The organism is Armatimonadia bacterium, assembly GCA_039679385.1.
Lineage (GTDB): Bacteria > Armatimonadota > Zipacnadia > Zipacnadales > JABUFB01 > JAJFTQ01.
Genome location: JBDKVB010000121.1, coordinates 1 through 89,225, shown reverse-complemented (window position 1 = coordinate 89,225; position 89,225 = coordinate 1). Strand labels below are relative to the sequence as shown.

The following is an 89,225-nucleotide window of genomic DNA, read 5'->3' as shown; positions in this document are numbered from 1 at the left end:
ACAACGTGCGGATCGGCGGGGAGCTGATTGTTCCGATCGCCATGGAAGAGGGTCTTCGGTTTGCGATCCGCGAAGGCGGGCATACCGTGGGCGCCGGCGTCGTCACCAAGATCCTTGAGTAGTAGCGGAAGATTGAAACCGGGGCGCGGTTTGCTGCGCCCCGTCTCCAACAGAAAACCATCCAGGGCGTTTCCGGCAGCTTGTGCGGGTAGGTGCTGACTGTGCCACAGACAAAGTTCATTTTGCAGTGTACGAAGTGCAAGAGCCAGAATTACTTGACGACGAAGAACCGGCAGAATGTCTCGGATCGCCTGTCTCTGAAGAAGCATTGCCGGAAGTGTAACGAGCACACCGAGCACACCGAGCAGCGTCTGCGCAAGTAGTCGCGCGAAGTGCCGGATCTGCAGGGGCGTAGCTCAATTGGTAGAGCGGCGGTCTCCAAAACCGTAGGTTGTCGGTTCAAGTCCGGCCGCCCCTGCCATCTCTCAACAAAAAGTGCGTGCACGCGGTGGTGGCGGTTTCCCGAGGGAAACGCGGCCAGTTCACAACAACTTACTTGGGGTGCACCTTTCGGACGGCTCAGGCGAGGTCCTCACATATGGCCACGGCAAAAGCGCAGGGGGCGGGCTTCCTCTCACGACTGGCTCGGCCCTTCGTCAACTTATGGCGGTTCCTGAAAGACGTGCGTGCAGAGCTCCAACGGGTGGTTTGGCCCAGCCATGAGGAGACCTATTCCTTCACCGTCGTCGTCGTCTTGGCAGTCGCCGTCGTTTCTGCCTGGGTCGCCATCTTGGATGTCGTCTGTATGCAGGTCATGAGGTTGCTTGGTCTGGCGCATTAGGTTGAGTGGGCGTCACGGTGCGCACGAAGGAGAGCCCCTTTCATGCAGTGGTACGTGGTCCATACTTTGACCGGCAAGGAGAACCGGGTCAAAGCCACAATCGAGAAGATGGTGGAAGCGGAGGATATGGGCCACCTGTTGGGGCGCATTCTGGTCCCGACGGAGACCGAGATCCGGTCTTCTGCGGGTAAGCGCCGGGAGGTCAAGCGTAAGGTGTACCCGGGCTATGTGTTGGTGCAGATGCACCTAACGGACCCGATGCGCCACCTGATCCAGCGCACCGCTGGGGTCACGCACTTTGTGGGCTCCGCGGATACTCCGGTTCCACTGAAGGACTCCGAAGTCGCAGCGTTGCTGCGGACCGTCGGTGAAGAGGCCCAAAAGCCCAAGACGATCTGGACGTCGGGGCAGGCAGTGCGCATCACCGAGGGCCCTTTCAACGAGTTCAGTGGGAAAGTCGTGGACGTGAATCCCGAGCGGGAAACGGTGAAGGTTCTGATCTCGATCTTCGGGCGTGAGACTCCGGTAGAGGTCGACTTTACGCAGATTGAGAAGCTGTAGTGGCTGGTCGTCGAAGCTGGTGTGCCGTCGGTAGATCTGGCCGCGAGCTTGGGATATCGACAATGATGCCTGGTCAGGCAGATGCTGGACCAGTCGGGGCGGCTCCAATCGGGCCGCAGTCTAAGGGGTATTGAGCATGGCAAAGAAGGTTCTCGCCGTCATCAAGCTGCATTGCCCGGCCGGGAAGGCTAATCCTGCGCCGCCTGTGGGTCCGGCGCTGGGTCAGCACGGCGTCAATATCATGGAGTTCTGCAAGTCCTTCAACGAGAAGACGGTGCAGCAGATGGGCGACATCATCCCCGTGGAGATCACGGTCTTCCAGGACCGCAGCTTCACGTACATCTGCAAGACCCCGCCGGCTTCGAGTCTTCTAAAGAAGGCCGCTGCGCTTGCCAAGGGTTCCGGCGTCCCGAACAAGGAGAAGGTCGCGCAGTTGACGACCTCTCAGGTTCGGGAGATCGCCGTGAAGAAGATGCCGGACCTCAATGCGCGGGACGTCGAAGCCGCTATGCTGATCATCAGCGGTACGGCCCGCAGCATGGGCATCGAAGTCATCTCTGACTAGTCCAGCTCTGTTCCGCTTGGTTGTACCTGCGGGTGGCGCCCAAGGGCTGCCCGCTTACTCTACCACCAGAGGGTGGGAGCGGTCGACGAGGGTGTCGGCTGCCGCCTCCGACGGACGAGGTGTTACGGATGCCGAAGCATAGCAAGCGTGTGTCTGAGAACCTGAAGAAGACGAGCCGTACCGAGAGCTACAAACCCGAAGAGGCGGTCGCGCTCGCAAAGCAGTATGCGAACGCCAAGTTCGATGAGTCCTTGGAGCTCCATCTGAAGCTCGGTGCCGACCCGGCCAAGGGCGACCAGACCGTCCGAGGTACGACGACGCTGCCGCATGGCACTGGTAAGCAGCCGAAGGTCGCCGTCTTTGCCGAGGGCGATGCCGCGCGGGAGGCAGAAGAGGCCGGTGCAGTGCGTGTCGGCGGCGAGGATCTCGTCCAGGCCATCTCTGAGGGATGGGAAGACTTCGACATTCTGGTCGCGCAGCCTCAGATGATGCGTATCATCGGCCCGCTCGGTCGCAAGCTCGGCCCGAGGATGCCTTCGAAGAAGGCGGGCAACATCACCCCTGACGTAGGCCAGGCGGTTCGTGAACTGATGGGTGGGCGCCTGGAGTACCGCATGGACCGTGGCGGCGGCTTGCACGCGGGTATTGGCAAGCTGTCCTTCACCGAGGAGCAGCTGGTGGAGAACCTGTTGAGCATCCTCACCACGGTCAATCGGGCGCGGCCCGCGGCAGTCACTGGGAAGTTCATCCGCACCGCCGCGATCTCGAGCACGATGGGACCTGGAATCCGGCTGGACCTGGATACACTGGGGACGCGCATCCAGTAGGTGAGGGCGAAGGCTGTGAGAGGTCGGTTCCTTTGAAAACGGTGACCGGGTTCGCCCGGTCTCTGAGAAGGCCCTAGACAGTCGGCGCAGCAGCCTAAGGGACGCTCGTCGTCCGCCGACCGAGGCCGGGATAGCAGAGCCTTGCGGGGTGACCCGCGCGCTCTCCTCTGTCGCTTACGGCGGCGGTCCCGACCCTCAGGGCTGCCGCCGTTTTGGTTCTGTGCGGTATACACATGAATCTGATGGGGCTACGTGAGACCCTCTGGGTCTCCGGGCCCCCACGGTAGAGGAGGTGAACGAATGCCGACTCCCGAAAAGGAAGCGCGGGTCGCTGAACTCAAGGAGAGCGTGGCAGGGGCTGGTGGTATGTTCCTGGCCGAGTACGAAGGGTTGGGCGTGGACAAGCTCACGTCTCTGCGCCGGAAGGTGACCGACGCGGGCGGGCGGATCGAGGTAGTCAAGAACCGTCTGCTGGCACTGGCTTTGGAAGGGACGCCGGGGGAGGGTCTCGTCAAGTTCCTTGCGGGACCGACTGCGGTGACCTTCTGCGGCGAAGATGCCTTCGCTCCTGCGCGTGCGATGAAGGAGTTCAACAAGGAGCTCACTCTCGACACGCAGAAGTGGATGATCAAGGCCGCTTTCGTGGACGGACGTCTCTTCGAGGGTGCGGGCGCCCAGGCGCTGGCAGAGCTTCCGCCGGTAGACCAGATCAAGTCCTCCGTCGTGGGGGCGATTGCCGGGCCGCCGACAGCACTGCTCAACACGGTCAATGGCCTGCTGTCAGACGTTGTCTACACACTGCAGGCGATAGTCGACAAGCAGGAGAGCTAGTATCGCCGGTGCATAGCTCGTGGTGATGCTACATACCCGCGCGCCGAAGGTGAGCGACGCGGAACAAGCCCGTCATACGGGCGGGAACCGGTCTGCATGGCAGGCCCGAGTGGGGAATTCAGGAGGGATACACGTGACGGTTGACGAAATCATCAGCGCAATCAACGGTCTGAGCGTACTCGAGCTCGTCGAGCTGAAAGACAAGCTTCAGGATCAGTGGGGCGTTACCGCAGCAGCTCCGATCGCCGTGGCCGCCATGCCCGGCGCCGGGGCAGCAGCCGAAGAGGAAGAGAAGGACAGCTTCAACGTAGTCCTCACCGAGATCGGCCCGGAGAAGATCCAGGTCATCAAGGCCGTGCGCGAGGTTACCAGCCTCGGTCTCAAGGAAGCCAAGGAACTCGTCGAGTCCGCGCCGGGCGCAGTGGTCGCCGAGGAAGTCAGCAAGGACGACGCGAACGCAGTGAAGGAGAAGATCGAGGCTGCGGGTGGCAAGGTCGAACTGAAGTAGCAGCTCCGGATGCCTGCGTGGTTGGATGCCTCTGCGAATGCCGCCGCGGCCTAACACGGGCGCTTTGCTGGGATCGGCGGGGCGTGTGGCGGAGGGGTGCCCCGCCCTTCGGGAGGCGGTGCATAGACCATATGGACCAGATCAAGGCAATGGTCGAGGAGCTGGGGGCCTTCGACAGCGTGTCGCATCTATCCCTGGCGTTTCATCGGCTCACCATGAGCCGACTAGTGGAGGCAGGTCTGTCCTGTCCGTCGCTGACGCGGTTGTTCAGGGAGTTGCTGACACGTGAGCTGAACTATCACCTTCAGCTTCGCGGCCTAACTGGGCCCCACGGGTCTGCCAGGCAGCTTGGCGACGTCGTTTCGCTCTTGGACAAGAGGCGCGCGCTGCTGCGCAGTGTCCTGGCAGAGGCATGCGAAGCGCAGGTGGTTGGCCAGGGCGACGAGATCACGCGTCTCGTCCTCGCCGCCTCTTGCGCGTATCAGTTGTCTCTGTTCGATCGGGCCGCAGAGTACCTTGAGCAGGCCCTGGGACTGGGCGCCGATCACCCCGTCCTGCACTTCGGTCTCGGGTTCAGCAGGTATGTGCTCGCGGAGCGTGCGTTCACCGCGGTCGACGCACAGTCTGGCGTCCGGACCGTGCTGGACGAGACCGGCTATCGTGATGCGATGCTGAGGGCGGTTGCCTCCTTTGAGTGTGGGCTATCAGGTGGCGAGTTGGACAGTTACCTGTCGCGGTGGATCGGGGTCTGCCTGGAGCATGCGGGTTTCGCCGAGGCTGCGTTGAGTGCCTTTGGCAATGCTGAGGTGGCAGAAGAGGGAGCCGTTGAGCGGGGGAGTGCAATCCGCAGGCTGGGATCGATCACGGCCGAGGAGATTGCCGAGGTGGTGGAGTGTCTCAAACGTCCGCATTCGATCGCGGATGTTCTAGGTGCCAGGGAGACGCATTGACGGCTCTGCGGATTCTTGGTAACCTGTTATCTCGTGGCAGTTACCGTCGCACCGGCGACGGTTGTACCGTCGAACCGACTTAGTCGTGGGGAGACGCAAATCGCGAAAGGATGGTATGACATGCACAAGTCACTGCTCGCCGCTGTACTCGTCGTTGTGTTCCTCGCCGCTGTCCTGACTCTGGTTGGCTGCCCGAAGCCGTCGGCCGACAACAACAACGTAACCGTTGAGGAGCCGAGCCCCGCCGACGCCGGCGCAGAGGCAACCGCCCCGGTGGCGACCGAGAACATGACTGCTGAGCCAGCTATGAACGTCGAAGCCGCTCCGTCCGCAGTCGAGAACATGTAGTTGCGAATCCCCCGGACACGATCTGTCTGGGTGGTAGCAATCGGAAGTGACGAGGAGCGACAGGCCTAGGCCTGTCGCTCCTCTCGCTATCGGCCGACGGTCCCGCGTGCCGGCCTCGGCGCTTGGCCCCCATCCTCTTGTTCAGCGTCTGTCAGCGGCACCGACGGAGCCCTGCTGGGACACTTGGTTGTGGGCGCAGTAGTCGGTCGCCCACGGGACTGAGGAAGCCAGCCAGGGGGTTGAAGCAGGGGAGATGGACCGGCAAGGGCAAGGACAGAGCGCACGGAGCCAAAGGGATCTGGGGCATCGATGGCGAATAGCTTGACTAGGGATGCAGCTAGAGGTTATGTTCATTATAACCTTATGTGAAGGTGCTTCACCCGGTTTACCCATAGGAGGAAGGCCACTATGCCACCCAAAGGTAACGCACTCATCGGCCAGTCCGGCGGGCCGACGATGGTCATCAACGCGAGCGTCATAGGTGCGGTTCAGACGGGCCGCAAGTACGAGCAGATCGAGTCTTTCTACGGTGCTGCTCACGGCATCACCGGGATACTCAATGAGGATATGTTCGACCTGTACCACGAGGACCCGGGTGTCCTTGAGCAGCTGAAGCTCACGCCCTCGGCTGCGCTGGGTACCTGCCGCATGAAGCCGAAGCAGCCGGACCTCGAGCGCTGCATGGAGGTCTTCAAGGCTCACAACATCCGGTACTTCTTTTACACGGGCGGCAACGACTCCCAGTTGACTTGCCACCTGATCTCCGAGCTGGCAAAGACGAGCGACTGGGAGATGCAGGTCATCGGCGTTCCGAAGACCATCGACAACGACCTGGTTTTCACCGACAACTGCCCCGGCTTCGGATCCGCAGCGCGCTTTGCTGCAGCCGGTTGCCAGTTTGCTGCGAAGGACGCCGAGGCTTTCGGCAACATCGAGGTCGTCGAGATCATGGGACGCAACGCGGGGTGGCTGACGGGCGCGACTCAGGTCGGTCGGCTGGACGACTACATGGCCCCTCACCTCGTGTATCTGCCGGAAGTTAAGGTCAACCCGGACGAGTTCCTCGCGGACTGCAGGGCGTGCTATGAGGAGTACGGTTACTTGGTCGTCGCAGTGTCTGAGGGCTTCGCCTTCGCGGACTCGAGCCTCGGCACCACCTCGCAGAAGGTGGACGAGTTTGGACACGGGCGTCTGGGCGGTGTGGCCCAGGCTGTCGGCGACATGATCGAGGAGGAGTTGGGCGTTCGCGCCCGCAACGACAAGCTGGGGAACTTGCAGCGGTGCTTCGCCTGGGGGCAGTCGCAGCCGGACCTCGACCAGGCTTACGCCGTGGGCGCGGATGCCGTCGAGCGCGCTGTTCGGGGCGAGACCGATGTAATGGTCACGATCGAGCGCAAGAACGACGACCCCTACGAGTTCGAGACCGGCACGACCTCTCTCGTCAGCGTGGCCGACAAGGTGCGCAGCGTGCCGCTCGAGTGGCTCAACAGCCGCCAGAACGGTGTGACGAAGGAGTTCATCGACTACGTGAAGCCGCTCACCAAGGGCCTCACTGCCGGGTACTCGGCTGATCTCCCGCACTACCCGCGGCTGAGCAAGGACATGGCTGCGAAGAAGCTGCAGCCCTACGTCCGCGCGAAGTAGGGTGGTCCGTAGGACCAGGGAAGGATCGGGGATACAGCAGCGCCCCGCCGAGGCTTCTTGGCGGGGCGTTTTGCTTGGCCGTGTTCGCGATAGGGCCGGAACGCAAGAACCCGGCGCAAGAAAAAGGGCTCCGCATCGCTGCGGAGCCCTCTGTGTAACGGTTGGTCAGTTGGGCTAGAAGCCCACGGTGACCTCGGCGGACAGCAGCTTCTGGTCTTCGAGCGCCTGCGAGAAGTCGCTGTTTGCGCTCTGCTGAGCGTAGGTCAGGCCGACCTTGACGCCGTCGGCGACTTCCTTGCTCATGCGGATCGAGAACAGCTTGTTGTACGGCAGGACGTCGCCGTCAACGTTCGCAGCGGAGCTGGCATTGGTGAGGCCAGCGTACGCGGACTTGTTCCAGTAGCGGCTGTTGCAGTCGAGATCATAGTACGCGATCTCGAAGGGGGTGCTGCCGAGGTTGAACTCGAGCTGGCCACCCAGGGCTTCGACGTTGGTCATCGCAAGCGGGTTGCGGAGCCAGCGTTCCCACGGGATGGCGAGGCTGTTGGTGTTGCGGTAGGTCTCGTAGTACGGGTTGAGCGTGCTCGACCAGATGTCGTACTCGGCATCTACATCGCTGTAGAAGCCGCGGAGAGCGAAGTTCTTGCTCTTCCAGACATCCAGCATGGCCATGAGAGCGACCGGGGTGTTGTGGCTGTAGTTGTCGACATCCACGCCGGCCCGGGACTTCACGAGTTCACCGTAGGAAGCGTAAAGCTCGCGACCCCAGAACTTGGCCCAGAAGTCGGCGCCCCAGGCGCGTTCGTTGCCATAGCCATCGTGCAGGTAGGTGCCAGTGAGCTTCCAGCTCGGGCGGCCATAGGCGAGAGCCATTGCCAGGTAACCGTCGGCATCGGCGTCAGGGGTGGTGCCTACCGGCTGGTCGAAGTTGTAGTTGGCGCCGCCAGCGAACACGTCGAAGTCCAGATTGGTATTCCAGACGTTGGTGAACTTCGCCCGGAGACCCTGCATGGACTCGCGCTCGTTGTTGACGACCAGGCCGAGACCGTAGTCCACGAACTGGCGACCGACGGTCCAGTCGGCGGAGAGGAGACCCTTGGTGGCGAAGGACAGAGTTGCCTCGTCCAGCCAGATCTGCTCGGCGTCGTTGCCATCGACAGCAGCATCGCCGTAGAGCTGGCTTGCTGTCTCGTTGAACCAGGCGCGACCATTATCGGCGGTGTCACGGTACTTGAAGGACAGCTTGGCGTTCAGCGCGTTGGTAACCTTGCCCTCGATACCGAACTTCGCGGTCAGGTTGTCGAACTCTGCGCCGGACTGGAGGCTGTCGCCCGTGTAGCCGATGCGATAGTCGAAGTAGCCAGTGGCCTTCGGGCCCTTGGCGTTCTCTTCGAGCCATGCTACGCGGTCGCCGAGATCATACACGTCGTCCTCAAGGTAATCGAGGTCGTCGCGGATGGCCTTGATGTCATTGCCGAACTCGTCGAGGAGCTGCTTGCAGATCGCGCGGACCTCATCGGGGGTCGGGGCATCGCCCTTGTCACCCTTGGCACCGGCGGGGCCAACAACACCCACGGGGCCAGCAGGACCGGCAACACCAGCAGGACCGGCAGGACCCATCGGGCCGATCGGACCGCGGTCACCCTTGGGGCCGACGGGGCCAGGAGCGCCCATCGGACCGGCGGGACCCATGTCACCCTTCGGGCCGGTCGGGCCCACGGGACCGCGCTCGCCACCGGGAGCACCCGGAGCGCCAGCGGGGCCGGCAGGACCCATCGGACCTACGTCGCCCTTATCGCCCTTCGGACCGGCAGGGCCCATGTCGCCCTTCGGACCAGCAGGACCAGTGAGACCCATCGGGCCGGTTGCGCCGGTCGCGCCGGCAGCACCGGAGCGGCCGTCCTTACCCGGATCGCCCTTGGGGCCCTGGGCAGCAGCGGGAATGACGTCGAGCAGGCGGGAGATCGCCATTGCGAACTCATAGCGGGTCATTGCGCGGTCGCCGCGGTAGCTGCCATCGGGATAACCAATGACAATACCCTGTTCGGCCAGGCGCTGCACCGCATCGTACGCCCAGTGATCAAACGGCACGGTCTCTGCCGGGTTCACCTTCGCGGTACCCTGAGCGAGAACCGGTGAAACCACAAGGACAAAGGCCGCTACACACAGTACGAGCTTCTTCATGGTATTGTTTTACCCTCCTCATGTTGCTCCGGAGAGGTACCCCCGAATTGCCCTGGGCGGGGGCCCGCTGAAGTGGGCATAGCTGCGATCGGCGCCGCACGATGGAGAGTTTCCAAAGTTTCCTCACCATGCGTCGGCCGCGTGTGCGATACCCACACCGTCTCGCTCCACAAGCTCCATCTCCCAGGCCTGGAGGTGCCTCCCTTCTTTGGCCCGTATCGGGAAAGGGCGAAACGAAACGCCGGAGATGGGGTGCGCCACGAAAGGACGCCACCCCGTAGCGACTATAGCATAGGCACTAGATCGCGTCAACTTCTTGGACAGTCACAGTTACATCCAGTTGCGCCACTTTCTGCCCGCACGCGGAGGCCTGCACGGTGGTCTGAAGGGGCTACTCCGTCGGCTTCTCGGCCTCCGCAGACTCCGCCGCCTCCGGCTCCTCAACCTCGACCCACAACTTCCCGCGCCCACCGCAGTAGGAGCAACGAACAGTCGCCCACTGCCTGCGACCCATCCCGGCCGCCTCCATGCAGATGCGGCAGCTCTTGCCCCCGCTGGTGGTGCAGTTCTTCTTGCCCTGGCAGTGCTCACAGGTCATGAGTTTCTTGGCCATCTTGGACCTCCCTTTGGTACTCGAGAATCTCGGCCCCGCAACGGAGCCCTCGACTGCAAGGGTTGCCGTGCGGTGTACGCCACACCGAAAGATCGGCGACACGACACAAGCCTCAGGACACTAGAACCAGTCACCCTCCGCGCGAGCAACCCCCATCTTGCGGCTTACGGCGTCCCTGATCTGCGGTATCCCGGCAAGCTCGCCGGTCAGGTACTCGAAGTTGGCGCGCACGTCGTCCTCGCGCTCACGCCGCACCGCGTCATAATCGACCCCAAGGAGAGCGCACAACTCGCGACCGGTCATCACTTGGTCCTCGTCGAACCGCCCCTTGAGGCCCCGAACGCTGATCGCCTTGTCCTCCTGGTTGAAGCAGCACAGGTGGTAGCTCGGACGGTATCCCAGGCGCTGCCCAAGGAGGGTTGCCAGCGGTCGCAGGCTGCCAAGCTCTCCGTCGGCCTTCTTTGTGTCGAAGAGGTCGCCCTCCTTGATCTCGATCGCGCGCACGCGATGCTCTTCGTGGCTGAGAATGACCACATCGGCCGTGATCTGATGGTCCGCCGGTCCGACGTGGAGTGCTTCGCCGAAGAAGACCTCAATCGGCTGCTCGAGCAGACGCAGCGCTCCCTGGAGCAGGTCTGCGAGACCTGCGGAGCGGTAAGGGCAGCGCTGAGCCAGCACGCTCTCAAGCTCGTTGCCGTTGCGGATGACGGTCGCATGGATGCGACTCAGCAACTGGCCGAGCTCCGGAAGGCCCAGCAGGCGAGTGTAGCCCGAGTTGTCGTCATCCCGGCCCTTGCTATCTTCGATACGTGCCATGCCTGCAAAGCCTCTTGCCTGCGACGCAATCCCCGTGCCTAGCGGCTCTTCTTCTGCGGCTCGATGCTGCGACCTTGCTCCGGCGAGAGCGGTGCAGCATCGGTGGCAGAACTGGACGGGCCTGCCGGTGCTGTGTCCTGATCCAGCACCTTGGTCGGGACCGGTGCTGACGGCACTCCGGAGGCTGCCTCGGCCTTGCGGGTCAAGCGCTCCAGGGCCGCCTGCGCTTCCTGCATCTCGGGGCTCCCGGGTGCCGCAAGGCGCGTCACCGTCTGGAACATCACCATGGCGCCGTCGACGTTCCCCTGCTTGGCATAGAGCCAGCCGAGGAGACGGTGAAGCTGGAGGTGTGCCACACTGCGGCCCTGCAAGTCGGCGTCGCGCAGCGCTTCCTCCAGGATCTTGATGGCCTTGTCCGGCTCGCCCGCAACCCGTGCCCGATGGGCCTTTGCGACCGCCAACTGGAGCGCACTGTCCATCTCGGCTTCCTGACGGGCGGTGTCAAGTCGCTCCTGCGGAGAGGCCACGACGGGCTTGGGCGGTTCCTTCGGCTTCACGAAGAGCAGCCACTGCCAGCCGGCTGCGATCAGGAGAACCCAGGCGATGGCCGACAGCCCCGACAGCAGGCCCAGTGGCAAGGTAGCTAGCTGCGCCAGCTTCCCGCGGAAGCCGAGGACGACCATCAGTGGAACACCCGCCGGAAGAGCCAGCAGACCACGCGCCAGGTCCTGTGAGGCTGCAGCAACCCTCAGTTCGCGGTCTTCCATCTCCTCGTCGCGGAAAAAGAGGCCGACCAACCGGCCGAGACGGTCACCGAAGGATGCGACGATCTCGGGGCCTGTGAGCAGAAGAGCCTGGTAGCCCCAGACCCAGACGCAGATGAGGCCGCCGCCGAAGACGCCGCAACTCACGAGGGTCAGAAGCGTGCGACCCCTGTCAGCCGCCAGCGCAGGTCCAGCGCCACCCAGCAGCAGAAAGCCCCACAGACCTGCCCCTGCGAGGAGACCGACGACGATGCCGTAGTACACCCCCTGCCAGAAGAGGTGGGTGACCTGCGGGTCGCGACGCGCCTTGGGACGATATGCGGTGACGGGTCTCACGGCTTTGGACGCTACCTTTGGGAAGCAGTAATGGTTTCTACACAACCCATTATAGCCTGTTCGCCCATCCCCTGCACCCCGGCTCGGGATTCTGCTCCGGGTGGTGCAGTGTCAGGGCAGGTCCCCAGGCCTGCGGCGAGGAAGTCCTGGCCGCGTAACAGGTGAGCGCCGCGACCGCAGCGATGCCCGGTCGCTGAAGTCACGAGTGGCACCTCAATCGCGTGGAGGTTGTGTCCATGGACCGTCGTACTTTTGTTGCCAGCACCAGCCTTGCCGCTGCCGCCGGCGTCTCGGGCGCTGCTGCAGATCAGGCCGCCTCGAAGGGAGTCAGGAAGATCGAGCCCCTCGCCAACGAGTTCTCTGTGGTCTACGAATCACCAGACCCGCAGCACGTGTACTGCTACACGCCGGGCATCTGCTGTCTGCCCGGTGGGCGGCTGATTGCGACGATGGATCGTGGCGGCGATGGAGTCGCCAAGCTGCCGGGGGCAATGCAGGGCAAGACCCTCCTGCGAGGCATGATCTTCTCCAGCGATGACCACGGGAAGACCTGGCAGCAGCGGTCTCTGATGCCGATGCTCCATGCTCGGCCCTTCACGGCGGGCAAGAGCCTCTACGTGCTTGGCCACGTCGGCGACCTCATGATCATGCGCTCCGATGACGGGGGTAACACCTGGTCGCAGGCCGCTAAGCTGACCGAGGGCGAAGGCTGGCACCAGTCGGCCTGCAACGTCTGGTATGCGAACGGCAAGGTCTACCTGGTCATGGAGAACAACACCGACCGCACCTTCAAGGGCTGGGGCGTGTCGGTGCTGGCGCCGGTGCTGATGGCGGCGAAGGTCGACGACGACCTGACCAACAAGGGTTCCTGGACCTTCGCCAGCCGCCTGAGCTTCCGCGAGGCAATCAAGCAATCGGGCGAGCCCCACATGATCGGCGTGCCCTTCTACAACCCCGGCCCAATCTACCGCGACGCGCAGGGAGTCGGCCGTCGAGTGGCACAGCCAATCGGATGGCTGGAGACCAACGTGGTGCAGTTCAGCGACCCCTCGCATATCTGGCATGACCCGAAGGGCCGCACCTTCCACCTCTTCATGCGTGCCCATACAGCGGGAACAGGTCTGGCAGCGATGGCCAAGGTGGTGGAGGCTGAGGACGGCACGATGGCCACGACCCTGGAGCAGGCGCCCTCGGGACAGACCATGCTCTACGTGCCGATGCCCGGCGGCCAGATGCGCTTCCATATCCTGTGGGACGAGCAGACGAAGCTGTTCTGGCTGCTCTCCTCGCAGGCGACGGACTCGATGATCAAGCCGGAGCTCATGCCGGCGGAGCGCTTCGACCTGCCCAACAACGAGCGCCACCGGCTGGCGCTGCACTTCTCACGCAACTGCGTGGATTGGTGCTTCGCTGGTCTGGTAGCGGTGGGGCCCGGTTGGAAGCAGTCGCGGCACTATGCCTCGATGTGCATCGACGGCGACGACCTGCACGTGCTGTCGCGCTCGGGCGATGCGCGGGCCAAGAGTGCCCACGACGGCAACCTGATCACCTGCCACACGGTCCCCGGCTTCCGTGAGCTGGCGTACCTGTAGACTGGTCCGCAAGAGCGCCAAAGCCCGGCCTGGGAGATGCTCCTGAGCCGGGCTTCGTGTTTGCGGGATAGTGAGGCGTCAGTGGGTGGAGCGGAAGAAGGTCATGCGCAGGGGAGGATACACGATCGCGAAGGCCTTGCCCTCAAGGTACTGAACCGGTAGTTGCGGCGCGGCGACCGGTGTGCCCTTCGGCCCGGGCATGCTCCAGTTGTGGCTGTCCATCCCCTGGTTCCGGTTGTCGCCCAGGACCAACACGTGCCCGCCCTCGCAGGTCACCGGTCCCCAGTCGTAGGCCATGGGCTCGCGGAGGAAGGGCTCTTCGGCGACCCCTCCGTTGCGCCACAGGCGGCCCTGCTTGACCTCCACCGTGTCCCCCGGTACCGCGACGACACGCTTGACGGACAGACGCGTCTCCTCGGGAACCGGCGAGCGGAACAGCACGAGGTCTCCGCGATCGGGCATCGTTCCCCGCAGGAAGGTCGCCACCAGGACGCGGTCACCGGGCTCCAGGGTCGGACGCATGGCCTCAGAGCCCATCTTGTAGGCGCCACAGGCGGTGAAATAGCACAGGCCGCCGGAAATCGCGGCACCAAGGAAGAACAGCAGTACATTCCGCAGTCGGCGGTAGCGATTCCGCCGTGCGCGGCGTTGTTGCTGCTCCTCGAAGGCTCGCTGCAGGATCTCTACTTCAGGCCGCATGGAGTGGTATCCAGTACAAGGCGTAGAAGTACCCGGTGTGAGATGCTCTCCGGCGAGACATGTGGTTCTGCTACAGCCCCGGCAGGCGGATCGAGCCCTTCTCGTTGGGCACCGCCTTGCCGTAACGACCTCCTCCACCAGCCTGCAGGGGCAAGGTGCCTTGCCGAGCCTGGACGATCAGCGCGGCGACGCGAGACCCCACAGTCTCCCCGATCTCCCTCTCCTCCGCGTCATGCAGGACGGCCATCTCGCTGCCGAAGCGGTTGATGAGCCGGTTGTAGGTCACGGAGCCGACGCCCGGCACGAACTGCAGCGGAACCTGGTACTGGTAGTGCGGTCGGTGCTCAGGTCGTTGCGGCTCCGGTGTGTCGGCGATCTCAAGTATGCGATCCAGCACACCCTTGGTGACGTGCCGGCTCCCGCACTGCTCGCACTGCATCGCGGGCGGCGCACCGCGGGCGATCCACTGGCAATCCTCGCAGAAGGTCCGATGGTACTTGCCCAGGCGCGGGTCGAGGCCGAAGTTCGCCAATACCCTCCTGCCGCCTTCCCGTCGGAGCGCCCTGAGTAGTTCGTCAAAGGTGCCGGCCTCGACCTCCAGGAGGTTGTACTCGCGGCCGATGCGGGGAAGGGAATGGGCGTCGGAATTGGTCAGGAAGGTGCGGTCAGACAGCTCCGTGATGTGGTCGGCCAGGTCACTGTCGGCGCTCAGCCCCAGCTCGATGGCCGAGATCTTGTCCCACGCATCGCCGAAGAGCTCTGCGGCTCGGCGAGAGGCTGAGCCGTACACGCTCTTGTGCGGAGTGAAGCAGTGAGCGGGGACGAAGGTCCCGCCGCAGTCGGCGCACAGGCGGTACAGGATTCGTGCGGGCAGCCCGCAGGCCTGGCTCGACAGCTCGCGGTTCGTCACATAGTGGCCGATGGTCTCGGAGAAGTCCTTCAGGCAGGCGAGGTCGGGGAAGTAGCTCACATGGTGCGACATCCCGCCCTGGGGCTCGTGGGTCTCGAACTCCGCACCGAGGATCACCGTGACCTGGTCACGGTAGCGCAGACCACCGCCGGGCAGTGGGACCATCTCACCAGAATCGACCAGTGCGTCGATGTCGGCGATCACGGGTGGGGAAGCACAGTCAACCACGCCCACGAGGCCTATTCCCTTGCGGTCGGCGCACTCGAGGGCGATGTTTTCGAAGGTGAGGTCATGGGCCGCGGTGATCTTCACCGCTCGGCCGCTACTGCTCTTGCCAATGTGTACGTGCAGGTCTGCGTGGATGAACATGCCGATTCCGTTCAGAGGGGTCGGGCTAACGACTGTCCTTGGCGCCTTGGTCGTGGACGCCCATGAGGTCGGCCTTGTCCCAGACTTTGTCTTCTTCTTCGTCGAGTTGCTCGCGCCAGCCCTCGCGATAGCGCTCGGAGCCCTCATAGTGCCGGGTCGCCTCGGTGAGGACCGTCTCCTTGGCCTTCTTCACCCTGGCCACCAATTCCTCGCGTGCCTCTTCGTCTTCATCGCCCTTGGAGCTGCGGCCGAGGTACTCAGAGATAGCCTCCCACATGGCGTCATGGAAACGTAGCACCTCTGCAGGAGGAAGCTCACGGGGTGCAGGCGGGTGTCCGCGAAGAGAGGCGAAGACAGGGTGCGGAAGCTCAGGGGCCTTCGGCGCCTCACCTCGCAGACGTACGAACAGGACCGCGCCGACGACCAGCACGAGAGCGACTGCTGCAATCATACGCGCCAGGGCGCGTTTCATTCTCCGTCGCCTTCTCTCATCGTCCCCCCTGCGGGTGGTAGCAGCTTCGGACCGCGCGGGCGTCGATGCGGCCACTTGATGACCGCTCGTCCTTGCATCCAGGCCAGGCCATAGGCTGTGAGACTGGTGTAGAGCGCCCAGCGCGAGGACAGGCTCGCCTCAAGAGCTCCCGCCAACCAGCGCGAAGCGAGCTGGTAGATGGCGAAGGTCGCGAAGGTCAGGCAGGTCAACGCACAGCACGCCACAGTGACCATCCACAGCCAGCGGATGACAACGGGGACCGGTGAGCCGCTCTCATCCCAGCGCGCCTGGGCCACGAAGATCCTCCTGAAGCTTGCGCCGGCAAGCCACAGGGCGGCGAGGGTGCACAGGATGGCAGGTATGATGGATCCCACAGAGCGTGACCTCTGGCCTCAGGATTGCAGGGCTCAAGGCTGTGTGAGCCCCCGGAATCGCCCGGATTCGACACCCGAACGCCTGCGAGGGCAGCCCTGCAAGGCGATTATACCACAGGCTCCTGCTCGAACCTTCCCGGACGTTGTGCGCCCAGGCTCCGAGGTCACTGTTGAACGCAGACGAAGGCCGGGCACGCACGGTTCGGAACTTCGCTTGCGGTAGACCGTTACTAGGAGGAAAGGGGCAAACCCTTGGCTCGCACATCCGTCTATAGTACAGGGTCCCCATCCAGACTATCGGCAACCCTCCCCGGCAGGTGATTCCTGATGCACATCCGTTACAGGCTTTGGCTTCCGCTCCTTGTCGGATTGCTGGCCGCTCTTGCCGCCACCAGCGCCTATGCGGTGACGGCGCAGGACGTAGAGAACAAGCTGCGCGCCAAGATCACGAAGGACTGGTCCGTCAGCAACCTTCGCGTTACCGTCGTGCCCTACGACAGCCAGGCTCGCACCGACAAAGGTGAGTTCGCAAAGATCTTCGTAGCCGCCGACGCCGCCGAGCAAAAGCGCAAGCACATCCGCATTGTTGAGTTCCGCATCGAGTCCAGCAACGTCGACATCGACCTCGCGGGTCTACTCAAGCACAACGACGTCACCGTCCAGTCGCAGCACCTGGACACCTGCCACGTGAAGCTGCTGGAGACCGATGTCAACAAGCTGCTCGCGCTCAAGAAGACCCCGATCAAGGACCTGCGCGCCGACTTCGGCACCAACCAGGTCGCTTTCACCGGCAGGTACCAGTTCAACGTCAAGCTCACTGGGACGCTGGAAGTCCGCAAGGGCTACGAGATCTGGTTCAAGCCCACGAAGGCCAGCGTCGGTGTGCTGGGCATTCCGGTGGGGATCGTCAACCAGTTCCTGGCCAAGATGAACCCGATCATCGACCTGCGCGACGTTCCGCTGCAGCCGAAGGTGAAGGTCATCAATATCCGGCCCGGCTACATCGGATTCTCGAGCTAGCGCACAGGCCGCCGCGAGATTGCTTGCAGACCCCTACCCGGGTCTTGTGAGGCATGCATCGATGAGCCCTCCCGCCACGATGGGGGAGGGCTCCTTTGTTGTTACAGGGCCACGGTGATGCCGCGTGCTACCTGGTCCGGACCCTGGCCTTCCGTAGTTGGCGGCGGAGGCTGAGGAGCTTGCGTCGCAGGGCGCTGACCTGCTCCGTGGGCGGCGTCGGTCCATAGCGCAGGTCGTAGAACTCGCCGGTGGCCACCTCCAGCCGACGGGCCAGGTCCTCTCGGCCAACCATCCAGCCCGTGTCGGTGACTGCCTGGAGGAAGTCGCGGGGCGTCCAGGAACGCCGGAAGCGCAGTCTCGCTCGACGCGCCAGGGCACGCGCCAGGCGCTCATAGTCACTGCCGAGGAGCAGGGCCGGATTCTGCCTGAGGGTCCACCGGCGCAGGGCCGATCTCAGCATCCGTCGCGGGTCGACCAGTGCGGACGCGACCATGTACAGCCCGACTACTGCCAGCAGGCCCCAGAGCCCGAGCTTCGCGACCGCCACCAGCAGGCCTCCCCAGTTCCCGGACCGGAGCAAGTCGGCCAGCGTCATGTCACCCTCGGCCCGATCTGCCGCGAGATCGAAAGGCACCCAGCCATAGCCCGGGAAGTAGACCTCCGACCAGGCATGGGCATCGAGACCGCGCACGATGTAGGCCTGCTCGGCCGGGTCGTACTCGCCACGGTTGAACCCGGTCGCTACGCGGGCGGGAAGACCGTCCAGCCGGCACAGGATCGTCATCGCGCTGGCGAAGAGGTCGCAGGCACCGCGCTTACTGACGAGTACGAAGTTGGAGACGGCGTCCTGGCCCTGCGGAGTACCCGGGGCCTCGAGCGTGTAGGTGCAGTTGGTCTCCAGGTAGCGGGCGATGGCCGCTGCCCGATCGTAGGGTGTCACCAGGCCCTTCGTGATCTGCGCAACCACCGGGCGCAGCCTCCGCGCAGCCTCGAGCCCGGTCTGGGTGATGTACTGCTCGCGGAAGGTGAGGTCGTAGTCACCCTCCTTCACCTGACGCAGTACCTCGGGCCGCGTCTCAGGGACTTCGGACCAGACCGTGTAGCGCTGACCCGGCGGCAGGACGGTCCCCGAGAGCATGCCTCCATAGGAGTCTACTGTGACACCCGAGGGTCGTGCCACGTCCAGCAACCCGATCTTGGGACCGAACTTGAGCTGGACGGGCATCGGTGCGCCGAACAGGCTTGCCGTCGGGCTCGATAGCAACTCGATCTCCTGCTGAATCTGGGGCCCTGCTTTCGCCCGAGCAGCGGCGACAGGCCTCACGACTGGTTGCTGTGGAGGCGGCGATTGCCTGTCCGGGCTGTCAAGATAGGCGTCGTCGGGAGAGACGCGGCGCTTGAGCGTCTGCAGGTCGTAGGTCCGCTCCCCCTCGAAGTGAGCGATCATTGAGCGGGTATCGGCGCGTGACCAGCCGTGGTCGTCGTAGACGTCGTAAACGCGGCCGCGCAGAAGAGTGGGCTGCTCGGCGCGCACCTTCAGCACAGGCTCGGGGGACAGTCGGATTGGGCCCGCGCCCACACCGAAGGAGTTGGTGAACATGAAGTAGCCGCCCACCTGGGCCCCGGTCCAGTTCACGACCCGCTGCTGGAAACCGGCTCCGGCGAAGATGCGGGGAGTTGCGTAATACAGGCCGTTGCCGATCAGGGCCCCGCCGGCACCTGCCAGAACAAAGAGCAGCACCGCACCCGAAAGATGCGCCTGCGCCCACTCCGACCAGTCCATCCGACGGCCCAGCCGTGCGACGGACTGCAGGAAGTGACTGTAGCCCCAGGCGAAGATCGAGGCGAGCAGGAAGACGCAGAAGCACACGAGCAACTCGGGGTTGAGGTTGCGGGTCGCCATGAGGCCGATGGTGGCGAGGCCGGTGGCGAAGACGAAGATCAGGTTCTCTCGGCTGTGCTGCATGAAGGCGAAGCCGGCCATAAACCAGGCGACGAGAGCTGCGAGGCCGATCTCGTCATCGGTGGCGACCTCCGGCGGGAACATCCAGTGTGGGAGCGGAAGGTCTGGCTGGTGGCGGAAGGCGAAGCTGAGGAAGGAGAGGACCATCATCGCCGTGCCCAGCACGCTCGGGTTGACCCGCAGAGCAAGGCCCAGAAAGCTGCATGCGATCCCGGCCGACACGAAGACATGGAGGAGGAACTCGTAAGTCGGCTCGCTAGTCGTCACGGTGATGGCAGCGGCAGCAGCATTGACTGCCACCAGAAGGCCCAGCAGGAGAGGGGCGGACTGGGCCAGCCGCTCGCGACGGTCGACGAGTGCCTCAGTGGGTCTGCGGCGTGCCCGTGCTCTATCCTGTCGTCTGCGCATAGCGGCCCGCTCCTCCTCTCCACAGACTGGTCTCAACTGGATTGTCCCCTGTGACCTGCACCACACGGGTGCCTTGCGACGTCAGGAGCGCCACGTGCTCCGCGAAGTGCATGCGAGCGTCCCGGGGCGCCGAGGCGAAGGTGTGAGGCGCCAGGGCCAACCACGTAACCGGATGCTGAAGGGCGCGCAGTCTCCCGGCCACCGCAACGTGCTCGGGGCTGGTTCCGGCCGAGATCACGATCATGCTGCAGCCCGGAGGAAGCTCCGCCTCGTGGAGATGAAGGGCCTCACTGATGCTCATGGTGCCGTCCGGGCGGATTCGCGCCAGGGCTTCGAGAATCGCCAGTTGCTGGCGCGGGTTCGACGACACCAGAACCGACCAGTCCTCGGAACCGTGCGCGATGAGCCCCAGGTTGCAGCCTCGGCCCAGCGCCTCCGCAGTAACGGAGGCTGCCAGCGTCGCCGCATACTCGACTGTACTGCGGTCTCCCTGGCCTCGATGGGTAGCGGCCGCCAGGTCTACGATTACGACGGCCTCCGTCGCCTCGGTCTGCTCGGTCTCGATGACGGCCAACTTGCCCCTGCGAGCCGAGACCTTCCAGGCCACGCGCCGCAGGTCGTCTCCGGGCACGTAGTCGCGCACGCCGTGCAACTCACTGCTGGGTCCCACGATACGCTTCCGGGGCTTGTTCGGTGTGCGGCCGTGCAAGGAGCTCCGCCACAGATTAGGGACGGGCAGCGGACGAGGGTACACTAGCAGCTCCACCTGCCGACCGACGGTGCGACTGAAGCGGTACAGACCCAGGAAGTCCCAGCCTTCGAGGACCGTCGGGCCGACCTGATACACGCCGCGACGCCGGGCATGGAGCGAGTACTGCAGGCGCTGCTCGCCGCCGGGAGCCAGGTCTGCCACCAGCACTTCGCCGGCGTCCGGGCTCTCCAGCCCCTCGGGGAGACTATCGCGCACGGTCATGTAGAACTGCCGCGTCTGTCCCTCGTTGCGGACCTTCAAGGTCACTTGACCGAGCTCGCCGGCGGTCATCACCGACTTCGCGTGGCGCGCGACCTCGATGCCTCCCAGCTTCCGTCGGCCGAGGAGGTAGGAGATCGGCCCCAACAGTCCCAGGGCCGCAAACATGATGAACATCTGGTTGATGTGCAGGATGAAGGCAACCAGGAAGATGAAGAGGGGTCCCCAGAGCAGTGCTTGCCGTCTACCGATGGTCACTTGACCGGACCTCCCACCGGGACGCTGACGGTGTCGAGAACCTCCCGCACGACCTGCTCTGCGGTCACTCCCTGGATGCGTCGATCGGGGCGGATGATGACACGATGCGCCAGGCCGGGGACCGCCACATCCTTGATGTCGTCGGGAGTGATGTAGGTGCGGCCCTTGATTGCGGCGGTTGCCTGCGCCATTCGCAGCAGGGCAAGAGACCCTCGGGGACTGGCACCAAGCTCCACGTCGGGATGAACGCGGGTCTCACCGACGATGTCCACCATGTAGTCCTTCAGCGACTCCTCCACGTGAATCTCCCGTACCGCCCGCTGCAGACCGTTGACCTCCTCGGGGGACACGACCGGCACTACACGGACGATGGGGTGCTCGATCATCTGGCGGGTGAGCACGGCAACCTCGTCCTCGTGGTTGGGGTAGCCGAGACTCACGCGAGCCATGAAGCGGTCCAGTTGTGCCTCGGGCAGGGAGTAGGTCCCCTCGTACTCGATGGGGTTCTCTGTAGCAATGACGAAGAAGGGGTCGGGCAGGGGCCGCGTCTCACCGTCGGCGGTTACCTGGAACTCCTCCATCGCCTCGAGCAAGGCGGCCTGGGACTTCGGTGTCGCCCGGTTGATCTCATCCGCCAGCACCACATTGGCGAAGATCGGTCCGGGGCGGAACTCGAACTTCGTGGTATCCTGATGGTAGACCGACACGCCGGTGATGTCTGAGGGCAGCAGGTCCGGGGTGAACTGGATGCGGCGGAAGGAACCTCCGACGGACTTCGCCAGAGCCCTGGCCAACATGGTCTTGCCGACACCGGGAATGTCCTCGATCAGCATGTGCCCGCCGGAGAGCAAGGTCGCTACAGAAAGCTCCACAGCGGAACGTTTCCCCACAATGACCGTCTCGATGTTGGCAATGAGCCTGGCTGTGATGTCCGTCAAGTTCTTCATGTGACTTCGTGAACTCCCCTCTATCTGGGTCGGCATCGGTCGGTACTGCAAGCCGTCAAGACGTCGACTCGAGACCCCCTCACGGGTATAGTAACACAGATTCCTGAGGACCTGTTCTCCGGGCGGTCGAAGTATCTGTCGCCACAAGAACCGGGCCCGAGAAGGTATCGCAGTGGCCCGGGGGAACTGGCTAAATACGGGCCTCGATGAAGGACCGTCCGGGTCCTGGACAAGACCTGAAGCCTGCTATCCGGCAACTGAAGGGGACGCACGAAGGCCCCGAAGCAAGGAGGAACCCACCCGTGGCAATGCGGGAAGCAATTGCGTCCGGCCGGTTCATCATCACCGGGGAGGTAGCGCCGCCGAAGGGCTGCCACCTGGAGCACATGGTCGAGGAGGCTGAGCACTACCGCGGTCTCGTCGCCGGAGTAAACGTGACGGACATCCAGTCCTCCGTGATGCGCGCCGGCTCTCTGGTCGGCTGCCTGAAGCTGAAGGAGGCCGGGCTGCCGCCGGTGCTGCAGGTAACCTGCCGCGACCGCAACCGGCTGTCTCTGCAGTCCGAGTTGCTCAGCGCCTGCGCCCTGGGCATCACCGACGTGCTGTGCCTGACCGGCGACTATACGACCCTCGGCGACCATCCGCAGGCCAAGCCCGTCTTTGACCTGGATTCCGTCAGCCTGCTCAGGGCTGCGAAGCGTCTCACCACCGGCAAGGACATGGCCTTCTACCCGGACCGCAAGAACCCGGGGCAGTTCATCGACGGGGAGACCCTCGACGGCGATCCGCCCGACTTCTGCCTGGGCTGCGTCGTGAACCCGGGAGCTGTGCCGGTCGAGCCGCAGATCTACAAGCTTCTCAAGAAGATCGAGGCCGGCGCGGAGTTCTGCCAGACCCAGGCGGTCTACGAGCCCGGCAAGTTCGAGGAGTTCATGACCAAGCTGGGCGAGGTGCCGATCCCTATCCTCGCCGGGATCGTCGTCCTCAAGAGCCCGATGATGGCCCGGTACATGAACGAGAACGTCGCCGGCGTCACCGTGCCGCAGTGGATGATGGAGGAGCTGGCCGACAAGGAAACTCGGGTCGCCAAGAGCATCGCGATGAGCGCGAAGCTGGTGAGCGAGCTCAAGCCGATGTGTCAGGGCGTCCACATGATGCCCCTCGGCTGGGACAAGCATGTGCCGACGATCCTGCAGCAGGCGGGCGTCCTGCAGTAGCTTCGACTCGCGGTCTTGTGCGCGGCGCGGAACAAGTATATAATCAGATTATACACCTCATGACAAAGCGGGTGTTTCCCCATGATAGCCAGCAAGAAAAAGCCCCTTGAGGAGATCCTGGGCTACCTGCAGGACGCTCAGAGCGTCTTCATCGTCGGCTGCGGCGACTGTGCGACCCAGTGTGAGACCGGCGGCGAGACAGAGGTCGCACAGATGAAGCAGGCGCTGGAGGCTGCCGGCAAGACCGTCACCGGCACGGCCGTCCCGGACGTCACCTGCAACATCCTCGACACCGCTCGGCTGCTCCGCAAGCAGAAGGAGGCCGTGGCGGCAGCCGAGGCGATCCTGGTGCTGTCCTGCGGCACCGGGGTGCAGTCAGTGGCCGAGAGCCAGGAGAGCAAGCCCGTGTATCCGGGCGTGGACAGCCTGTTCTCGGCCGTCACCGCCCGCAAGGGCCAGATCTACGAGCGCTGCGTGTGCTGCTCCGACTGTGTGGTCGGCGATTACGCAGGAATCTGCCCGATGGCGCGGTGCCCGAAGGGGCAGCTCCACGGGCCCTGCGGCGGGTATGATGACGGCAAGTGCGAGGTCGACCGCAATCAGTCCTGCGTCTGGACGCTGATCCTGGAGCGTGCGGAGAAGACCGGGCAACTCGAACGAGTCCTGGAGCATATGGGCGCCGCAGGAGTGAAGGACTACCAGGCCAACAGGCACCCGGCGGAGTTGGTCTTCGAGCCGCGCCGAGCCGGCAGGCTGTAGCCGGTCGACGGGCAAGCACTTGTGTCCCGGGGGCAACCTCCGATCCGGTCTGCCCCCGGGGCTTCTGTGGATCGAAGCCGCCGGGACGCACTACCAACCACCCGGAGGTGTAGCTCATGTCTGAGCCCCGTCGCATCGTGATCGTGGGCGGTGTTGCGGCCGGTCCGAAGGCAGCAGCCCGTGCCCGTCGTCTCGACCCCCAGGCAGACATCACCATCATCGAGAAGAGCGACATCATCTCTTACGCCGGCTGTGGCCTGCCCTACTACGTGTCGGGAGTGGTGGAGGATCGCAAGGCGCTAATGGCCTCGGCGCTGGGTGTGGTGCGCGACGCCGCGTTCTTTGCCCAGTCCAAGCACGTCAAGGTCCTCACGCGAACAGAAGCCGTCGCGATCGACCGCGAGCGCAAGGAAGTGCAGGTGCGTGATCTGGCCACCGGCCAGACCGCGTCGCTTCCCTACGACAAGCTTGTCCTCGCCACGGGTGCCGAGCCCGTGGCGCCGCCGATTCTCGGCGCAGACCTGCAGAACGTGCTGCGGCTCAAGCGCATCGAGGAAGCCGACGCCGTCCGTGCAAGGATCGGAACCGGAGCCTGCCCGCAGGTGGTCATCATCGGCGGCGGACTCATCGGGATGGAGATGGCCGAGGCAATCACCGAGTGCGGGAAAGCCGTGACGGTGATCGAGATGCTCCCGCAGTTGATGGGGATGCTAGACTCGGACCTCTCGGGCCTAGTTGAGAAGCGGTTGCGAGAGCACGGGGTCACGGTGATGACCTCGACCCGTGTGGAGCGGCTGGAGGGCGACGCAGAGGGCAAGGTGTCCAGAGTCATCACCTCCGCCGGCGAGCTCCCCGCGCAGTTGGTCCTGCTGAGCATCGGGGTCCGGCCAAAGGTGACGCTGGCCCGCGACGCAGGGCTGGAGATCGGTCCTGCCGGGGGCATCAAGGTCTCGGCGACGATGCAGACCTCCGACCCCGACATCTACGCCGCGGGTGACTGCACGGAGAAGCTGAACCTGCTCACCGGTGAGACCATGCTCATGCCGATGGGGTCGGTGTCGAACAAAGAGGGCCGCGTCGCGGGGACACAGGTCGTCGGTGGCGAGGCATCCTTTGCGGGAATCGTCGGCACGACGGTGCTGAAGGTGTTCGACTGGAATGTGGGGCGCACCGGTCTCTCGACTGCCCAGGCCGAGAAGCTCGGGCTTGACTTCGTCTCGGCGACCGTAGGCGGCGGCGACAAGCCGCATTACTACCCGGGCTCAAAGCCGATCGTGCTGCGGCTGCTTGCGGACAGGAAGACGCGCCGTCTGCTGGGAGTGCAGGGAGTGGGGCCCGGCGACGTAGTCAAGCGCATCGACGTCGCTGCGACCGCTCTCACGGGTGGCCTGACGGTGGATCAGGTGGCGGACCTGGACCTGGGTTACGCTCCGCCCTTCTCGGAGGCGCTGGACATTCTGATTCACGGGGCCAACCTGGTGCGCAACAAGCTCGACGGAACGGTGGCGGGTCTCCCTGCGGTGGATCTGAAGGCGATGCGAGATGCCGGGGAGGACTTCGTGCTGGTTGATGTCCGGACTCCGGGTGAGTTCGCGACGGGCCGGCTCGCAGGAGCAGTGCATATCCCGCTGGGCGCTCTCGGTTCGCGGTCTGGTGAGTTGCCCCGTGATAGGCCATTGGTGCTGTACTGCAAGAGCAGTCTGCGCGCCTATGAAGCCTACCGAATCCTGACCGGGCAGGGCTTCGAGGGGATGAGTATCCTCGAAGGCGGGTTGCTCGCCTGGCCCTACGAGATGGAAACAGGCGACTGATCGGACGTGACCGAAGGGCTTTGTGCTGCGCGAGAGAAGAGTGAAGTGCTAGCGCCGGTAGTATAGAACTTGCCTCCGAGTGGTCGCGTCTCTAGGGAAGGCCGCTTTGAGTGGCCGTGGTTATTCGGGTCCCTTCAGGGGACCTCGGAGGTCCTGTAGGATGAAGAAAGTCGTTTGCACCATGGTGGTTCTTGCCCTGCTGACTCTGGCTGTAGCTGCGGTGGCTGCGCCGGGGAAACCCGGCAGGGGCGAGCGGGCCGCTCTTCCCGCCCTGACAGGCGTCGTCAAGAGCGTAGTGAAGGACGGCAACATGCTGAAGTCCTTCGTTCTTACTACCCCGGCTGTGGGGGACAAGCCGGCTACCGATCTGACCATCTCGGTTACCGACAAGACCAAGTACTTCAAGAACCGTGAGACCGCCACTTCGGCTTCTGTCGTTGTCGGCGCGAAGGTCGTTGTCCGGACCAAGACGGCAGTGAAGGACAAGGCCGCAACCGCCACAGCGGTTCGCCTCGTTGAACGCGTGAAGCATCCGAAGAGCGGAGCAAAGTAGCCACGAGACCCCGGCACCGCGGAGGCCCTGAAGCCGAACCGTGGGCAATCTCTTGCGGCAGGCCGGCACGTGGTAGACAACGCAGGACCGTCTCCTCGGAGGCGGTCCTGCCTTTTGTGGTAGCCTGTTGTGCCGCGCGCCTCACGGGCCGGGTGGCAGGTCGATGGCTTGCATCCGCCGAAGATTGCCCCTGCGCTCCGGTCGCAAGACCCGGCGCCTGACTGGAAGCTCGGTCTTCCCACCTATCGCTTTCCCCGGTGATGCTGATGCTGACAGAGGAGATCCGGCAGGAGGCTGAACGCCTCCGCAATGAGATCAACGAACACAACTACAACTACTACGTCCTCGACGCCCCGGTCGTCTCTGATGCCGAGTATGACCGCCTGTTCCGACGCCTGCAGGAGCTTGAAGGCCAATACCCCGAGCTGGTGACCGCAGACTCGCCCACACAGCGAGTGGGCGCGGCACCGCGAACCGACCTGCCCCAGTTCCGGCACGAAGTGCCCATGATGAGCCTGCAGAGCCTCTTCGAAGAGGAGGAGGTGCGAGCCTTTGACCGGAGTGTGCGGGAGACGGTCGGCGACGCCGTCACCTACATGGGTGAGCCGAAGTTCGACGGCCTGTCCATTGAGCTGGTCTACGAGAACGGGGTTCTGGTGGCTGCGGGCACTCGCGGCGATGGAACGATTGGCGAGGACGTGACCGACAACCTGCGCACGGTGAAGACTGTGCCGCTACGCCTGCGCGGGACTTACGGGCTGCCGGTCCCCTCGCTGCTTGAGGTTCGCGGCGAGGTGTACATGCCCCTCGCAGGCTTCGAAGAGATGAACTTGCGGCGGGAGGAGGCCGGTGAGGCGCTCTTCGCCAACCCTCGCAACGCCGCCGCCGGGAGTGTGCGCCAGCTTGACTCGACGATCACAGCGTCTCGGCCGCTGGCGCTCGTGAGCTATGCGCTCGGCCGGACGGCGGGCATCGAGATCGAGACGCAGGAGGAGATGCTCGGGAAGCTGGCTCAGTACGGCTTCCCGGTGAACGACCTGTGCCGCCTCTGCCACTCGGTGGAGGAGATCCTGGAGTACCACGCTCACCTGGAGGAGCTTCGCGACAGCCTGCCCTACGAGATCGACGGCGCGGTCTTCAAGGTCAACGAGTTCGCCCTGCGGGAGGAGTTGGGCGTGCGCTCACGCGACCCTCGTTGGGCCATCGCCTACAAGTTCGCCCCGCGACAGGAGACGACGGTCGTCGTCGACATCCTCGCCAGCGTCGGCCGCACTGGCTCGATCACCCCGGTTGCGGTGCTGGAGCCGGTGCAGCTTGGTGGAGTGACCGTGAGCCGCGCGAGCCTGCACAACCAGGACGAGATCGACCGCAAGGACGTGCGGATCGGCGACACGGTCGTCGTTCAGCGCGCCGGAGACGTGATCCCGCAGATCGTCAAGGTGGTCCTTGAGGAGCGGCCGCCGGAGGTTACGCCCTTCCGGCTCCCCGATCGCTGCCCGGTCTGTGGAACGCCGGTGCAACGTGAGGCGGGCGACCCGATCACCCGCTGCCCGTCGCTGGATTGCCGGGCGCAGATCGAGGGTCGCATCGAGCACTTCGCCTCCAAGGGCGCGCTGGACATCGAGGGCCTTGGGGAGAAGTGGGTCGCCATCTTCGTGCAGGAGGGGCTGGTGCGCCACCTGCCGGACATCTACGACCTGCGCAAGGAGCAGTTGGTGGTCCTGGAGCGGATGGCCGACCGGTCGGCGCAGAACCTCCTCGAGGCCATCGAGCGCAGCAAGCACACCACGCTACCGCGGTTCCTGGTGGGCCTCAACATCCTGCATGTGGGAGAGCATGTGGCCGAAGTCCTGGCGGAGGGACTGGGGAGCCTCGAAGCCATCATGAACGCGCCGCTGGAGCGGCTGCAGACCATCCACGAGATCGGCCCGCAGATCGGCGAGAGCGTCCAGCGATTCTTCGCCGACGAGGGGAATCGGCGTGTGGTGCAGCAGCTCCTCAACCGAGGGGTGACCTTTGAGGAGCAGGCCCCGGCAGAGGGTGAGCGGACGCTCGCCGGGATGAAGTTCGTCCTGACGGGGGCGCTGGAGGGGTTCACGCGCGAACAGGCGACGGAGGAGATTCAGAAGCGCGGCGGGCGGGTGACCTCCAGCGTGTCCAAGAGCACCGACTATGTGCTGGTCGGTGCGGAGCCGGGCTCCAAGTACGACAAGGCCCTGCAACTGGGCGTGAAGACGCTCAACGAGGCGCAGTTCCGCGAGCTGCTGAACCAGCAAGGGCCTGCCGGCGAGCAGCCCCGGTTGCTGTAAGCGCTGCCCCGCGAGGGGGCAGCGCTCAGGTTGCGAGGCATGGGTTGGGGTCTGTGGCCGGAGCCTACTGGTCATGCACCGGCCTGGTCGAGACCACGTCATAGCACTGCTTCTTGATGTCCCACTGCAACCGGACCTCGGACACTGGTGCCGCCTTCGGCGGGCCGGTCCGTACGGTCACCCGGGCCCAGTCCGAGCTATGCGAGACGACCTTCCCGGTCCAGTTGGGCACATCCATCAGGGCCGCTTCCAGGGCGGCGTTTTCACTGGGACGCATCTCCGGCGGGACGCCGGCCAAGTCCTCCTTGGTCAGCGGGGCCTCGGCCTTTTCGCTCGCAGATCCGGCTGACTTGCTCTCCTCGGGGAAGGGCCCGTCGCCGGCGTGTACGAACTTGCCGTTCTCCCACTTGTAGTGGACCAGCTTCGTCCACTTTCCCTCTTCCGGCCCGGCGTAGAGCGTGATCTCCTGCCAGTCGCGGCGATGACCGTCCACCTGATACACGAGGGTGGGGTTGCGCTTCTTGGCCAGTGCGACGATGTCCTCCTCGACGGTCTCCAGGTTGGGACCGACGGAGGCCTTCTCGGGACGCTTCTCCTCGTTGGCGGCGGGCTCTTCGATCTCGCCCTCGGTCACAGCCTCAGCCGGCTCAGCGTTCTGAACCGTCTCTGGCGGCATGACCTCGAGGTTGCCGGCTTCGACTGGTGGCTCGGGACCGGGTCGCGTGAAATGGAGGACCAGGCCGATGACCACCAGCAACACAATCACGCCGGCCACGATCGGGCCCGGCATGGCCTTCTTGGAGGGCTGCATGGAAACACCTCCGACCTGCTGCCGACTGGTGCCCGGGCTGCTAGAGTGCGTAGACTTCCGCGGCGGGCAGAATCCGTACACCGCCGGCAGTCAGCATGTCGATGACGGACTGGGTCTGCTCCTCGGACACGCGGAAGACGACCACGGCATTGCCCTCGACCGTGGTGAAGAAGGCGTACATGTACTCGACGTTGACTTCGGGCTCGCCCATCAGCTTCAGGACACCGCCCAGGCCCCCGGGAACGTCTGGGATCTGCACCGCGAGCACATGGGTTTCGCCGACAGAGAACCCGGAGTCGCGCAGGCAACTGACGGCAGCCTCGGGTAGATCAACGATCATGCGCAGGATCCCGAAGTCCGAGGTATCTGCGATGCACAGCGCGCGGATGTTAACGCCGTTGGCGCCCAGGGTCTGGCACACCTCCGCCAGCCGTCCCGACTTGTTCTCCAGAAATACGGACACCTGCTTGGTGAGACGGTCGGTCACCGGGGTCACACTCCCTCGCGCAGGTCGAGGACGCGCTTGGCCTTGCCCTCGCTGCGTGCTAAGGTCTTGGGCTCAACCAGCTTGACGTCAACGCTGATGCCCAAGGTTGTGTAGATCGCGTGGGCGATCTTGTTCTCGACCTCTTGCAGACGCCGGACAGTGTCAGTGAGCAGCTCCGGCGCCACCTCGACCTGCACTTCCAGCACGTCTAGACGTCCCTCCCGGCGCACGATGAGCTGGTAGTGCGGCTGAGCTTCCTCGATGCCCAAGAGCACGTGCTCGATCTGCGACGGGAAGACGTTGACGCCACGGATGATGAGCATGTCATCGGTCCGCCCGCGGATGCGCCCCATGCGCGGGTGAGTCCGTCCGCAGGAGCAGACGCCGTGCTGCAGGCAACTGACGTCCCGCGTGCGGTACCGGATCAAGGGCAGGCAGCGCTTGGTGATGCAGGTGAAGACCAGTTCGCCATACTCGCCATCAGGCACCGGCTCGCCGGTTTCCGGGTTCACAATCTCCGGGATGAAGTGATCGTCGAAGACGTGGAGACCGTTCTTGGCGTCGCACTCCATCGACACGCCCGGTCCCATGACTTCGCTGATGCCGTAGATGTCATGAGCCGACAGCCCGAGGAGTTGCTCCACGGCATTGCGGGAGCCCTCACTCCAGGGCTCGGCACCGACGATGCCGCTCTTGAGCTTGAGGTCATCCGGGCCGACACCGTGATCCTTCGCCGCATCGGCCAGGGTCAGAGCATAGGAGGGCGTGCAGGCCAGAATGGTGCTGCCCATATCCACCATCATCATCAGTTGCCGCTCGGTGTTGCCGGCCGACATCGGCAGAACGGTGCAGCCCATGCGCTCTCCACCGTAGTGCAGGCCCAGGCCGCCGGTGAACAGCCCATAGCCGTAGGAGACATGCAGAATGTCGTGCGGACTGCCGCCGGCGCAGCCGATGGCTCGCGCGGTACACTCCGCCCAGGTCTCGATGTCACTGGCGCTGTAGCCGACGACGGTCGGCTTGCCGGTGGTACCCGAGGAGGCGTGCAGGCGCACGATCTCCTCCATCGGTACGGCAAACAGCCCATAGGGGTAGTTGTCGCGCAGGTCGTCCTTCTCGGTAAAGGGCAGGCGCCGCAAGTCGTCCAGGGACCTTATGTCCTCGGCATTGATTCCGAGCTCCTTGAACTTGGACCGATAGTGCGGAACGTTGACCGCCAACCGCGCAACAGTGTCGCGGAGACGCCGAACCTGCAGTTGAGCGCGCTGCTCGACATCCATGCACTCGAGGTACGGGTCCCAAATCATGGTAGCACCCCCATAGGGTCTGTGCGACCAGCCATCACCGTGCCGCCTTCGCAGCCCGATGCGATCCGGTCACCCCTGTCGCGAGCACGGGCCCCGACAGGCGCCTGATGCTGAACTCTATTCGCCCTGTACCGCTGCGATTCCCGCCGCGAAGGCCTTCAGGTTGATCTCCAGCGCCTTCGGGCGGACGATACGCCGAAGCGCCTCCTGCCAGGCCTCCTCGCCAAAGTCCAGGAAGTGGCTTGCGGCGCCCAACATCACGATGTTCGCTGCGCGCGGCTCGCCGACCTCGCAGGCAAGGTCAAAGCTGCTGACCACGTGTACTCGGCGACCGCTGGCATAGAGCCGTTTGAGCGTGTCCTGCGGGTACTCGAAGGCCCCGGAGGTCACCGAGGTCGGGATGATCTGCCGGTCGTCGACCAGCACCAGCGCGTCGGGCCGGGCTGTGGCAATCGCGCGGAGACCCTCGACGGCCTCAAAGGCCATCACCAGGTCCACCTCGCCCAGGGGAATGAGCGGCGAGTAGACATGGCCGGTCTTGCTGAAGCGCACGTGGCTCTCAACCGAGCCACCACGCTGGCTCATCCCGTGGATCTCGCTCTTCTTGATCTGCCAGCCTGCGGCCAGAGCGACCTCGGCCATCACCTTGCCGGCGGTGATGATGCCCTGCCCACCGACGCCGGTGAGCAGAACGTTGGTTGGTCGTGCTTCAGACGACAAGACACCCTCCTGGGGTGCCGCCATTGTGTTCGATTGGGTCGCACTCACAGCAATGCGTCCTCTCTTCATGGTTCGGGAAGTCCTGGGCTGCCGACACGGCCTGAGCCCACGTCCTCACTCGGTCTGCGAGATGGCAGCCTTCGGGCAAGTCTGGGCACAGAGCGCACAGCCGACACACAGGTCGCTGTCGATGAAGGGCTGTGGCTTCTTCGGGTCCTCAGTTGCTCGCACACCGATTGCCGGGCAGCCGATGCGCACACACAACCCGCAGCGGATGCACTTGTCCTCGTCGATTACGTAGGGCTTGTCCCGCTTGCGTGAGACCAGGACACAGGGGCACTGCGCGATGACTACCGCAGGCTCCGAGGAGGCCAGGGCCTTGCGGAGCGCCTCCTCTGTGGCCTTGAGGTCGCGCGGATTGACCACCTGTACGTCCTCGATACCCACCGCACGGCACAGCGCCGGCAGGTCGAGCTTGCGGCCGGGGCGACCGCTGAGCGTCACGCCGGTGCCCGGATGATCCTGCCCGCCGGTCATGGCGGTGGTCGAGTTGTCCAGGATCACGACGACGCTGCTTCCGCCGTTGTAGGCGATGTTCACGAGGCCGGTGATTCCCGAGTGCACAAAGGTCGAGTCGCCGAGGACGGCCACTGTCTTGCCGTCCTTGCCGCACACGCACTCAATGCCGTGGGCCTCGCCGATGCTTGCTCCCATGCACAGGCAGGAGTGCAGGCTATTGAGCGGCGGCAGGGCACCGAGGGTGTAGCAGCCGATGTCACCGGTGACGAAGGCCTTGAGCTTGCGCAAAGTCAGGAACACGCCGCGGTGCGGGCAACCAGGGCACAAGACGGGCGGCCGAGGGGGAAGGCCCACGAGACAGGCGGCATCACCGGTGTCTGCATCGGCCGGGCAGGCCCTTCCGGCAAGCGCCGGATCGACCAGGTCACCGAAGGCAGCCGCGAGACGCTCCGGGGAGAGCTCGCCGATCTGCAGATCCGCGGGAAGGTCCTCGACAGCGATCCCAAGCGCCTTGACCTGATCCGTGAGGAAGAGGTCAAGCTCCTCCACGACATACAGCTTCTCTACGCCGGCGGCAAAGCTGCGGATCTTCTCCGGCGGTAGCGGCCAGGTCATTCCGAGCTTGAGAAAGGAGGCCTGCGGCATGACCTCGCGAGCATACTGGTAGGCGGCGCCCGAGGCGATGATGCCCACGGAGGGATCGCCGGGCTCGATGCGGTTGAGGTCGGTCTCCTCGGCGAAGGCCCGCAGTGCTCCCGTCCGCTCCTCGACCTTCACGCGTCGCTCACGAGCCCAGGCGGGGATCGTGACATACTTGTGCGGGTCCAGAGTTGGCTCGCAGGGCCGATCGAGAGCCGTGCGCTCGCCGACCTCGACGATGCCGTCACTGTGAGCGATGCGGGTGGTGGTGCGCAGCATCACCGGCGTGTCGAAGTCTTCGCTGAGCTGCAGGCCCCGCCGCGCGAAGTCGTAGCATTCCTGACTGTCGGAGGGCTCGAGCATCAGCACCTTGGCGGCGCGCGCGTAGTTCCGGTTGTCCTGCTCACTCTGGCTGCTGTGCATGGCGGGGTCGTCGGCGCTGATGAGCACCAGGCCACCCTTGACGCCGGTGTAGGAGAGAGTGAAGAAGGGGTCGGCGGCGACGTTCAGCCCCACGTGCTTCATGGTCACGAGGCACCGAGCGCCGGCCAGAGACGCACCAGCAGCAGCCTCCAGCGCACACTTCTCGTTGGTCGACCACTCAACATAGGCGTCGCCCAGGGACTTGAGGGCCGGGAGAATCTCAGAAGAGGGTGTGCCGGGATACCCGGAGGCGAAGCCGACTCCAGCCTCCCAGACTCCCCTCGCAATCGCTTCATTGCCGGACAGGACCATACGTTGCGGCATCAACAGTACTCCTCTTGGTCAGACGCGCCGCGGGGTCTCCGCGGCGGTCTGGCAATGCTTCGTGCTTGTCGCCTCCCCAGTTGCTGCGTGGCGGGAACTGGGGGACGGAGGGTCAACTCAGCCGACGGGTCGCTCGCGCTTGTCGACGACACGCACGGCCTTGCCCTCGGTGGTGGGAAGTGTGTTGGGCTGAACGAGCTCCACCCGGGGCGAGACCAGCGTCTCGTGCTTGAGCTCCTCGGCGATGCGCTGCCGGATGCTGTCGAGCTTGCGCACGTCATCAAAGAACACGTCGGCCCGCAGCTCCACCGCGACGGTCATCTGGTCCAGATCGTCGGCGGTCTCCAGGGTGATGAGGTAGTTCGAACCGACCTCGTCGGCATCCATGAGGATGCGCTCGACCTGAATCGGGTAGATGTTGCAGCCGCGAACGATGAACATGTCGTCGGAGCGGCCGACGATCCGGGTGATGCGCCGGTGCTCGCGACCGCAGGCGCAGGGCTCCTCGATGAGGGAGGTGATGTCGCGGGTCCGGTAGCGCATCAAGGGGTTCGCCTGGCGGTTGAGAGTGGTGAGGACCAGCTCTCCCTGCTCGCCCGGCGCGACCGGCTCCAGGGTTTCGGGGTCGATGATCTCGGCCAGATAGTGGTCTTCGCGCAGGTGCAGGCCGTTTTGCTCCGGACATTCCAGCGCGACGCCGGGGCCACACATCTCGGAGAGACCGAAGCAGTTATAGACCTTGCAGTGCAGCATCTCCTCGATGCGCCGACGCATGTTCTCGGTGTGCGGCTCGGCGCCGAGGAAGGCGTACTTCACTTGCAGGTCCTTGGCGGGGTCGATGCCGTGCTCCTCGCAGTAGTGGACGACCTTCATGGCATAGCTGGGGAGGATGTGCACGACCGTCGTGCCAAAGTTCTGCATCAGATGGACCTGGCGCTGGGTATTGCCGGCGCCGGCAGGAATCGTCATGCAGCCGACCAGCTCAGCGCCGTAGTGCAGACCCAGACCGCCGGTGAAGAGGCCGTAGCCCATCATGTTCTGGAAAACGTCGGACTCGGTCACGCCGATGCCGCGCATGCCCCGAGCCACGCACTCCGCCCACCACTGAAGGTCCTGCCGCGTATGATAGATGGCAGTCGCGACGCCCGTGGTGCCCGAGGAGTAGTGCATGCGCACGACGTCGTCCTTGGGGACCGCAAGGAACCCGTAGGGCATTCCCTGGCGCAGGTCGTCTTTGGTGGTGAAGGGGAGCTTGCGGATGTCGTCGAGGGTCTTGATGTCACCGGGGGAGATGCCGCACAGTGCCTCTGCGTAATGTGGGGCACGTTTGGCACGGTCGATGGCACCCCGGAGGGCGGAAAGTTGGACCTCTTCGATGTGTCGCCGGGTAAGGAACTCGGCCTCGTAGTAATCAGCCATGAAAAGAGCGCCGGGGTCTCTTTTCGACCCCGACCTGAGTCACCTCGCTTCGGGGCAAAAGGATAGTCCTGCCGGGGGAGAAGTGTCAAGATGCGGGAACCTCCTACGACCTGCCGCCCGAACAGGTCAGACAAGCCTGGAAGGAAGCCTGGTGCACGGCGGAGAACCGACGGGCATGAGGTCTCGCCAACGTCATCTGGGGCAGTTCTTCACTCCGCAGACCGTCGTCGACTTCGCCCTTGAGACGCTGAGGTGGCGCTCCGGTGGTGGCTGCCGGCGTCTCGTCGATCCTGCCTGCGGAGATGGCATCTTCCTGCGCCGCGCCCTCGAGCTTGGTCTTGTCGAGCTTGACGGCGTCTGGGGCGTGGACAAGGACGCCACGCTGGCTGACTCCTGGAGCGAATGGGGCCAGGGCCCGACGCAGCGGGTCCATCTGCAGGTTGCCGACGGCCTGCTGAGCGACTTGCCTGATGGGACCTTCGACTGGGTCGTCGGGAATCCGCCCTACGCAGGCACCGGGCTCAAGGAAGCCGAGACCGGTATGCTACAGACCATCCTGGAGCGTTACGAACTGGCCCGAATCCGCACCGCGGGCAAGGTCGGCGCTGCAGAGAGCCTGCGTCGCCTACCAATAGAGGTCCTGTTCGTCGAGCGGTTCGTGAGCCTGTGCCGCCCCGGTGGATACCTCGCGATTCTGCTGCCGGAGGGCATCTTCTCCAACACGCGCTGGCGGTTCGTGCGAGAGTGGCTCCTGGAGCACGTCACCCTTGAGGCTGTTGTGGGCTTGCCAAGGCGGACCTTCTCCGCCGGCGGGATCACGGCAAAGACCTGCCTTGCCATCGCCGAGCACGAGCCTGCACCGGAGGGTCACCAGGTGCTGCTCGCGGAGGTCGACAGCATCGGCCTCAAGGGCACTCCGAACGAGCTGCCGGAGCTCCTTGCGCACTGGCAGAAGGGGGAAGAGGTGGTCTCGCCACGTCGTCCCTGGAGGGCGAAGCTGCCTGAGAGGAAGGACTGGGTATGACCGACTTGCGCTGTCTCGTCGCGCTCCTATCACTGGCCGGGCTGAGCTTGCCCCGAGACGCCTGCGCCTTCGACTGGCTTGCCTTCTCAATCCCCTGATGGCGGCGGTGCGGTAGGTCAGTCCGGCGCTGTCGGTCGCCCTCAGGGCGATTTGGGGTGTCGCGGCTTGCGGAGAAGTACGGCCCAGCCGTCGCGGATTACGGGGCGATCGTCGGGGCGAGTGCTGAGCTTGAGTTCACCACGTTCGCGCTCAAGGTGCAGGATCTCGAAGGCCTTCAGCCAGTCGCGCAGGTCCGGCTCGGAGAAGAAGTGGTGCAGGATTCCGGCCTCGGGACCGTCGGCGAGGACGAAGGAGCCCGGCTCAATCTGCGCACCGTTGCCGTGGCGCCAGTCACGGGTGTTGAGCACGGTCAGGAAGGCCTCCGCCCCCGGCATCAGGACCCGGAACAGCTCGTTCGCAGCCAGTTGCAGCCTCGCTCGCGAGCCGTGGTTCAACACATTGGTACTGATGGCCGCCTCGAAGGACTCATCGGCGAAGGGTGCGGCGATCATGTCGGCCTGGACGAGACGCGCCTCGAGCCCGAGTTCGTCCAGATACCGGCGGCAGGCCGCCAGTCCCTTCGGCGCCACATCGGTGCCGTACACCTCGAAGTCCTCGGCACCCAGGTACGCCAGATGCCGACCGGCACCGCAGCCCAGGTCATAGACCTTGTGACGGCCCTCCGCCTTCCAGCGAGAAGCGCAGGTCACGACCCCGGGGTCGGGTTCGCGCCAGTGAAAACGAGCTTGCTCAAATAGATCGTCCCAGGAGCGCACCGTCTGCGCACCTCCAACTCGATATGGTGTCTCTAGCTTTCCACCATCTCGCGCACAGAGCGCGACCCGACGGGGTCGTCACGCAGGCAGGCCAGAACATAGGGCCCTTCGGGAATCACGGCGATGCGGGCCTGTGACCCGTGACGCGCCAGGGCCTCCTTGAGACCCTCCTCGACGCTGGACACGGGCTTGACGAAGAGCTTCTCGAGGGTGGCGCGGTCGAGCCCGGTGCAATACTGCATCAGTTCGGCCCTGCGTAGCACCCGTTCCTGCATCTGCACCTGCCATTGGTCAATGCAGCACACCTCGCCTCGGAAGGCTCGCTGCAGGTACTCCTGAGGGCTGGTCATCCCCAGCATGAGCTCCGTGTACTCGGGACCACCGATGCCCTCGGCGTTCTCCTGGGCGATGAGGATCGTGCCGCCTTGCTTGACGATCGGAGCAGCGCCGATCATGCCCTTGACGCCCTGGTAGAAGGTCAGGTCGAGAGGGTACCCGGCGGCCGTGGTGAGCACGATGTCGACCGGCTCCTCCAGCACCACCTTGGTCTGCCTCTCGGCCACTTCCATTGCCGCCAGGTGTGCAGCCTCCAGTTCCCCGGCGAAGACCCCGGTGACGTTGCGCTTCTCGTCGAGGGTCACGTTCACGATCATGTCCGCTCCGCCCGCGAGTCGAGCAATCTCCAGCGCCTGGGCGTGCACCTGATTATTGCGCAGATTCCCGGCGCAGGCCTCGGGCGCCTGAAGGATCTGCGGGCTGTGCCAGCGTAGAACGGTCTCCACCGCACACAGACCGGGGCAGATGGCCTTGCGACCGCCGGAGTATCCGGCCATCAAATGCGGCTCGACCAGGCCGGTGAGAATCCGCAGGTCCGCCTCGACGTAGCGCCGGTCAACCCAGGCCGGAAGGTCCAGCGAGGTCTGCCCAAGGTACTCGTGGTGGTCGCGGTTGCGGGCTTCATGGTTCTCGACGCGAACACCCCTGGCAAGGGCCGCCTCAAGACCCATGACCGCGAACTCCTCGGGAGTGTTGCCCCGATGAAGGCCCGTGGCGATCAGCACGGTGGTGCGCTCGGGTGGCAGTCCGGCGGATTCCAGGGCCTCCAGAATCGGCGGCAGCAGCAGTCCATTGGGCACGGGACGCGTGATGTCGGACACCACGATGCAGGCGTCGCGACGGTCGCGAGCGAGCTCAGCGAGAGGCTGCGTGTCGATCGGTTCGGCGAGAGCCTGTCGGGTGGCTGCCGGCGCGTCTTCGAGGATCGGAAGATGGTTCAGCCGCAGGAGGTGGGCGAGATTCCCGTCAGGCACTTCGACCACAAGACCATCTTTGCCGTAGCGCAACTGTATCTGCATGAGCTTTGCCTGGGCCTTTCCTATCGGTTTGGGCACACCGAGTGTATCGGAGTCTGTAGGGAAGGGTCAATGGCCGATGCCGGGCAGGTCGCTTCGGGCCCGACGGGGAAAGGTGGCAGCGATGAAGAAGCGGTCAGAAGCGATACTCGCGTATCTGTGTCTCACACCTGCCGCGATCCTGCTGGGTGGGGTGATCCTGTACCCCATCGGCCGGACCGTGGTGGCGTCCTTCTGCCAGGTGGACAAGCTGGGCAACCCCCAGCACTTCGGCACTCTGGACAACTACCGCTGGCTGCTCACCGACGAGCATTTCCTTCGGCGGGTCGTTCCCCACACGCTGATCTGGACCCTTGCGGTCGTGGCCTTCACGATCGCTATCTCGATTCTGGTGGCGCTGGTGCTCCACGAGAAGCTGCCCGGACAGCGGCTTATGCGGGGTATCATCCTGCTGCCCTGGGCTACTTCGCTGGTCATCAGTGCAGCGATCTGGAAGTGGATTCTGCACCCCACCCAGGGGCCGCTGAACGGAATCCTGATGAACCTGGGGCTGGTGAAGCTGGGTACTGAGCCTGCCTGGTTGGCTTACCCGACGACGGCCCTGGTGATGGTGATCCTGGTGGGAATCTGGGTCTCGATTCCCTTCACCTCGGTTGTGCTGCTCGCGGGGCTGCAGTCGATCACCGAGGACCTGTACGAGGCCGCAGTGATCGACGGCGCCGGGATCTGGCAGCGCTTCCGCCGCATCACCTTGCCACTGCTGAAGCCGGTGCTCCTGGTGGCGGTGCTGCTGAACACCATCTATGTGTTCAACTCCTTCCCGATCATCTGGACCCTCACCGAGGGCGGACCGGCGAACGAGACTCACATCATCGTTACCTATCTATACAAGACCGCTCTGTGGAACCGCGACTACGGTCCCGGCTATGCAATGGCCACCTTGACCTTTGCCTTCCTGCTGGCCTTCTCGATCGTCTATACCCGGGTCTGTGCAAAGACGGGCCTCGAAGCAGCTTGAGTTCCACCGGGGCCACGATGGAGGACGCCCTTGATTTTGCAGTTGCTCGACTACCTCGGCACCACGGCCTTTGCCGTATCGGGCGCTCTAAAAGGGGTGCGCAAGGGCCTGGATGCTTTCGGTATCGCCGTGCTGGCGCTGGTCACCGCCATCGGTGGCGGTACGATCCGCGATGCGCTGCTGGACAACCGCCTCTTCTGGCTCGAAGACCCCACCTACGTCCTGCTGTCGGTGGTGACGGCCGGAGCGGTGTTCCTGCTGTACCGGCTCTTTGCCCGAACCGAGCGACCGCTGCTTCTGTTCGATGCCATCGGTCTCGGGGTCTTCACCGCTATCGGGGCGATGAAGGCCCAGCAGGCAGACACGGGCCTGGTCGGCATCGTCACCATGGCCTGCCTGACCGGCGTCGGCGGCGGGCTTCTGCGTGACCTGCTGGCCGGTGACGTGCCGGTGGTGCTGCGCGAGGAGATCTATGCCTCGGCCAGTATCCTGGGGGCTCTCGCCTTCTGGGCTGTGCTCCGCATCGGCGCCGGAGACACCGCCGCCATCTGTGTGTCCGCCGGACTCACGATCATCCTTCGCGTCCTGAGTATCATCTTCGGCTGGCGACTTCCTCGGGGAGAGGTCGAGACTGCCGGCGCCGAGGAGTCCGAGTAGCCGCCTGCCTCTGAGACATGACCGTACCCGGGACCCGCAGAGCGCGGGCCTCGACGGCGAAGCTGAAGCTCCTGTACAGCCAAGACCGCCCCACTACGAGTCGGAGGTGCCCCATGAGGCGTTTGGTAGTCGCAGGTCTGCTCGTGCTGTTGGCGTGTTCGCTGGCCTCGGGCCAGCAGATACTCAAGCAGTGGGAGTTCAACAAGGACGGTGACACCGAGGGCTGGTCGCCGACTCACTCCCTCAGCGCACTCGAGGTGACGGGTGGCAGTCTCAAGGGCGCGGCTACCGACGGCGACCCCTACATGCATGCCTCCCGAGAGAATGCCTTCGATATTCAGGGCAACAGCTTCCAGTACATCGAAATCCGGATGAAGAACGACAAGGGCAAGTCGGCTGAGTTCTTCTGGGCCAACACCACAGCCGGGACGGACGCCGGGTTTGTGGCGGGCAAGGAACGGTCCTTCGCCTGCCTTCCCGACAACCAGTGGCATGTGTACTACCTGTACCCGCTGTGGGACGGGCAGATCACTCGCCTGCGGATGGACCCACCGGAGGACGCCACCTTCGAGATCGACTACCTCCGGATCGTGCAGGGCCCCATCACCCAGCATGACCCGAAGAGCGGCGATTGGGACTTCTCTCGCGACGTAGCCGGCTGGGTCTGCAGCTCGGGCGGCAACCCGCTGCTCCCGGGCGATGGCGGGGCACAGACGCAGTTCTCCGCGGAGCGGGCTCAGCTTGTCAGTTCGGCGCTGGATCTCAAGGCCGCCGACTTCAAGTACCTCTACCTGCAGCTCACCAGCGATGCGCCGCTCACCGGCCATTTGAGTTGGAGCGCGACGGAGGAGGCCACCTTCCCGGCCCGCAACTCGGTCGAGCTGAAGATCCCTGCCGGAACCCAGAGCGTCAACCTGGATCCGCGGGAGTGCCAGTACTACAGCGGCGACCTCAAGCGCCTTTCTCTGGAACTGTCCGGCCCGGTAGGAACCAAGGTCACTCTCCGCCGGATGACGCTGAGCGATCGTCCCCTGGGTCCGGCCCAGTTGCAGTTGCTCTCCCTCACGACCCAGGAGGCGCTGCCTTCCCGTGGCCAGCGGAGTCGACTGGTGGCCAAGCTGCGCAACAGCGGCGGCGAGGTCCTGACTGGAGCCACCGTGAAGGTCGCCGGCCCTGCGGGAGCAGTCTCCATCGGCGGCGCGAGCCGCGCCGTGCGGTCCCTGAAGCCCTTCGAGACGACTGAAGTGACCTGGGAGTACACGCCGCTCACCGAGGGACGAATCAGCTTCACCCTCAATGACGGCCGCGCCGATGTGGGCACCGTCGAAGTCATGGCTGCACCTCCAGCGGCGGCGGTCAAGCCGACCCAGAAACCGGATGCCCAGGTGTCGACCTCAAGCGCCTGGATCGCAAACAACAAGGTGATGCTGGTCTGGGCGAAGGGCAAGTCCGGGTACCTCTCCGGGCGGCTCTACGCCCTGAGTACCGGAGAGCCGAAGCTCATGGCGGTCGTGCCGGAGCTGATGTCGGTAGCCCTTGCGGGTGACGGCAAGCTCCTCGACCTTCCGGCTCAGGAGGCGAAGGCAGAGGTCGGCGAGGGCAAGGCGACGCTGCGCCTGACCGGCACTGCGCAGATTGCCGGGGCACAGGTGCGGAGCGAAGTCATCCTCTCGGTCTCCGGCGAGTACCCGTGGATCGACGCCACCTACGCGCTTGCGACCGACAAGGACCTGAGCCTGAGCGCCCTGCGCGGACCGTGGATGTGGGTCGGCGAGGGCAGCTTCGGCGACAAGCAGGACCTCGCGCTGTTCCCGGGCGTCGAGTACATGGAGGCCGGCGAGAAGTCCTCCAGCACCCTGGACATCGCAGCGCCGAAGAACGTCAGGTTTGCGCCGCATCCCAACACCGTCACCGTGCCCAGCATGGCGATCCAGAAGGATGGCGCCATCGCCGGGCTGATGTGGAACCCGCTGCAGAAGTGGGACGGCGAGCACCAGAAGCCGACGGCGGTCTTCGCCTCGCCGAACTTCGTCGAGGGCCACGGCAACCATCTGCTCGGCCTGTGCCTGCCCTCGATCCCGGACTGGATGAAGGCGAACGAGTTGCTGGCCGCGACCCCTTACGAGCTGAAGGCAGGCAAGGGGCTGACACTGACCGCCAGCCTGTATGCCCTGGCGAAGGGCGAGGTCCTGCAGTCGATGGACCTGTACTTCCAACGCTTCGGGCTGCCTGATCTCCCGCCGAAGGCCCGCAGCTACGAAGACACCCTTACGATGTCGCTCAAGGCCTACGAGGACATCCTCTGGAACGAAGAGGCCAAAGGCTGGATGGGGGTCATCGGCTGGGCACCCGGTCGCAACATGGACGTTGCGCTCAACGGTTATGTGATTGCCGCCCGGAGGCTGATGGATCGACCCTGGGCCGACAAGCTCACCGAGAAGGGTCTCTCACTGGCCGACAAGTCTGACCTGGGCTTTGCTCTGCACGAGTTCGGCAATCCCGCGCCGGCGATGTCGAGTGCTCTCACGAGGGCCCGCTCCGGTGCCCTCGGCGCTCCCGAGGATGGGAAGTACAGCTTCCATCCCAACGAGAAGACCGCTGTGCTTGGTGTCGAGGGTGCAGCGGAGTCCGGTATCTGCGCTCGCGATGTACGTGGCCTGCTCACTGACGCCTTGCGCACCGGCGATCAACAGGCCCTGGACGCCGGTCTGCGCACCCTCAAGTTCATGCGCCGGTTCAAGATCCCGCGTGCGTCACAGGTCTGGGAAGTGCCGGTGCACACGCCGGACATCCTCGCCTCCGCCGATGCCTGCGAAGTCTACCTGCTGGGCTACCAGCTCACGGGTGACAAGAGCTACCTGGACGATGCAATCTACTGGGCCCGCACCGGACTGCCCTTCGTGTACATGTGGCAGGCTCCGGAGCAGCGGCCGCTGATGCTCGGCGGTTCGATCCCGGTCTTCGGCGCCACCTTCTACACCGGAAGCTGGTTCGCGCGACCGGTGCAGTGGAATGGCCTGGAATGGGCTCGGGTTCTGCTTGAGCTCGACCGCTGGGACAAGTCCATGCCCTGGAAGCACTTCGCCGAGATGGTCACGATCTCGGGCATGAACCAGCAGAGCACGCGCGAAAAAGACTACGGCACCTACACCGACAACTGGGAAGTCATCAGCGACGTCGAATGCGTCGGCTGCATGCTCGCCCCCGGACGGATCATGACCAATGCCCTCGGTATCCTGGGCGCTCCCGTGGGCGTCGATACCGAGGTCGTGCGCGACAGCGGCAAGCGCATCAGCATCAGCATCAGCTCGGCGCCGCGCATCTCCGACCCCAAACTCGATCGGGGTGTGCTGAGCTTCGGCCTGCGCTACGATGCCGGCCACACCGCCTACACGACCGTGATGGCGATTGCCGAGCCGACGCAGATCGAGGTCGATGGCGTTGAGTTGTCCAAGCGCCCCGGCACGATCGACACCCCGGAGGGCTGGTCCTACCGCGCCGACATCGGCTGCGTGACCCTCAAGCTGCAGTATGGTCAGTCAGCGCGGACCGTCCGCATCACCCGGGCAACAGTCATGGAGCCGAGCTTTGGCGAGACCTCCTGGGACTTCAACGAGGGAGTGCAGGGCTGGATCGGGATGAACGACGTCGAGGGGCTCGAGGTCCGCGATGGAAACCTCATCGTCAAGGCCACCGGTGGGGATCCCTACATCGGCTCACCGGCCCTGCTCGTGGACGCCTCGAAGTACTCCGGCGTCACCTTCCGGGCGAAGGCGACCTTGCCCGGCGGCCAGGTGTTCTTCGCTGCCAAGGGTGGGATGTCGGCAACGCGAAGCAAGTCCTTCGATCTCCCGGCCGATGGGCAGTTCCATGAGGTAACCGTCAACCTGTCCGACAACCCGGAGTGGACGGGCATGATCACCCAACTGCGTCTGGACTGCGCTGCGGCTCCCTGCGAGCTGCAGATCGACTGGGTTCGGCTCGTGAAGCGCGAGGCCAAGCCGACCCAATAGCCTTACAGACCGATGGTGCGGAGGTGGCTTGCGGGCTGCCTCCGCACCCTTGCTTCAGGTACCGAGGAGATGGCTGATGCTGCAGCATGCGCTGACCGTCCTTGCACTTACGGGCCCCATCGTGTCCGTGACGGCGGACGTTCCCGGCACCCACTTGCCCGTCGTCGAGAGCCTCACGCTGAGCGAAGTCCGCATCCCCTCCTCCGTGGACGGGAAGCTGCAGTCCGTCGTCTGCGGCGCTCCCGAGCCTGAGAAGGCAGGGGAGAAGCTGCCCTTGCTGGTGGGCCTGCACACCTGGTCGGCCAACTACCTGCAGCGAGTGGGGGACTATGGCCGGCAAGCTGCCCGGCGTGGTTGGCTTCTGGTCTGCCCGGACTTCCGTGGGCCGAACCTGAGCACGAACCCCACGCCGACGGAGGCCGGTGGGTCGATCCTGGCCCAGCACGATGTGCTGGACGCGATCAACTACATGAAGGCCCACTATCCGGTCGACGACCGTCGCATCTATATGGTGGGCGAGTCCGGCGGCGGCCACATGACCTGCATGATGGCCGCGAAGTATCCGGATATCTTCGCTGCCTGCACAGCCTGGTGCCCGGTGACGGACCTGGCCGACTGGTTCGCCCAGAAGAACAGTTACGCTCCGCATATCGCTGCGGTCTGTGGTGGCGAGCCCGGTGCGAGTCCGGCGGTCGACTTCGAGTACGCTCGCCGGTCGCCTCGAACGCTGATCACCAACGCTGCGAACGTCCCGCTGTACATCGGCCATGGCGACAAGGATCCGATCATCTGGACCGACCAGACTTGGCGCAGCTACTACCGACTGCGCGACGTTCCAGGCCATCAGGTGATCTTCCATTCCTGGGATGCCGGGCATGAGGGACGGGTCAGTGAGGGCCTCGACTGGGCCGCGACGAAGGTGCGATCCCTGGTGCCGCCGAAGAGGCTGGACCTCGTGACCGACGAGGCCAAAAGCTACTTCTGGCTGGAGCTCGGACCGAGCGCACCCTTGACATTTGGCCGCTGCACGGCCATCCTTGTCCGCGCCGGTGACGTCCTGACCAGGGACACCAGGGCACAGACGACGGTCCTGACTCTCGAGGCGACCGACGTGGCTCAGCTTCGCGTCGACCTCTCGGCACTGGGTCTGGCAGCACCCAAGACCTTGCCCGAGGGTATGCAGGTCGAGGGCACTCACCTGGTCGCCAGTCCCGGTCCGGGACGGCATGAGTTTCGGGTGGAGTTCTGAGCTCCCTCTCAGGCTGTCCGGTTGATCTCAAGACTTGCGCGAGGTGTGGAGGATGTTCGGCGAGAAGCCCTGCGTGACGAGTCTGGACAGCATGCCCCGCGAGTCCTTCCCGTGGGGATCGATCACCTGGCTAATGAACGACCGGATCTGCCCGGACGCCGAGCAGACCTTCGGGGCCGTGCGGATTGACCCCGGGGTCGCCAACGCTCTACACTCGCACCCGAACTGCGAGGAGCTGCTGTACGTGGTCGAGGGCCGCTGCGAGCACTACCTGAACGAACAGGTGGTGACGCTGCAGGCCGGAGACCTGATCCGCATCCCTGCGAACACTGAGCACAACGCGGTCAACACGGGCGACACGCCGGTGGTGATGGTCGTCTGCTACTCGGCGTCAAACCGCCTGACAAGGGCCATCGAGTAGCGGCGTCGCGACCCAACCGGCCTGGGCGATCTGCGACCGCAGAGTAACTAAGGACTTGCTGTTGAAAACCTCTTCCTTGTCGTTTCCCCGTTGCGCCACCTGGCTCATCCTGCTGGGAATCTCGCTGCTCGGGCCGGCCATACTCCTGGCCGGTCATCAACGTTATTTCCCCATGGATGACGCCTACATCCATTTCCAGTACGCCCAGAGTCTCGCCGCTCGCGGGACGCTGGAGTTCAATCCCGGCGAGTTCCGGGGCCTTGGAACCACCAGCCTTCTGTGGCCGCTGCTTCTGGCGGGCGGCATCAAGCTCGGCATCGACCCCGTGATCGGCGCCAACGTGCTGGGCATCTTGTCGCTGTTCGTAGCGACCCTGTGTGTGTGCGCACTGGCTCGGCCGATGTTCCTGCGCCCGGAGAGTGAGCCGGATCGCGTGCCCCTCGGCGCAGTGCTGATCGCCGGGCTCTTTGCGCTCTCCGGCAACGTCCTCTGGTTCACGCTCTCGGGGATGGAGACGACGATGTTCCTCGCGCTGGGGTTGCTGACTTTGGCCTGCTATCAGCGCGATTCGTGGTGGGCTGTCGGCGTGGGGATCGGTCTCGCCTTCTGGTGCCGACCCGAGGGTCTGGTCCTGGCGCCGACGGTGCTGCTGCTTGAGGTGCTGCGCCTGCGCCGTGGTGGTTCGGTGCGCTGGGGAAGCTGGCTGACGGCGGCAATCCTCGCAGCGGTGGTGGCGGCACCCTGGGTGCTCTACGTCCACCAGAACACCGGGCACTGGCTCCCGACGACTTTCGCGGGCAAGCGTGTCGTTCATGGCGACGCAATCGAGCACTTCCTACAGAAGGTCCCGGCGCTGGGGCTGTGGACGGGAGCCGCTCAGCCGTTGTTCGTGCTCCTGTGGCTGGGCTACCTGGTCGCCTATGTCTTCGGGACGGTCGCGATGCCCGGACCGGCGCTGATGCTCAAGCAGAATCTGGGCGCTGCGGTTGCGGTGCGGCTGTCGGTGCTCGGACTGGCGCTGTTCGTCTTCGTGGTCATCCCCTTGCTTGTGCGGGGGGCACGCGAGGTGGCGCGGTTCCTGCGCTCCCGCGACTTGCAGGCCCCGGGAGGGAGCGACCTTCGGCCCACCAGCCCGCTCGTCCTTGGCACCATCGGCGTCTGGGTCTGGGCTCTGCTGCACAACCTCACTTACCTGGTCCTGCTGCCGGACACAGGCACCGCCACCCGCTACCAGGCCGTGAATCACCTGCTACTGTGGTGGCTGGTCGGGCTGGGGTTGATGGTCCCGTGGCGCAAGCAGTGGAAGGCAACTGCCGCTGCCCTCGCAGTGGCGCTGATCGTGGTCGCCGACGTGGGCTACTGGCGCGGCGTGTATGGGGCGAATCTCGACCACATGCGCAACGCACGAATCGCAGCCGCCGAGTACCTGGCACGCGAGCTCCCGCCCGGGGCTCCGGTGGGCGCTTACGACATCGGTGCTCTGCGCTACTTCGGCAATCACCCGATCATCGACCTGGGCGGCCTCACCGACACCGAGTTCGTCCGCTACCAGCTTGACGACAAGGTCGACCAGTACCTGAAGGACCGGGGTGCCCAGTATCTGGCCTTGCCCAGTCGGCAGACGGGAGATGCCCAGGCGCTGTTCGAGTTCGCCGCCTATCTCGGCCTCGACCGCAGCCCGCTATTCCACATGACCGAGATCGCCTGCTTCGAGATCGACCGCGACCGTTGGCTGCAGGGCGTGCAGGCTACCGGGAACTACCAGCCGAGCGTACGGGTCTTCCGTATCGACTGGAAGGACGTCGGTCCGGCGGGCGTCACTCCATAAGCCAAGCCGCGGTGAGAGCCGCCGTCCAGTGGTAATCCGAGATCGGCGCCATGCCCTTGCCGCTGATGAGCCGCTGCTTGCGGTCGAGGTCCTTCGGTGAGGTTACCCCGAGGGAGTCGTAGTACTCGAAGACGCAGCCCTCGGTCTCATACCAGCGTCGTACCTCGGCGATGGTCTGCTCCTTGAGCCGGTCTGCCTCTTCGTTGAAGCCATAGCGTCGCAGCCCGGAGCAGACCACGTAGTTAGTGTTGATCCACGCCGGTCCACGCCACATGTCCTTCGAATAGCGGCCGCAGTCCAGCGAGACGCTGGGGATCGGCACCGGCGCAGCGAAGGTCCGTGGATCGTGCAGGTGCTGGCGCAGCCTCTCGGCACGCTCGGCTGAGGGGATGCCGGCAAAGAGCGGGAAGAACCCCGTGACCGCCTTCACCTCGGACAGGTGACCCTCGAAGTCGCGGTCCATGTACAGCCCCGCTGCCTCCGACCACAGCAACTCGTTCACGGCTGTCCGGATTCTGTCGGTGTAGGCCTCACAGGGCTCCGCAATCCCCTGCTTTCCGACCTGCCGGGCGATCTGCGCCAGGCACCCATAGTCGGAGGCCAGCAGGCTCGAGAAGTCCGTTGCATCCAGCAAAGTTGCGGCATCGAAGCGCGGCGAGTTGTCCAGGCCGCACTCCCCACAGCGACAGAGCGGCTCCCCCTCAATGAACCACTCCGGCAGTCCATTCCCGTTCCGATCGCGGTTCAGCCGCATCCAGTCCAGGTAGCGCATCAGGTAGGGCATGCACTCGGCCGCCCAGGCGTGGTCTTCGGTCGCCTGAAGCAAGCGTAGGACCGACCAGGCCAGCACCGGCGGCTGCGTGATCTTCGAAGGCGGGTCCTTGGGCAGCACCATGTGCGGGAGCATCCCGTCCGGCTGTACCTGCTCGAGCATCGCCAGAACGGCCTCCTTGCCCAGGTCGGGGTCAACGTAGGAGAGACCGATCCCGTGGAAGGCCGAGTCCCAGAGCCACATGTGACGGTGCGGCCATCGGTCCGGAGTCGTCCAGCGCCGGCCAATCCGCCCACAGGGCGCTTCCGTGTTCACCTTCATCACGGAGACCGCCTTGCGCAGCAGGCGCTCGTCACCGGAGTCGAGACCCGCGGGCACTTGGAACTCCCGGACGTACCGCGAGCGCTCGGCCACCAGTCGATCGAGGTCTGCCGCCAGGGCAGCGTCGACTCGGCCTGCCACCTGCGCTTCGTCCTCAGCGGCCAGCAGGCACCAGCGAGTCCCTCGGACGCAGGCGAAGACCTTCAGGCCCATCCCGGCAGCAACGATCGCCGGCTCGGAAGTGACAGGAGCACCACCAGCCACCAGTGTGACCCCCTGCGGCATCTCTCCGGCAAGCGTGTGATGGTCGGCGAAGGCGAAAGCAAGTCTCCCACCAGGCCCTGTGGCCTCGAAGCAGTCGCCCAGCAGCAGGTTCGTCTCGAGTGCCGGCAGGCCCTGGAAGTTGATCTCTGCGGTCGCCGGGAGACGCAGCAGCAACTCACCCAGAGCCGCTCCGGTGTGCAGCACGAAGGGCCGGTCGTGATCGGTATGGCCGTCAAGACCCGAGAACGCCAGGAGCTGTCCGCGTCCCCAGAGGTTCGGTAGGTTTGGTGTTGTGGCGGTCATGAAGCAGCTTCCTTTCTCCCGCGGCCTTGTGCAGGCGCACGGTTGCAGTACCTATCCATCTCATGCCACGGCGCAGCAGGTTACTGCGCCGTGCGAGCCCCGACTACCTCTCGCCGGGCTCCAGAACCCGCAAGATACGCCCTCGACTCTCAAAGGGTCGCGAGCGAAATCGGCCGACGATCACCGGACGATACTCGCCCGGTGGCGGCGTGAACTCGGCTTCCCTGCGACGATCCAGACGCAGCCACGGGCCTTGCTCGGCGAGGGTTCCATCGAGGTATTGCAGTTGCAGTCGGGCGCTGCTGACGCCGGCCCGACGAGCGACCCAGGCGGCCACAGTGACCGGCTTGCCACGCACTGCTTCCCATCCGAATCTACCGGGTGTCACCCCGGCCGTGAACCGCAGTCCCGTGGGCGGTCCCGAGTGCGGAGTGACAGCGTTGATCATGGTCGGCCCGTTGCGCAGCTCCGGCATCCAGTCGTTCACCAGCGTCAGGTCCTCGCCGTGGAAGAGTACGTACCCATCTGCCCCGAGGTCGTGAGCCAGGCGGATCTGCTCGGCCAGGTCGGTCAGGTCCTGCGCCAGCCACGAGGCGAGACCCACGTACACCGGCACCTCACCGTTCACGTGCTGTACCTGGCTTCGCACGAGTCGGCGGTAGTAGTCGACATCCAGCGCGTAGTCCATCGGGCAGACGAAGCTCAGGAAGTGGCTCTGCACCCAGGTCTGCCACTCTTGCCCGCAGCGGTCAGCCTCGACGTTCAGCGAGGGCAGGACCGCCGCCGACAGCTTCACGTCCGGGCGGACTTTCTCGACCTCCGCATGCACGGTGCGCACGAAGCGCGAGATGAAGTCGCGTCGCCAGCGCCGGTACTGGCCATAGTAGTTGCTGTTGAACAACTGCTGCGGCCAGCGCGGGAAGGGGAGACCCAGGGCGGCCTCAAAGAGCCGCTTGCAGCGCGGGCAATAGCAGCAGTCAACGTTGGGGAAGCGGATGTAGTCCAGATGGATCCCGGCCACGTCGTAGTTGCGGGCGATCTCGACGATGGCCTTGCGCTCCAGTTCGAAGTTGCGCGGGTCGGAGGGACACAGCCAGGGCACCGTGTTCCCGTAGCGGTCTACTTGCAGTCGCTGCTCGTCGCGCAGGCGCTTGTACAGCTCCGGCGAGAGACGCCCCGGGTAGAAGATGTACTTCCACACATGGCACTCGACGTTGTACTCCTGACAGGCCTCAAGGCACTCGGCGAGACGGTCCTTGTCCTTCGCCGCCGGCGAACGGGGTAGCCCCACACTCGGGTAGGCCGCCTCGACGGCGGACCCCATGAAGGCAAAGACGGCGTTGAAGCCCATGCGGCTTACCTGCCGAATCGTGCGATCCCAGCCCCAGCTCTTGATGCCCTGCGGGTTACTGATCCACACGCCGCGCATCTCGCAGACGCGGGTCGGCAAGGTCCTGACGTAGGCGTACACGGCCAGCCGGTGTGCTGCCATCGACAGGTGAATCGAGCGCGCATAGCGGGCATGTTGCGCAGCCTGCTCGGCGCGGCCCACCAGGTCTTCCACGTCATCGAGGAACTCGTCAGCGCCCTTGGCGCGCTTCTGCTCCTGGGCCTCGGCAACCAGGGTGCGCAGTTCCGCCAGGTTGCGGGCCGTCCCGATGCGCCCCACATCCATCACAGCCCGTTGCGCACACTTCTGCCAGATCCCGGGGAGGAAGTAGCCGAGGAGTGCAACCAGGGCGCCGGCCTTCTCCTCGCGATCGGTCTTGGTGAACACATGGCTCATGTACGCGCCGTTGTGCGAGAGGATCAGCGCGGGCTCGCCGCTGCCCTTGCCGTCAGCGTCCTGCCAGGTGTATAGGACCCGCGCATCGGGGCTGTCCGGCCGCACGAGCGTGACGTGCCAGGAATGCTGGACGAAGACCTCCGGCGCGCCCGGCAGGCCGGGACTGCTCAGCACGCAACGGTCGAAGTGATCCCCGCTGTCGAAGCGAGCGCCCGTGATCTTGACGCCGAGTTCCTTCGCCAGGCTGTCGGGAAGACGGTAGCACGCAAAGACCTTGCCCCCGGAGCGCAGATAGCGTAGAACGGCACCCTCGGCCTCGCGCGTCCAACTGTACACGTAGGGGAAGATCGCTACTGCGAAGCGGTCCAGGGCGCCCTGGGCCACTTCCTGCTCGCTGAGCACGTGGTAAGTGACGCCCGCCCGCGTCAGCGCATCGGCCACCACATTGAAGTACTGCAGCCGCGTCTTGCTGTCCGGGTTGTTCTCGTCGATCGGCACCGGGGACTGAACCAGGGCGATGGCGGTGCTGCGGTAGACCGGCTTTGTCGGGGCGCGACGGCAGCCTCCCAGAGCAGTCAGGGAGCACAGAAAACCCGCTGCCAGGACCAGCCGCAGGGCCGGTCTCGTCACCGACGGAGACGACACGTCAGAGTCCTCCGATGTGCGGCTGTTGCCCCGACCGGATCACGGCCGAGGCCGATTCGGACGCAAGGAAAAGGGCGGAGCCGAAGCGAACAGTACAACCCTCGGGGAGCGAACGGATGTCCTCCCGAGGGAGCATGTTAGCAGAAGGAGCGACGGTTTTGAAACTCATCATTCTGGGAAGCGCGGCCGCCGAGGGATGGCCGGCGCTGTTTTGCACCTGTGACGTATGCCGCGAGGCGCGACTTCGACGCGGCAAGGACCTGCGGCATCGCACGAGCTACCGGCTCGGCGACCACCTTCAGATCGACTGGGGCCCCGACACCTACGCGGCGAGCATCGCCCAGGGCCTCGACATGTCCACGCTGACGGACCTGGTGTTCACTCACAGCCATCAGGACCATTTCACGCCGGCCGAGCTGGGCTTCCGCCGACCGGGCTTCTCCCTGGTGCCGGAGGAGAGCATCCTGACGGTCCACGGGGCTACTGCCATCGGTGATGCGCTGCAGCAGACCGTACCGGACTTCGACCGGTTCCGTCTCGCCTTCGAGTTGGTCGAGCCGTACCGCGATCACCCACTGTGCGACGGCGTGACGCTCACTGCGATACCGGGCGAGCACGATCCGTCCTCGGGTCCGCTGAACTTCATCTTCGACACGGGTGACCGCAGGATCCTGATCGGTCACGACACCGGCTGGTGGTCTGAACAGACCTGGGACTTCCTGAGCGGCCGCGAACTAGACCTCGTCGTCATGGACTGCACCTATGGCCCCAAGCAGAACCGCGGCGGGCATCTTGGCGCGCCGGATGTGCTCGATGCGCGTAAGGAGTTGGCCGCCCGAGGCGCCCTTGCCGGGGACTGCCGGTTCGTGGTAAACCACTTCTCGCACAACGGCGGATGGCTCCACCATCAGCTCGAGGAGTTCTTCACTCCTCACGGGATCGACGTCGGCTATGACGGCATGGAGCTCTAGGGACGCCGCCGAAGTGGGCCGACGCGCGTGAACTCGGTAGCCAGGACTGCTGTGAAGCTCACATCCTGTTCAGGGAGGTACCGTGCCATGTACAGGGTCGACGCATGTCAGGCAGAGGCAACTCCAGTGGGTTCGCCGGGCGCAGTCGGCGCAACCATCCAGTGGCTGATTGATGAGACCCGGGGTGCCCCCAACTTCTCCATGCGACGGTTCGTCATCGAACCGGGCGGACGTACACCCTTCCACGGGCACGCCTGGGAGCACGAGGTGTTTGTGCTCAGAGGTCGAGGACTGTTGGTAACGGATGCGGGTGAGCGCGAGATCGGCCCACATGAGGCCATCCTGGTCGAGCCCAACGAGCGGCACCAGTTCTGCGCCCTTCCGGATGGCACCCTGGAGTTTCTGTGCATGGTGCCGAACGGGCCGGCGACAGCGCGGTAGCTGTCTGTGGTCAGGGGCCGTCTGCGACCCGCCCGCAAGACCTGCAGGCGATCTTGAGCCTAACCGGGACGTCTTCGGTAGGCCCATCGACCTCGACGTCGAAGTACGGAGGTAGACTTATCCGTGCGGGCAGGAGGCGAGCTGAACATGCCACAGAGGGTGCCCGTCCTGAAGTTTGGCGGCCTGACTTTGCAGGGCGCGAACCGTTTCGGTCCTCACGAGGAGCGGCTCCTGGAAGAGTGCCGGCGACAGGAATCGGTCAACGAGATCTACCGTCTCCTTGCCATGCGCCGGAATCTGGCGCGAGCCCAGCGACTGCGTGAGTTGTGCCGTGATTTCATCCTTCCTCTACGGGACGAAGGCGTCGTGCCCGTGGTGGTCGTCTCGGCCTTCGACTGGGCAACGGACAAGCTGGAACACCTGGCCGCTGCGGTGGATGACGAGCCGGACCCGCGGGAGTTCGCGCGGTTGCTCATGTCCGGCGAGCTGCGAGCAAACTCGACGCTGGCCATGGCCCTGCGGGCTGTAGGTTGCCCGGCGTACTCACTGACGGGGCGCGAGGCAGGCGTCGAGACAACCCCGCAGGCAGTGGACGCGCTCGTTGACCACGTCGATGAGGAGTACCTGGTATCTCTGCTGCGAGCGGGCGTGGTCCCAGTGGTTGCGGGCTTCCAGGGCCACTTCTGGGATGAGCGAAGCCACCGGGATGAGGTGTCGGTCCTGGGCCGCGGCGGCTCGAATCTCACTGCCGTCGCCATCGCCGACGCTCTGGGACAACCAGAGTGTACGATGTTCACAAATGTAGATGGCCTGTATGACAAGGATCCGCTCAAACACAAAGATGCTCGCAAACTCAGTTCGATCCATGCGACACAGCTCCTCAACTGGGACCCCTTCCCGCAGGTCATTCAGCGAGAGGCCGTGATCTATGCCCACGACCGTGGCATCGACGTCTGGATCCGCGACGGCTTCGACCCACAGGTCCCCGGCACAAGGATCATCTGCCGGGGCTGAAGGGGCCTCCGTGCCGGCTGTTTGGTGTCGCCTCTGGACGGGTATGCCCTCTATGCCTCTGCCCATCCTCCTTTGGCCTTGCACGGCGTCCTCTCAACGAGGGGACGCCGTGCGCTTCTTTGGTACTCTTCGGAACCTGTCACCCGCGGCCTGGCAGGCCCTTCCACAGCCAGGCAGGGGCCGCCTGGGGGTCTCGCCGATTGTTTGCAAAACCTTTGAGTGAGACGAAGGTGAAGCTGCAGGGCAGAGGGAAATGACCCGTGGGCCGCTCTAGAGCCGCGAGACAGTGCTCTTTGCTTGCCAAGGCTTGAAAGCGTGTGCTATAATCCGCCCATTCCTACGAGTGGTAGCAGTGGGGCGGAATCGGGAACTAAGCTTACGGTTCTCATCAATGGAAGTGACCGATGCCTGGCGCGCCGCCGCTCCTGTCGTCCCTGACAGGTGTGCGGGGCATCATGTGCGTGCTCATCGGTCCTTTGATGGTAGATCAGGGTGTCTTGGGTGCGGGGAGGCCAGGCCGGGCGTACGGAGCACAGTAACCAACTAGGTATGTGAGTAGCACCCGCCAAGGGAGTGATCGTGTTGCCAAAGGGCCACGCCCGATCGTCGGTGTCTCTGTGGATGCTCGCGTTGGCCACTTTCCTGGGGCTATCCTTGATGCTCCAGGTATCCGCCCTCGGTGCTCCCGGGCGTGTCGGAACCCTCGGGCTCAAAGATATGGGTGCCCTGGCGTCGCATACCTATCTGGCGCATCGCCTCCCGATTCGCGCACTGGGCACCGGTGTGAGCACCGCGCAGTCGGGGCCGAACCCGGATACCGACCTCACGCCCACTGCGCTCGCCAGTGTAGAGCGCGATCCCGACGGCTCGCCCTCAGGTGCCACTAGCTGTGTCGTCTTCGCCAGCAACGGCGTCGATAGCAACGGCGACTTCCTCATCGATCCCACTCTTCCCACCGATCCGACCTTCGTTGCCAACTTCAACATCTGGATGATGCGTTCGGACGGCTCGGAGCAGCGGCGGCTGACCAGCCTGGACGGCGACGAGGTCCAGCCGGCCATGAGCCCCAGCGGCGCCCTCATCGCCTTCGCCTCCAAGCAGTCGACCACCAACCGTTACGAGATCGCAATCTACGACGTCCTGCAGCAGACCATCCGGGTGCTCACGACCGCCCAGAGCGGCGACAAGATGCACCCGACCTGGAACCAGGACGGCACTTCCCTCGCCTATCAGTGCAATGCTGCCGGCAACTGGGACATCTACCGGATGCCCGTCGCACAGCCGACCGCCTACGTTCAACTGACCACCTCCGCGGAAGACGACACGGATCCCGCCTGGACGCCGGGCGCGAATACTCTGAGCCCGACTGGTGCTGCAGTGGCCTACACGGGCAGGAGCGGCGGCGTGACCCGCGTCTACTGGATTGACGCTGATAACCCCGGAGCACCCGAAGCCCTCACTGACGGCGGCGGCAGTGCCACGGTGACCGACTCCGAACCGGCTTGGAGCAAGGACGGCCTCGAGTTGGCCTTCGCCAGCGATCGTGACCCGGGCCTGGGCCAGGCGGCAACCTATAACATCTGGCGCATGAATGCCGTGGGCGAGGTCAACGGTACCGCCGCAACGCTGGTGACCAACACCAATGCGCAGAATGTTGTCGGCACGCACAACCCCTCCTGGTCGGCTGTTACAGCCCGCCAGCCGATGCGCTTCTTCTACGACGGCGCCAAGCCCGCGGCCCCGGCGCAGCGCGACATCTGGTCGACGCTGTGCAGCGACACTGAGCCGCCCGTCCTCGGGTTGCCCGGTAACACGCAGTTCCCCGTCACCATGGACTCTCGCGTCGTGTCGCCTGGTGCCGACGCGACGATCCATGCGCAGGTCTACGACGCCGACTCCGGCGTTCAGCAGGTTCTGCTGCTGATCACCAATCCGGACATGAAGCTGTACTCGCCCTCTGGTGGACTTCTATGGAACGGCAACTACCAGTGGGAGTCCAACTTCGACGGCTATCAGTACCGTGAGATCGGGTACCAGCAGGTCGCCCAGGTAGAGATGTACGACGACGGCGACCCGGCGAACGGTGATACGGTTGCCGGAGACGGCATCTATAGCTGCAAGTGGACGGTGCCGGACGGCGCTACCAACGACTGGGTCATCGACATCTTCACGGTAGACAAGACCGGCAACTCCGAGAACTATGATAGCGTATATGGCTTCTCCTCCTTGGTCTTCGCGCCCAGCGGCAACGTGCTCTTCGTGAACGACTACTGCGAGGGCCAGCGCTTCATCTACAACCGCAGTTCCAGCTACAACGACTACCACGTCGCGTGGTACGCCGAGAGCTACTACCTGCGCAACCCGAGTTACTCGCCGCAGGCCGCGGGCTGGATCGACTACGACAGCATCCGCGACTCGAACAGTTTCTGGGGCAGCGGCCAGGTCGCCGTGGACGTGTGGCGTGTCATCTGCCGTGGCCCGGTTCCGGCGAGCGTCTACAACTTCTACCTGCCCAGCGCAGAGTACCAGTTGGATCCCACCGAGGCCACGACCAATCCGGGGACGGCGCTACCGACCCGGCTCGTGCAGCTCTCCAACAAGGCCGTCATCTGGGCCACTCCGCACGCCGGTGACGTCTACGTCGCGGACGGCTCCATCGTGGACGCAAGCGTCCAGACCGACCTCGGCGGGTACCTGGACAAGGGCGGCCGCCTCTTCATGAGCGGCCCCGACTTGGCGTGGGCACTCACGCTCAACGGGACCGCCGCGAATAGCTTCCTGAGCAACTACCTGCACGCTGGCTTCGAGGCCGACTACCCTGGCGGTTTCCTCAATCCACCGGCGTACGGTTTCACCGTGCACGGCCAGAGCGGCGACTTGGTCGCAGACGGCCCGTGGAACGGGAGCCACTGGGAAGGATGGGGCGGCCACACCGAGGCCGACGCGCCCCTGGATCTCAACTCTCCGCAGTCGTACTGGGCCTGGACCGATGTCCGGACACCGACCTACGAAGACGCCTCCGACTGGTCCTATCGGCCGGACGTCATCAACATCGATCCCGCCTGGGCGGCCGACACGAACACCCACAAGATGTACGGGTACGGCTCCTACGCAGGCCCAACGGCTGCCCTGTGGTACCAGAACCCGACGACCAGCGCGCGGGTGGTCTACCTCGCCTTTGGGTTCGAGTCAATCCATCGCGGCTATCACTCGCACAACATCTACACCGCAACGAACGTGGCGCACTGCGAGAACCACCGCAGCCACCTCATGCATAACTTCCTGTGCTGGGCCAGCACAGGCACCATCCAGGGCCGCGTTCTCTCAGTCTCGGATGCGATGCAGCCCGTCACCGGCCCCAACCCGGTTGTCCTCGTGTACCGGGGCGGACACCGGGTCGGCGACCGCACAAGGGTGGCCGACTTTGCGGTCCGCTGCGAAGACGACGGCAGCTTCGTCGTGCGGGGCCTCGCTCCCGGTACCTACAGTCTGGATGCAACTCGGCCCGGGTATGAGATCGCCCACGACCCCGGAACCACCAACGCCATCCACGGCGGCGGCAGCCCGGCGACGCTTGACCTGACCTTGTCCCGAGCACGGCCGGGATCTATCGCGGGGACCATCACCTCGCTGGCAACCGGCGATCCCGTAGCCCAGACCGTCGTGAAGGCTTGGACAGTCCCGACTGGCTACGCCGGCGGCGAGCCCGACTGGTCCACCCTCGGAACCCCCGCGGGTACCTCGGCCGCTACCGGCATCGATGGGAAGTACCAGATCGATAGCCTGCCCGAGGGCGACTACCTGGTTCGCGCTGACGGCTCAGCGACTGGCTATGGGACCGCCTGGGCACAGGTGGCTGTCACGGCTGGGAATGTGACGACACAGGACTTCCAGCTCAGCGCCGCTGATGGCACGGTTCTCGCAACCGTGACCGTCGCGAACACGACGCCCGCAACAGCCATTGCGAACGCTCTGGTGCAGCTCACCTCCACGCAGGGCGTGACCGTCGCGAGTGGACGAACGGACATCGCGGGCCAGGTGACACTGAGCCTGCAGCCGGGAACCTATACGGCAACAGTTGCCGCCGTTGGCTACAAGACCCCGGCCGCACAGAGCGTGACAGTGGTCTCGGCCACGCAGGTGACGATCGCCTTCGCGCTCGAGGCCGAGGAGCCCGGCGCGATCAGCGGACGCATCCTCGCCGCAAGTAGCTCGACTCCTGTTGGCGGCATCACCGTTGAGCTCTACAGCGGGACCACGCTCCTTGCACAGACGACGACCGCCTCAACGCTAACCACGCCGTCGGATGGCAGCGGTTCCTACAACTTCCGCTTCGACAACGCTCCCACGGGACAGCTGGTCGTCAAGCCGGTTCCCTACGGCTTCACGGTCAACCCGACGCAGCGCACGGTGACGGTGACCGCCGCGAGGACTACGGGGAACGTCAACTTCGGCCTCAGTAGCCTGCATAGCTTCCCGACTGGGCTGCAGTTGGTATCGCTTCCCTACGACTACAGCACCGTTGATCCGGCAACGCTGCTCGGAGTGCTCCCGGGAAACATGCTGATGGCAGCCTGGGAAGCCTCGACTCAGCGGTACCGAATCTACCCGCAGGCGCCGGCCGATCGCTTCCGCCTCGGCAGCGGCTATTGGATGCGGCTGACCTCACTCGTGGACCTGATGACCCAGGGGCAGAGCGCACCGAGCCCGATGCCCATCTCTCTCGGACCGGGATGGAACCTTGTCGGTGATCCCTTCACCTCAGTGACCGACTTCTACGGCATCACGGTCGAGGACCGTGCAGGAGTCACCTACTCGGTTCAGCAAGCCCTGTCGTCGGGCCTCCTGCAGAGCGGGCTCTTCGTCTACGCCCTTGGCGGGTACCAGAACGCCTCGGTACTGACGCCCTGGGTAGGGGGCTGGCTGAAGACCTCGGACAACGTGACGCTTCATGTGACGAAGACGGCGGGCACGTCCGCTGCCAATGTCGAGCGCCCGGCAGTGAGCACTCCGAAGGATGGGTGGCTCACCAGCCTGGAGGTATCGGCCGGTCAACTCCTGGATAGCTCCACGCACTTCGGGGCGGCAGCGACTGCCCACGCGGGATACGACAAGGGCGTCGACATGGCCAAGCCGCCTGCTCCAGACTTCGCACCCTATGTCTATGCCGCCTTCGTCAACAAGGGCTGGGACGCTCAGAGCGGGAACTACTCAGTTGACGTGCGGTCGGCCTCGGCGGCGCAGTCCACCTGGCTGCTGAAGGTTGACACGAACTTGCAGGATGCTGATGTGACGGTCCGCTGGCCGAATCTCGGATCGGCTCCTGCGAGTGTCCGTCCCGTCCTTAAGGACTTGGCCTCGGGCAAGTCGGTGTACATGCGCACCAACACCGGCTACACCTTCAGGGCCGATGGCACGTCGCGGACCTTCGAGATCAGCGTCACCGCTGCAGCCGATGGCGAAACTCTGACGCTGTCGGGCGTCTCGACGCAGCAAGTTGGCGGCGGGCAGTGCAGGATCGCCTACACGCTGTCGAAGGACGCCGACGTCGAAGTCGAGATCCTGAACATCGCCGGTCGATCGATCCGAAAGGTCACCTCCGGGGCCGCGCAGACCGCGGGTGCGAACGTCGCAACCTGGGATGGCCGTTCGGCTGCCGGAACTCGTGCCGCCGCCGGCCGGTACCTGGTGCGCCTGGCGGCGAGGACCCAGGACGGGCAACGGACGCAAGTGGTTGCTCCAGTGATGGTGGGCCGCTAGTCGGAAGCTTCGCGCTGCTGACGCCCGTGTGGGCGAGGAAGCGGCGAGAGTCAGACCGCCACGGGGGCGTTGGGGGCAGGTGGGCGCGGTTTACAAGAGGAAAAGTAGTGTGTTATACTGCCGGGCCGTTGCGTCGGGCTAATCGTCGAAGCCTCGTGGGAGGGAACCGACCGTCATGCAGCGCTTGCAACAGTCCATGCTGAGGCCTCTCGTGGCCACCTCTATCGCTGTGCTTACGGTGCTTTACCTTGGCCTCGCGCCAATGAGCACCGCGCACGCACAAAGGATCAGCGAGGCCGTCGCTGTAGCCATCGTCCCCTTCGCGGATCACACCGGACGCAACAGCGAAATGATTGCCACCAAGGCAACCGATGCCGCGGCTCTCGCACTTGACGCGTCCAAGGAATACGTGGTCATGCCCCGTGCCGACACCCAGAGGGAGATGGATGCCCTGGGTGCCGCAAACGCCTCCTCACCGCTGTATGGCCTCTCGGAGGAGCAGATGGTGCGACTGGGCGAGCGCCTGCGTGTCTCCAAGGTCTGCAATGGCGTTGTCGAGGCCCTGAGCATCGACAAGTCAGGTCGATGCCGCTGCCGGATCACTCTGCGCCTCCTGGACGTGGGGACCGAGGAGTACCTCGACGGTGCCACCTCGGACTACACGACGAAGCCAATCCCCGGCTGGGAGGGCGACGAGGCCTCTGTGATGAACGAGGCCTTCCGCAGCGCAGCGGAGGAGTGCATTCGGAAGATCCAGACTACCCGTCGGCCGCGCGGCAACGTTGACAACGTCGAGCAGACCGGGCAGGTCTTGGTCAACCTCGGTTTCAAAGACGGCATCGAGGTCGGCACCGAGTTCCTCGTAGTGCGCGGCATCTGGAACGCCGCGACCGAAAAGGTCGTCTTGCGCAAGATCGGTGTCGTCGAAGCGAAGCAGATTGACACCACCTTCTCGCGGTGTTCGGTGACCAGCGGCATGGCCCCGCGGACGGGCGACAAGGTCTACGTCATGTACCGGCCGACACAGACCGTTCAGAAGGCCGCCGCAAAGTCGCGCATGAAGACGTACACGCTGTATGCGATCGGCTTCGGTGCCCTGGTCGGTATCTACAACACCGCAACCGGCTCGGACAACCAGAGCGCTCCCGGCGTGTCCGCCTACCTGACGCAGACGATGCCAGGTTCTGAACCGCGGGTACGCGTCAACGCGAGCGTCGGTGGGGTGCCGGGTAACACCAAGACCTTCGGCTGGCTCGTCTACCGTGGCGACTACGCGGGCTTCCCCGCGATGGCCGATGACCGCGACTACCTGATCTCCGGCGTCCAGGGACAGAAGCTCGGTTACTACGAGGATAGCCCGGCTACCACCTACAACATCGACTTCTCTCTCGATTTCACCTACAACGACGAGACCGGCGACCAGCAGGACGGCAACTGCGACGCCACCTACAACCACAACGGGCTTACCGCCGGGCAGTCCTACTTCTACAAGCTGCGCAGGGTCGTGGACCCCGGGCGCGTCATTCTGCCGACCACAACCACCGGTGTGAATACGGGCCAGGCGGCTGTTCGCGCCAACGTCACCTTCACAATCGACCCCACCGACGCCCTGGGAGAGCAGAGCGAACCGGCCGGTCCCGTGACCTTCTTTTATCCGCCGACACTTGAGCTGCCGTCGAACAACAACGCCGCCGTAGACCCGACCGCGAACACGACGATGTTCACTTGGGAGCCCTCAGTCGGAGCGGACACCTACCAGGTGATGATCTACAAGAACCAGCTCGCGAGTGGTACTCCCGTCAAACTCAGCCCCGAACTGACCAACACGAGTTCGACTGGTACCATGAGTTGGCGGCTGCCGACCGCTCTGGCCTCCAGCACGACGTACTACTGGTTTGTCGGAGCGAAGAAGAGCGGGGAAACAGCACCCTATGTCTCCTCTATCAACAAGCGCGGCTGGCTGCTGGCAGGCCCGTACACCTTCACCACCGCGCCGACCCCGCCGACACCTCCGGGCACTTCCGCTGTGTCCTCGGATCGTCCGGCTGGGCGTTCCGGCTGGTGGCGTGAGACGCCGGCCTCCAAGCGATAGGCTACTACTGCGGGGCCTCCTCGTCGCAGTCTGCCTGACGATGGGCGGGAGCGGGGAGGCCGTCTCCAATGATGAGTGGCGGGGCTGGGCGATCTTTGCGATAGTCGATGCGCGTGACGCCCTGGCACCATCCGCACACAGGATGGCGTCGGAACTGGTCGCCGGCGCGGGCGACACTGGAGTGTCCCTGATCGAACTCGTGGGGGAGCCGAAGGGCGACCGGGAACGAGTGAGCGCCCAGGTTGGAGCCGCTGCGGCTTGGGCGCGAGAGGGAGGACACGCCGTTCTGTGGCTTCGGGGGCACGGCGAGCCGCCTCGGAGTGGGCGAGACCTCCGGCGCGGCGAGTACCGGCTTTTCGGTCCTGGGGGCCAGGCGGAGTGCAGTGTTTGTGACCTGAAGAGCGCACTGAAGGGCGAGCAGATAGATGTCGTGATCCTTGAGGCTTGCTACAGCGCGTCCCTAGAGGTCCTGGTGGACCTTGCCGGGACCTGCCGCGTGCTGGTTGGGATACCGGGCGAGGCGCTGGGGGAAGGCTTCCCGTGGGGGGAGGTCGCATCAGGGATCGCGGGCCTGGAGCGCGGGAGAGAGAGGTCCCCTGGTGCCGTCGTCAAGGCGCTCTGTGGTGCTATCTCCGGGTCGGGGCCCAGGGGCGGCTTCCCATGGTCCATCTCGGTTATCGACATGGCTGGGGTAGGGGATTTGCAGCGTCTCGTGAATCAGGTGGGCGAGGAGGCAGGTCGCGAGATCGCCGGGGCGGCGCGGGGTGTTCAGTGGGCGAGGGAGCGGTCTGCTCTGAGCGAGACGCTCGGCGCGAGTTGCGATCTCCTGGATCTATCGGTCGGGCTTGAGGGCAGCTGCGGGTCGCTATCGGTACGGACGGCGTGTAGCCAGCTGCGAGTTGCCGTAGAGGCGTCTGTGCGGGCAAATATCCCCATGATGACTGGGACTGATCGGGCGCGATCCGGGCGTGGTGGGGTCACGGTCTTCATGCCGTCAATCGGGACGGAGACAATCGACGGCTACGCAGCCCGGGCAGGGGCGAGGATTGGCGCGGGTTGGGCGAGCTTCGTCGAGAGGTATCTGCGCTATGGACGAGAGCTGGTGCCGTTGCGGGTACCGTGAGGTTTGTGTTGTGTAGGACAAGATGGGCTGAGTGTGTGGTGGGTAGAGGGTGTAGGCGGTAGCTGCTGTTGTCAGCACGAAGCGATTAACGAACGCATTACCTGGATCGGCCATGCTGCGCAGGCCGGCGAGTCTGCAGGCCCATGGGCGGACCGAGACTCCAGGAGGAGGCAGGAACGTGAGCCTTCTTGGCCGACGAAGCGACAAAGCACGCTGCCACGTCGCCGGACTGGTTGTGGCTCTCCTGTGCGCTGCGAGTCTGTTCGAGGCGGGCGCACAGACAGACACCGGCTGTTCTCGCAAGCTCGGAGGTATTCTTCGGGAGTGTGCCTCGGGAGGCACTGCTGCGGGCGCCGGTGCGGCCAGGTATCTCACTCGAACTCCAGACGGCAGAGTCGTTGTTGAGTTGCTGTTTGACTCGGCGGCCTCCTGCGCCGGCGCTGACCTCTCCTCCTGCGGGGCGAGCGTCCAGTTCCGGTCAGGCGCTCGGGCACAGGCGGCGGTGCCGGCGAAGGAACTGTGTTCCGTCGCACGGATGCCTGGGCTGGTTTCCATAGCGCCGCCGGCGCGGGTGATCCCCTGCCAGGCTTTCACTCCTGGCTTCGGCAACACCGTAAGCGAAGCCGTCCAGATAACCTACGCCTCGTCCATGCAGGCGAACGGCATCGACGGCACTGGTTGCACGGTCGCTGTGATCGACCTGGGCTTCGGGGGCGTCACGAGCACGGAAGTGAACATCGATGTCGCTGATCCGACCGCGCTGATGAGCTTCCGGAGCGATGGGGCCACGAACGCGAATCGCCACGGAACTGCGATTGCGGAGCAGGTCCAGGACATGGCGCCGGGCGCTAACCTTGTGCTGATCGCGGTCGACACTCCGATGAGTATCGAGTCGGCCATCAACTATGTCATCGCGCAGGGGATCCCTGTAGCGGTGATGGGTCTGACGCTGATCGATGGGCCCTTCGATGGTACCCACTCGGTCACGCGCGCCGTGGAGGCCGCCTGCAGCGCAGGTGTGTTGTGGGTACAAGCAGCCGGCAACTTCGCGCTGCGGCACTGGAATGGAACCTTCACCGACGTCGATGGCGACCTGCTTCACGAGTTCTCCTCCGGCGTTGAGGGCATCGCGCTCAACCTGGCCGCCGGAGTCTTTGAGGCCGACCTAAGCTGGTACGAAACCGCCGGGTCGCTAACGAACCGTGACTATGATCTGGTACTGAAGGACGCCACCGGGTACATTGTCGCACAGTCGATCATGGGGCAGAACGGTAGTGATGCGCCGAAGGAACGGCTCTTGGCGCAGGTTACCACTGCGGGCACGTACACGCTGGAGATCGTGCGGATCGCTGGCCACCCCACCTACCCCGACAAGTTTCAGCTCTATCTGCCCGACTACGACATATCCCCTGCAACGCTGCAGCGCCCGGACAGCAGCCTGCCGATCCCTGCCGAGTCCCCGAACGCCTTCGTCGTGGGCGCCGTGCGCGGTACCCTGGCTGACGCAGGGGCGTACGCCCTCCCAAACCCGGGGCGCGACGTCGTGGAGCCCTTCAGCTCGCGGGGTCCCTCCCTCAATGGTGTGCTAAAGCCGAACCTGATGGGCCCCGATGGCTGTCGTACGAGCCTTGCTGCGGCCCCGGTGATGGAAGGCGGCGAGTGGATCGCCCAGCAGGCATACGGGACCTCCTTCGCGGCCGCACACGTGGCAGGGGCTGCGGCGCTGCTATACAGTGAGAACAACACTCGGACACGCAATGAGTTGGTCACTGCTCTGTACCGGCTGGCGGTCGCCGTGCCACCGGCTTCGGCGAAGCCCGAACCCCTTCCCAACAACACGTATGGCTATGGCCGCGTCAGCCTGCGGATGGGTACTGACGTCTCCAAGCCGCAGATCTCGATCACTGCCCCGCGAAACGGCGACACGATCACGAGTACGTCGCCCATCATCATGGCCGTTCTTACGGATGTCGGTGCTGGGATCGATGCGTCGACTATCGTGGTCAAGATCGATGGTGTCCAGGTCACCGGGTACGCCTACGACGCCACGACCGGCGTGCTTCGTTACGTAGCGGGACCGCCGAACCAGGCCGCTCTGTCGCGGACTAGCCACCAGGTGACGGTGGCTGTGTCAGACCTCGCCGGGAACGCTGCTGATCAGGCAACGGCCAGCTTCCGGGTGTCGCCGCCGACCATCTCCTCTGGCATCCACATGTTCTCCATCCCCTACAGCTTCGCGGGGCTGGCGGATGCGGAGAAGCTTCCGACGGCAATCTTCGGTCTCCCGTCCGACCAGGTGACGGTCGCACGGTGGCTGCCGACCGATACGACACCTACCAACAAGTACCACTACTACGGAGGGCCCACAGGTGCTCAGGACGCCTATGCGAGCTTCGTGCCGCAGGACACCGTGGAGTCTCCCTATGTCGTAAGCGCCGCGCCGGCCGGGCTGGGCTACTTCATCAATCTCGGAAGCGATGCGACGCTGAACGTGGCCGGGACGAGTCTGTCTGACCAGGCCAAGTACGAGATCCAGCTCTCCTACGGTTACACCTCGCCCCGTGGCTGGAACATGATCGGTTGCCCCTTCCCAGACGCAGTCACGTGGGGTGGCGTGCAGTTCATCACCAACGGTGTGCGGCAGGACCTGAGCGACGCAATCGACGCGGGCGTGACTGAGGGGATGCTCTTCGAGCTGAAGCGCGTGGGCAGCACGGTCTACTACGACTTCCCCTCTGATCCACTGGCCGGAACCCTGGAGCCGTGGTCTGGCTACTGGTTGCACGTGCTCAAGTCCACCACCTTGGTCGTCTACAACAGCAATGTGTCCTCCAGCCAGTCGAACCGGCACACTGTCAGCACGGCAAAGGCGCCGAGCGACGGCGACTGGAGCCTGAAGCTCGTGGCCTCGGGTGCCGGCGGCTACGACCCTGCAAACGTGATCGCTGTGGCCGCGGGCGCTTCCGACGGCTTCGACGCCGGTAAGGACGTACCGAAGCCGCCTGCCGTGAACAGCCCCGTGCGAGTCTCCCTGGCGCATGCGGACTGGGGCGACCAGTCGGGTTCCTATGCTCGTGACGTGCGTGGTGCCGTAGGGAGTCGACAGGAATGGGACGTCACCGTGGAATGCTCGCAACCGGGCTCTGATGTCACGCTCTCGTGGCCGGAACTCAACCGCGCGGTGCCGTCGAGCGTGAACCTCATCCTGCGCGACGAAGCCGCGGACCGTGACGTGTACATGCGGACCGTGGGCGCATACACCTACAACGCCGCCGATGAGTGTGGGGCGCGCTCCTTCAAGGTCATTGCGGAACCTGCCGGTGACCGGCCGCTGCTCCTCAGCGGCGTCACGACGGCGCAGGCGCCGGACGGGACAGTGCAGCTAAGCTACACGGTGAGCACGACCGCTGACGTTTCCGTGGACATTCTGAACATCTCTGGGCGCGTCGTTGGTCAGCTCGGCAGCCGGACCGCGAGTGCGGGTGCGACCAACACGGTGTACTGGAACGGGCGCACAGGCCAGGGCACGAAGGCGCCGAGCGGACGCTACATGGTGAGGTTGACGGCGCGGACGGCCAGCGGGCAGGTATCGCAGGCGGTCCGTGCGTTGCAGATCACACGGTAGTTGGCCTTCAGCAGCGTGGCCGCAAAGGAACGCGGGCCGTGCGGGGGACGGGTAGCAGAGGGCCTGAAGGCAGGGCAGAAGGCACTCTCAGGTTCATCGCCAACAAGCAGCCGCGTGACGGTGGTCAGGGCGGCGAGAGGAGCTGACGCATTCGTGCAGCGTAACCGAGACTCACTCGCCAACACAGGTCGGTGGAGTCTTTACAGCACAGTCATCGCCTCCATTCTGACGGTGATCGCTTTGCCGGTCTTCGCTCAGGTCGGCACCGTGAGCGTCACCCACCCGGCTGGTATCACGGTGCTGCAGGTTGAGGACCCACAGGTCGTCACCTACACCGACACCGCACGTCCGCCGGTAACCCACTCCTGGCAGCGGCCTGGCGGCAGGTTCCGCCTGCTCACTGGACCGACAGCGCCGACGGGTGGCGACCCAACGGTCGCCGGGGACGAGGACAGGGCCATCGCGAGCGCCTGGTCTGTCTCCACTGGGCCAAACAGCATTCCCTATCCCGTGTTCACCTCCAAGCTGACGGTCTCGGTGGACGGGACGCACTACGACATGCACCAGCTTGCAGCGGCGGCCGTCGACGTCACTGGCAGCAACGCTGTGCACAGCTACTTCCCAACCGCATGTGTCGTGGGGAGCCGCGATGTGTATCTGGAGGGCCGCGTCCCGCTGGATAATACCGATCCGGCGCTTGCGACCGAGTTCATCAATGTACAGCACTATTTCACCCTCATCCATGACACTCTGCGCGTTGAGTACGTCGTCACGAACAGCTCTTCGCAGGAGCGGCAGGTAGGGATTCGCCAGGTATTCGACGGGCTGTTCGGCAGTGGCACAAACCGCGACGGCACCGAGGTATATCTGCCGAATGGCACGGTCATCAACTACGAGAAGGTTATCCCAGACGCCGAAACCACGGCAATGCCGGACACATGGGTGACCGTCGACAACGCGGATTCGCCAGTGGTCTTTATCCGGGGGACGGTCGCGGGCGACGACGTGCTCGACGCGGGGTTGGCCAACTCGAGCGCAGGCAAGCCAGATCTGATCGGTTGGGGCCTCTTCCGCAACGTCGGGGCCGATGCCCAGTGGGACTTCACGCCGAACTCAGTGCTGGCGCTCGATGGCGAGGACTGGGCGTACTTCACGCGTTGGAACGAGAAGCCGCTGGCGGCGGGGAAGTCGCGGCGCTACGTGACGTACTTCGGCGTGGGCGCCTCGGCGGCCGACTACGACTCACCCTATGGGTTTGCAGCCTACTCCCCGAGTACACTGAAGGTCCAGAGCGGCGACGACCCGACGACGGACGAGGTGGAGACGTACTACCTTACCGACAGCCAGGGGAAGTCGGCCTTCACCGTGACGGCCTATGCCGACAACTTCCTCCCGGCATCGTTGCTGAGTGCGAGCGTCCGAATCAGTCTGCCGACCGGCCTGGAACTCGATCCGGCGACACAGTCGCTGAGCAAGTCGTTGGGGACCGTCCGCCGGAACGAAGACAAATCCGTGAGCTGGACGGTGCGGGCAAGTGTGACGCGTCCTGGACCCGCCGTGATCAAGTTCACTGGTCCACAGGGGAAGGTCGTCGAGCGGAAGGTCTACATCCCGGCAGTGCCAATCTTGACGCCCCTTACGTCACTCAAGGGCCTCGAGATGGTGGCGATCCCCTATACCTTCGCTAACACGGATGCCGAGCACGTCTTCGCGACCCTCGGCTCGCTGTACCCCGGCGGGGCTAACGCTCTGGTTCGCTACGACCCCGAGAGCCGGATATACAAGTACTTCCCGGACTCCTTCGTGACAAATGTCGAGCCCGGCTATGGCTACTGGCTCCTCAACCGGAACCGGCAGACGGTGTACTTCCCGAGCGATGCCGCCGCGCTGAACACCAGCGACTCGGCGACGATCAACCTGAGTGAGAACTGGAATCAGATTGGCAATCCTTTCGTGGGGCCTGTGAACCTGAGCGACATACGCGTGATCGACCCCAACGGCAAGGAGTGGTCGATGAAGGAGGGCATCGGTCGCGGCCTCCTGCTGCCCACGCTCTTCTGGTACGACGCGGCTGCAAATGACTACGACTGGGAGACCGAACTGTCTGACGTGCGTCTCGATCCGTACGTCGGTTACTGGATCTACGCCATGGACGACATCTCCCTCGTGATCCCACCGCCGACGCTGTTCTCGCCGGCTGCTGCGCCGAAGACAGCGGCGGCAAGTGGCTCCTCCGCCGGGGACGGCTGGCGTCTTCCCCTCGTGGTCTCGGGCGCTGGCAGGACCCGCACCGGGCGAGTGATCGGGGCGGCCTCCGCTGCTACGGACGGTATCGATGCGAACGACGTCCTGGCGCCGCCGGCGTGTCTCACCGACGGGGTCAATCTGAGTGCGTGTGTCGAGCAGCCTCAGACGGGCGTGCGGCTGATGCAGGACATCCGTAAGGCCTCCTCGAGCGCGACGCAGTGGAATCTGGTCGTTGATACGAACGCTGCGGACACGCCGATCACGGTGTCGTGGCCGGACCTGAGCAGCCTGCCCGCCGATCTCACTGCGGTGTGCGAGGACCTGACCTCCGGCGAGCGACGTTATATGCGCACGACGAACGCCATGACCTTCCGCTCCGGTGACAGCGGCGGCAGTCGGACCTTCCGCATCACCGTCCAGCCGCGCGGAAGCGAGAGGACTCTGGTCACGAGCGCCTCGGTCAGCTCGACTGCTCAGGGCGTGGTTGTAAGCTATAGTCTGGCGAGCGACTCGAGCGTGGACGTTGAGATCAGAAACATCTCGGGCGTGCCGATCCGACAGGTCGCCAGTGGCAAAGTAGCGACCTCCGGTGCCAACACGCTCGCGTGGGACGGACGCAACAGTCAGGGCAGCCGCGTCCCGGCGGGACGGTACCTGTGCAAAGTCACTGCACGGTCACCGCAGACGGGTGAGCAACACAGCCTGGTACGCTCCTTCCAGATCAGTCGCTAACCGAACAGCGGGGTTGCAGGGCCTTGGCCCCGGGTCAGCCGTAGGTAGCAATCTAGCAGCCATCCCAAACCCTAGCAATACTAGCAAGGGGGAACAGGTGTAATGTCCGCACTCCGCAAGAGTCGGCACGGTCGGGCCCTCAGTTATCTTCTGCTGGTTGCCCTCGTGCTTCCCCTGGCGCCCTGGGGAGCCGTCAGTGCGTGCGCGCAGGTGCGCCCGCGGTCCGTACTGGTCTTCAATGTAGTTGACGAGAGTTCGAGTGGCATGGCCGACCTCCGCAAGATCGCCACCGACTCGCTCCAGATGGCGATCGACGCGCTGCCGAACACGGAGTGCACGGAGTTCTCGGCGAGTTCGCCGCTGGTTCGCCGTGCGGAGTCCGAGGGGCGGCTGCTTCAGACCGAGATTGCGAACGGGCCGACGAGCGCCCGCGAGGCAGTCAAGATCGGGTATGCGCTGAATGTTGACACGGTAGTCGTGTCCAGCATTCAGTCGTACCGCAGCCCGCAGAACCCGCGGTCGGTGGAGATCATCGTCTCCGGTCAGGTCTATGATGTGAAGCCGAACTACGATGTAGAGGCCGGTGACCCCGTTGAGAAGCCGATCGTCGCACAGGCCTTCGGTGTCGTCGGGGCGAGCCGCAAGCTTCCCGGCTACGGTGGCAGTGATCGGCCGCTGGCGCGCGAAGCGGCCGAAGATGCGGCCTACCGTGTCGCGAAGGTCATGGGCGGCGCGAGTATCAGCAGCGTGTCAGAGCCCAAGCCCGCCGCGAAGAAGAAGAACAAGCTCGTAAGTGTCCTCGGCGTCCTGGCCGTCACTGGCCTCCTCGCCTGGGCAGTGAGCAGTGGCGGCGGCGACAGCGACACCGGCCCGAGTGCCGAAGCTGTGCCACCGACCACCTTGCCCTTGCAGGTCGAGGGGACAGACACGATCCGCGTGAGATGGGTCGCGCCAACCGGAACCACCTTCACCGTCCTGCGGTACCAACTGCAGCGCGCGGTGAACGGCGGCCCGTATGCCTTCTTCGGCTCTGGTAACTCGACGAGCAACATCAGCGCCGGAACCAGCGAGTGGCCGGACTTCGACGTGTCCACCGGCAACTCCTACGCCTACCGGATCCGTGTCGTCTATACGAACCAGAAGTACTCGGCCTGGCAGAACTTCGCCGCCGTTGGCCTCTAGAGCCCGATCTCGGCCTTCTGGTGCGCTTCGGCCTATAGCCCCAGCGCCCTAGCACCTTGCCGCCGCCCTCTGTACTCTGGTGCAGAGGGCGGTACCCTATCCCTCGGGATCGTCCGAGGGGAGTGGACCAGGTAACTCGATGCAGGCTCGGTTCCCCCATTTCTCCTTAAGAGCTTGGCTGGCGTTGCTCGTGGCGGGCGGTCTCCTCGCCTGTGCGGGGGTGCCCGCCGACGCGCAGGCGGTCCGAGCTGGAAGCGTTCGCATCTTCTTGCGTCCCAGCAGGACGAGCCTCCCCGCAGATGGGAAGAGCAAGGCCCGGATCCTGATCGAAGTGAAGGACCGGAACAACCAGGCTCTGCCCGACGGTACCCCCATCCTATGCCACAGCGACACTGGCCTGCTGAGCACGGACGAGGGTGACAAGCGCCAGTCTCTGACCGTCTCCTGCGAGGGCGGCTATGCGACGGTCTACTGCCAGAGCGAGGAGGCTGGACCTGCTACCGTGGTCGTGAAGGTCCAGGATAGCAGTAACCAGGTCGTCCTCGACTTCCTCGCGGAGGGCGAGGGCGAAGGGGCCCAGGCGCGGGTGGTCAACATCCGTGGTGGGTGGGTCGGCTACTCGATGGACCTGAACACGATCCGCGCCCGCGACTCGGCCAGGGCTCAGTCCGGCGCCCTTGTCATTGATGCCGCCGACGGGCTCGAGCTGGACCTGCAGACGCAGGTCCTGAAGGCCTGGGGCGTTCGGATGACGCACGGTAAGGACATACTTGAGGGCGAAGACGTGTACGTGGATGTGGCCGGCGGCCGTGGAGTCATGCGCCGGTTCGGCGAGAACGGCGTCGAGCGCGTCTACTTCCTCCTACGAAACCTCAAGCCTTGCGCCACTACCTGGGAGATCCCCGACGATGCCTTCCGCGTCGGCCAGGAGGAGGGCAGCACTTGGCTGGTATGCAAGAGCTGTTCGTACTTCGTCGGCCAGAGGGTCGTTGTTCGGCATGCGGCGCTGTACACCGAGGGCCAGAAGGTCTTCAGCTTCCCTCCCTACTGGGTGATCGGTCTGGCTGGCTACTCAGGTGCGAGCAACTCGCAGGTCCTCGGGGTCAGCAGCCAGGGCGGCCTTGCCGTCGACTTCCCCTTCTTCTTCAGCGTAAGCGACGAGTGGTCTGGGTCGATCAAGCTGCAGCGCGGTGTGTCCGGGTCAAGCTTCATCGCGAGGGACGGGTGGAGCGTCGGACTCTCCGAGGAGTACGATACCGGCAAGGCCAAGGGCGTCATTGAGGTCGGCGGCATCCTGCGCGATGACTGGGGTATCGAGTGGCGCGATGAGAGACGGCTTTTCGGTGAGGATGACGGTTTCTTCAATGTCGCCTGGCCCGACCACCAGAGCCTTTTTGCCGATGCCAGCATCTACCACTATGCGCAGAAGTACCGACTGAGCCTGCGCGGTCAGTACGACAACCCGCAGGACGCGGACGACGACTTTAGCCTCGGGGTGGACTTCCTTACGGAGCCGCGGCCCCTGGGAAGGGGAGCCTCCTTCCGCCTCGGTTCATCGGTCGGCACGCGACGGCGGGCCAGCGAGGACCACGAGTGGGTCCTGGAGAACGAACTGTACGGTTCTGTAGATCTGAACGGGTGGCGTCTGGGCCGTAACACGAGAATCCGGCCGTCCATCAGCAACGTCTACAACTGGGACACGAACGAGTATTCGGCCAACAGCCTTCGCGGTGAGCTGCGCCTGAACCGCGATTTCGGCGCCACCACGCGACTGGGCCTCAACTACAGTGTGACCTACAACAGCGGCGACGCGTCAAACACGGGCGTTGGCCACGAACTCGGTCTCGACTTCGCCATGGCTCACGGGGTCAAGTGGGACGCCTCCCTGAGCGGTAGCTGGGACATCACCTCCGGCGACACCTACGGCTACGGCGCGATCGACTACTACCTCAAACCGGAGTGGCGTCTCGGGATCATCGGCACGCATTATGAGTTCGACACCACCGAGTTCAGCGATCTCGAGTTCGAGCTCGCGCGGTCTCTGGGCGGTCGCGAGCTCGGCCTGCGTTACTCGATGGATGGGCACCGGATCTCCCTCGAGGTCGGTGGCCTTGGTCTGAACAAGCAGTAGCGAGGTCGAAGCAACGCCGGTCCACCACCAAAGGACGCCTGACGGGCGTCCTTTTGCTGTTCTGCGCAAGGTAGTCAGGCACCTTACCACCCGGGTTCCGTGTGCTATAATAGAACATCGGTTTCATGCTTCGCACCGGAGGGCGTGCCGTGGGCGAGTTCAAGGTGGTGTCGGAATACGAGCCGGCGGGCGATCAGCCGCAGGCCATCGAGGACCTGACGTCCGGCGTCGGCACCGGGAGAAGGCAGCAGATTCTGCTCGGAATCACGGGGTCGGGCAAGACCTACACGGTCGCCAAGGTCATTGAGCGCGTACAGCTCCCGACCCTGGTGATAGCCCACAACAAGACGCTCGCCGGCCAGCTCTGCTCCGAGTTCCGCGACTTCTTCCCCAACAACGCCGTCGAGTACTTCGTCAGCTACTACGACTACTACCAGCCCGAGGCCTACCTGCCGCAGACAGACACCTACATCGAGAAGGACTCGCAGATCAATGAGGAGATCGACCGCCTGCGCCATTCTGCGACACAGGCGGTCATGACCCGGCGCGACGTGGTGGTGGTCGCCTCGGTCTCCTGCATCTTCGGCCTCGGGTCGCCAGACCAGTACGAGGAGATCACACTCCGCCTGAAGCGTGGCGACCACCTCGACCGTGATGCAATCCTCAAGCAACTTGTGAGCATGCAGTTCACGCGGAATGACCTTGCGCTGGAGCGAGGGACCTTCCGCGTGCGCGGTGATGTCGTCGAGGTCCACGCGATGGATGAGGACGCCATCACACGCATCGAGCTCTTCGGCGACGAGATCGATCGAATCGTCGTTCTGGACCCTGTGACCGGCGAGCTGATGGAGGAGAAGCAGGCGCTGATCGTCTTCCCGGCGTCGCACTACGTCGCCTCGCGGGCACGGATCGACGCGGCGCTGGTGTCCATCGAGGAGGAGCTCGAGCAGCGCCTGGAGTCCTTCCACTCCCAGGGCCGTGTGCTGGAGGCCCAGCGGCTGGAGCAGCGAACCAGGTACGACCTCGAGATGATCCGCGAGATCGGCTACTGCAACGGCATTGAGAACTACTCGCGCCACTTCGACGGTCGCCAGGCGGGGCAGCCACCCTACACCTTGCTGGACTACTTCCCGAGTGACTACCTGATGGTCGTCGACGAGTCGCACCAGACGATCCCGCAGATACGCGCGATGCTTCAGGGCGACCGGTCGCGCAAGGACAGCCTGGTCAAGTTCGGCTTCCGGCTACCCTCAGCCTACGACAACCGGCCGCTCACCTTCGATGAGTGGGAGCAGCGCATCAACCGCGTCATCTACACCTCGGCAACGCCCGGACCCTATGAGCTGAGCCATGCGTCGGGGATCGCCGAGCTCATCGTGCGCCCCACAGGGCTTGTCGACCCGCCGGTCGAAGTCCGCCCGACTCAGGGCCAGGTCGACGACCTCATCGCCGAGATCCGTAAGCGAATCGCCCTCGACCAGCGGATACTGGTGACCACCCTGACGAAACGCATGGCCGAGGACCTCACCGACTACCTCGCGGAGATCGGGATCCGCGTGCATTACCTTCACAGCGAAGTGGATACCCTCGATCGCCATGAGCTGCTGCGCGACCTGCGCCTTGGCGAGTATGACGTGCTCGTCGGCATCAACCTCCTGCGTGAGGGCCTTGACCTGCCCGAGGTTTCACTGGTGGCGATCCTCGATGCAGACCGCGAGGGCTTCCTGCGTTCCGAGACCTCGCTGATCCAGATAATGGGCCGCGCTGCGCGTCATCTCGACGGCCGGGTCATCATGTATGCCGACGAGATGACCCGTTCCATGAAGGCTGCGATTGGCGAGTCGGATCGCCGCCGCAAGAAGCAGGTCGCCTACAATGAGGCCCATGGGATCACCCCGCAGGGCGTCCGCAAGGCCGTTCGCGACACCCTTCGTGCCACGCAGGAGCAGACAAAGCGCGCCGTGGCTGCGGTCGCTCCGGATGACCTCGCCGGCGGCCTCGAGAAGGAAGACCTGACCTCGATCATCGTCGCGCTGGAGACGGAGATGGCGGAGGCTGCGGAGAATCTGGAGTTCGAGCGCGCGGCCCAGTTGCGCGACGAGATCAGAGAGCTCAAGACCCTGGTGGAAGGATAGGCCGTGCCCGAACCGACTGAGACCATCCAGAAGAAGCTACCGTTAGTGCCTGACCTGCCCGGCGCCTACCTGATGCGGGACGCCGAGGGCGAGATCATCTACGTGGGGAAGGCGCGGAGCCTGCGCAAGCGGCTGCGCCAGCACTTCCGTGAGAACGCCGCGCAGTATGGCTGGACGGAGCAGCTCTACGCGAACGCAGTCGACTTCGAGTACACGGTCACGGATTCCGAGTTGGAGGCCTTCATCCTTGAGGCCAACCTCATCAAGGAGCACCGGCCGAAGTACAACATCCGGCTCACCGACGACAAGAGCTACCCCTACCTCAAGCTCACCGACGACCTCTACCCGCGGCTGATGGTCCTTCGCGACTTGCCGCGGAACGCCCACCTTCCCGGCGACCAGCGGCGCAATCCGCGCTTTCACGATCCGAAGCGCCATGAGGTGTACCGTCCCGATCCCGGACGCATCTTCGGGCCCTACCCTGACGCGAACTCGATGTGGCGAATCCTGCGACTGGTACCGCAGCTCTTTGGCCTGCGGAGCTGCCGGCGGAACCTCGACGGGACGCTGAACGGGAAGCCTTGCCTCAACTTCCACATCGGCCGCTGTCTGGGGCCCTGTCGTGGGAGAGAGGACGTGACTCCGGAGGCCTACGACGAGGCTGTCCGCGAGACGACACGCTTCCTTGAGGGACGCTCCGGGGAGATCGCCCGGGACCTTGAGGCGCAGATGAAGGCGGCGGCTGCGAACCTGGAGTTCGAGCGGGCCGCAAAGCTGCGCGACAAGCTCAAGGCCGTCCATCGGGCCACCGAGGAGCAGGTCATGGTGGCCACCGAGAACCGCGATCAGGACGTGATCGCTGCCGCCATCGACGGCGACCGGTCCCTGGTGGTGCTGTTCCAGGTGCGCGGAGGCCGCCTGGTCAAGCAGGACCAGTACGTCTTCGGGCACGTGTCCGGGCGCACGCTGAGTGAGGTCCTCGACGCCTTCCTCGTGCAGCAGTACTCGCGGGCGACCCATGTCCCGGCGGAGGTGCTGCTCTCCGAGGAAGTCGAGGACATGGACGCCTGGGCCGAGTTGCTCACCGAGGCGCGGGGTGCAAACGTTCGCCTGCATCGGCCCCAGCGAGGGGAGAAGCGCAAGCTCACTGAGCTGGCCACCAAAAACGCACAGGTGGGCCTGGCTGCCGTCGCCAAGAGTCGCGCGGAGCAACATCGCGCCATTCAGCAGGCTCTGGGTGACCTGGCCGAGGCCCTGGGGATGGAAGCTCCGCCGCGGCGAATTGAGTGCTACGACATCTCGACGACCCAGGGTCGCGACTCGACCGGCTCGCAGGTCACCTTCAGCGACGGACTCCCTGACAAGCGCTCCTATCGCCGCTATCGAATCCGTCTCCAGCAGGGCAAGCCCGACGACTACGCCATGATGGGGGAGATGCTCCGGCGGCGGCTGCGCAACGGTCTCGCCGGCGATCCCAAGTTCACCCCGCTTCCGGACCTGCTGATGGTTGACGGAGGCAAGGGCCAGCTGAACGTAGCTGTCGAGGTCCTGGAGGAACTCGGTCTGGGCGACCTTCCTGTGGCGTCTCTCGCCAAGCAGGAGGAGGAGGTCTTCGTCCCCGGGCGCTCAGAGCCCGTGGAGATGACCGACCACCAGACGGCGCGGTTCCTGCTGCAGCGTCTGCGTGACGAGGCCCACCGGTTCGCCATCACTCATCACCGGGGCCTGCGGGACGCGCAGATGACCCGGTCGGCGCTGGATGAGGTGCCCGGCATTGGCCCGGCACGACGGACGGCGCTACTCAAGCGCTTCACTTCGGTGCAGGAGATGGCACGGGCTTCGGTCGAGGAACTGGCGGCGGTGCCGGGGATGAGTCGCGCGGCCGCCGAGGCCTTACTGCGGCATCTCACCAGGGTCGTCGAGGAATAGCTCTGGCACAAAGAAGAGGGGACGGGGTAGGCCACCAGAGGGCCCGCTCCCGTCCCTTTTTTCGGTTCTATCGCCAAGTCAGATGTGTGCGCTCCCCGCAGGGGCGGAGCCCCGCGCCGTGAGGACCTCGGGCCGTTAGGGTGTCAGGCTCGCGAACGCACGTAGTTCAGCATCCCGCCGGTCATGAGCACCTCGACCTGCTTGGGCGTGAGCTCGGCCTTCGCAGTGAAGTCGGCGCCCTGCGTCAGATTGCGGGCGGCGATGCAGCCATCGCCGGCAATCGCGGTATGGACCGCGCTGAGCTCGATCTCGTCCCCGTTCTGCAGGGCCTGGTAGGTCGCGTCGTCGATGACCAGTGGCAGGATCCCGAAGTTCACCAGGTTGGCCTTGTGGATCCGGGCGAAGGACTTGGCCAGCACCGCCTGCACGCCCAGATACATCGGCACAAGGGCGGCGTGCTCCCGGCTGGAGCCCTGTCCGTAGTTCTCGCCGCCGACGATGACGCCTTCCCCGGCCTCGCGAGCGCGTTCGTAGAAGCTCCCGTCGACGTTCTCGAAAGCGAACTCGGCGATCTTGGGGATGTTGCTCCGGTAGGGCAGGACCTTCGCGCCCGCCGGGGCGATGTGGTCGGTGGTGATGTTGTCGCCGACTCGCAGCAGTACCATACAGTGGATGGTGTCCGCCAGGCCGTCGCGAGGCTCCACGAAGCGGATGTTCGGCCCGCGCACGACTTCCACCTCCGATCCGTCCGCCGGGGGTGCCACGACCATCCGGTCATCAACATCGAAGTGGTCGGGCAGATCCAGGGCCGCCGGCTCGCCCAGTTCGCGAGGATCGGTGATCTGCCCCTTAAGGGCGGCGGCGACGCAGGTCTCGGGACTGGCGAGATACACCTGGGCGCTCAGGGTCCCACTGCGACCCTCGAAGTTGCGGTTGAAGCTGCGGATCGACACCGCCTTGGTCATGGGTGACTGTCCCATCCCGATGCAGGGCCCGCAGGCGGTCTCCAGCACTCGCGCTCCGGCGGCGAGGATGTCCGCCAGCGCTCCGTTGCGTGCCAGCATCTCGCAGACCTGGCGCGAGCCGGGCGAGACCGTCAGGCTGACCTCCGGCGGAACCATCTTGCCTTTGAGGGCCGCCGCCACGGTCATCATGTCGCGCAGCGAGGAGTTGGTGCAGCTACCGATGCAGACCTGGTCGACCCTCTTGCCCGCCAGTTCGCGCACAGCTACCACCTTGTCCGGGCTGTGCGGCTGGGCGATCATCGGCTCAAGGGACGAGAGGTCAATCTCGATGACCTCGTCGTACTCCGCATCCGCATCGGCGCTGAGGGGCTGCCAGACCTCCTCGCGGTCCTGTGCGGCGAGGAACTCGCGGGTCACCTCGTCGCTGGGGAAGATCGAGGTGGTCGCCCCAAGCTCGGCGCCCATGTTGGTGATGACCGCACGCTCCGGCACCGAGAGGGTCGCAACACCGGGGCCCAGGTACTCGATGACCTTGCCCACGCCACCCTTGACCGACAGGTGACGCAGAAGCTCCAGGATCACGTCCTTACTCGCGACCCAGGAGGAGAGGTTTCCCGTCAGGCGCACACCGACGACCTTCGGGCAGGTTAGGTAGAAGGGCTCACCGGCCATGGCGCAGGCAACGTCCAGGCCACCGGCGCCGATGGCGATCATGCCAAGGCCGCCGCCCGTGGGAGTGTGGCTGTCGCTGCCCAGAAGTGTCTTGCCGGGTGCGCCGAAGCGCTCCAGGTGGACCTGGTGGCAGATGCCGTTGCCCGGTCGCGAGAAGTACACGCCATGCTTTGCCGCCACCGTGCGCAGGTACAGGTGGTCGTCGGCGTTCTCGAAGCCCGTCTGCAGCGTGTTGTGGTCAACATAGCTGACCGAGAGCTCGGTCCTCACACGGGGTACCCCCATGGCCTCGAACTGCAGGTAGGCCATGGTGCCCGTGGCATCCTGGGTCAGCGTCTGGTCAATGCGGATCGCAATCTCGCTTCCGGGCGTCAACTCACCGGACACGAGGTGAGGGCTCAGAACCTTGCTGGTAACAGTGCCTTTCACGAAGCCAACCTCCAAGAACCGAAGTCACCCGGACGGCCTGTCCGGGCCCTTGGACCATCTTACACGTCCGCAGAACATGGCGCAAGGCGCGGGCCTTGCCTCCGAGGTGCCGCGTCGCGTATCATGCACACCATCATCTTAGGGATTGGATAGGTCCTGTCGGAGCTTGCGCCCGTCGGCGTGGGCCCTGAATCGTGCGAACATGCCTCTCATTACCGTTCACAATCTGACCAAATACTACGGGACCGAGCTGCTCCTCGACCATATCAGCTTCGCCATCGATCACCGTGAGCGTCTGGGCTTGATTGGCGCAAACGGCACCGGCAAGACCACGCTGTGCCGGATTCTGATGGGCCAGGAGCCCTACGAGGACGACTCGGAGCTGCACTTCGCCCGCACCATGACGGTCGGCTACCTGTCCCAGGATGTGAACTTCGGCGACGCCAACACTCCCTGGGAGGTAGTCATGGCGGTCTTCGCCAACCTCCTGGAGCTGGAAGCGAGGCTGCACAGCGTCGAAGAGTGCATGGCAGCCGCCTCCGACGATGCTCAGACCGAGGCTCTGCTGGAGGATCACTCACAGCTTGCCGCGGAGTACGAGGCGGCCGGAGGCCATGAGTTCCGCCATCGCGCGGCGGCGATCCTCACCGGGCTTGGTGTTCCCGAGGTGGACTTCGAGCGCCCGCTGGATAGCTTCAGTGGTGGCGAGCAGCGTCGCGTGTCCCTGGCCCGGTTGCTGCTCTCTCAGCCCCAGCTCCTGCTCCTGGACGAGCCGACCAACCACCTGGACATCACCGGCATCGAGTGGCTCGAGCAGTACCTGCGCAACTACCAGGGCGCCGTCATCGCCATCTCTCACGACCGACGCTTCCTGGATGCCGCCGTCACCAGAATCCTGGAGCTCGAAGGCCGGACTCTCGCCGAGTACGCGGGCGGCTACTCGCAGTACCTCGAGCAGAAGGAGCAGCGCCTCCTGACCTACGAGCGCACCTACGAGCGGCAGCAGGAGGAGCTGAAGAAGCAGCTCTCCTTCATCCGCTGGGCCCTGGGGACCGCTCAGGAGAAGAAGGTCAAGGCCGCCAAGAGCCGCCTCAAGCTCCTGGAGAAGATGGACTACGTTGATCCGCCTCCCTCCCAGCGGCGGAAGATGACCCTTCGTTTCGAGCCCCGTGTGCGCGGCGGCGACGAGGTGCTCGAACTCAGGCACCTGGGAATGCATTACGGCGGCAAGCGCCTGTTTGAGGACGTCAACCTCTTCGTCCGCCGGGGCCAGCGAGTGGGAATCGTCGGCCCCAATGGCTGCGGCAAAACGACCTTGCTGCGCATCGCCCTGGGATACCAGAAGCCCACGGAGGGCGAGGCACGTCTCGGTACCAGCGTGGAGATCGGCTACCACCGGCAGGATGAGTTCGGCCTGAACCCCGAGCACACCGTGTACGAGGAGTTCAAGGAGCTCATGCCCGATGCCGAGCAGACCGAGATTCGCAGTCTGCTGGCGCGGTTCCTTTTCGTCGAGGACGATGTCTTCAAGAGCGTGGCCGACCTGTCCGGCGGGGAGCAGAGCCGCCTGTCGCTGGCCAAGCTCATCCTCCGGCGTCCCTCGGTCCTGGTGCTGGACGAGCCCACCAACCACCTGGACATCGACTCTCGCAGTGCCCTCGAGGCGGCCCTGCGGGAGTACCGGGGCACCATCCTGGTGGTCTCCCATGACCGCTACTTCCTGGACGCCGTCGCAAACCGCCTGCTCCTTATCCATGATGGCCGGGCGATCGTGCACGAGGGAAGCTGGAGCGCGTACGTCGCTCACCGGCAGGAGGTGGAGGCGGAGGCGGAGCGTATTGCCGCCGAGGCCGAGGCGGCCAAGCGCCAGGAGAATCTGCGGCTGGACCGTCTCGCCCGACAGGAGAAGAAACGGCGCCGACAGCAGGCCGCTCAGCAGGGCGAGGAATCGCTGCCGTCCCTGGAGCAGATCGAGCAGCGGGCGCATTACCTCGAGACGCAGCTCGCCAAGATCCGCGACATCCTGGGGCGCGCCGACACCTATTCCCTGCCCGCGCGGGTGCAGGCGCTCGAGGTCGAGTACGAGAAGCTCAATGCCGAGCTGGCCGAGATCTACGACTTGTGGGAGCGCGTCGAGCAGAGCCTGACCTAGTACCATGAGTGGTGGTCGAGCGTGGCGGCGGACTCCTCCAGGCACCCTCTTCCGAAGTGAGTGACCGGTTTTGACCACCTCGTCCGAGGGCCCCCTTAGCGCCTCCGACAGTCGTCAGCGGACGCTGGGCTGGGTCCTTGCTCTCGGTGCGCTCAGTGTCCTCGTGCGGCTCCACGAACTGGCCTATCCCATCGGTTGGGACGAAGGCTACTGGGCCTACGGCGGCCGCGAGTGGCTGATCCACGGCCGTCCCCTCTATGACGCGATCTTCGACGGCAAACCTCCTGTCATCTGGCTCCTCTATGGGCTGGTGTTCCGCGCCGGCTGGGGCATTATCGGCGTCCGCTGCGTCGGCATGGCCCTGGTGTGGCTGGCGGCTTGCCTGATGATGCTGATCGGGAAGCGGCTGCAGTCTCGCTCCGTCGGCGTTCTCGCCGCGATCGCCTATGTCCTCTGCATCAGCCAGAAGACCGTGGGCATCAAGGGCACGGTGACCACTGAGCTCCTGGTGTCGGTCTTCGTGGTGGCTGCCGTCGCCGCGATTCTGTGTGGCCGAACCCGCCCCTATCTGGTGATCGCGGGAGTCCTCGGCGGACTGGCCCTGCAGTCCCGCCAGACCGCTGTCCTCGACCTCGTCGCCCTGACGATTCTTGCCTGGATGGCTGCCGGAGGCTGGCGCAGTGCCCTCTGGTTCCTCTCCGGAGCCGTGGCGCTCAATGCTGTCGTCGCGGTTTGGTTCGCCGCCGCCGGGCAGCTTGCGAATCTCGTGCAGATCGGGTTTCTGGGCCAGGAGTCCGCCGCGAGCTACTCGGACGGCCTTCACCGCCTTCAGTTCCTCCCCACGTGGACGGAGTTCGCCGTCACTTCCTTGCCCCTGTTGTTGGGCGGCGTGATCACGGCGCTCCGCGCCTTGCCTCCTCAGAGCGTGCTCGTGCGTCGCAGCCTGTGGGTCTGGCTGGTGCTGTCCATCGCTTCGCCCTGGTCCAGCGGGCCCCGGTACACTCATCACATGGGTGCCGTCGTTGCGCCCCTCTGCCTCCTGGGCGCTCTCGGAATGGCCTGGGTGTGGGAGTGGGCAAGCCGCCGGTCGCACCTGGCCCGTCTGGCAGTACTCGCAGCCCTGGTCGTCACGCTTCTGCCTGTGGCGCGTAACGAGCTGCCGACCGTCAAGAAGACTGTGCACTTCCTCGAGGGCGAGGCGTGGCCCAAGGAGGCCCTGGAGGTTGCACGGATCATCGACGCCGACACCACACCGAGCGACACCATCTACTGCGTGGGTTACGCCGACAACATGACCACGGGCGTCTACCTCTACAGTGACCGCGTGGCGCCCACGCGTTTCGCCATGGACGATCACCTGACTCACCCCTGGGCGCTGCGCGAGGTGTCCGAGGGCTTTGCCAAGTCCCCTCCGCGTTGGCTCGTCTTCGACCAGGAGTACGACAAGAGGATTGCCGAGGGCAGCGCCGAATTGCCTACAGCACTGGGGTATGTCTATCGGTGCTCGCAGAGCGGCGACTACGAGCGGCTCAACCTGCCGCAGTTCAAGTCCTTCATCCTGTTCCGCCGCACCGTCTCGCGACCCGGCACCTCCTCCCTAGAGGAGGGCTTGGTTCCCTTCGCTCGTGACACAGGGGAACGCACGGTACTTCTGACTGGCTTCAGACCTGAGACATCAGACTGCCCTGGCCGCCAGAAGGGAGAACCAAAAAAAGGCCCTCTTTCAAAGGCCTTTCTTCAGGGCTCCTTAGAGCCGTGCCCTCCGAGTTCCGTGCGTAGCAACCCGCCTCTTCGCGTCGATGCTCGGCCAACCTTTCGGCTCGTCCAAATGCCCCGCGGGTTAGGGCGGACACGGTCGGACAAGAACATTATACCCAGAAACGCCACGAAAGTCAACTCCATGATGAACCTATGCTGCCGGGACTGAGGGGAGATAGCGATGTTCCAGGGTCGTCTCAAGGGTCAGACGGTACTCGTCACCGGGCTCGCGGGTGCCAAGGGCACCTGGTTGGGCTGGTACCTTCTCGCTGCGGGTGTGGAGAAGCTCGTCGGCGTCGACCGCTCCTTCAGCCTTCCCGGCACCTGCTACCAGTCCTCCGGTCTGGGTGAGGACGAGCGCGTGCTGACCTGCGAGCTGGATGTTCGCGACCTGGAGGGTCTGCAGCACGTGATGAAGACCGAGAAGGTCACCGCCGCCCTTCACCTTGCAGCCATGGCGATCGTCGGCGAGTGCAAGCAGCGACCCCTCGACACCTACGCCATCAACGTCTTGGGCACCGCCACCTTCCTTGAGGCCGTGCGCCGGTGTGAGGTTCCGCGCGCCGTTGTGGTCACCACCGATAAGGTCTACCGCGACAAAGGCGGAGAGCCCTGGACCGAGGACGACCCGCTCGTGGCGACGGGTCCCTATGCCGTCTCGAAGGCTTGCGCCGAGTTCATCACCCGCGACTACTACACCGGTTACCTTCAACCCGCGGGGCAGCACCTGGGGATTGCCCGAGCCGGAAACGTGCTCGTCCCCGGCGACCACCACGCCGGACGCATCTTTGTCGATGTGGCCCTCGCCCTGTCCAGGGGCGAGCAGCCGATCATTCTCAACCCGGCCTTCACTCGCCCCTACACCTTCGTCGGCGATACGGTCACGGGCTACCTCTCGCTGCTGGCACAGTGTGACCAGCAACCCATCGACGGGCAGGCCTTCAACTTTGGCCCGCGCGAGGGGCGCGGAGTGCCGAACGGTGACCTCGCCACCATGATGTGCGACCTGTGGGGCTCCGGCCTCACCTGGAAGCGTGGCAGTGAGCGTGCCGAGCCCTTCGTGCACCAGAGCCTGGACTGCACCAAGGCCGACCGGCTGTTAGGGTGGCGACCGGCCTTCGAGCTCAGGGACGGACTGGCCGCCGTCGTCGAGTGGTACAAGCGCCAGTCGCAGGACCCCGCACCCGGAGCCCTGCGCGAGCTCACCGGCGAGATACTGAACAAGCACCTGAAGGTCGCGTCAACTCTGAAGGTGCGATGGACGGACTGACCGCGGACGACGAGCCGCACCGGACCCCTGGAACACGACGACTCTACCTCTGGTCGCCCGGGAGTGATGCCCGATGACGCGCTTTACCCTCGTCGGAATGGCCGCTCTTCTGCTCGCTCTGCTTGCCCCACAGACCTATTGCGACACGGTGAGCTTCGACTTCGAAGCCGGCCTCCCCGCCGGGGTGACCCAGAAGGGCGATGTGCAGGTCGTCGCCGATGTGGTGCATTCCGGTGCCCGCGCTCTGCGGGTCGGTAAGGGCGGCGAAGTGCTGATCCCCGTCAGCCCCACCGACGGCTTCGGGACCGTGACCCTGTGGGTGTACGATTCCGGATTCAAGCTCGAGGGTGAGGCCGCCCGAGGGCGGGCTTACGGTCCCGTCTGGGGCATCGCCAACTCCGCCTCCCAGCAACTCGTCTTCGGCCTCCTCTATGCCCCGTACCTGGCGGGCAATGACTCCTACGGCTGGGTCAGCACCGCCGACGGCAGCGGCTGGGCAAGCCGTCGCTATGCCCGAGCGCCACGCAGGCCCGGCTGGCACGAGTGGAAGTTCGTGGTCAGCAATGAGACGGACATCGTGGTCTCCGTCGACGGCAGAGTCGCCAGCGCCTTCGACATCATGGCCAGCAAGTTCTTCCGCGGCTTCTCCGGCATCTACCTGCGCGGTCCGGTGGAGCTCGAGGAGCCCGTACTCGTCGACGACATCTCGGTCACGTACCAGCCGGCGGTGCTGAGCGAGCGCACGCGACCGCTACCGGGTGAGAAGCGCAAGCCACCGCAGGTGACGCCCGTGCCCCTCAAGCCGGAACTCGTCGGCAAGCACCCGCGACTGTTCTTCACCGCCGAGGACCTCCCCGCAATCCGCGAGCGCTGCAAGACCACCCACAAGGACTTCTTCGACCGCCTCATGGGCAGCGCGAACAGCTACGTGCAGCAGATGCCGCCGGCGAACGCTGCGCAATGCTCGAACGATCAGGACATGCAGCAGTGGGGTTGGTGGCGGCTGACTTCCCTGGCCTTCGGGTATATCGCGACCGGTGACGAAGCCTACGCCAAGAAGGCCATCGAGTGGATGGACGTGCTCACCTCCTACCCTGACTGGGGGACGGGCGAGGAGATCAACCAGTCCATGGGCGCCGCGAACATGCTCACCGGAATCGCCTGCGCCTATGACTGGTGCTACGGGCTCATGACCGAGGAGCAGAGGCAGAAGGTCCGTGACAAGCTCCTCCGACAGGTCGCCGAGCTCTACTGGACCGGCTTCATGGATGGGACTACCGCCGGGTACTGGAAGGGCGACGAGCAGAACAACCACGTGCACCATCGTCTGAGTGGGCTGACGCTGGGGGCGCTGGCGATTGATGGCGAGGTCCCCGAGGCCGAGGGCTATGTGGCTGCTGCGCTGGGCTTCGCTCGGAAAGTCTCCGACGCGATCCCGCCCGACGGAGCCAGCCACGAGGGCCCTCACTACTCGGCCTTCGGCTACAACTACGTGGTCCTGCTCTTCGAGGCCCTGCGGCACTGCACCGACGTCGACCTGTTCAGCAGCACGCCGGGACTGCGCAACGTTCCCTTCTTCCGCGCACACCTGCTCACACCGGGCTTCCATGACACCTTCAACTTCGGCGACTGCGGCACCGGCGTGTACTACTTCAACCACTACCTGTTCCGGCTGGCCTCCTACTACAAGGACCCGGCCGCCCAGGCCCTGATGAAGGCCGCCTACGACGCCGAGCCCGGCTCCTTCTCCTACTACCCCTGGTGCATCCTGTGGTATGACGCCGACCTCAAGCCCACGCCGCTCGACCAGATCCCGACCTCGCGCTACTTCGAGGACCTGGAGCTGGCCACCTACCGCACCTCCTGGACCGACCCGAACTCCCTCGCGGTGCTGCTCAAGTGCGGCCCCTATGGTGGCCATCGCCTCAACGAGTTGGTGCGCGGCTGGGTGAACATCGCCCACGACCACCCAGATGCCAACCACTTCATGCTCTTCTGGAAGGGCCAGATGTGGGCGACCGACGATGGTTACCCGAAGCAGAACAAGGCGGGCGCCAACCACAACCTGATCCTGGTGGACGGTCAGGGACCGACGCAGCGAGGTGGTGGCTGGCTGCAGCCCATCGCCAACCAGGCCAAGATGGGCAAGATCGACAAGGTCGTGCAGCGTGAGGGCCTCTTCGCCGTGCGGGGAGATGCCTCGGCGTACTACTCGAAGATGAAGACCATGTACCGGTGGCTGGCCGTGGTCCAGGACAAGTACGTCATCCTCTGCGACCGCCTCGAATCAGCCTCAGGACCGCGTCGCTTCGAGTGGCTCATGCACTCCGGCGCCACCTGCACGCAGACCGGCAGCGGCTACGACCTCACAAAGGGCGAGCAGACCCTGCACCTGCAGTTCGCGCTACCCGAGGGCCTCAGCGCAACTCTCGACAAGGACGTGCTGGAGGGCAAGGATCGGGGTACGGTGCTCAAGGCCGGCGCACCCGCGGCGCAGTCCGCGAACTTCGTGACAGTGCTGTCGGTCGATCCCTGTCCACCCGTGAAGGCAGTGGCGACCGCAGACACGATCACCGTTACCCTTGGCGACAAGCTCTCGGTGGTCTTCCAGGCCGCCGATGGCGATGTGATCCTGAACCGCTAAGCCTGGGCTGACCGGCGGGTATGCCGACTACTGTGGTCTCCAGGACGGCCCGACTTGCGCGGGCGTCAGGGGATGGCGTGTCACCGGCCCTGTGGCGAGCTGATCGCAACCCACATCATAGGTTGTCCCGCGGGGCTGCCCATCGATGTCCTCGGTGACAAAGGGGAAGCCGCCGATCGCCGCACTACATACCGGACTGTCAGGTGCAGGCCGCCACAGACCGTCGGGCGCCTCGCGAAGACGCAGGTCAACGCTCTGGAGGCCGGGCTCGTCGCCGAGTCCCGTATCGCCACCACTCACCAGGTTGCCGTGCCAGACCGTGCCGGTCGGCGCCGTCTGCACGGTAACCAGCGGGGCCCTGGTGCCGCGGATCAGGTTGTTGGCGATCGTGCAGTCCATGGGCGGCAGGTCCTTTGCCGGGTCGGAGCCTGTCTTGAGCCCAAGGGTGATCGGCGTGTCGCAGTCGATGATGCTGTTGAAGGCGACGACGGCCCGCTTGACCTGGAAGTAACCGCTCAGCTCCGAGTTGGGCAGGCCGTTCATCAGCGAGACCGCCGAGCGTCCGGAGCGCCCCGTCAGGCCGCAGAAGTAGTTGTTCACCACCCGGTGATCCTCACCGATGACGCGCACGCCGCCGGTGTTCTTCTTGCCCTTCCCCAGGAACCAGTTGCCCTCCACCAGACACCTGTTACCGTGGCGCAGCGTCAGGGCTCCCTCGCACTCGACGAAGGTGTTGTAGCGGTAGACGTTCTCGCAGGACTTGCTGGAGATGATCTCGGTCTCGCCGTTGCAGCGCTCGAAGAGATTGCCCTCCACCACGGTGCGCGAGACGCTCATCGACACATCGCTCGTTCCGACGCGGATGGTCTCCCCACCATTGCGGCCGAGAGGTGGCCGTGGGCCGAAGTGATTGTGGTCGATGCGGTGCTCATTGGGCTCCGGGCCGACCCAGATCACCAGCAGCGTTCCTCCTGAGGTCTTCCCCGCGAAGTAGCAGTGATCCACCCGGTTGTGAGTGCCATAGACCGACACCCATTTGCAGTCCTTGTCGCTGCCGGGTGCGTCGTAGTCCACGACCGCGCACTCTGTCAGGCGGCAGTGATGAGAGAGCTTGGAGGGGTCCTTGCGGAAGGCGATCGGGTCTTCCCCGGGCAGGCCGCCACGCGTGAACATCAACCCCTCGACCTGCAGATAGCCACCGGCGATCCTCAGCTTCGAGCGGCCACACAGGACCGTCTTGCCCGGTGTCTCGGCCCGCAGCGTGATCGGCCGATCCGGCTCACCCTCTGCCTCGAGCAGGATCGCCGTGTCCTTCCAGTCGCCGGCGGACATGACGATTGTGTCGCCTGGCCCGGCGGCGTGAATCGCGGCATCCAGTTCCGCTTGCGTCGAGACGCGCACCGTTGCAGCCATCGCCAGTGACCCCAGGGACGCTACCAGACCCACTATCAGCACACGCACAGCCCTGCGCGCTACCTTCATTGCGACCCCTCCTACCGGGCGAGGTTAGCCACAGCCTGTGGCCCGAGCCGGTCCTCCAACTGCTTCAGATACAGGCTCCGGGGCTCCACGGGAGTACCGAAGCTCTCCCAGAACCCGCTTCCCTTGTGCGTGCCCGCGCTGCAGCCGATAGCCCAGTTCTGCGCCGTCGGCGGCCTCTGCACGTCCATCGACTTTGCCGTGCAGTTCCAGAACACCATCTGCGCACCGGCCCAGCCATGACCAGTACCGGAGGCGCCCCGGTTCTGCACATTGATCGCATTGCCCTCGACGCTCACGTTGTCGTACAGCGTGCCCGTTGACCAGCGGTGATGCGGTCCGGTGTCCGCATGGGCCCGCGTCGCCGAGCAATCGACGAAGGCATTGGGCCCCGGTACGACCGCATGCATCACGAAGTCATGACGTCCGTCGCGAGCCACGCAGCGCAGCACCAGGTTGAGCTGCCCGGCCAGAGCGAAAGAGTAGCGTCGCCCGCCGGTGATCTGGGAGACCGGGTCGAGGCACGTGCAGTCCCGGATCGTCGACCGGGTCCCCCAGCGCCCCACGTTGACGCAGCTATATCCGAAGTGCACCGAGGTCACGTCGCGCACCCAGCAGTCCTCACAGCTATCCAGGCTGACCAGATTCCAGCCGTGGTCCTCGTCGTCGGGCTTGCTGAACTCCGAGTCGCCGCGCAGGTTCTCCACGCCAACCTGTGAGACACCACCGGCAAACTCGTACTTGTACAGCAGACCGCCGCCGTACTCGGCCTGGAGGGCGTTGACCAGCGGCGCATCCACGGTCACCCGGTTCCCCTCAAGGGCCGTGATCACACGCAGGAAGGGCAGGTCCTTGGAGCCTGCGGTCCACTGCACCACATCCGTCCGTCCCTTCGGAACCGGGATGCGGTCCATGCC

General features: G+C 64.8%; 65 protein-coding genes and 1 tRNA gene. 42 read left to right on the top strand and 24 right to left on the bottom strand.

Translation table 11 applies throughout. The annotated features are described in order from the left end of the window. The 12 genes from ABFE16_13820 to ABFE16_13765 form a co-directional block, all read left to right on the top strand. Positions 1–122: hypothetical protein (locus tag ABFE16_13820; protein MEN6346372.1), on the top strand; the 122-nt coding region annotated here is incomplete at its 5' end. 90 nt (positions 123–212) lie between these two features. Continuing rightward, entirely contained in the window at positions 213–383 is a 171-nt protein-coding gene (gene rpmG / locus ABFE16_13815) for a 50S ribosomal protein L33 (protein MEN6346371.1), read from the top strand. 22 nt (positions 384–405) lie between these two features. Then, positions 406–481 (top strand) — tRNA-Trp (locus ABFE16_13810). Positions 482–598: 117 nt separating this feature from the next. Then, on the top strand, positions 599–841 hold the full coding sequence (secE, locus tag ABFE16_13805) for a preprotein translocase subunit SecE (protein MEN6346370.1): 243 nt from the start codon (positions 599–601) through the stop codon (positions 839–841). Positions 842–883: 42 nt separating this feature from the next. Next, on the top strand, positions 884–1,402 hold the full coding sequence (nusG, locus tag ABFE16_13800) for a transcription termination/antitermination protein NusG (GenBank protein ID MEN6346369.1): 519 nt from the start codon (positions 884–886) through the stop codon (positions 1,400–1,402). Positions 1,403–1,538: 136 nt separating this feature from the next. Next, entirely contained in the window at positions 1,539–1,967 is a 429-nt protein-coding gene (gene rplK / locus ABFE16_13795; GenBank protein ID MEN6346368.1) for a 50S ribosomal protein L11, read from the top strand. Between the two features lie 128 nt (positions 1,968–2,095). Then, positions 2,096–2,794, top strand: a complete 699-nt coding sequence (rplA, locus tag ABFE16_13790) for a 50S ribosomal protein L1 (protein ID MEN6346367.1) — start codon at positions 2,096–2,098, stop codon at positions 2,792–2,794. Positions 2,795–3,094: 300 nt separating this feature from the next. Further along, positions 3,095–3,625, top strand: a complete 531-nt coding sequence (gene rplJ, locus ABFE16_13785; GenBank protein ID MEN6346366.1) for a 50S ribosomal protein L10 — start codon at positions 3,095–3,097, stop codon at positions 3,623–3,625. 133 nt (positions 3,626–3,758) lie between these two features. Beyond that, positions 3,759–4,133: a 50S ribosomal protein L7/L12 gene (rplL, locus tag ABFE16_13780; GenBank protein ID MEN6346365.1), complete on the top strand. Its 375-nt coding sequence runs from the start codon at positions 3,759–3,761 to the stop codon at positions 4,131–4,133. Between the two features lie 131 nt (positions 4,134–4,264). Next, positions 4,265–5,083: a hypothetical protein gene (locus ABFE16_13775; protein MEN6346364.1), complete on the top strand. Its 819-nt coding sequence runs from the start codon at positions 4,265–4,267 to the stop codon at positions 5,081–5,083. A gap of 120 nt (positions 5,084–5,203) precedes the next feature. Continuing rightward, positions 5,204–5,431 carry a hypothetical protein gene (locus tag ABFE16_13770; GenBank protein MEN6346363.1) on the top strand — a complete coding sequence of 76 codons (228 nt, stop codon included), beginning with the start codon at positions 5,204–5,206 and terminating at the stop codon, positions 5,429–5,431. A gap of 408 nt (positions 5,432–5,839) precedes the next feature. Next, the gene (locus tag ABFE16_13765; GenBank protein ID MEN6346362.1) at positions 5,840–7,075 is read left to right on the top strand and encodes a 6-phosphofructokinase; all 1,236 of its coding nucleotides are present in this window, start codon (positions 5,840–5,842) and stop codon (positions 7,073–7,075) included. A gap of 174 nt (positions 7,076–7,249) precedes the next feature. Here ABFE16_13765 and ABFE16_13760 read toward each other — a convergent pair whose 3' ends face one another. From ABFE16_13760 to ABFE16_13745, 4 genes are all read right to left on the bottom strand, one after another. Continuing rightward, positions 7,250–9,259, bottom strand: coding sequence for an S-layer homology domain-containing protein (locus tag ABFE16_13760; protein ID MEN6346361.1), 2,010 nt, complete (start codon positions 9,257–9,259; stop codon positions 7,250–7,252). A 391-nt stretch (positions 9,260–9,650) separates the two neighbouring features. After that, positions 9,651–9,872 (bottom strand): hypothetical protein, encoded by a 222-nt coding sequence (locus ABFE16_13755; protein MEN6346360.1) that lies wholly within the window; start codon positions 9,870–9,872, stop codon positions 9,651–9,653. A gap of 120 nt (positions 9,873–9,992) precedes the next feature. Next, positions 9,993–10,688: a hypothetical protein gene (locus ABFE16_13750; GenBank protein MEN6346359.1), complete on the bottom strand. Its 696-nt coding sequence runs from the start codon at positions 10,686–10,688 to the stop codon at positions 9,993–9,995. 38 nt (positions 10,689–10,726) lie between these two features. Beyond that, complete coding sequence (locus ABFE16_13745) at positions 10,727–11,788, bottom strand: tetratricopeptide repeat protein (protein ID MEN6346358.1); 1,062 nt, start codon at positions 11,786–11,788, stop codon at positions 10,727–10,729. A 236-nt stretch (positions 11,789–12,024) separates the two neighbouring features. On the opposite strand from ABFE16_13745, the gene ABFE16_13740 reads away from it, so the two are divergent. Continuing rightward, positions 12,025–13,380, top strand: a complete 1,356-nt coding sequence (locus ABFE16_13740) for a sialidase family protein (protein ID MEN6346357.1) — start codon at positions 12,025–12,027, stop codon at positions 13,378–13,380. A 78-nt stretch (positions 13,381–13,458) separates the two neighbouring features. Here ABFE16_13740 and lepB read toward each other — a convergent pair whose 3' ends face one another. The 4 genes from lepB to ABFE16_13720 form a co-directional block, all read right to left on the bottom strand. Beyond that, the gene (lepB, locus tag ABFE16_13735) at positions 13,459–14,079 is read right to left on the bottom strand and encodes a signal peptidase I (GenBank protein ID MEN6346356.1); all 621 of its coding nucleotides are present in this window, start codon (positions 14,077–14,079) and stop codon (positions 13,459–13,461) included. Between the two features lie 70 nt (positions 14,080–14,149). Beyond that, positions 14,150–15,358, bottom strand: coding sequence for an endonuclease Q family protein (locus ABFE16_13730; GenBank protein MEN6346355.1), 1,209 nt, complete (start codon positions 15,356–15,358; stop codon positions 14,150–14,152). Between the two features lie 25 nt (positions 15,359–15,383). After that, positions 15,384–15,830 (bottom strand): hypothetical protein, encoded by a 447-nt coding sequence (locus ABFE16_13725; protein ID MEN6346354.1) that lies wholly within the window; start codon positions 15,828–15,830, stop codon positions 15,384–15,386. Then, entirely contained in the window at positions 15,827–16,225 is a 399-nt protein-coding gene (locus ABFE16_13720) for a hypothetical protein (protein ID MEN6346353.1), read from the bottom strand. Before ABFE16_13720 ends, ABFE16_13725 begins: the two co-directional genes overlap by 4 nt. Positions 16,226–16,552: 327 nt before the next feature. On the opposite strand from ABFE16_13720, the gene ABFE16_13715 reads away from it, so the two are divergent. Next, positions 16,553–17,245 carry a DUF2993 domain-containing protein gene (locus tag ABFE16_13715; GenBank protein ID MEN6346352.1) on the top strand — a complete coding sequence of 231 codons (693 nt, stop codon included), beginning with the start codon at positions 16,553–16,555 and terminating at the stop codon, positions 17,243–17,245. Positions 17,246–17,372: 127 nt separating this feature from the next. Here the strand turns inward: ABFE16_13715 and ABFE16_13710 are convergent, their stop codons facing one another. From ABFE16_13710 to ABFE16_13700, 3 genes are read right to left on the bottom strand one after another with little or no spacing between them, the layout of a single operon-like run. Beyond that, the gene (locus ABFE16_13710) at positions 17,373–19,616 is read right to left on the bottom strand and encodes a transglutaminase domain-containing protein (protein ID MEN6346351.1); all 2,244 of its coding nucleotides are present in this window, start codon (positions 19,614–19,616) and stop codon (positions 17,373–17,375) included. After that, positions 19,597–20,844, bottom strand: coding sequence for a DUF58 domain-containing protein (locus tag ABFE16_13705; GenBank protein ID MEN6346350.1), 1,248 nt, complete (start codon positions 20,842–20,844; stop codon positions 19,597–19,599). Before ABFE16_13705 ends, ABFE16_13710 begins: the two co-directional genes overlap by 20 nt. After that, positions 20,841–21,791: a MoxR family ATPase gene (locus ABFE16_13700; GenBank protein ID MEN6346349.1), complete on the bottom strand. Its 951-nt coding sequence runs from the start codon at positions 21,789–21,791 to the stop codon at positions 20,841–20,843. The genes ABFE16_13705 and ABFE16_13700 overlap by 4 nt, the downstream gene beginning before the upstream one ends. 308 nt (positions 21,792–22,099) lie before the next feature. Between ABFE16_13700 and ABFE16_13695 the strand changes: the two genes are divergently transcribed. The 5 genes from ABFE16_13695 to ligA all read left to right on the top strand — a co-directional run bounded on the left by ABFE16_13695 (position 22,100) and on the right by ligA (position 28,440). Then, positions 22,100–23,008 carry a methylenetetrahydrofolate reductase gene (locus ABFE16_13695; GenBank protein ID MEN6346348.1) on the top strand — a complete coding sequence of 303 codons (909 nt, stop codon included), beginning with the start codon at positions 22,100–22,102 and terminating at the stop codon, positions 23,006–23,008. 81 nt (positions 23,009–23,089) lie between these two features. Beyond that, positions 23,090–23,767, top strand: coding sequence for a methylenetetrahydrofolate reductase C-terminal domain-containing protein (locus tag ABFE16_13690; protein ID MEN6346347.1), 678 nt, complete (start codon positions 23,090–23,092; stop codon positions 23,765–23,767). Between the two features lie 116 nt (positions 23,768–23,883). After that, positions 23,884–25,578, top strand: a complete 1,695-nt coding sequence (locus tag ABFE16_13685) for an FAD-dependent oxidoreductase (GenBank protein ID MEN6346346.1) — start codon at positions 23,884–23,886, stop codon at positions 25,576–25,578. 160 nt (positions 25,579–25,738) lie between these two features. After that, positions 25,739–26,131 (top strand): hypothetical protein, encoded by a 393-nt coding sequence (locus ABFE16_13680; GenBank protein MEN6346345.1) that lies wholly within the window; start codon positions 25,739–25,741, stop codon positions 26,129–26,131. A 266-nt stretch (positions 26,132–26,397) separates the two neighbouring features. Next, entirely contained in the window at positions 26,398–28,440 is a 2,043-nt protein-coding gene (ligA, locus tag ABFE16_13675) for an NAD-dependent DNA ligase LigA (protein ID MEN6346344.1), read from the top strand. Positions 28,441–28,504: 64 nt separating this feature from the next. On the opposite strand, the gene ABFE16_13670 is transcribed toward ligA, so the two are convergent. The 6 genes from ABFE16_13670 to ABFE16_13645 all read right to left on the bottom strand — a co-directional run bounded on the left by ABFE16_13670 (position 28,505) and on the right by ABFE16_13645 (position 35,089). Beyond that, positions 28,505–29,251, bottom strand: a complete 747-nt coding sequence (locus ABFE16_13670) for a hypothetical protein (GenBank protein MEN6346343.1) — start codon at positions 29,249–29,251, stop codon at positions 28,505–28,507. A gap of 40 nt (positions 29,252–29,291) precedes the next feature. Next, positions 29,292–29,738, bottom strand: a complete 447-nt coding sequence (locus ABFE16_13665) for an amino acid-binding protein (GenBank protein ID MEN6346342.1) — start codon at positions 29,736–29,738, stop codon at positions 29,292–29,294. 5 nt (positions 29,739–29,743) lie between these two features. Further along, positions 29,744–31,045 (bottom strand): phenylacetate--CoA ligase, encoded by a 1,302-nt coding sequence (locus ABFE16_13660; protein MEN6346341.1) that lies wholly within the window; start codon positions 31,043–31,045, stop codon positions 29,744–29,746. Positions 31,046–31,162: 117 nt separating this feature from the next. After that, positions 31,163–31,765 (bottom strand): indolepyruvate oxidoreductase subunit beta, encoded by a 603-nt coding sequence (locus ABFE16_13655; protein MEN6346340.1) that lies wholly within the window; start codon positions 31,763–31,765, stop codon positions 31,163–31,165. A 114-nt stretch (positions 31,766–31,879) separates the two neighbouring features. Continuing rightward, positions 31,880–33,670 (bottom strand): indolepyruvate ferredoxin oxidoreductase subunit alpha, encoded by a 1,791-nt coding sequence (gene iorA, locus ABFE16_13650; protein ID MEN6346339.1) that lies wholly within the window; start codon positions 33,668–33,670, stop codon positions 31,880–31,882. A 117-nt stretch (positions 33,671–33,787) separates the two neighbouring features. After that, a complete protein-coding gene (locus ABFE16_13645; GenBank protein MEN6346338.1) occupies positions 33,788–35,089 on the bottom strand; it encodes a phenylacetate--CoA ligase in 1,302 nt (433 codons plus the stop codon). A gap of 175 nt (positions 35,090–35,264) precedes the next feature. On the opposite strand from ABFE16_13645, the gene ABFE16_13640 reads away from it, so the two are divergent. Next, positions 35,265–36,113 (top strand): N-6 DNA methylase, encoded by an 849-nt coding sequence (locus tag ABFE16_13640; protein ID MEN6346337.1) that lies wholly within the window; start codon positions 35,265–35,267, stop codon positions 36,111–36,113. 140 nt (positions 36,114–36,253) lie between these two features. On the opposite strand, the gene ABFE16_13635 is transcribed toward ABFE16_13640, so the two are convergent. Next, entirely contained in the window at positions 36,254–36,928 is a 675-nt protein-coding gene (locus tag ABFE16_13635) for a class I SAM-dependent methyltransferase (GenBank protein MEN6346336.1), read from the bottom strand. A 32-nt stretch (positions 36,929–36,960) separates the two neighbouring features. Beyond that, positions 36,961–38,319, bottom strand: a complete 1,359-nt coding sequence (larA, locus tag ABFE16_13630) for a nickel-dependent lactate racemase (GenBank protein MEN6346335.1) — start codon at positions 38,317–38,319, stop codon at positions 36,961–36,963. 85 nt (positions 38,320–38,404) lie between these two features. Here larA and ABFE16_13625 point away from each other — a divergent pair, with 85 nt between their 5' ends. The 6 genes from ABFE16_13625 to ABFE16_13600 all read left to right on the top strand — a co-directional run bounded on the left by ABFE16_13625 (position 38,405) and on the right by ABFE16_13600 (position 47,466). Next, the gene (locus ABFE16_13625; protein MEN6346334.1) at positions 38,405–39,298 is read left to right on the top strand and encodes a sugar ABC transporter permease; all 894 of its coding nucleotides are present in this window, start codon (positions 38,405–38,407) and stop codon (positions 39,296–39,298) included. Between the two features lie 30 nt (positions 39,299–39,328). After that, positions 39,329–39,955 carry a trimeric intracellular cation channel family protein gene (locus ABFE16_13620; GenBank protein MEN6346333.1) on the top strand — a complete coding sequence of 209 codons (627 nt, stop codon included), beginning with the start codon at positions 39,329–39,331 and terminating at the stop codon, positions 39,953–39,955. A 113-nt stretch (positions 39,956–40,068) separates the two neighbouring features. After that, positions 40,069–43,968 (top strand): hypothetical protein, encoded by a 3,900-nt coding sequence (locus tag ABFE16_13615; protein MEN6346332.1) that lies wholly within the window; start codon positions 40,069–40,071, stop codon positions 43,966–43,968. A 76-nt stretch (positions 43,969–44,044) separates the two neighbouring features. Next, the gene (locus ABFE16_13610; protein MEN6346331.1) at positions 44,045–45,217 is read left to right on the top strand and encodes an alpha/beta fold hydrolase; all 1,173 of its coding nucleotides are present in this window, start codon (positions 44,045–44,047) and stop codon (positions 45,215–45,217) included. A 52-nt stretch (positions 45,218–45,269) separates the two neighbouring features. Further along, the gene (locus tag ABFE16_13605; GenBank protein ID MEN6346330.1) at positions 45,270–45,638 is read left to right on the top strand and encodes a cupin domain-containing protein; all 369 of its coding nucleotides are present in this window, start codon (positions 45,270–45,272) and stop codon (positions 45,636–45,638) included. A gap of 76 nt (positions 45,639–45,714) precedes the next feature. Further along, positions 45,715–47,466, top strand: a complete 1,752-nt coding sequence (locus tag ABFE16_13600) for a hypothetical protein (protein MEN6346329.1) — start codon at positions 45,715–45,717, stop codon at positions 47,464–47,466. On the opposite strand, the gene ABFE16_13595 is transcribed toward ABFE16_13600, so the two are convergent. Both ABFE16_13595 and ABFE16_13590 read right to left on the bottom strand, forming a co-directional pair. Beyond that, the gene (locus ABFE16_13595; protein MEN6346328.1) at positions 47,456–49,126 is read right to left on the bottom strand and encodes a trehalase family glycosidase; all 1,671 of its coding nucleotides are present in this window, start codon (positions 49,124–49,126) and stop codon (positions 47,456–47,458) included. The two genes, ABFE16_13600 and ABFE16_13595, sit on opposite strands and share 11 nt — an antisense overlap. Before the next feature lie 103 nt (positions 49,127–49,229). Then, the gene (locus tag ABFE16_13590; GenBank protein MEN6346327.1) at positions 49,230–51,557 is read right to left on the bottom strand and encodes a family 10 glycosylhydrolase; all 2,328 of its coding nucleotides are present in this window, start codon (positions 51,555–51,557) and stop codon (positions 49,230–49,232) included. A gap of 158 nt (positions 51,558–51,715) precedes the next feature. Here ABFE16_13590 and ABFE16_13585 point away from each other — a divergent pair, with 158 nt between their 5' ends. The 12 genes from ABFE16_13585 (at position 51,716) to uvrC (ending at position 76,939) form a co-directional block, all read left to right on the top strand. Next, positions 51,716–52,528 carry an MBL fold metallo-hydrolase gene (locus ABFE16_13585; protein ID MEN6346326.1) on the top strand — a complete coding sequence of 271 codons (813 nt, stop codon included), beginning with the start codon at positions 51,716–51,718 and terminating at the stop codon, positions 52,526–52,528. Between the two features lie 87 nt (positions 52,529–52,615). Continuing rightward, positions 52,616–52,969: a cupin domain-containing protein gene (locus ABFE16_13580; GenBank protein MEN6346325.1), complete on the top strand. Its 354-nt coding sequence runs from the start codon at positions 52,616–52,618 to the stop codon at positions 52,967–52,969. A 147-nt stretch (positions 52,970–53,116) separates the two neighbouring features. Beyond that, positions 53,117–53,983, top strand: coding sequence for a hypothetical protein (locus tag ABFE16_13575; GenBank protein MEN6346324.1), 867 nt, complete (start codon positions 53,117–53,119; stop codon positions 53,981–53,983). A 621-nt stretch (positions 53,984–54,604) separates the two neighbouring features. Beyond that, entirely contained in the window at positions 54,605–59,743 is a 5,139-nt protein-coding gene (locus ABFE16_13570; GenBank protein MEN6346323.1) for a carboxypeptidase regulatory-like domain-containing protein, read from the top strand. A gap of 175 nt (positions 59,744–59,918) precedes the next feature. Continuing rightward, positions 59,919–61,835 carry a hypothetical protein gene (locus tag ABFE16_13565; protein MEN6346322.1) on the top strand — a complete coding sequence of 639 codons (1,917 nt, stop codon included), beginning with the start codon at positions 59,919–59,921 and terminating at the stop codon, positions 61,833–61,835. A 40-nt stretch (positions 61,836–61,875) separates the two neighbouring features. Then, on the top strand, positions 61,876–62,958 hold the full coding sequence (locus ABFE16_13560) for a clostripain-related cysteine peptidase (GenBank protein ID MEN6346321.1): 1,083 nt from the start codon (positions 61,876–61,878) through the stop codon (positions 62,956–62,958). 178 nt (positions 62,959–63,136) lie between these two features. Beyond that, entirely contained in the window at positions 63,137–66,583 is a 3,447-nt protein-coding gene (locus tag ABFE16_13555) for a S8 family serine peptidase (protein MEN6346320.1), read from the top strand. 153 nt (positions 66,584–66,736) lie between these two features. Further along, positions 66,737–69,562 (top strand): FlgD immunoglobulin-like domain containing protein, encoded by a 2,826-nt coding sequence (locus tag ABFE16_13550; protein ID MEN6346319.1) that lies wholly within the window; start codon positions 66,737–66,739, stop codon positions 69,560–69,562. A gap of 102 nt (positions 69,563–69,664) precedes the next feature. After that, positions 69,665–70,744 (top strand): hypothetical protein, encoded by a 1,080-nt coding sequence (locus tag ABFE16_13545; protein MEN6346318.1) that lies wholly within the window; start codon positions 69,665–69,667, stop codon positions 70,742–70,744. Positions 70,745–71,012: 268 nt separating this feature from the next. After that, positions 71,013–72,875, top strand: a complete 1,863-nt coding sequence (locus tag ABFE16_13540) for a hypothetical protein (GenBank protein MEN6346317.1) — start codon at positions 71,013–71,015, stop codon at positions 72,873–72,875. A gap of 149 nt (positions 72,876–73,024) precedes the next feature. Continuing rightward, entirely contained in the window at positions 73,025–75,010 is a 1,986-nt protein-coding gene (gene uvrB / locus ABFE16_13535) for an excinuclease ABC subunit UvrB (GenBank protein MEN6346316.1), read from the top strand. A gap of 3 nt (positions 75,011–75,013) precedes the next feature. Then, positions 75,014–76,939, top strand: a complete 1,926-nt coding sequence (uvrC, locus tag ABFE16_13530; GenBank protein ID MEN6346315.1) for an excinuclease ABC subunit UvrC — start codon at positions 75,014–75,016, stop codon at positions 76,937–76,939. Between the two features lie 143 nt (positions 76,940–77,082). On the opposite strand, the gene ABFE16_13525 is transcribed toward uvrC, so the two are convergent. Then, positions 77,083–79,005 carry an aconitate hydratase gene (locus ABFE16_13525; protein MEN6346314.1) on the bottom strand — a complete coding sequence of 641 codons (1,923 nt, stop codon included), beginning with the start codon at positions 79,003–79,005 and terminating at the stop codon, positions 77,083–77,085. 202 nt (positions 79,006–79,207) lie between these two features. On the opposite strand from ABFE16_13525, the gene ABFE16_13520 reads away from it, so the two are divergent. The 4 genes from ABFE16_13520 (at position 79,208) to ABFE16_13505 (ending at position 86,829) form a co-directional block, all read left to right on the top strand. Next, entirely contained in the window at positions 79,208–81,157 is a 1,950-nt protein-coding gene (locus tag ABFE16_13520) for an ABC-F family ATP-binding cassette domain-containing protein (GenBank protein ID MEN6346313.1), read from the top strand. Between the two features lie 70 nt (positions 81,158–81,227). Continuing rightward, positions 81,228–83,084 carry a hypothetical protein gene (locus ABFE16_13515; protein ID MEN6346312.1) on the top strand — a complete coding sequence of 619 codons (1,857 nt, stop codon included), beginning with the start codon at positions 81,228–81,230 and terminating at the stop codon, positions 83,082–83,084. A gap of 12 nt (positions 83,085–83,096) precedes the next feature. Continuing rightward, positions 83,097–84,185 carry a GDP-mannose 4,6-dehydratase gene (locus tag ABFE16_13510; protein ID MEN6346311.1) on the top strand — a complete coding sequence of 363 codons (1,089 nt, stop codon included), beginning with the start codon at positions 83,097–83,099 and terminating at the stop codon, positions 84,183–84,185. A 73-nt stretch (positions 84,186–84,258) separates the two neighbouring features. After that, positions 84,259–86,829, top strand: coding sequence for a DUF4962 domain-containing protein (locus ABFE16_13505; protein MEN6346310.1), 2,571 nt, complete (start codon positions 84,259–84,261; stop codon positions 86,827–86,829). Between the two features lie 27 nt (positions 86,830–86,856). On the opposite strand, the gene ABFE16_13500 is transcribed toward ABFE16_13505, so the two are convergent. Further along, positions 86,857–88,311 carry a polysaccharide lyase 6 family protein gene (locus tag ABFE16_13500; GenBank protein MEN6346309.1) on the bottom strand — a complete coding sequence of 485 codons (1,455 nt, stop codon included), beginning with the start codon at positions 88,309–88,311 and terminating at the stop codon, positions 86,857–86,859. A gap of 11 nt (positions 88,312–88,322) precedes the next feature. After that, positions 88,323–89,225: hypothetical protein (locus ABFE16_13495; protein ID MEN6346308.1), on the bottom strand; the 903-nt coding region annotated here is incomplete at its 5' end.

Coding starts and splice junctions, on each gene's coding strand:
- ABFE16_13670 (MEN6346343.1), bottom strand. CDS start 29,251: ATGCAGCCCTCCAAGAAGGCCATGCCGGGCCCGATCGTGGCCGGCGTG.
- ABFE16_13690 (MEN6346347.1), top strand. CDS start 23,090: ATGATAGCCAGCAAGAAAAAGCCCCTTGAGGAGATCCTGGGCTACCTG.
- ABFE16_13615 (MEN6346332.1), top strand. CDS start 40,069: ATGAGGCGTTTGGTAGTCGCAGGTCTGCTCGTGCTGTTGGCGTGTTCG.
- lepB (MEN6346356.1), bottom strand. CDS start 14,079: ATGCGGCCTGAAGTAGAGATCCTGCAGCGAGCCTTCGAGGAGCAGCAA.
- rplA (MEN6346367.1), top strand. CDS start 2,096: ATGCCGAAGCATAGCAAGCGTGTGTCTGAGAACCTGAAGAAGACGAGC.
- ABFE16_13645 (MEN6346338.1), bottom strand. CDS start 35,089: ATGGCTGATTACTACGAGGCCGAGTTCCTTACCCGGCGACACATCGAA.
- ABFE16_13640 (MEN6346337.1), top strand. CDS start 35,265: ATGAGGTCTCGCCAACGTCATCTGGGGCAGTTCTTCACTCCGCAGACC.
- ABFE16_13710 (MEN6346351.1), bottom strand. CDS start 19,616: ATGCGCAGACGACAGGATAGAGCACGGGCACGCCGCAGACCCACTGAG.
- ABFE16_13760 (MEN6346361.1), bottom strand. CDS start 9,259: ATGAAGAAGCTCGTACTGTGTGTAGCGGCCTTTGTCCTTGTGGTTTCA.
- ABFE16_13680 (MEN6346345.1), top strand. CDS start 25,739: ATGAAGAAAGTCGTTTGCACCATGGTGGTTCTTGCCCTGCTGACTCTG.
- ABFE16_13660 (MEN6346341.1), bottom strand. CDS start 31,045: ATGATTTGGGACCCGTACCTCGAGTGCATGGATGTCGAGCAGCGCGCT.
- ligA (MEN6346344.1), top strand. CDS start 26,398: ATGCTGACAGAGGAGATCCGGCAGGAGGCTGAACGCCTCCGCAATGAG.
- ABFE16_13595 (MEN6346328.1), bottom strand. CDS start 49,126: ATGACCGCCACAACACCAAACCTACCGAACCTCTGGGGACGCGGACAG.
- ABFE16_13765 (MEN6346362.1), top strand. CDS start 5,840: ATGCCACCCAAAGGTAACGCACTCATCGGCCAGTCCGGCGGGCCGACG.
- secE (MEN6346370.1), top strand. CDS start 599: ATGGCCACGGCAAAAGCGCAGGGGGCGGGCTTCCTCTCACGACTGGCT.
- ABFE16_13750 (MEN6346359.1), bottom strand. CDS start 10,688: ATGGCACGTATCGAAGATAGCAAGGGCCGGGATGACGACAACTCGGGC.
- ABFE16_13565 (MEN6346322.1), top strand. CDS start 59,919: ATGCAGCGCTTGCAACAGTCCATGCTGAGGCCTCTCGTGGCCACCTCT.
- ABFE16_13685 (MEN6346346.1), top strand. CDS start 23,884: ATGTCTGAGCCCCGTCGCATCGTGATCGTGGGCGGTGTTGCGGCCGGT.
- ABFE16_13730 (MEN6346355.1), bottom strand. CDS start 15,358: ATGTTCATCCACGCAGACCTGCACGTACACATTGGCAAGAGCAGTAGC.
- ABFE16_13500 (MEN6346309.1), bottom strand. CDS start 88,311: ATGAAGGTAGCGCGCAGGGCTGTGCGTGTGCTGATAGTGGGTCTGGTA.
- ABFE16_13740 (MEN6346357.1), top strand. CDS start 12,025: ATGGACCGTCGTACTTTTGTTGCCAGCACCAGCCTTGCCGCTGCCGCC.
- ABFE16_13610 (MEN6346331.1), top strand. CDS start 44,045: ATGCTGCAGCATGCGCTGACCGTCCTTGCACTTACGGGCCCCATCGTG.
- ABFE16_13560 (MEN6346321.1), top strand. CDS start 61,876: ATGGGCGGGAGCGGGGAGGCCGTCTCCAATGATGAGTGGCGGGGCTGG.
- ABFE16_13605 (MEN6346330.1), top strand. CDS start 45,270: ATGTTCGGCGAGAAGCCCTGCGTGACGAGTCTGGACAGCATGCCCCGC.
- ABFE16_13715 (MEN6346352.1), top strand. CDS start 16,553: ATGCACATCCGTTACAGGCTTTGGCTTCCGCTCCTTGTCGGATTGCTG.
- rplK (MEN6346368.1), top strand. CDS start 1,539: ATGGCAAAGAAGGTTCTCGCCGTCATCAAGCTGCATTGCCCGGCCGGG.
- nusG (MEN6346369.1), top strand. CDS start 884: ATGCAGTGGTACGTGGTCCATACTTTGACCGGCAAGGAGAACCGGGTC.
- ABFE16_13575 (MEN6346324.1), top strand. CDS start 53,117: ATGCCACAGAGGGTGCCCGTCCTGAAGTTTGGCGGCCTGACTTTGCAG.
- ABFE16_13755 (MEN6346360.1), bottom strand. CDS start 9,872: ATGGCCAAGAAACTCATGACCTGTGAGCACTGCCAGGGCAAGAAGAAC.
- rplJ (MEN6346366.1), top strand. CDS start 3,095: ATGCCGACTCCCGAAAAGGAAGCGCGGGTCGCTGAACTCAAGGAGAGC.
- ABFE16_13770 (MEN6346363.1), top strand. CDS start 5,204: ATGCACAAGTCACTGCTCGCCGCTGTACTCGTCGTTGTGTTCCTCGCC.
- ABFE16_13695 (MEN6346348.1), top strand. CDS start 22,100: ATGCGGGAAGCAATTGCGTCCGGCCGGTTCATCATCACCGGGGAGGTA.
- ABFE16_13700 (MEN6346349.1), bottom strand. CDS start 21,791: ATGAAGAACTTGACGGACATCACAGCCAGGCTCATTGCCAACATCGAG.
- ABFE16_13510 (MEN6346311.1), top strand. CDS start 83,097: ATGTTCCAGGGTCGTCTCAAGGGTCAGACGGTACTCGTCACCGGGCTC.
- ABFE16_13545 (MEN6346318.1), top strand. CDS start 69,665: ATGTCCGCACTCCGCAAGAGTCGGCACGGTCGGGCCCTCAGTTATCTT.
- iorA (MEN6346339.1), bottom strand. CDS start 33,670: ATGCCGCAACGTATGGTCCTGTCCGGCAATGAAGCGATTGCGAGGGGA.
- ABFE16_13505 (MEN6346310.1), top strand. CDS start 84,259: ATGACGCGCTTTACCCTCGTCGGAATGGCCGCTCTTCTGCTCGCTCTG.
- ABFE16_13725 (MEN6346354.1), bottom strand. CDS start 15,830: ATGAAACGCGCCCTGGCGCGTATGATTGCAGCAGTCGCTCTCGTGCTG.
- ABFE16_13625 (MEN6346334.1), top strand. CDS start 38,405: ATGAAGAAGCGGTCAGAAGCGATACTCGCGTATCTGTGTCTCACACCT.
- ABFE16_13775 (MEN6346364.1), top strand. CDS start 4,265: ATGGACCAGATCAAGGCAATGGTCGAGGAGCTGGGGGCCTTCGACAGC.
- ABFE16_13520 (MEN6346313.1), top strand. CDS start 79,208: ATGCCTCTCATTACCGTTCACAATCTGACCAAATACTACGGGACCGAG.
- ABFE16_13580 (MEN6346325.1), top strand. CDS start 52,616: ATGTACAGGGTCGACGCATGTCAGGCAGAGGCAACTCCAGTGGGTTCG.
- ABFE16_13570 (MEN6346323.1), top strand. CDS start 54,605: ATGCTCGCGTTGGCCACTTTCCTGGGGCTATCCTTGATGCTCCAGGTA.